Origin of the sequence: Spiroplasma endosymbiont of Nephrotoma flavescens, assembly GCF_964030835.1 — a bacterium.
Classification (GTDB): Bacteria; Bacillota_I; Bacilli_A; order Mycoplasmatales; family Nriv7; genus Nriv7.
Genome location: NZ_OZ034982.1, coordinates 115,343 through 230,685, shown reverse-complemented (window position 1 = coordinate 230,685; position 115,343 = coordinate 115,343). Strand labels below are relative to the sequence as shown.

Genomic DNA, 115,343 nt, shown 5'->3' with positions numbered 1-115,343 from the left:
AAACTTAATGATAATACGATTATCATCAATGACAACCTTAGTTCCTAAAATTCTAATCATTTTTTCAGCGACAGGTGCATATTCTCACTTTGGCAAAACACCAACTTTTTGTTCATTTTTATCTTTCTTACCAATTTGTAATTGATAGGCCCGAACAATATCTTCAACCTTTCTAGATGTTAAATTTTCTTTAAAAATGCGTTCACTTAAACGAGAAACTAATTCCATATCATCTTGTAAAGCTAATAATGGCTTCACCTGCCCCATCGTTAATTGACCATTTAAAACATAATCTTGGATTTTTTGCGGTAAATTTAAAATTCGCATAATATTAGCAATATGTGACCGTGACTTTCCGACTTGCATTGCCACTTCACCTTGCGTTAAGTTTAATTTATTCATTAAATCACGATATGCTTGTGCCTCTTCAATGGTATTTAAATCAACTCTTTGAATATTCTCAATTAAAGCAATTTCCATCATTTGTTTATCAGATAAATTAATAATAATTGCTGGAATATAAGTTAATCCGACCTTTTTACAAGCCCGCATTCTTCTTTCTCCCGCAACAACTTCATAACCATTAATTGATTTCTTAACAATAATTGGTTGAATAACCCCATGCTTAACAATTGATTGTCCTAATTGTGTAATCTCAGCATCATCAAAAACAATTCGTGGTTGATAAGGATTACTACGAATTTCATCTAATGAAATTTTAACCGCATTTTGCTTAATTTCATCATTGGCTTCAATTTCACTAATTAAATCATTAATTTCTTCACCAAAAATCTTATCTAATCCTTTAACCGATAATCTTTTTTTAGTTATTAATTTGTTGTTCTGTGCCATTATTTAGCAATACCTCCTTAACTAGTTCCATATAAGCAATTGCCCCCGATGAATTTTCGGCATAACTAAAAATATCATCCCCATTTGATGGCGCTTCCGATATTTTAATATTTCGCGGAATATAAGTTTTATATACTTTCTCTTTAAAATACTTTTGTGCTTCTTGCATTACTTCATACGATAACTTTGTTCTAGTATCAAACATTGTTAATAAAATACCTTCAATAGTTAAATTTTTATTACTTCTTTGTTGAACAAATCTAATTGAAGTTAACAATTGCGTTAATCCTTCTAAAGCATAATATTCAGCTTGAATCGGAATAATTACTGTATTAGATGCACTTAACGCATTACGATTTAATAATCCTAATGATGGTGGACAATCAATAATAATATAATGATAATTATTAAGAATACCTTTTAACTTATCCAACAAAATATTTTGCTTATCCTTAGATTGTTCTAATAAATGTAAATCAGCACTTGCTAATGATAATGTTGCTGGTGCTAAATCAACATTTTGACAAACATTTTTTTGAATAATTTCACTAAGAGCAATATCATTAACTAAAACATCAAACATACACCTTTCAATTTTACTTTTATCAGCACCAATTCCTGTTGTACTATTTCCTTGTGGATCTAAATCAATCAGCAAAACTTTTTGTCCATATCTGCCCAAACCAGCAGCAAGATTTATTGATGTTGTCGTTTTGCCAACACCACCTTTTTGATTAGCAATTGCAATTACTTTAGCCATAAATTTTAACTTCCTTTTTTAAGATTCCCAAATATTTTACCTAATTATATTAACATTATAACAAGAGTTTATAAGCCAAATTGTAAAGTTAAGTGCAACTAAATTATTTTTCTAACCAAATATTCGATTGGCGAAAGATAATTTAGTATTTTTCTTGGTCTTTGGTTTAAAGACAATATAAATTTATGAACTGCATTTTTAGTAGTGTTTGAAAAATTAAATTTTTTAGGAAATTTTTCTCTAATTAAACCATTAGTATTTTCATTAGTACCTCTTTGTCAAGGTGAATATGCATCAGCAAAATAAATTTTCACATTTAAATTTTTTTCAAGTTGTTGTCAATTAGCAAATTCTTTACCCCTATCAAATGTTATAGTCTTAACAAGATTATTTGGAAGAATTGATAAATAATGACTAATATTTTTGTTAATAACTTTAGTAGTTCTATTTTCAACTAATATTGCTAAAGTAAATCTTGATGTTCTTTCAACTAAAGTTATTAAACATGATTTACTTTTACCTCGTGATGATACTACAGTATCACCTTCTCAATGGCCAAGAGTTATGCGATTATTAACATTTCGTTCTTTAATGGATTTACCATTAAATTTACCCCGATTTTCTTGAGATTTTCGTTTCTTACCTTTTCTTCTTAAATTTTTACTAGTAACCTTTTCAAGTAATCCAGAATAAATTCAATTGTAAATTGTTTTAAAACTAATAATTCATTCTTGATGAAAATTTTTAATTCTGCCATAAATTTGTTCAGGCGATCAACCTAATAATAATTTTTGTTGTACATATTTTACTAATTCTCTATTTTTAAATTTATGAAAATAAACATGTAATTGTTTTCTATTTTCTGCTTTATTTTGTGCAATTAATGAAAAATAATGATTATTATCTTTATTTCTATTAACTTCTCGATTAATAGTACTAATACTTCGATTAAGATTTTTAGCTATTTCACTAATTTTTACTTTAAATTTCAATTGATTCTCAATATAAATTCTTTCATCTATGCCAAGATGTTTATATCCCATATAAAAACTCCTTAAATTTACTTTTTCTAAAATAAACTTAGCATCATGAAATTTTTATATGAAATCTTTTGCAATTTTATTTACTTGCACTTACAAGTATAATTCAGCAAAACTAATACTTATTAATAAATAAATATGCCAAATTGTAAAGTTAAGTGCAACTAAATTATTTTTCTAACCAAATATTCGATTGGCGAAAGATAATTTAGTATTTTTCTTGGTCTTTGGTTTAAAGACAATATAAATTTATGAACTGCATTTTTAGTAGTGTTTGAAAAATTAAATTTTTTAGGAAATTTTTCTCTAATTAAACCATTAGTATTTTCATTAGTACCTCTTTGTCAAGGTGAATATGCATCAGCAAAATAAATTTTCACATTTAAATTTTTTTCAAGTTGTTGTCAATTAGCAAATTCTTTACCCCTATCAAATGTTATAGTCTTAACAAGATTATTTGGAAGAATTGATAAATAATGACTAATATTTTTGTTAATAACTTTAGTAGTTCTATTTTCAACTAACATTGCTAAAGTAAATCTTGATGTTCTTTCAACTAAAGTTATTAAACATGATTTACTTTTACCTCGTGATGATACTACAGTATCACCTTCTCAATGGCCAACAGTTATACGATTATTAACATTAACATTTCGTTCTTTAATGGATTTACCATTAAATTTACCCCGATTTTCTTGAGATTTTCGTTTCTTACCTTTTCTTCTTAAATTTTTACTAGTAACCTTTTCAAGTAATCCAGAATAAATTCAATTGTAAATTGTTTTAAAACTAATAATTCATTCTTGATGAAAATTTTTAATTCTGCCATAAATTTGTTCAGGCGATCAACCTAATAATAATTTTTGTTGTACATATTTTACTAATTCTCTATTTTTAAATTTATGAAAATAAACATGTAATTATTTTCTATTTTCTGCTTTATTTTGTGCAATTAATGAAAAATAATGATTATTATCTTTATTTCTATTAACTTCTCGATTAATAGTACTAATACTTCGATTAAGATTTTTAGCTATTTCACTAATTTTTACTTTAAATTTCAATTGATTCTCAATATAAATTCTTTCATCTATGCCAAGATGTTTGTATCCCATATAAAAACTCCTTAAATTTACTTTTTCTAAAATAAACTTAGCATCATGAAATTTTTATATGAAATCTTTTGCAATTTTATTTACTTGCACTTACAAGTATAATTCAGCTAAATAAAATCATTCATAATATTTTATCATTCTTTAACCTCCTTTTTGCATATAAAAAGCAATAAATTTTGGGTTATATTTATACGCCAACAAAAATTATGATAATATTTAAGAGTGAAAGAAGGGAATATGATGGCAACTTACAGTTTACAACTGAGTGAAGAAAATAAAAACCAAGTAATAACCTATTATGATGCCTATAAAGTACCTGTTAATAATCCTAACATTATTGCTAAATACAAATACCATAATATAACTATTTTATTATATCGTTCTTTAAAAATCGTTTTCCAAGGTGGTGATGAAGATGAAGTTAAAACACAATGAAACAAATGAAAACCAGAGATGATATTAAAAGAACAAATTAATATTATTGGCAGTGATGAATCAGGCGTTGGTGATTTTTTTGGTCCCTTAGTAGTAACAGCCTGTTATATTAAAGAAAAAGATTTAGCATTAATTAAATCATTAAAAATTCGTGATTCTAAAGTCTTATCAACAATACAAATTAATATTATCGCTAAACAATTAATCCAACAATTAGAATATAGTACTATCATCATTAATAACCGCCAATACAATAAGTTATATGAAATATATCAAAACAGTCATATTTTAAAAACCATTGGGCATCATCAAGTAATAAGAAAACTTGCCAATAAAGTTAACTGCAAAAAAGTAATTATTGACCAATTTGTTAACAAAAAAAAATATGAAGAATATTTAAAAATTCTTAATGTTGCTGATAATGATTTAAAGTTATCATTTACAACCCACGCCGAAGATAAATTTCTTGCTGTCGCATGTGCTGCCATTATTAGTCGTTACTTCTTTTTAAAAAGTATTAAACAATTAGAACAAGAATATAACCGGATTTTTCCTTTGGGTGCTAGTACAATTGTTGACAAAGCCATTGCGAAAATAAAACAAGACGGTCTTGAAGATAAGGCAATTGACTTTGGAAAATTACATTTTATAAATTGAAAAAAAGTAATAAAATAAATTAGTAATAATAAATCTACTCATCAAGGAGGAAAAAAATGAATCCCAATATTCATAGTCTATTAAATAAATATGCTGATGACCATAACAAACTACAATTAGATTGCTATGTAATGTCTTCCGTTAGTAACACGCTTGGATTTCCCGGAGCAAGTACTTGATTTCAAATTCAAGCACAAGATGAAGTCTTACATACAAGAAAAATATATAATTATTTAATTGGTCGGGATGAAATACTTATTGTTAATCCAACCCAACCAGAAGCACATCATGAAAAAAGTTTATTAGAATTAATGGAAAAATATCTGACTTACAAACTGCAATTTATTGAAAAAACTAATACTCTAATTGCAACCTGTCAAGAAGCCAAAGATTTCCTAACAATTAAATTTCTTGACTGATTCCTAATTGATTTCTACGAAGAAGTTGAACTCGCAAAAACCTATATTGATAAGATTAAAATGTCTAATAATAACTATTATGGTATTGATAAGCACCTTGCTAAACGCGAAGAACCGGATACTCTAAAAGTTATCCTTCCCTATACTGACAAATAAAAACTACGCTATAGCGTAGTTTTTTTACTAATTAAACCTTTATTGTAATTTCGCTAAACGCCAATTTCTTTAACACCACAGTAGCATCACTTAACATTCTTTTAGCAGCGATATTATTTTCGGTATTTTCATATTTATCTTCTTCATAAATAATGGTTTGAATTCCCGACTGAATAATTGCTTTTGCACATTCATTGCAAGGAAATAAACTAACATAAATAACACTATTTTCTCATTTAACTGTGGCACTTAAAATCGCATTCAATTCCGCATGAACAATATATGGATATTTTGTTTCTAAAAATTTTCCTGTCCGAGCTCAAGGATAGTTGTCATCATCTAAAAGTCGTGGTAAACCATTATAACCAGTAGCAATTATTTGCTGGCGGTCGTTAACAATACAAGCACCAACTTGCGTATTAGGGTCTTTACTCCTTAAAGCAGAAACTTTAGCAACACTCATAAAATATTGATCTCATGTTAAATAACATAAGCGTTTTGACATCATCTATCTAAATATACCAAAAATATCTAATTTTTCCTGTGAAATTAAACCTAGCTTAACATAATCTTCAAGAATTGTATGAGTTCAACCATCTTCATCAGTAAAAAAACGATTATTAGTTAAATACAAAATTAATACCACTAACACTAATACTAAAACAACAACAACAGCAACACCGCGCTTTCATTCTCATGCTTGCTTAGCATAACCTAAAAAATAACTAATAAAAAAACTAACGAAAAAAGTCAAAACTAATGGCATTGCTAAACGGTCACCACTTGAAATAAATGTTACCAACATAAAAACTGTTGGTAAAATTAGTCTTCTGCGAACAACAAAAGCTGAAAAATCCTTTTTAGTAAAACTAAAAATATAAAGTGGTGGAATTACCATTCATGCTCAATATAAAGGTCCTGTTAAAATATTTGGTATCTTTTGCGACTTAAAATGATACATCGCACTAGCAACAACTGAATGAGTAAAGCCAACAATTACTGTTGTACAAAGAATAATTAACCCTAACTTTCATGGTTTATAAAATGACTCAACTAAACGAGCACAATAAAAAATAACTAAACACGATAAAAATAAATTAAACATATTGTCACCCGCTAATGGATAAACTATTCATCGCCAAAACTGACCAGCTTGAAAAATTAAATGTTTATAAGAACCACCTAACATTAATTGTGACTCAAATCCCCCATCAATTAAACTATTATCATTTTTTCCTTGCAAAATCTCACGAATTTGTGGCACAAAAAATGGCACTAAAATTGGTAATAGCAAGGGAATAAATGTAAACACATAAGCTAAAAATATATTTTGCTTAGTTGTTAAATTATGAAAATCCTTCATTCGTTTTTGCAATAACGAACCTTCTTTTAAATCATCACTAGTAATTGACTTCGGATCAAAAACTTCGTCATCATTACTAGGTTTTTCTTGAAAAGTAATGGTTTCAATTTGATCAATTTGTGAATAAATTGGTTTCAATTGCGCAACTAAAGTTTCTGGATTAACAAAAACAATCCCATCGTTATTACTAAAAAGCAATGGTTCATGAATAACTTTAGTTAATACAATTGTTAATACTTGTAATTTACTATGACTACTAGTAGCAATTTCTTTACGAAAACTATCAATATCTAACTGATTTTGTTTTAAATCTTTTGCCGATCACATCTCTGAATGATTAAAATAATCCAAAATCTTAATAACTTGATAACTCTTATTAAATAAATTAATTAAATATAAATTATGTTCTTTATTTCGCTTTCAGCGTCATTTCCGCTGATGAATTTGATATTTTTCAATTTGTTTAAAATACTCAACTAATTGCATTTTTAAAATATCAAATGTATTTCTTTCCATTGTCATACTCCCTTATTAGATAAAGCTTATCACTAAGTGATTAAAAACCTTATTGTAAACTATCTAACCTTGTTTTAAAAGATTCTGGTAATTCACAATTCAACTGCATTTTTTTACCACTAATAGGATGAATAAATGCAATCTCATGAGCATGTAAATATTGTTCATAAGGTTCATCTAAATCTTGTTTAATTCCATATAAATGATCTCCTAAAATAGGATGTTTAATAGAACTTAAGTGAACACGAATTTGATGTGTTCTTCCTGTTAATAACTCACATTCAAGAAAAGTAATATTACTTTCTAAAAATCTTTTAATAACATTAAATTTAGTTTGAGCTGGTTTACTATTTTTAAAAACAATCGCCATTCGTTTACGATTTTTAGGATCACGACCAATGGGACCATCAATAAAGCCATTCTCTTTATTAATAATACCACGAACAAGAGCAAAATACTTTCTAGTTAAAGATTTATTTTGTAACTGACTAGTTAACTTTTGATGAACAGAATTACATTTAGCAATAATAAGTAACCCTGTTGTATTTTTATCTAAACGATGGACAATACCTGGTCTTGCGATATCATTATCAGATAATTTAATATCTTTAGCTAATAAAATATTAACTAGTGTATTATCTCAATTACCAACTCCGGGATGAACAACAAGATTTTTTGGTTTATTTATTACCAATAAATACTCATCTTCATAAACAATATCTAAATCTTTTTCATCAAGATTTTCGCCTTGTCAAGATTTCTCTTCTTGAAAATTAATTATAATCACATCATCTTGCTTAACATTATAGTTATTAGTAATAATTTGATTATTAACAATAACTTTTTTATTAGTAATTAATTTTTGAATTTGACTACGAGAAAGTCCTCTAATTGTAGAAAATTTTAATTGCAAATACTTATCAATTCTTTTAATACTTGGTGTATCTTCAACAATAATAACTAATTTCTTTTCCATCTTATTGTTCTCAATAACTAGTTATTGGTGTTAAAATAATTGCAAAAATAATTACCATTGTTCCGCCAACCACAAACATATCGGCAATATTAAAAATTGAATATGGTGGAAATAATTGTCAAAAAAAATAATCAACAACACCTCATTCAACAATTTGATTTGAAAACCGATCACCAAAATTACTTAATGCACCCGCAACAATTAATGCTAAACCAATATTCATCATTGTTGTTTGGGCAAATAAAAATCCTACTAAAATTAATAAAATAATAATACTTTGCACAACAACCATTAATTGAGGATTTTCAGCACCAATTCCAAATGCCGCTCCTGTGTTATATGCTAACTCTATTTGAATAAATCCTGGTAAAAAATTAACCATTTCATTTTCATTTAAATTATTAATAACAACATTTTTAATTACAAAATCAATTAAAATCAGAATAAAAATACCTATTAACAATAATAATTTTTTCTTTAAATTTCAAGTATAATTACTGAAATATTCCTTAACTGAATTTTTTCACTGTTTTAAATGACGATTCATTATTTATTTTCCTCTAATTTACTAATAACCTTTTGACAACGAGAACAAAGTTCATCCATCGTAACACTCACAATCATTCAACAACGAACACACTTATCACCAAGTTTTAATTTTACCGCAATTTTAGCCGTTGGATACTGAACACCCTCACTTAAATTATTAGTAACAATTAACTCACTAATAATAAACATTTGTCCTAAATTATTTATTGTTGCTAACTCTTGATAATTATCATTTAACTCCATAATAACTTGAGCTTGTAAAGACTTACCAATAATTCTTTCATTTCTTGCTAGTTCTAATGCCTTATTAACATCTTCGCGTAATTGTAAAAGTTTATATCCAATATTTTTAATTTCCTTAATATTTTCAAATGTTGGTAAGACAACCATATCCATTAAATGAATTGAAGATAATTTATTTGTTAACGGTAAATACTCATAAACTTCTTCACAAGTGTGAACTAAAATTGGTGCCAAATTAAACAATAGCGTTTGTAAAATATAATAAATTGTTGTTTGTACTTGTTTTCGACGCATACTATTTGCTTCTTCAATATACAAAATATCTTTAGTAAAATCAAGATAAAATGCTGAAAGGCTATTAACAATAAAATTATTTGTTAATACATATACTTCATTAAAATCATAATTATTATATGCTACTTGGGTTGCTTGATGATATTCTTGAGTTTTAACTAATAAATACTGATCAACTATTTCATACTCTTTAACAATATGTTCTAATTTAAAATCAAATAAATTTCCTAACATAAAACGCATTGTATTACGAATCTTACGATAGGTTTCACTAACTTGTTTTAAAATATCATTACCAATTTTCATTTCATCAGTATAATCAACTGATGAAACCCATAATCGTAAAATATCACTGCCATAAGTATTACATACTTCCAAAGGGTCAACAACATTACCTAATGATTTTGACATTTTTTTACCTTTTTCATCATTAATAAAGCCGTGAATAATTACTTGTTCATAAGGAGCTCGTTTTAATGGACTAATAACACCCGTAGTTAATGAAGAATTAAATCATCCCCGAAACTGATCACTGCCTTCTAAATAAAGATCCACAGGATATTTTCAATGCTTTTGTTGCCACAAGTTTCAATGCGAAATTCCACTATCAAATCAAACATCCATAATATCAGTTTCTTTACGAAACTTATCATTAGGGGCTTGATGATGCACATAATTTTTTGGCAATAACTTATCTAATGATCAACTTCATCAAATTGCTGTTCCATATTGCGCAATTAAATCACGAAAATGTTTAATTAATGCCACATCATAAATCGGTTCATTATCTTCACCATATAAAATAGTAATCGGTACTCCCCATAATCTTTGACGCGAAATACATCAATCATCACGATGCATAATCATCTGACGCATTCTTTCTTGCCCTCAAACTGGTAAATATTTAACTTGATTAATTTGTTCCAATAATTGTGATTTAATCGCACTAATAGCAACAAACCATTGTTCAGTTGCACGATAAATAATTGGCTTTTTAGTCCTTCAATCATGAGGATAAGAATGCTTAATAAAAGATAAAGCTAATAATCTATTGTCAGCTTTTAATCTGGTAGTAATAATTTTATTAGTATCTTCATAAAATTTACCATATAATTGTTCATCATTAATTATATCAGTAAAATAACCAGCATCATCAACACTAACAATTGGAGCAGTATTATTTTGTTGACCAATAATAAAATCATCAACGCCAAAACCACAAGCAGTATGAACTAATGCTGTCCCCTCAGTTAAAGTAATATGATGTCCTAAAACTACTTTATTAATAATATTGCTATATAACGGATGAAAATAAGTAATACCAACTAAATTAGCTCCAATTAATTGTTTAATAACTTTAACATCTAATAACTGACATTGTTCACTAACTTTTGCTAATAATTTCTTAGCAACGACCAATTTACCTTGGTTGGAGTTAATAACAACATATTCAATATCTTTACCAACAGCAATAAATTGATTACTAGTTAATGTTCACGGTGTTGTCGTTCATACTACTAATCGTACATCATTATCTAAAACACCATTACCAGCTTTCAAATCACAAGCAACAAAAATACTTGGTGATGTCTTTTCCATATATTCTACTTCTGCTTCAGCTAACGCTGTCTGACTACTTGGTGACCAATATACAGGTTTTAATCCCCGATAAATAAGCTTTTGTTCAATCATCATTATTAAAAAATCAATTTGATAACCTTCATATGTGGGAACACAAGTAATATATTCATCATTAGGAATATTTAATAACCCTAAACGAGCAAATTGTTGCTTTTGAATTGCTATTTGCTCTTGAGCATATTCATAACACTTATTACGAAATAAAACTGGATCTGATTTTTTTCACTCAATATTTAACTTAGTAACTGCGGTTTCAATTGGTAATCCATGTGTATCTCAACCAAATAATAATGGTGCATAATAACCATTAAAACTATGATTTCGCACAATAATATCTTTTAAAATTTTATTCAAAGCATGACCAACATGAATACTACCATTAGCATAAGGTGGTCCATCATGTAAAATAAACTTTTTACCAAATTCATTTTTCAATAAAATTTGTGACCATAATTGTTCTTTTTGCCACTTTTGCTGATAATGCAGTTCTTTATCTTTTAAATTAGCTCGCATTTCAAACATAGTTTGTGGCATTAACAAAGTACTTTTTCAATCACGCATCTACAATTCTCCTTTTTTTAAGAAATTCTCTTACTAACCTTAATAAACATCCAAAATCTAGTTTATTGACGACAAAATGTCTAACAACTGAAACAAAATAATATCACATTTATTAGCGACATTAAAACCTTCCCTAAATGAATTTATCGTGCACAACTAAGCAATCATTAGATAATCATTTCACAATAAATTATAACACTAACCTAAAATAACAAAAAGTAGAAGGTAAATATTTATTATCTTCTACTTAATGATTTATTTTTTATTTTAATTTACTAATAATAATATTAGTTATTTCATCAATTGACTTATCATCACTTTCAATAACTAAAAAATTAAACTTAGTTTTATATTTTTCATATCATTGTTCATACTTCTCATTTAATAAAACTCAATAATTTTCATCTACTAATAATTCACTAGTTCGGCCACGAACTTTTATGCGCTGAATCGCCGTTGCTGAAGACACGCGTAAAAAAACAATTAAGTCCGGAGTAATTAAATTATCTAAATAAATACTTTCTAAAACCACATTGTGATAAAAGTCACAATAAACTTGATAATCAATATCATTAATAAGTTGTAAGTCTTTTAACACTTCAACAAAAATAACATCTTCCATCACACTACGATCAAAAATTACATTTGTTTTACCCTTAGTTAATTTTAATTGCTGACTTCGTGCCATTAACATATATACTTGCATTTTAAAAGCTGTTTGTTGCGGATTGCGATAATATTCATCCAAATATGGATTTTCCTTTACTGGCTCATTCATTAATAAATAATCGACATATCTTTTTGATAATTTTTCACTAATAGTTGATTTGCCAGCCCCCACGACTCCTGATAATATAATTCGCATTTATTTAAACTCCTTATTTATGTTAATCTTGACTTTCATTTTTAAATTTATCACTGACAACCGTCGCTTCTTCAGTTGTTGTTATTGATTCTGATTGGTGAGCCAGTAATATTTGTTGACAACTACTTTTTGATGTTAAGAACAACAAATTCATTGTAACAATTATTTTATTTAAAATTAATTTGTTAGATTTTTTTGCTTGTTTTTTAGTAGAAAAAATTTTAACTAAATTACTACTTATTTTTAATAAAACTTTACTCATACTTCTTCTGATTAATGAACAATAATTAAAGATAATATCTATTTCTGCAAGTTCTACTGTACTACCAGCGATAGCAATAATTGTTATGTTGCTTAACAACTTTAAAATTTTTGCCATTTTTTATCCTCCCAAATAAATATATTTATCTAAATATTATTATTTATTTTACATTTTTTATCATTTTTTATCAATATTTTATTTAAAAATATTATTAAGAAAATTAATCCGTTTGAATGAACTTAATTACAAACATTTTATCGTTCCAACACTTGTGGTATTTTAATTCAAACTGTTTCGTTATTTGGAATCTTGTCCTATAATATCCTTTAAAAATTCATTTCATTTTTGTTGTTCTACTAATTGTGATTGTTTAATGACAAAACCATCATTAACCAAAACCTCAGTATCATTATTTTGTTGTTGTGATGTTTGTAATATCCTTTAAAAATTCATCTCATTTTTGTTGTTCCAATGCACTACTCTCATAATGAAAAATATTATTAAAATCAATTAATTCACTATCTTGCGAATTAACCGCTTTTAATTTTGAAAAACTGCCATATTTACCACCACATTTTAACAACAGTAATATTGTTAGCATAATGCAGTAAAGTATTACCAAAACTATCTTGTGCATTAACATTAGGATAACTTCCTAGTAATAATTTAATAACATCAGGATTAACATCAGTACAATTTTCTAGTAATAATTTAATAGCAGCACCATTAGGATTAACACCATTACCGATTAATAATTTAATAATATCAGCATTCTTAATTTTAGGAATTGATTTTATTATTAAATTATTGTCAATATTAGAATTAGCACCATTTTCTCTTAATAACCTAATAATATCAGAATTCCTAGTTTTCTGAATTGGTCTAATGCCTTTATTTATTATTGACAGCATTAACATCAGCACCATATGCAATTAAAATTTTAATATTAGCAAAATTTTTAGCTCGATGTAATGGGTCTCATCCAAACTATTTTTAATATTAGCTGAATTATACTTGTAAGTGCAAGTAAATAAAATTGCAAAAGATTTCATATAAAAATTTCATGATGCTAAGTTTATTTTAGAAAAAGTAAATTTAAGGAGTTTTTATATGGGATACAAACATCTTGGCATAGATGAAAGAATTTATATTGAGAATCAATTGAAATTTAAAGTAAAAATTAGTGAAATAGCTAAAAATCTTAATCGAAGTATTAGTACTATTAATCGAGAAGTTAATAGAAATAAAGATAATAATCATTATTTTTCATTAATTGCACAAAATAAAGCAGAAAATAGAAAACAATTACATGTTTATTTTCATAAATTTAAAAATAGAGAATTAGTAAAATATGTACAACAAAAATTATTATTAGGTTGATCGCCTGAACAAATTTATGGCAGAATTAAAAATTTTCATCAAGAATGAATTATTAGTTTTAAAACAATTTACAATTGAATTTATTCTGGATTACTTGAAAAGGTTACTAGTAAAAATTTAAGAAGAAAAGGTAAGAAACGAAAATCTCAAGAAAATCGGGGTAAATTTAATGGTAAATCCATTAAAGAACGAAATATTAATAATCGCATAACTCTTGGCCATTGAGAAGGTGATACTGTAGTATCATCACAAGGTAAAAGTAAATCATGTTTAATAACTTTAGTTGAAAGAACATCAAGATTTACTTTAGCAATATTAGTTGAAAATAGAACTACTAAAGTTATTAACAAAAATATTAGTCATTATTTATCAATTCTTCCAAATAATCTTGTTAAGACTATAACATTTGATAGGGGTAAAGAATTTGCTAATTGACAACAACTTGAAAAAAATTTAAATGTGAAAATTTATTTTGCTGATGCATATTCACCTTGACAAAGAGGTACTAATGAAAATACTAATGGTTTAATTAGAGAAAAATTTCCTAAAAAATTTAATTTTTCAAACACTACTAAAAATGCAGTTCATAAATTTATATTGTCTTTAAACCAAAGACCAAGAAAAATACTAAATTATCTTTCGCCAATCGAATATTTGGTTAGAAAAATAATTTAGTTGCACTTAACTTTACAATTTGGCATTTATCCTCTCTAATTTAAATTTATAAACAAAATAAAAAAATAACAAAATCTTATATAAACTTGTTATTTTTGCTTTTAAGTTACAATACCATAACTTAATATTAATCAATTATGCAATAAAAATTGTTAAAATTATGAATTATTTTTAACTAATTGTTCTAATTCAATTTTAAAGTTATAAGCAATATTAATGGCTTTAGCAAAAATAACATTAGCATTTTGATTAGCATTATTAATAATTTCATTTTGTTTAATATGCAAATTTCTTTGCAAATCATTAATATATTTTTCTAAAGTATAAATTCGTTGTTTTAAAATATTATTTTCTTGTTTTAATTTATCAATCACCATTTGTTTCTCATTCAATATATATTCTCTGGAATAATTCATATTCATCACCTATTAAAATCATAACATAAAAAAATAGACACCAATTATGCCTATTAAATATTTATTTTACATAAAAATCTCTGATCGCTAAAATAATAACTATTAAAAATTTTCATTACTAATAAAAACATAAGCACAAGCATCAATTTTTTGAGCTTTACCTTGCAAAGTATAAATAACACCACCTAAAAACTCTAAAGTGCGTTTGCGATCAATTGGTGATAAATTTGCAACATTAACAATTAAATTTTCACCAGCAACTAAACGGTCTGCTAAAGCAACAACTTGAGCATAAGCTTCTAATTCATATTCTAATAATGGTTTTGTTAAATTCTCATCAACTGCTAATGACTGCACAGTAGGACTTAAATCATTATCTTGAAGCCTCATTGTTGAATGTAACTGTGACAATATTGGATTAGATTGACTGTCATCATTTTGAACCAATATTGCTGATTTTTTTTGTCTTCTTTTGAACATCATTATCGCCCTCTTAAAAATGGTGGTAAATCATCATCATTACTTAATTCCTCTTGTAAACCATCTGGTGATGGTTTAAAATTACCAACTCTTTGCGGTTTATAAATAACACTTCGTTCTTGCAACTGATCATTTTCATAACCAAAATTAGACAAATTTTCTGCTCCTACGGGGCGAAATCTTTTTAATCGGGCTTCTTCAATAACCTGAGGATTAGCTTTCTCAATTTGTCTTTCATCAAAACCAGTAGCAATAACCGTAACAATCATCTCATCATCGAGATGTTCGTTCACAGCAACACCAAAAATAATATTTACTTCACTACCAGCAGCTTGACGAACAATATCAACAGCATCATTAGCATCAAATAATGACATAGTATTACCACCTGTAACATTCACAATCGCATTTTGAGCTCCTTTAATTGATGCTTCCAATAATGGTGAAGAAATCGCTTTATTAGCAGCTTCAATAGCTTTATTTTCACCAGTGCCAATACCAATACCAAATAAAGCACTACCTTTACTTTCAATGACTGTTTTAACATCAGCAAAATCTAAATTAATTAACGCGGGAACAGCAATTAAATCAGTAATTGTTTGTACTCCTTGTCGTAAAATATTATCAGTTTCATTAAATGATTCTGTTAAAGGCACACCACCAATTACTTGCAATAACTTATCATTAGAAATAATTATTAATGAATCAACATGCTTTCTTAATTCTTCAATACCTTGAACAGCATAAGAACTTCTTAAACGACCTTCAAAAGTAAATGGTCTTGTAACAATAGCAATTGTTAAAGCACCCAAATCTTTAGCAATTCGGGCAATAATTGGTGCCGCTCCCGTACCAGTTCCACCACCCATCCCAGCGGCAATAAAAACCATATCAGAATTTTCTAACATCTTTTTAATTTCCGGTTCAGTTTCAATTGCTGCTTGCTTACCAATTTCTGGATTAGCACCTGCTCCTAAACCTTTAGTTAATTGTTTGCCTAAAATAATCTTTTCACGAGCTTTAGAAACGCTTAATACTTGAGCATCAGTATTTGCAACAATGAAATCAACACCTTGAACTCCTGCCTCGATCATGCGATTAACAGCATTGTTTCCAGCTCCACCAACACCAATTACTTTAATATGAGCTACTTGATCATATTGTTCTTCTAGTTGAGTATCATTATTCATTTCTCTTCATCTCCTCTTTATGAATTAAACCGGCAAATATTACTAATACTTATGAACATAATCTAACTTATGATTCTTAGGTATGTTCGGATATTGTGGTTCTCTACTTATTCTATCAATTGAAAATACTTTTTCAATAGTATTTTTGTTTAATAAGTGTTGATAATAAGCATTACCAATAAGTCCTGACCAAATTTCATCATTAGCACCAATAATATTAGAATTATAAAACCGTAATGATGCTAAATTACTATTTTTATTAATATAATTAACAAAACCAGCAATCTTCATTACTTCACCCAAAAACACAATTGGCAAATTTCTCGCTTTCAAAATATGTGCCAAATGCTCCGTAATTTTAATTAAAACTGCCTCAACACGACTAATAATAATATTTTTTAATGTTTGATGACTATACTCCAAATATTTCTTTTTCTCATAATCATATTTAGAGTAAATAATCTTATTATCCAAAAAATTATTATCAATATTAATAATTTTATGTAAATAGTCTTCAGCAACATCTCATGGACATTGCAAAGCATATTGTAAATCAGCAATAAGATTTTTAAACCCATAATCAATAATATTTAAATCATACAGTGTTTCTTTAGCAAAAATACTTACTTGCGTATTATCATAATTTCAATCAATAATAATTGCTCCCTCTTGTAATTCTTTGCGAGAAACTATTGCTCAAGCATGACAAAAAGGCATTAAAACTAAAGATAACAACTCTAACTTACTATAATTTATTGCTTCTAAATGTGAATTATAAACTTCTTTTTTAATTGTATAGACTAACGAATTAACCGCAACACTTGTTGCTAACTCATCAATTGGCGGGTATGGTAGCTTTTTCTGCCCATTAACAATAAATTTATATGGTCGTGTCAAACAAATAACTTCATCATTAGCAAGAGAAATATTTTTACTCATTGCAATCAAATTACTAATATCTTCATTAGTAATCCGATGTTGTTTGCGATTAATTTCAATTATTGCTTGTCCCTGACGAATAGTTAAACCATTACTTACTAAATTCAAAGCCACGCGTTTAATTTGAATTGCTAATTGCAAATTAGCCTTTTTAACCATCATATTAATAAGTTTACCGACAATTTTAGGTTCTAATACAACACCATTATCACAAAAATTACCATTTTGCATATGATTAAACAAAACATTAAACTGTGATTTATGATAACTAAAAACCATAAATTTAATGCGTTTAGTATCTATTTCAATAACTGCATAAAGCTCTTGATTAATCACTAACAATACCTTCCTTAAATTTTTCTGATTGCCCTTAATTTAGCACTACGAGCACGAGAATTTTCTTGAATTTCTTGCTCACAAGGCGAAACAGCTTTTTTAGTTAATAATTCAAAACTAGGGTCCCATTTGATTGAGATTGGTAATTTAGATAATAATGGATCAAATTTAGGAACTACTTGTTCTTTAAATAATGTTTTAACAATCCGATCTTCCAAAGAATGAAAACTAATAACCACAAGCACCCCTTTTGATTTTAATAGTTGCAAAGATTGCTTTAACGAAACTCGCAAACTATCTAATTCATCATTAACGGCAATTCTTAATGCTTGAAATGTCTTTCTGGCTGGATGTTTAGCCTTTTTTAAAATTTTCATTGGTAAGGCACTCTTAACAATATCAACAAGTTGTAATGTTGTTATAATTTTACTATTTTCACGATATTTTACAATAGCACGAGCTATTGTTCTTGCAAACTTTTCTTCACCATAAATTCATAAAATATTAACAATATCTTCAAAACTTCAATTATTAACAATAACTTCTGCCGATAGCGTTTGATTTTGTTCCATTCGCATATCTAAAGGACCATCTTGATGATAACTAAATCCTCGCTCTGCTTCATCTAATTGTGGTGATGATACTCCTAAATCATAAATAATACCATCAACTTGTAAAATATTTCTTAATTGTAATTCTTTCTTTAAATGACGAAAATTAGTGGCAATAATTTCATAATTATGAAATTTATTTAAAATTACTTTAGCATCAACAATTGCTTGTTTATCTTGTTCTAAACAATATAATTTTCCAGTTGTTAACTTTTCTAAAATTTTCTCACTATGTCCTGCCCTTCCTAAAGTACAATCCACATAAATACCATCAGATTTAATATTTAATAAGTCTATGGTTTCTGACAATAAAACTGGTTTATGTTTTAACATTAATTTTTCTCCTCAATATTCATTATTAAATTTTGAGCAGATTGTTCTAAATTATTTTCAGCATTTACTAAATAATTTTCTCAGGCCTTAATGTCTCAAATTTCTATTTTATTAGCAAGTCCAATAATCATAACTTCTTTCTTAATATTAGCTAATATTAATAAATTTGCCGGAAGATTAATTCTTCCAACTTTATCAATATTAAGTTCTAAAGAATTAGCAAAAATTTGTCGTTGTAAGATACGACTATCCTTTAAACCTTCTGAACTTAATAAAATTTGCTCTTGTCATTTAATAAACACATCATACGCTCTTAATACTAAACAACCATCAAAGCCTTTAGAAATGACTACTTGTTCACCTAGTTTACTACGAAAGCGTGTCGGAACTATAATTCTGCCTTTATCATCAAGACTATGTTTAAATTGTCCTAACAGCATATTATAACCCACTTTCTCCCACTAGTAAACACATTATATTCCTAATTAACAAGTTTTTCAATAAAATTTAACACAATTTATTAAAAAGCTGAATTATACTTGTAAGTGCAAGTAAATAAAATTGCAAAAGATTTCATATAAAAATTTCATGATGCTAAGTTTATTTTAGAAAAAGTAAATTTAAGGAGTTTTTATATGGGATACAAACATCTTGGCATAGATGAAAGAATTTATATTGAGAATCAATTGAAATTTAAAGTAAAAATTAGTGAAATAGCTAAAAATCTTAATCGAAGTATTAGTACTATTAATCGAGAAGTTAATAGAAATAAAGATAATAATCATTATTTTTCATTAATTGCACAAAATAAAGCAGAAAATAGAAAACAATTACATGTTTATTTTCATAAATTTAAAAATAGAGAATTAGTAAAATATGTACAACAAAAATTATTATTAGGTTGATCGCCTGAACAAATTTATGGCAGAATTAAAAATTTTCATCAAGAATGAATTATTAGTTTTAAAACAATTTACAATTGAATTTATTCTGGATTACTTGAAAAGGTTACTAGTAAAAATTTAAGAAGAAAAGGTAAGAAACGAAAATCTCAAGAAAATCGGGGTAAATTTAATGGTAAATCCATTAAAGAACGAAATGTTAATAATCGCATAACTCTTGGCCATTGAGAAGATGATACTGTAGTATCATCACGAGGTAAAAGTAAATCATGTTTAATAACTTTAGTTGAAAGAACATCAAGATTTACTTTAGCAATATTAGTTGAAAATAGAACTACTAAAGTTATTAACAAAAATATTAGTCATTATTTATCAATTCTTCCAAATAATCTTGTTAAGACTATAACATTTGATAGGGGTAAAGAATTTACTAATTGACAACAACTTGAAAAAAATTTAAATGTGAAAATTTATTTTGCTGATGCATATTCACCTTGACAAAGAGGTACTAATGAAAATACTAATGGTTTAATTAGAGAAAAATTTCCTAAAAAATTTAATTTTTCAAACACTACTAAAAATGCAGTTCATAAATTTATATTGTCTTTAAACCAAAGACCAAGAAAAATACTAAATTATCTTTCGCCAATCGAATATTTGGTTAGAAAAATAATTTAGTTGCACTTAACTTTACAATTTGGTAAAATTTTAAAAAGAGCACTGTTATTATAAGCAATGCTCTTTTTTTATCATTTGAAATTAAATACAAATTTTACTCACCAATTTTAACTGCTTCTTTGCCTTTGTAATAACCACATTCTTTACAAACACGATGGGGCTTAATATTTGCACCACAATTAGTACAACTAACTAATGTTGGATGTCATAACTTAAAATGTGTTCTTCTTTTCGCTTTTCTTGTTTTTGATATACGTCGAAACGGAACTGCCATTATTTATCCTCCTTAATACTTTCTAATTTCAATTTTTTTAAGGGCATTCAACGACTATCTTGTTCTAAAGAATTATAAACTTCTTTTTCAGTAATAAATTGTCATTTTTTACCTTTCTTACATATTTTAACATCTTTTACTGTTAAATTGATAGGAGTTATTGCAAATATTTCATCTCACAAATACTTATCTAAATAAAATATTTTTTCATTAATATAGTTTAAATTACAATTAAAGTAATCAAAACCATACTCATCCTTTCAATTTCATTCATTAGTTCAACTAAAAGGTTGTAAACTTAAAGCACACAATAATGTTATCCTTACTGTCACTTGCACATCAATAATTAATGAATTAACTTGTGAGTTATAAATTATTGTCCCTTTAAGATGCGCATAATTAACTTCTTTAATATGACTATTACTAGCTCTTATCACTTCGGGATTAATCGTAATAACATTATCCAAATTAATAACTGGATTATTTTTTAAATAACTTTGTGAATATTCCACTACTCTTCCTCACTTTTTTTGCACTATTTATTTGCCAAATTGTAAAGTTAAGTGTAACTAAATTATTTTTCTAACCAAATATTCGATTGGCGAAAGATAATTTAGTATTTTTCTTGGTCTTTGGTTTAAAGACAATATAAATTTATGAACTGCATTTTTAGTAGTGTTTGAAAAATTAAATTTTTTAGGAAATTTTTCTCTAATTAAACCATTAGTATTTTCATTAGTACCTCTTTGTCAAGGTGAATATGCATCAGCAAAATAAATTTTCACATTTAAATTTTTTTCAAGTTGTTGTCAATTAGCAAATTCTTTACCCCTATCAAATGTTATAGTCTTAACAAGATTATTTGGAAGAATTGATAAATAATGACTAATATTTTTGTTAATAACTTTAGTAGTTCTATTTTCAACTAATATTGCTAAAGTAAATCTTGATGTTCTTTCAACTAAAGTTATTAAACATGATTTACTTTTACCTCGTGATGATACTACAGTATCACCTTCTCAATGGCCAAGAGTTATGCGATTATTAACATTTCGTTCTTTAATGGATTTACCATTAAATTTACCCCGATTTTCTTGAGATTTTCGTTTCTTACCTTTTCTTCTTAAATTTTTACTAGTAACCTTTTCAAGTAATCCAGAATAAATTCAATTGTAAATTGTTTTAAAACTAATAATTCATTCTTGATGAAAATTTTTAATTCTGCCATAAATTTGTTCAGGCGATCAACCTAATAATAATTTTTGTTGTACATATTTTACTAATTCTCTATTTTTAAATTTATGAAAATAAACATGTAATTGTTTTCTATTTTCTGCTTTATTTTGTGCAATTAATGAAAAATAATGATTATTATCTTTATTTCTATTAACTTCTCGATTAATAGTACTAATACTTCGATTAAGATTTTTAGCTATTTCACTAATTTTTACTTTAAATTTCAATTGATTCTCAATATAAATTCTTTCATCTATGCCAAGATGTTTGTATCCCATATAAAAACTCCTTAAATTTACTTTTTCTAAAATAAACTTAGCATCATGAAATTTTTATATGAAATCTTTTGCAATTTTATTTACTTGCACTTACAAGTATAATTCAGCATTTTAAATAAGAACGATATTTTTTTCAAGTCATAATTAATATTGGGATTGATATCAAAGCTGAAATTGGTGCTACCAAACCTAAAAATAAAAAATAATAATGAGCATTTTTAGTTACCAAAGCAACGAAATAACCAATAATAATACAAGGTATAAAAACAATTATTGAACGAAGCGCCGAAAAAAATAATGACATCTTAGGACGACTAATTGATTGATAAAAAATAATCCCAACATATGGCACAACAACTGTTGGATAAACTAAATAACTTAACAAGAAATATCACCGATAAGTCGTATCAACATTAGAAATAAATAGACTTAACATTTCATTACCAAAAATACCAATAATTAATTCGGTAATTATTAATATTAAAAATTGCACTAAAATTATCCTTTTAAGAATATCCCAAATCCTTTGATAATCTTTAGCACCATAAGAATAAGATAATAATGCCCTTCCGCCTTGACTAACACCAATTAAAGGAGAATCAGTTAACGCAATTCATGGCGCAATCCCAGCAAATAATTGCACAACTCATGGAACAGTAAAACCCGGCCGAGGTAATTCACTACTTAACATTGAAACAAAAAAATTAGATAGTGCTGATGTCACAGCAACTGAAATATTAATAAATAATGGTGTCATTCCGATAGCAATAATATTATATAAAATCGTTTTTTCAATTTTCAAATCTTCTCAATAAATTTTTAACTTTGATTTCGTATCTAAATAGATAACTAATAATGCAAAAATAATATTTCAAAGTCACGAAATAACTGTCGCAATCGCTGCCCCTTCTAATCCTAATTTACCATAAACCATTAATACAATATCTAAAACAACATTAACAATTACTGAAGTAAAAATAATAATTGTTGCTCAAAAACCTTGACCTTCAGATCTTAATAAATTAATTAAAAAATTACTTAGTAATACAAAAAATAAAAAGAAAATAAACCACTTCGTATAACCAACTGCCAACTGCAAAGTAATTTTATATACTTCAGGATTTGTCATTTGCGAATTTTTTGATTGCAAAGCAATTAGCGGTTCATTAGTAAATACTAAAATTGGTGTTAAAACAATAGCAACAATAATCATTAAAGAAATTCCATTACCAATAGTTCGCGATATTAATGGATTATTTCTTTCCCCATAAGCAATACCAAACCTTGTTGATGTCCCAATAGCAATAAATAAACTAAAAGCTGTCAATAAACCAATTGTTGAAGAAGAATATTGGGTTGCAACATTAATAATATTTCGAGCTAACATTTGCAAATTATTTTGTTCAATTAAAGGATTATTTTCTAAAAATGTACTAATAACATAACTATCAGCAAATTGTAATGCTAAAAACTTATCAATCAAATTATATGTTGACATAATAATCATAATTATAACGGTTGGCAAGCACATAAAAAATATTGCTTTTCAAGGATTATAATTACGAATTACTATTTCTCTTTTTGTTAATTGTAATTCATCATCATTTTTAAAATTATCATTAATTATTGTTTTCATTTTTATACCTTTCTAGTTAATAAATAACGATTAACGCACCATAACTTTTAAATCTTTCATTGCTTTTAAAAATAAATCATACTGCTCTTTTAAATCTTCATCAGTAAGTTGTTTTCTTGCATCATTAAAAAATAATCGTAAAGTTCAAGATTTTTTATCTTGACCAAGTTTATCAACATTTTCATACTCATTAATAAGTTGCAAATCAACTAACCTATTACTAATATTTAACAATGGCTTAATAATACTATCATAGTTTGTATCTTTATTAACTAAAAGCGACAAATCAAATCAAGAAAACATATTTCTAATAATTGTCTGATATTTAATATCGCCTTTAAAAAGTTCATTAATTAATGTCATATTTAATGAAATAATAAAATTATCATCTTTAAAATCTAATTCTTGTTGAATTTTTGGATGCACTTTACCAATTATCGCAATTTGCTGATTTTTTATTACAACATTAGCTTGTAAATGCGGATGCAAATCATCGTATGTTGAAGGAACATACTGAATATCTTGATCATTAAAGTTTAATTTCCGCAATATTCCTTGCAATAATCCCTTAGTATTAATGAAATCAACAGTAATTGCTTGTGATAAATAAGGAATATCCATTCATTTACCTTGCAATAAAATTGATAATTGTTGATGATGAAATTTTAAATCATCATAAATATCTTCATAACTATAAATTTTAATATCATTAATTTTTCGGAAATTATTATATTGGGCTATCGTTAACAACGAATTTACTAAATTAGTTCTTAAATACTGATGATTTAACGACATTGGTTGTAATACCTTAACAGGTTTTGTAACATTAAAAAAATTAAAACGATTTAAATTAATACTTGACTCTAAATTATAAGTTTTTGTTTCAAAAATATTTTGATTTAATAAATAACTAATAATTGTTTCTAAAATATATTTACTTCAATTTTTTTCTTTAGTTAATGGTATAAATAATGGCATTATATTAGGAATATTGTTATAACCATATCTACGAGCAATTTCCTCACTAATATCAGCCTCATTCATAATATCAAGACGATACTTAGGGACAGTAATTACTAAATCATCATTAATACCCGATTCCGAAATTAAAAACCCTAACGGTTTTAAAAATTCAATAATATCTTTTTTTGTTAAATCACTAATGCCTAAAATACTTTTCTGAATTTTTAATGATGTTTTTATCGTTACATTTTTTATCGCTAACACTTTATTATTAATTATTGGTGATACTTGTTTAATAGCTACAATTGATGTTAATAACTCTAAAAACCTTTGGATAGCAATTTCTAAATTATGCCCATTTGATGGTTTTGACCATCGTAATAAATTATTAGCATTAAGTAATGATAAATATCTTTTCTTTTGCTCATACATCTGCTTCTCATTTAAATGTAATGCTAAAACTACAAATTGTTTAGTTGCATTAATAATTTCATATTTCTTGTTAGTCATAACACCTAACACTTCAATAATATCATCACCAGCAATGACAAAATCTTGTAAAGATATCTCTTGGTCATTAACTTTCGTTTCTGCCATCGCTTTTTGAATTGATATTTCACTATTAATTTTTGAAAAATCATAACCTACTAATGGTTGTCCGGTTTCTCAAGAAACATAATTTAGTAAATCTTGAATTAAATTATTTGGACGAATATTAGCATAACAAAGTCTTGAAAATAATCACTTGGGCGTAACGACACTACTATCAATTAACACCGTAACATTTTTCATCGCTTTAACAAGATTATTATCAATTTTAATATCTAATGATAACTTATCATTAACTAAATTTCTTAAATGAGAAAAATCATCAGTTATTAACGATTTTAAAGGCAATTTAAAGAATGTTGCTATCTCGCGAGCTAATTCATAAGCACTTAAACAGTCACTACGATTATAGGTCAAATTAATAACAAAAGCAGTATCATTTTCAAAAATATAACTTAAAGGATTAGTATTACCTAATGGATAATTAACATCCTCAGGAAATAAATAAACCCCAACAGCATCTTGATTAGCTAAAACTTCCTTAGGGATTCCTAATTCTTGTAACGAACAAATCATTCCTAATGAAGGCTTATTAGCAATCATTCTTTCTTCAATAATCATGCCATTGGCTAAATGAGCACCAATTTTAGCAAAAATAACAAAACGATTTTCTTCAACATTATTAGCACCACAAACAACAGGAATCGGTAACTCTTCATTAATATCAACCATACAATACGATAACTTATCAAAATTAGCAAGTTTAACTTTTGATAATACTTTCCCAATAACAATATTAGTATTTAAAGTATCAAAACTAAAAACTCTTTCAACTTCAAAACCACTATCATTTAATGCTTGTTCAATATCTTCATTACTAATATTTTTTAAATCAACATATTCATTTAAAAATTTACGGGTAAAAATCATATATACGCTCCTATTATTCTAAAAATTTCTAAATTGCTTTAAAAAACGATAATCATTCTTATAAAAATGACGAATATCTTCAATACCATATTTTAACATTGCAATCCGCTCAATACCAATACCAAAAGCAAAACCTTGTAAAGAAGCAACAAGATTATTTTTAATAAAAACATTCGGACTAATCATTCCAGCACCTAAAATTTCTAATCACCCTGTATGTTTACAAATACTACATCCAATACCAGCACACTTAGTACAACTTACATCCACCTCAACTGATGGTTCCGTAAAAGGAAAATAACTGGGGAGCAAGCGCATTTTACTTTCTTCGTTAAATAAGCGTTTAATTAAATAATTTAAAGTTCATTTCAAGTTAGCAAAGGAAATATTTGGTGCAACTAAAAAACCATCAATTTGCATAAACTGATGACTATGCGTAGCATCATCATCATCACGACGATAAACATTACCAATAGAAACAATAGCTAACGGTAAAGAAGCATCTTTATATTTTTCTAAATAACGAGCCGTAACATTAGTACAATGTGTTCTTAACAAATAATTACTATCTAAATAAAATGAATCTTGCATCTCACGAGCTGGATGATTTTTAGCTAAATTTAACCTTTCAAAGTTATATTCATCAGTATCTACTTCCTGTCCTTGCACAATTTCATACCCTAACTGTTCAAAAATTTCACTAATCTCACAAATAATTAAATTTATAGGATGACGATTAGCAATCAAAAAACTATTCACTGGTAAACTAACATCAATTGTTTCTGATTTTAATTCTAATGCCAAATTTTTTTCCTTTAAAAATTTTTCTTGAGTTTCAAATAAACTAATTATTTCCTTTTTAAAAACATTAATCATCCTTCCTAAAGCAATTCTTGCTTCATTTTTTAAATTATGCATTGTTCCTAACAAAGTAGCTAATTGCGATTTTTTACCTAAATATTTTATTTTTAAAGTTTGTAAAAGGTCTAAATCTTGACATTCATTAACTTCCTTTTTTGCTTGCACTAATAATTCCTGTAATTGTTGTTCTGTCATTTACTTCACCCTACTATCATATAATAACTTGTTTAATTATAACAAATTCTATGTAAACCCTAATAAAAAAAGAAATTATATTTTAAATATAATTTCTTTTTTTATCTTTCTTTTATCACAAGTAAATATTAAATCTAATTATAATAACTATAAATTCTATTCATTTTCATTATCGTGATACGATTTATTTCATACTAATGATAATAATATACAAGCACTTACACCACAAACTATTAAAAATATAAAGGTTGCATCCCAACGATTGCTTAAACTTTGTAATCCCGAACCAATAACAACTTTAGATATCACAGCATCACCAAAATAACCAAATATCCCCGTAAAACCAGCAGCTGTCGCTACAACTCTTTTATTTGATAAATCCATCGCTTGCATCCCAATAAACGCAACTGGACCATAAATACAAAAACCAGCAATTCCCATAAAGAGAGCAATTTGTCAAATACTTTGATATTGAGCTTGTCATAAACCAACAATTGATAATGTCGTAATAGCAATTGCTGCTATCATAATCGGTGTTAATCTTCCTTTAAATAATGTTTTAGCAGTAAATCCCATTAATATCGTTCCTGGAACTGCCATTCATTCAAAAATACTTCATAATCATTTACCTTGATTTTTAACATCAAAATTATGCTGTTCTTTAAAGAAAGTTAATGTTCAATCAGAAACACCATTTCTTAATACATATATAAATAAATTAGCAAAAGCAATAATTCACAAATTTTTATTTAATAAAACATATTTTTTAAAATAATAAAATCAAGTTTTTTCAACAAGCTTATTTTTATTACCATTAGCACTAACAAATTTTTTAACTTCAATATCTAATTTTTCAGGGTAATACTTTTTATAATGTTCTTCAACTGATAACAAACCTAAACTTTCTGGGCGGTCTTTCATAAATATACAAATTAATATTCCCCCAACTAAAGCAATAGCACTAGGCAAAATAAAGTAACCTGCAATACCAATATATTCTTCTAATAATGAATGCGATATTATAATTATTATCGCAATTATTGCTGTTCCAAAATTATGCGATGTATTCCAGAAAGTCATCCGCATTTGTTTTTCTTTCGGAATAAACCAATTAGTCATACTTCTAGCGCTAGCCGGTCATCCCATTCCTTGAAATCAACCAATTAAAGCCATTGAACTCATCATTAATACAATATTAGTAATATTAATACCAACCGTTCATCCCATTACAAAATTCATTAATGATGACAAAATTAAACCGATTCCTAAGAATCAGCGCGCATTACTACGATCACCAACAGAACCCATTACAAATTTAGAAACTCCATAACTAAGTCCCATTGCCATACCAACTAATGAATAAATATCTTTCGTCATTAAACCATTATTAATTAAATCACTTCCAGCAACACTTCATTGTCTTCTAATAAAATAATATAATATATATGATATTATTGCTATTCAAAATACTCGCTCTTGATGAGATTTAAAATATTTTTTAATTAAAAAATCTTCAGTTAATTGTTCTTTTGCTTTTGCTGGTTTCATAAACGCAAACATTTTTGCAAATCAAATTTTCATATTTTTTATTACCATCCTTAATAATCTTTATTAATTTTTATTTTTTAATTCTTTTTCTTGAATCATATTAACAACATATTTAGCAATCGCCGGACTTGCACTTAAACCAGGACTAGATATACCAACAACATTAATTCATTTTTCAGAACCCCATTCAATATGAAAATCATTTTTTGCTTCAATTGACCTTGAACCAGCAAACATACTCGTAATGTTAAAATTTAAATCAGGTTTTATTTTTTTCCCTGTTGCAATTAATTCCTGAATAGTTTCTGTTTTTAAAACAATTGTATTGTGATTATGATAATCATTATGATTTTCTGCTGTTGGACCAATAATTATTTTATTTTCAAAGCTTGGAGCAACTAATATCCCCTTTCCTAAACTAGTTGGTGGTAAAAAATATATCACATCAATATTATCTTCATTTTCACAAACTAAATACTGACCTTTTCTTAATGACAAACTAAAGTTTTTTGTTTCTTCAATATTAAACTGAGCCCCATGACCAGCACAATTAATAATTAAATCAAAATCAGATGAGATAACATCTTTATGACCATCAAAAAATAATTTAGTTGTTAATGCCACAAAACTACAATTTTTAATAATTTTAATGCGATCATTATTTTCTCATTGTTCAAGCAATAGCGTTACATATTTCTTAACATTTAAAATATAAGAATCAACGCCTAATAAATATTTGCTAACATTTTTATTACTAGATGAATTTGCATTTAATGTTAACAAATTACTATTAATACCATTAACAATTCCTTGCTTTAAAAGCCGATCTAATATTTTAACATCATCTTCATTAAAACCCAATACTTGTGAAGGAGCATATTTTATAATCTCATTATTAGCTTTTTTATCCGCCAAATATCTTTTTTTTCAAATATTATGACCTTGCATTCCCAAAATTGCTTTTAAAGTTCCTGGTGTTGCGTCAAAACCCATATGAATAATATTTGAATTTAAAATTGATGTTTCGGAACAAACATCTTGATTTTTTTCAATAATTGTTATTTTATTATTAGATTGTGCTAATAATTCCTTTGCAAGTTCAAGACCAACAATTCCCGAACCAATAATTAATATTTTTTTCACCGTAACATTCCTTCTTTCCTTACTAACTAATTTAATATCTTAAAGCCAACTTTATTTTAATACGCTATAAAGTGAAAAAAAATTTTTTTTTGAAACATTATTTCATTATTAGTTTATTTTTTTAAAATTTTTATTTTTTTAGCTGAATTATACTTGTAAGTGCAAGTAAATAAAATTGCAAAAGATTTCATATGCTGAATTATACTTGTAAGTGCAAGTAAATAAAATTGCAAAAGATTTCATATAAAAATTTCATGATGCTAAGTTTATTTTAGAAAAAGTAAATTTAAGGAGTTTTTATATAGGATACAAACATCTTGGCATAGATGAAAGAATTTATATTGAGAATCAATTGAAATTTAAAGTAAAAATTAGTGAAATAGCTAAAAATCTTAATCGAAGTATTAGTACTATTAATCGAGAAGTTAATAGAAATAAAGATAATAATCATTATTTTTCATTAATTGCACAAAATAAAGCAGAACATAGAAAACAATTACATGTTTATTTTCATAAATTTAAAAATAGAGAATTAGTAAAATATGTACAACAAAAATTATTATTAGGTTGATCGCCTGAACAAATTTATGGCAGAATTAAAAATTTTCATCAAGAATGAATTATTAGTTTTAAAACAATTTACAATTGAATTTATTCTGGATTACTTGAAAAGGTTACTAGTAAAAATTTAAGAAGAAAAGGTAAGAAACGAAAATCTCAAGAAAATCGGGGTAAATTTAATGGTAAATCCATTAAAAAACGAAATGTTAATAATCGCATAACTCTTGGCCATTGAGAAGGTGATACTGTAGTATCATCACGAGGTAAAAGTAAATCATGTTTAATAACTTTAGTTGAAAGAACATCAAGATTTACTTTAGCAATATTAGTTGAAAATAGAACTACTAAAGTTATTAACAAAAATATTAGTCATTATTTATCAATTCTTCCAAATAATCTTGTTAAGACTATAACATTTGATAGGGGTAAAGAATTTGCTAATTGACAACAACTTGAAAAAAATTTAAATGTGAAAATTTATTTTGCTGATGCATATTCACCTTGACAAAGAGGTACTAATGAAAATACTAATGGTTTAATTAGAGAAAAATTTCCTAAAAAATTTAATTTTTCAAACACTACTAAAAATGCAGTTCATAAATTTATATTGTCTTTAAACCAAAGACCAAGAAAAATACTAAATTATCTTTCGCCAATCGAATATTTGGTTAGAAAAATAATTTACTTGCACTTAACTTTACAATTTGGCAATTTAATAAAATTTATCGAGCAATCAACGACCTTTCTCCAAAAATTAATCTATAGTCTCTTTACCTTGGAATCTAATTATAAACCATTTTTAAAAATTTTCTGCAGTATTTTATAATTTATCATTTCTTTTTTAAAAAACCGCTTGTACTTGTCATAAGTCTGTGGTATATTACAAATGATTTAAAAAACTATCAAAAATTGTTAGTTGCAGGAAATTATGATTTAGATTATTATTTAATTATTGAAGAATTTAATCAGCCAACATTATATCAGCAAAACTTAATGGAGCAACCAATTAAATTAGTTAATAAAAATGATCTAGTATTTAATTTAGAAAAAAAAATCTAAATTGATTAATACTAATGAACAAAGTAGTAAACAAGTTGAAAAACAACAATATGTATTATTACCAAAAGAAGTTTTAGTACAAACATAGATTTAGAAGGAGATAATATATGAATAAGTCTTTAGTTGATCTGGCATATGAATTTCTTATTAAGCGAAAACACGCTGGTTTTAAAGAAATTTATGATTATGTTAAGATTGCCAAGGAAACACCAATTGAAGCTGAAGCAAAAGAAATGGTTAATTTATATACTGATATGGTATTGGATAATCGTTTTTTGTTAATTCAGGATAACGAATGGGGGTTACGACAAGATTATAAGTATGATGAAATTAAGAAACAATTAAAATTTTTATTTGCTATTAATGATGATATTGATCCTAAGAAATTAGAAGTTACTGAAATTATTGATGAAGTTGATGATACTTTTGAAGAAAGTATTGATGATGAAGAAGATGAATTAGAAATTGATAGCGATGATGAAGAAGATGAAGTTGATTGAGATGAAATTGAAAAAGAAATGGAAGAAAATAACTAGTTGTTAGAGTTAAAGAAGGTGAATTATAATGACAAAATATATTTTTATTACGGGTGGTGTAGTTTCCAGTTTAGGTAAGGGAATTGCTGGCGCTTCAATTGGTCATATTTTAAAAGATAGTGGATTAAAGGTTTTTATGCAAAAATTTGATCCATATATTAATGTTGATCCAGGAACAATGAATCCCTATGAGCATGGTGAGGTTTTTGTTACTGCTGATGGTAGTGAGACTGATTTAGATTTAGATCATTATGAACGCTTTATTGATGAAAATTTGACTTGCTATTCATCAATTACTGCTGGTAAAGCATATTTAGAAGTAATTGAAAAAGAGCGGAATGGTGATTATGAAGGTAAAACAGTTCAAGTAGTATCGCATTTAACAGATATTATTAAGAATAAGATTTATTTAGCGTCAACTGTTAGTAAAGCCGATATTATTATTGGTGAAATTGGGGGCACAGTTGGTGATATTGAGTCATTACCATTTATTGAAACGATTCGGCAAATAAGAATGGAAAAAGGGAAAGAAAATGTGTTATTTATTCATGTTGCTTTAGTACCATTTATTGCTGCTAGTGGTGAATTTAAAACAAAGCCAGTTCAACATTCAGTTAAAGAATTATTGTCGTTAGGAATTCAACCAGATATTGTTCTTGCTCGTAGTGAACAAGAATTATCAGCACAATTAATTGATAAAATTTCTTTATTTTGTAATGTTAATCGTAATGCTGTTTTTAGTGCTTATGATGTGGATAATATTTATAAAGTACCAATTGTTCTTTATGAACAAGATATTTTAACAACGCTTGCTTCGTTGCTACATTTAAAAATTAAACATAATAATTTAAAGAAATTAAAATTGTTTTTACAAAAAGCTAGTGATGCTAAAAATAAAGTTATTACAATTTATTTAGTTGGTAAGTATATTGAATTACCGGATGCGTATTTATCAGTTTTAGAGTCATTAAAGTTAGCTGGTTATGAAAAAGGTGTTGAAGTTAAAGTGCAATGAATTAGTGCCAATGATATTGATGAAAATAATTATGAAGATATTTTTAAACATTGTAAAGGTATTATTGTACCTGGTGGGTTTGGTTATCGGGGCATTGAAGGAAAAATATTAGCTGCTAAGTATGCTAGAAAACATCATATTCCTTATTTTGGCATTTGTTTAGGCATGCAAACGGCATTAATTGAATTTGCCCAAGATGTTTGTAAATTACCAGATGCTCATTCTGAGGAGTTTTTTCCTGAATGTAAAAATCCGATATTACATTTAATTAGAGGAAAAAACTCAACTGATCATATTGGTGGTACATTGCGACTAGGAAATTATGATATTACTATTGAAGATAAAACGCATGTTTCGAAATTATACAAGAAGAAGGTTATCCAAGAACGCCATCGGCATCGTTACGAAGTAAATAATGATTATTTGGATTTATTTAAAGAAAAAGGAATTATTTTTAGTGGTATGTATAAAGAACAATCTTTAGTGGAAATTATTGAATTAAAGAACCATCCGTTTTTTATTGGTAGTCAATTTCATCCTGAATTTACTTCCCGACCAAGCAAATCAAATCCATTATTTTTTGGATTTATTGAAGCAGTAATTAAAGCATATTAACAAATTTTAATCTTGGAGGATAGAAATGACAAAATTAGTTAATCCAACAGCAATGTTGCAAAAAGCGAGAAAAGAAAATTATGCAATTGCGCATTTTAATATTAATAATTTAGAATGAATTAAAGCAATTTTAAAAGCAGTACAAGAAACTAATAGTCCAGTAATTTTAGGAGTATCCGAAGTGGCAATTAAATATATGGGGGGAGTTAAAACGGTTTATGGATTAGTTACTAATCTAATGGATTTCATTAAGGTGACTGTTCCCGTAGCATTACATTTAGACCACGGTCAAACTGTTGAATCGTGTATTGCAGCGATTGATGCTGGTTTTTCTTCAGTAATGTTTGATGGTAGTCATCATCCTCTTGCTGAAAATTTAAAATTAACTGCCCAAGTAGTAGATTATGCTCATCGTAAAAATGTTGCTGTTGAGGCCGAAGTGGGAACTATTGGTGGTGAAGAAGATGGTGTTATTGGTACGGGCGAATTAGCAACCCTTGATGAATGTCAAGCAATGAAAAACTTGGCGGTTGATTTTTTAGCTGCCGGAATTAACAATATTCATGGTCCATATCCTAAAAATTGGGACGGTTTAAAATTAGATTTGTTAAAAAATATTTCTGAAAATATTTCTTTACCACTAGTATTACACGGTGGTTCGGGAATTGATATGGAACAAATTAAACAAGCGATTAGTTTAGGAATTAGTAAAATTAATGTTAATACGGAATTACAATTAGAATTTCAACAAGCAACCCGACAGTATATTATTGCTGAAAAAGATCAAGTGGGTAAAGGTTATGATCCGCGAAAATTATTAAATCCGGGAACTGTTGCTGTTGAGAATAAAGCGAAACAATTATTAGCAGAGTTTGGTAGTTTAGGTAAAGCTTAATTTAAAAAAGAATATTAATGTATTAAAAGAACGCCTTTAAAGGCGTTCTTTTTTTATTTATCATAATCCATAATCCAGATAAAGGATAAATCAGTTAATTGAAAAGTAAAACTTTTAATATTGATTTACTATCAAATAATACTTTTTAAAATTATGTGATAAAATATTTTATATTAAAGAATGCTGAATTATACTTGTAAGTGCAAGTAAATAAAATTGCAAAAGATTTCATATAAAAATTTCATGATGCTAAGTTTATTTTAGAAAAAGTAAATTTAAGGAGTTTTTATATGGGATACAAACATCTTGGCATAGATGAAAGAATTTATATTGAGAATCAATTGAAATTTAAAGTAAAAATTAGTGAAATAGCTAAAAATCTTAATCGAAGTATTAGTACTATTAATCGAGAAGTTAATAGAAATAAAGATAATAATCATTATTTTTCATTAATTGCACAAAATAAAGCAGAAAATAGAAAACAATTACATGTTTATTTTCATAAATTTAAAAATAGAGAATTAGTAAAATATGTGCTGAATTATACTTGTAAGTGCAAGTAAATAAAATTGCAAAAGATTTCATATAAAAATTTCATGATGCTAAGTTTATTTTAGAAAAAGTAAATTTAAGGAGTTTTTATATGGGATACAAACATCTTGGCATAGATGAAAGAATTTATATTGAGAATCAATTGAAATTTAAAGTAAAAATTAGTGAAATAGCTAAAAATCTTAATCGAAGTATTAGTACTATATAATCGAGAAGTTAATAGAAATAAAGATAATAATCATTATTTTTCATTAATTGCACAAAATAAAGCAGAACATAGAAAACAATTACATGTTTATTTTCATAAATTTAAAAATAGAGAATTAGTAAAATATGTACAACAAAAATTATTATTAGGTTGATCGCCTGAACAAATTTATGGCAGAATTAAAAATTTTCATCAAGAATGAATTATTAGTTTTAAAACAATTTACAATTGAATTTATTCTGGATTACTTGAAAAGGTTACTAGTAAAAATTGCTGAATTATACTTGTAAGTGCAAGTAAATAAAATTGCAAAAGATTTCATATAAAAATTTCATGATGCTAAGTTTATTTTAGAAAAAGTAAATTTAAGGAGTTTTTATATGGGATACAAACATCTTGGCATAGATGAAAGAATTTATATTGAGAATCAATTGAAATTTAAAGTAAAAATTAGTGAAATAGCTAAAAATCTTAATCGAAGTATTAGTACTATATAATCGAGAAGTTAATAGAAATAAAGATAATAATCATTATTTTTCATTAATTGCACAAAATAAAGCAGAAAATAGAAAACAATTACATGTTTATTTTCATAAATTTAAAAATAGAGAATTAGTAAAATATGTACAACAAAAATTATTATTAGGTTGATCGCCTGAACAAATTTATGGCAGAATTAAAAATTTTCATCAAGAATGAATTATTAGTTTTAAAACAATTTACAATTGAATTTATTCTGGATTACTTGAAAAGGTTACTAGTAAAAATTTAAGAAGAAAAGGTAAGAAACGAAAATCTCAAGAAAATTGGGGTAAATTTAATGGTAAATCCATTAAAGAACGAAATGTTAATAATCGCATAACTCTTGGCCATTGAGAAGGTGATACTGTAGTATCATCACGAGGTAAAAGTAAATCATGTTTAATAACTTTAGTTGAAAGAACATCAAGATTTACTTTAGCAATATTAGTTGAAAATAGAACTACTAAAGTTATTAACAAAAATATTAGTCATTATTTATCAATTCTTCCAAATAGTCTTGTTAAGACTATAACATTTGATAGGGGTAAAGAATTTGCTAATTGACAACAACTTGAAAAAAATTTAAATGTGAAAATTTATTTTGCTGATGCATATTCACCTTGACAAAGAGGTACTAATGAAAATACTAATGGTTTAATTAGAGAAAAATTTCCTAAAAAATTTAATTTTTCAAACACTACTAAAAATGCAGTTCATAAATTTATATTGTCTTTAAACCAAAGACCAAGAAAAATACTAAATTATCTTTCGCCAATCGAATATTTGGTTAGAAAAATAATTTAGTTGCACTTAACTGGGCGCATAAAGTTTTGTTAGGTGGGTAAAGATTTGAATAATTTTGAAAGAAAAGCAACTAAAAATTTATTACCTTTTTACTTGAAAAATAATTAATAAAACAAAATATTTAATATTAACAAACATATTCTTAATAAAAGGTTATAAAAACTAAGTAAAATGCTTATAAAAACAACATTAAAATAATTTTTTACAACAAAAATCATACATAAGAAATATATACTTAATTTGCATATTGAAATAATTTATAGTAAATGACTATTTTTTCTTTTTTAAAAAATACCTAAGAAAACTAAACGCGACCCACTTAACTTTACAATTTGGCATAAATTGTTTCTTTGTTATAATTTAAATAATATTATTTTAAAAGGATGGTAGTAAAAATGATTAAAGGTGTGGGAATTGATATTGTTAGCATTAAACGAATGCAATTAAAAAAATCATTTATTAATAAAGTATTACATTTAGAAGAAATTAGTTATTTACAAACAATTAAAAGTGAAACCGAAAAAAAACAATTTTTAGCAGGAAGATGAGCATTAAAAGAAGCATTGTATAAAGCAATAAATAATGTTAATGAGGTTTTAATTTTTTGTGAAGTTAATATTCAATTAGTAAATAAGCAATTACAATGGATTGGATTTGAACATAATAGTTGATTATCAATTAGTCATGAAAAAGAATATGCCATTGGTATGGCAATATTAACATTATAAATATACGACAGCAATATCTTTTAACTTAAAAATCGGTGCTATCTTTTACAATAAAATGGGAAAGGTAGGTGATATAATGTTAAATAATCTTGTTTTAGTAGGAAGAATTGTTAATCCGCCAGAAATTATTCATAATCAAACTGGTGAAAGAACATCAAAAATGATGCGATTAACTATTAGTGTAACCCGACCTTTTAAAAATAAGTTAGGTCATTATGATGAAGATTATCTTGTTATTAAAGTATGAAATAATTTAATTGCTGATATCGTATCATTTTTAGTAATTGATACGATGATTGCTATTAAAGCTAGAATTCAATCATTTCAATATAAAGATAATGAGAATCATTATTTGGAAATTATTGCTGATCGCATTATGCGGGTTGGTCATTATATTCTTGAATAAATAATCTGCTTGATAATTATTACCCTTGATATTTTTATTATGCCAAATTGTAAAGTTAAGTACAACTAAATTATTTTTCTAACCAAATATTCGATTGGCGAAAGATAATTTAGTATTTTTCTTGGTCTTTGGTTTAAAGACAATATAAATTTATGAACTACATTTTTAGTAGTGTTTGAAAAATTAAATTTTTTAGGAAATTTTTCTCTAATTAAACCATTAGTATTTTCATTAGTACCTCTTTGTCAAGGTGAATATGCATCAGCAAAATAAATTTTCACATTTAAATTTTTTTCAAGTTGTTGTCAATTAGCAAATTCTTTACCCCTATCAAATGTTATAGTCTTAACAAGACTATTTGGAAGAATTGATAAATAATGACTAATATTTTTGTTAATAACTTTAGTAGTTCTATTTTCAACTAATATTGCTAAAGTAAATCTTGATGTTCTTTCAACTAAAGTTATTAAACATGATTTACTTTTACCTCGTGATGATACTACAGTATCACCTTCTCAATGGCCAAGAGTTATGCGATTATTAACATTTCGTTCTTTAATGGATTTACCATTAAATTTACCCCCATTTTCTTGAGATTTTCGTTTCTTACCTTTTCTTCTTAAATTTTTACTAGTAACCTTTTCAAGTAATCCAGAATAAATTCAATTGTAAATTGTTTTAAAACTAATAATTCATTCTTGATGAAAATTTTTAATTCTGCCATAAATTTGTTCAGGCGATCAACCTAATAATAATTTTTGTTGTACATATTTTACTAATTCTCTATTTTTAAATTTATGAAAATAAACATGTAATTGTTTTCTATTTTCTGCTTTATTTTGTGCAATTAATGAAAAATAATGATTATTATCTTTATTTCTATTAACTTCTCGATTATATAGTACTAATACTTCGATTAAGATTTTTAGCTATTTCACTAATTTTTACTTTAAATTTCAATTGATTCTCAATATAAATTCTTTCATCTATGCCAAGATGTTTGTATCCCATATAAAAACTCCTTAAATTTACTTTTTCTAAAATAAACTTAGCATCATGAAATTTTTATATGAAATCTTTTGCAATTTTATTTACTTGCACTTACAAGTATAATTCAGCACATAATAAAAAGTGTAATTTAGTAGTAATTATATAAATTATATTTAAAAATTGGATTGGTCTACTCCAATGGTAAAGATAGCCAGTTTTTTAAAATTATTTAAAAAACTATAGCAGTTCAGGCATGTACTCTGCAATAAAAAAGTTTGTTTAATTTTAAAGATAACTTAATTTATCTTTAAAAAAATTAGCACTTTAATTTTTAGTTAAGAATTAAAGTGCTTTTAATTTTTATTTTTTATATAGTAATCAGAAAGGAATATTAGATGTGGATCCAAATAAGGTATTTTTAATGCGCAGAATTAACCAAATAATCCCAATACCTAAGTTTTTCAATCAATTTTTAGATTTATCTCAGAATCTTAATTGAGATGAATTTAAAGTAAAAATTATTAGTTATGAAACTGAACAACGAATAAAAAATCTTAATAAAGAAAATTACAAAATGCCTAATATTAATTAAAGATAAATATTATAAATTTCGTAATGATTATTTGCTTTTTTTAGATATGGATGAAGATATTGAACAAATAAAATTAAATTTTAAGGTCATTGAGGTTGATAAGCGTATTGCTGTAAAATTAACTAATACTAATATGACAATTAGTTATAAGTTTTGTTATTGGACGAAGTCAAATAATAGAGATTCATTAAAATGTATGGAAAATTTATTAAAGTTAGGGGCTGACCCGAATGCCGTAGCATTTTCTGGTTTTGGTAGAAATCCACTTCATTTAGCTAAAAATAGTGATAAAATAAATCTTTTGTTAGATAATGGTGCTAATATTAATCTTCAAAATGTATTTGGCGATACTGCCCTTTTAATAAATACAAGAAAACATCTCATTTGTTATTCGCGTCATAATGTGAAAAATTATCTTATCAATGTACAAACTTTATTGAATCGTGGCGCTAATATTTATATTAGGAATCGTGATGGTATGAATTTTGGTAAGTTAATTGCTGATTCTAGATCTTTAAGCGGTAAAAAAGCAATTATGGAAGTAGTTAATAAATACAAAATTAATATTGAACAGTTAGCAAAAAGAGCCGTAGATGAAGCATCACAACTTCAGACATTAGAAGAACAAAATAGTCTAAGAACAGTTAATGAATCGGTAAGAAAATTAAGTGTCGAGCAATATGCGAGGAACAGGTTTGAGCAAGAAAGCGAGCGTGTAGGAGTAAATTTCTCAGAAGATGCTTTTTTAGAACCGTCGTCTTGTTCAGTAGCAAATTCATTGGCAATTAAAAATGAAATTGAAGATTTTCAACCTGATACAATGAATTTTGCCCTTAGTAATTTTAATAACTATCGAATGGATTTTGAAGTTGATGCTGTTGATGATTGTCAAATGGATTTTGAAGTTGAACAAAGTTATACTTTACCTGCGTTGTCAGACACTACTCTAAAAACTATTAAACTTAAAAATATTTCTTTGCAAACATACAAAAAAGAACCAACAAGAAAGTTCATCAACAAAAGTGTTAAAGAATGAGACAAGCAACAACAAGCATGGCCAAGAGAAACAGAACAACTAAAAAAAGAAGCAACATCATTTAAACAATTGCAAACAGATAGAGAATGGGCCGTAAGAACTAAAGCACGAGACAGGCAAGAATTTTTAAAACAGAAAAATAAATTAGTTCAATATGAAAAAATGCAAGAAGCAAAAGAAAAAAGAAAGTTAGAAAATAGTCGTAAACTTGAAGCAGAGACTGTCAAAGTAGCAAAAAAAGTAGAGAGAAAAAAACAAAAAGAAAACTTCTTATCTAGTTAAAATTTAATTTAAAATAATTAGCAAAGTAATGGTATTTAATTAGACGAGGAGAGATTATATATCGGACAAAATATTAGTAAAGAAGATAGCAAATATATATATATAGAGTTTATGAAGAAAAAAATCGTTCTATTAATGAACATATTAAATTTGATGTTTTATCAAAAATGAAAGACTTTGAAACTTGAACAATAAAAAATCAAAATCAAGACAAAGAAAATATTTGTACATATGTTAACATTTGAATTCCTAAGGGTACAACAATTAATTCAAGAGCAATAAATATTGTAAATAAACTTGTTAGCTTAGTTAAAACTAAATGATATTTTAGGATTTAAAAAAGCATATCAAAAATTAACAAATTATAACTTTGAAAATGCTGCCATTAAATATGATATCAAAAATTATCGTAATATTTTTGGAGTCGGCAATCAAAGGATTATTTTTCCAACAAGTAAAATGATATTTTTAATAAAGCAATTATATTTACAAGGTGAGAGTTTTGAAACCTTTCTTAATTTAGAAGGGGAAGCTAATGTTTTGCAAGAATAAAATATTAATATGTTTCTAAATAATATCTTAAAATTAATAGGTGGGAAAAGATTTGAATAAGTATTAAGACAGTCGGCAATGATTGTCTTTTTATTTTATAAGATGTTAAAAATTTGTTCTTTGAAAATTAAATACAAGTGAATTAATAATGTTGGTATGTATTAAAGCACGATAAATTGTGGGTGGTCGCCATAACCAAAAGAAGTTTACCAGTTGATAGATAACATCCTATTAGCTATAGCAATTTGTTTCGTTTTGCAATAAAAAAATGAATGGGTGGATTTCCTAAAAATATACACGCTATTAAATTAGTTCCAAGGGTAGGATGCGGATGTTAAAGTGTAGAAATTTCTATATAGGGGATATACTAAGTTTAAAATTATTAAAATCTTTATCTAATTAAAAAAAAATTTACTAACAAAGCTTGTTAAACACTTAAATCTGCGATATATAAGTGTTTAAAAAACTAAGTTAACTAACAACTTAGTTAATACAACTTAGTTTATTCATAAGAAAGGTAATTTACTATGAAAAACATTGAAAACATTTTCTTAAATACTAAAAAATATATCTTAAAAGAAACACAAAACGCAATGTTTATTAAAGCACCAAAAATTCCGTGATTTAATGAACAAATCGGCATTTGGTTTCCAAAGCGATTTATTTATAAAGGAAAATACGAAAATTCAATTTGCATTGGAATAATAAAAGATAGTAAATATCAAGTAATTTCAATTAATCAATCAATTAATCAACAAGAACAAGAAACCAAGTTAATTAAAGGCCAAGAATTATTAAGTTTCTTCATTGCTGAAAAAGAAAACAATAAAAAAGATATGAATTATAACTATTTTAAAGGAGTTTAAAAATGAATATTGCAATTGGACTAATATTTATTATTATCAGCATAATGCTGTCAGCATATGTTGCTTATAAAATTTATGCCAAAATAAAAATTAGAATTAAATATAAAAATGCCATTAAAAATAATACTGGTAATTTCACAAAAGACGAGAAAGTATTTATTGCTCGCTTTGAAGAATGAGTTAAAGCCCCTAATTCAAAAGAAAATAACAAGGATAAAAAATAATGTTTTGAGAAATTATTATGGAGTTCTTAAAACTGTTTGTTCCGATAGAAAAAATGCCTGCACAAGTTGCGTTTATTGCCGGATTAATTATTATCATTACTTTTATTTTCGCATTAATTTCAATTATGTATTTACCAATAAAAATGATTTTTGGGAGATAGAAAATGACAATAAACTTAAAAGAATTTAATTGAGAACAAATTAAACAAACTTTCTGAGATTTATTTATTCAAATTACAACTATTCCCGCTCATATTACTGGTAGTAAAGAAATTAATTTAACCGAAGCGCCACTTTGACTTTTAATAGCAAACATTGCTTTTTGATTATTAACAGCGATTATAGTGTGATTTATTCTAATGTTACTTTGAAAAACCATATCAGTATTTAGATAAATACAAAATTAATGTCAAGAAGTTACATCGTGATGCATTCTGGAAGAAAATCAAAATTAATTAGGAAAAAATACAATCGTTTTAAGGTTAACCAAGGTTTTAATAAGTTTAAGAAAAATTTTGAATATAAATGATGAATGTTTTAAAAAGAAAGGGGGTGATTATATGTTTGGAACTTTCTTAGCTGATGCACCAGCAAAAATAACAGCTAGTGACGCGATGACTAAATTGTGAAATGCAATTATAACAGCGTTTACTAAAATGTGAGAAATTATTGCCGTTAATATGCCGCAAGTCGGTAACTTCTTTGCTGACTACTGAATCTTCATTTTTCCATTTATTTTGGCAATATTCTTTATTTGTTTTAAAATGTTTGAAAAATTACTTGGCGCAGTCCGCTAACAAAAAAATAAAGTGAGGTGCAAGATGAAATTTTGCAAATGAATAATAGAAAAAAATAACCATTTTATTGAATTGAATCGCACCTCATTTTTAATTTTATGACATTAAGGAGCAATTTGATACATTTACAACGGTTATTTCAAAAACATTGTGAGCTATTTATTTTTAGCCGGTTGTATTTTAATTTTACTTTTTAAAATCGGTAATTTAACACAAATTAACAAAGTTATTAATTTCTTAAAAAATTCACCATTAAATATTGTGATTGGTTCATTAGGAACTGGAAAAACTGCTTTTCTAGTATACGCAGCAAAATTACTAAAAAAGAAGAAATATCACATCGCATCAACCTTTCCATTACTAGAAACCCAAAAATTAAGTTTAGGGCATATGGGATTATTAGACTTTGATTATCCGGTGTTGCCAGACAAAACCTTACTGTTATGAGACGAAACCAATTTATTTTTAGAAGGAACTGATTGAGAAAAAAATAATATCAAAAACGAAGAAACCGGTATCCAAGAATATTTCGCTCTGGCACGCCATTTCGGTCATATTGTGCTGGCTAGCGGTCAAAGAGATAAACATATTTGAGTTAAAGTTCGTGATATTGCCAATAATGTGATTGTGGGAATTCGTAAAAAACCCGTTAATATTTTTCGCCCTTACTTAAAAGTCATCTATGGCACCTTTACGAGCATTGAAGAATATGAACGCTGACGAAACACCTTAATTGATGCGAAAAATAGTAAAAAAGGGCGTCGCATTAAATACCGTGATATTCCTGAACTTGATATCTATTTTTTTAAACTAAAAATTCCTCTGCCAATATTAAACACTTACAATTCTTTTTACCTAGCGTTTTTAAGAGATTACTTAAATTCAAAAGTAAATCCCGACTATGAAGACAAATACTATACTGACACCGCAATTGATTTAGAAGACTTGGAATATTTAAAAATGGATAAATTTAGCAAATTTTTAAGAAAAATGAAAGAAAAGGAATAATAAAAAATGGAAAATCTCGCAAAAATGGCGGACTTTCTCGCCCAAATGCTTTATAAGGTTTTTGATTTAATTTGAAGTCTTGAAGTACCGGGAACGAATATTCAATTAATATTTCCTTTATTCTTAACGCTGGCTGTAGAATTTCTTATGGCAATTATTCTTGGATTTGGTAGTCAACAAGTTAATTTAGAAAAACAACGCCAATATGCGGTTAAAAATAAAGGGCGTTTAAGTGCGTGAGGAAAAACTAAAAAACAAATAAAACCAATAAAAACAAAGCAAGGTAACTAACAATGTTTAAACTAATTATTATTTTTATCTTAATAACTGTTCTTGGGTTATTAGCAGGTAGTCATTTTGAAACCTTAACGAACTATATTAGCGAAGGGCTTGCTAATTTCCAAAAATTTATTACTAGCAATTTAACAATTTTAGAACTATTTAAACCAATGGCTCGGACATTTTCGCAACACCCAATTTTTACCATTCTTGGCGTTACTTGTGTACTTATTGCCTTATTTATTGTGATTAAAGGACGATAAAAATATGAAAGGAGAATTAAAATGAAAAAACTTTTAGGAAAATTATTTAAAAAAGATAACTCAAAAGAAAAAATGCCATTAAAATTAAAAATTCTTTTAAAAAACAGTGGTTAAAAATAGTATTAAGTATCATTTTTATCTTTATAAGCTTGTTAATTTGTGCATTAACAGTAAGTGATACTAAAAATGAATAACTGGAACAAGTGACGAATTTAATAATTTTATGAATAAACAAATGGTTGAATTCTTTGGCAAGTTCAATAGTGGTATTATGCTCGCGGGAATATTTGTTTTTTGATGAGGCAGCGCAATATATTTTGCAATTAAATTTGAAAAATTAATCCGCTTGATTATTCAAAAAATTAAAGCAAAAAGAGTCTTGAAAAATGAAATCAAACAAACTCATTAATTCTTTAAAAAAATATTGATGAATAATACTTAATTACATTATATTCATATCTTTAAGTATAGTTTTATTATTACATACAGATATTGAAAATTTGCAACAATTTATTAAAAATTTTGGAGCAATTGGTAAGTTAATGATTATAGGTTATTCATTAGTGTGAGTAACCACAACAGAAATGGTAAACTTTTTAATTCGCTTTGTATTAAAAAAGATTAAAAATAAAATATTTTAAAAAGGAGTGATAAAAATGTTTATGAAAATATTTACCATATTAATTATTAGTTTCAATAACATTTTTACCATTCCGCAAAACATTAACAATGACAAAACAACAACAAATTCATTAATTAGAAGTAAAAGACAAAGTAATAAAGTTTATAATTTTGAAATTAAAAATTTAGAAAAAGTGAATTTTTGGGTTTTGAATTCAAAAAATAGTATTGCAGAGGTTAACATATATAAAAAAGATAATAGCAATCTAAATGAAAAATTACCAGAATTAAAAAACTTAAACGATTTTACTTTCCAATTTACAAAAGAATTGCAAAATAATCAGGATAAACAAGAAAAAATTAGAAACTTAATAACAACATATGGACAAAAAATAAAAGAAAATAGCACTTATAAAACATGAGTAATTAATAAAAAAATAACAATTAAAGCACAAGGCACAGATTTATATAATTTCAAAGATTTTTTCGATAAAACAAATTATAGATTAAATGAAACAAATAATTTTCAAATTGAAATTGAAAAAGACAGTACCGACATTGATTTACCGATAACAACTACTAAATTTGATGGTAACCACAAATATAATGATATCATTGATAATCTTGATTATTTAATGATTCATCGTGGCGATTTTGATAAATTTAATTACTCTTATCTCTATTGAACGCCAGTATTCAATTTCATTGACACTTTAGAAAAAGGTTACTATAAAGAATTCACCATTAAAAATCATGGTTTTAAAAACGAAAGCTATTTTTATCACAAAACTTCTAGTAGTGAAGATGAAATTAATACAAATATTTTAAAAATTAAAGCTTTTAATAAAACCTTAATCGCAGGTAATGACTATTTACAATTATTACACGGTGGAAATGAAATCTGAAAATATAACACCGAAAATACTAACGATTATTATCTAATTAAGTATCTTTTCGGAACATTAAATTATCTTAATGTTAAATTTAGTTTTCTACGCTATGACCCCGATTTACGAAATGACATTTACTTTTATTTTAAAAATAACATTCCTAGTATTAATAACAGCGATTGCAAAAATATTTTTGATGAAATCTATGAAATACTTGGCAATTTCTTTGCCAGTTTATTTTATGCTACTTTTGATATGGACGAAAAAACTCATACCGAAATTGATTTTAAGGGTGTAGATAATTACAACAAAGATTACTTTATTCAAATCGGTTTCTTTTATCGTTCGTTAATTACCTTTTATCCCAAAAAATATTTAATCAATGTTACTGGTAATTCGGAATTATTACTAAGAAGTTATTTCTTTACTTTTGATAAAAAAACGCATCAAGAAAATTATAATGCGATTAAAAATAATAACAGCATCTATCAAATTGAATTTAATGTCCTTAAATCCTATGATAACAAACTCATTACCTTGCCAACCAACAAGACTGTTAATAGTATTAATTATCTCAATACCGATATTGATATTCGTTACGGTATTAATATTTTTACCTTAACCTTTCCGCTTTATCACAAAAGTAATTCCTCTAACTATAATTTTAAAATTTATGATTTTAATGTCCTTAATTCCACAGCATTTATCCGTGATGGTTGTTCCACCAATTCAGAATGGGATGACACCTAATTCCGCCAGCAAATTGCAAATATTCTGGACGATGAATACCAACCTTTAATGATATTGGTTGTGCCATTCAAAATGCTGGTATCAAAATGATAAACTGAATGCTGACAGCTTCACAAGTAATTACCATTTTACGACCATTAACAATTATTGCCAAAGCAACAGTTAACTTTTCAACCGCTATTTTCCCAGTTTTTTAAACCGTACCAGCTTTTTACTATACCTTTCAGTTTTTAATCGGTTTTGCCATTTTTCTAATGATTTTAAGGATTTTCGTATAATATATATATATATCGAAAAAACAAAATGAAGGAGTTAATTTTATGAAATTTTTAAACATAACCGCTATTTTAGGATTAATAACACTGCCAATTATTGGCTGTTCTAAAAAAGCAAATGAATCAGTAGAACAAAAAAATAACAAAAATAAAACTTATGATTTTGAAATTAGAGACCTAGAAAAAGTGAATTTTTGGGTTTTGAATTCAACAAATAGTATTGCAGAGGTTAACATATATAAAAAAGATAATAGCAATCTAAATGAAAAATTACCAGAATTAAAAAACTTAAACGATTTTACTTTCCAATTTACAAAAGAATTGCAAAATAATCAGGATAAACAAGAAAAAATTAGAAACTTAATAACAACATATGGACAAAAAATAAAAGAAAATAGCCCTTATAAAACATGAGTAATTAATAAAAAAATAACAATTAAAGCACAAGGCACAGATTTATATAATTTCAAAGATTTTTTCGATAAAACAAATTACAGATTAAATGAAACAAATAATTTTGAAATTGAAATTGAAAATCCATAATAACTAAATTCAAAATTGGGGTAGCACAATCTCGCATTTAATGATAAAACTTGAGAGCCTGTCCAAAAACTGTTAAAATCACTGCCCTATAAACGTAGTTTTCTATGGTGACAACGCTCTTAAACAACTAAACAACTTTTCATTTTTTCTATTTTAACAAAATAAAACCAGTAATTAATTAAAATTACTGGTTTGAATATTTTTTTTATTTTTCACAAGAAATTAAATTTGTTGTACTTATTCCAATTAAAGTAATTGCATATTTAAAGTTCGTCGTGTATTATTTTATTTTTTCAATATCAAAATTAATACCATACGTATCTGTTGAAAAAATTAAAGAATTACTTGATTGAAAATAATCATTTATTTCTATAAAATGACGAATTAAAAAAGAAATTAAAGTATTTCTATCTTGTTCATTATATTTTTCAACAAAACTATGATCGCTTACAGGGAATTTACCTACGACATTTATTATTTTTTGAATGTGAGGTTTAATTTCTTTGTTTCAAGTTTCTTTATTAATGCCAATTTTTAACTGATCTGGTTGTAAAAATTTATATCATTTTTCAATAGAATTAGAATGTTCTGATTCTTGTTCTATAACATAATCGTAATAATCGGTATAATAAAAGCTTTTATCTAAAAATATGTGTCCAATCGTTTTATCAATAACCAAATATTTAACATTATTTTTTAAAAAAATATCATTTATTTTTGTATAATTATATGCAATACTTCCAACCATCATGTTTCTATTTTCTTCATTAAATTTTTTAAACGAACTATGATCGCTTACAGGGAATTTACCTACGACATTTATTATTTTTTGAATGTGAGGTTTAATTTCTTTGTCTCAAGTTTCTTTATTAATGTCAATTTTTAACTGATCTGGTTGTAAAAATTTATATCATTTTTCAATACCATCACTATTAAATTGTTTATTATTAAAATTTGTTTGTTCACATTCATTATCAGAATCAGATGATCAATCTTTTGTAAAAAAAGTATCTTTTTTTTTTTTGTTTGTTGATGATCCGCCACTGCACGATCCACCAAAATTATTTTGATTATTAACATTATTTTGATTAATATTTTGATTTGTATTAGAATCTAATCTAAAATTAACTTGAACTTTACCAAAAAAATCACTGCTGTTTCTTGGATTTATACTTATTATTGCAGTATTTTCTGTAATATTATTTAATGTTAAATTAATACTTTCAATTTCATTTAGATTATTTAATCTCATAAATTCATTTATAATTATTGCCCCCCTTTCATTTGGCTCATGATTTTCTAATAATCCCAAATCATTTGTAACAATAATATTTTGTATGTCATTAACTAAAAAAAAATTTGTATCAAATTCTATAAAAAAAGTTATGTTAAATTCTGGATCAATACTATTAATATTTATTTCTAATAAATCTTCGAAAATATAATCTATTTTTATTGATTGTCTATTTATTGATATCTTATGTTGTTCTTTTATATAATTAAGTATAATCGGAATTATTTCTTCAGGACTATTGTTACTTATTCTCCCAATATTTATAAAATTATTATTTTGTTTATCATCATCATCTGAATCTTCTTTTGTTATTGTATTTGTTTCTTCACAAATTGATAATTCTTGTTCTAATGTATTAAAAGTTACCAGTATTGCACCATAATAATCAAAATTAAGTCTAGCACCATAAAGACCATAATTACTAAGTGAGATTATAGCTGAATTTTCGGTTACACTATTTGGTATAACATGTAAATTTTGTAATGTTAATAATTCCACAGGGATATTATTGTTATTTGAATTAACATTTATAAATCTTTCTAATATTTCTTGATAATTATTTTGATTATCAATATTTTCTATATTACCTAAATTAATTATTTTAATAAAAGGAATGAGAATATTTGTTAGCGACAATTCAACAAGAAAAAGTAAAGTGTATTAATGAATATATTAAATTTGATATTTTATCAAAAATGAAGACTTTTAAAGTTTGAATATTAATAAATGAAAGAGGAGATGAAATAAATAACTTGGAATATATTTATTATTGAATTCCTGATGAGAAATTGTTTGACTTTGAAATCTATAAGCGAATAAGAAGTCTTTCTAAATTAGTTAAAATTAATGATATTTTAGGTTTTAAAGAAAAGTATGAAGCAATAACAAATTATAATTTTGTTAATAGTGCTATTGAATATTATGTCGGAAATTATCATCAAATTTTTTTCTTGAAAAAATTTAATGTTGATTTTTTAATGAATAAAACAAGGAAAATGTTAAATTTTTTTAAAAAAATCTATTTACAAGGTGAGAGTTTTGAACAATTTCTCCAAAGATAAGGCAATAGTTAAAGAACAATAATAATTAATGAAAAGAAACGATTTAATGGAACTTGAAAAAAATATTTATAATGCGTAAAAATAATAATTTAGAATTGCTGTCCTTATTAATTTCAAAGGGAGCTAATATTAAAAATAATAATGATAATATCCTGCTTCATATTCCAATAATGTTGAATTGTGTCAGAGATGCAAAATTATTATCAGCAAGTGGTGCTAATATTGAAATGATTGAATTAATCTTAGAAAAGGGCGCTGATGCTAATATCAAAGATAATGCTGGTAGGTCGGCACTTTATTTTGCTAGAATAAGAAAAAATTTAGATATAATTAATCTTTTATTAGCAAATGGGACAAATTTAAATATCTAAAAATTAAGAAATTTTAATTATCTAAATAGTAAATAAATAGTAATTTATTAAAAAATAAAGGGAGAGAATATTTATGAATGAAAAAATTAGTGCGGAAATAACAAAACGCATCAATGAATATATTAAATTTGATGTTTTATTAAAAATGAAAGATTTTCAATTATGAAAAGTTACCAATGCTTGTCAAGAAGTAAAACAATATGCCTATATTAATCTTTTGTGTGCTCAAATTAATAAACGGTTTAAAAATGATTCTGCTACCAATCAATCAATTGAAAACTTAATTCGGTTAACTAAACTTAATGATATTGTTGGGTTTAAAGTAGCGTATCAAAAATTAACAAATTATAATTTTGAAGCCGTTGCTATTAAAAGTCTTAAAGAGCACTATATGCATTTTATGTTTGATAATGAATATGGAATATATTTTCAATTTAAAAATTATAATTTTAATAGTTTTATTGACTTTATGCAAATAAGAGAAAATAATCATCGTTTATTTTCAGAACCAAAGGTAGGACAAAGAGCTGTGCCCGATGAATTAGATAAAGGTATGGGCAAAAACGAACAATGTACGATAGTTAAACGCCAAGCGCCACCTGTGCCTGTAAAGCCAGCAATGAAACCAGTAAATTGACAAGCAAAAAATGAACAAGGAGCAAAGTCTAATTTAGAAATGGACGATTTGAAAATGACTCTTAATCGGGAAATAGAACAAGTGGTCGCAAAAAGAAATGAGTGCAATCTTTATCAAGATGAGTTTGATAGTAATGGGAATTTTAGAACATTAGACAATGGAAATAAAGAATATGGTAATTCGCAATTAGCAAGTATATTAAATCCTGTGGTTGAAGAATTTAAACAAAAATATAACATTGGGAATTGTAAAACTTTAGATGAAAAGCCAGACGATGAATTTACTGCCCTGTAATTGTTAAAAATAAAATTTTATAACTAAGAAATCTTTATTAAGCGTAATAGTTTGTTATTAGATTTTATGTTAAAATTAAAAACAGAATAGAAATTATCGTGAGGTGAAACAATGGAGCAGTATTTAAGTTTATGTCGTCAGATATTAGAAAAAGGTCAAAATAAACCTAATCGTACCCTTATTGATACAATTAGTTTTTTTGGTTATCAAATGCGGTTTGATTTACAAAAAGGGTTTCCACTATTAACAACAAAAAAAGTATATTTAAAAGCTGTTATTTATGAATTATTATGATTTATTAAAGGTGATACTAATATTAGAACATTAGTTCAAAATAATGTTAATATTTGAAATGAGTGACCGTATAAAAAATATCAAAATTCACCTGATTTTAAAGGTGAGCAATTACAAGATTTTATTTCTAAAATTAAAAATGATGAGCAATTTGCTAAAAAATATGGTGATTTAGGTCCAGTTTATGGTAAACAATGGCGAAATTTTAATAGTTTTATTGACTTTATGCAAATAAGAGAAAATAATCATCGTTTATTTTCAGAACCAAAGGTAGGACAAAGAGCTGTGCCCGATGAATTAGATAAAGGTATGGGCAAAAACGAACAATGTACGATAGTTAAACGCCAAGCGCCACCTGTGCCTGTAAAGCCAGCAATGAAACCAGTAAATTGACAAGCAAAAAATGAACAAGGAGCAAAGTCTAATTTAGAAATGGACGATTTGAAAATGACTCTTAATCGGGAAATAGAACAAGTGGTCGCAAAAAGAAATGAGTGCAATCTTTATCAAGATGAGTTTGATAGTAATGGGAATTTTAGAACATTAGACAATGGAAATAAAGAATATGGTAATTCGCAATTAGCAAGTATATTAAATCCTGTGGTTGAAGAATTTAAACAAAAATATAACATTGGGAATTGTAAAACTTTAGATGAAAAGCCAGACGATGAATTTACTGCCCTGTAATTGTTAAAAATAAAATTTTATAACTAAGAAATCTTTATTAAGCGTAATAGTTTGTTATTAGATTTTATGTTAAAATTAAAAACAGAATAGAAATTATCGTGAGGTGAAACAATGGAGCAGTATTTAAGTTTATGTCGTCAGATATTAGAAAAAGGTCAAAATAAACCTAATCGTACCCTTATTGATACAATTAGTTTTTTTGGTTATCAAATGCGGTTTGATTTACAAAAAGGGTTTCCACTATTAACAACAAAAAAAGTATATTTAAAAGCTGTTATTTATGAATTATTATGATTTATTAAAGGTGATACTAATATTAGAACATTAGTTCAAAATAATGTTAATATTTGAAATGAGTGACCGTATAAAAAATATCAAAATTCACCTGATTTTAAAGGTGAGCAATTACAAGATTTTATTTCTAAAATTAAAAATGATGAGCAATTTGCTAAAAAATATGGTGATTTAGGTCCAGTTTATGGTAAACAATGGCGAAATTTTAATGGTATGGATCAATTAAAAAATTTAGAAAAGCAATTAAAAGATAATCCCCATTCACGAAGACATATTTTATCTAGTTGAAATCCTGAGGAAATTGAAGAAATGGCATTACCGCCTTGTCATACATTATTTCAATTTTATGTTAGTGCTGACAATAAATTATCTTGTCAGTTATATCAAAGAAGTGCTGATGTATTTTTAGGTGTTCCTTTTAATATTGCTAGTTATGCTTTATTTAACTTATATGCTAGCATCTGTTTGTGGGTATGAAGTTGGTGATTTTGTGCATACAATTGGTGATGCGCATATTTATACTAATCATTTAGAACAAATAAATGAACAATTAACAAGACCTCCAAAAAAATTAGGCAAATTAATAATTAATCGTTCAGTAACTTCAATTTTTGATTTTAAATATGAAGATTTTTCATTATTAGATTATGAATCGCATCCGGCGATAAAAGGACAAGTGGCAGTTTAATTATGGTAATTTTGGTATGAGCAATGGATAAGAATGGTGTTATTGGTAAAGATAATAAATTGCCGTGGTGTTTAAATCAAGAATTACAATATTTTAAAGAAATTACTATCGGAAAAACAATTTTAATGGGAAGAAAAACTTTTGCTAGTTTAAAAGTTAAACCTTTATCACAAAGAAAAACTATTGTTGTTAGTTGAAATCCTAATTATGAATTTAATCATCCTGATGTAATTGTGAGTAATGATTTAGAAGGGATTTTAAAACAATATGAGCATAGTGGTGATGACTTATATGTTTGTGGGGGGGCTTTGATTTATCAAATCGCAATCCCCTATGCCAGCAAATTATTTGTTTCACTTATTAATGATTCATATGGAGGCGATACTTATTTTCCAGAAATTGATTTCCATCAATTTAAAGAAATTAGTAAGAAACAATATGATAAATTTGTTGGATTAATTTATGAAAGGAAAGTTACTAATGAATAAATGAAGAGTAATAATTACATTGCCATATTTGCTACAAACTTTAAGAAAAGCAAAAAAAATGACAAAGAAAGTGCTTCGTGATCCTAATTCAGTATCAGAAGAATATCGTTATAAATGATTGCAAAAGCGAGCGCGATATTTTGCATGGTTATATAATGTTAAAGTTTATCCCCAAGGATTAGAAAATTGAGTTAATAATAAGGGATGTGTGATGATTGCCAATCATCAATCAAATTTTGATGCTTTATTATTACTTTTAATTAATGATTTTAGTAAATTTGCTCCCTTAGCATTCATTGCTAAGCAAGAATTACAAGAACATAAAATATTTAAACGCTTTGTACAATTAATTGATGTGTTATTTTTAGATCGTAATAATCCAAGGCACGCATTAGAAGTTTTTAGTGATGCGAAAATGTTAATTCGTGTCCCACGAACAATGGTTATTTTTCCAGAAGGAACGAGAAGTAATAGTTCAACAGTACAAGAATTTAAGCCAGCAGCACTTAGAATTGCGTATCAAGCATATGTTCCAATTATTCCGGTTGCTATTATTAATTCGTATGAAGTTTTTAATAAAAAATCTCAAGGAAAGAAAAAAATTTATCTTGTGATTCAAAAACCATTAGACCCTGCTAATTTTATTAATATTACTACTGATAATTTAGCAAGAAATATGCAAAGTAATATTCAAAAAATCATTAATAATTTTAATTTAAAAAATAAGGATGAAAAAAAATAATGTGAATGTTAGATTTAATTAATAAGAAAAAACAAAATCAACAATTAACAACAAAAGAAATTGATTTTATTATTAGTGGTTTTACTAAGGGTGATATTCCTGATTATCAAATGAGTGCTTTTTTAATGACTGTTTGATTTAATGGTTTAAATAATCAAGAAACATTTGATTTAACAAAATCATTAATTAATTCTGGTGATTCATTAGATTTATCATCAATTAGTGGTTTTAAAGCTGATAAACATTCTACAGGTGGTGTTGGTGATAAAATAAGTTTACTTTATGCTCCTTTGTTAGCAAGTTTTGGCATTAAGGTAGCAAAAATTTCTGGAAGAGGATTAGAACAAACTGGTGGAACAATTGATAAGTTAGAAGCGATTCCTAATTTTAATGTTAATTTGCAATGAAATGATTTTTTAAAAGTAATTAATGAATGCGGAATGAGTATTATTAGTCAAACGCAAGATTTTACTCCGGCTGATAAGAAAGTTTATGCTTTAAGAGATACTACGGGAACTGTTGATTCCATCCCTTTAATAGCAGCCAGTATTATGGCTAAGAAAATTGCTATGGGTAGTGATGGTCTTGTTTTAGATGTTAAGTGTGGTAATGGTGCTTTTATGAGTAATTTAAATGATGCTAAAAAATTAGCAAGACTAATGTTACAAATTGCTCAAGAATTAAAGGTTAAAACCGCTGTTATTATTAGTGATATGAATCAACCATTAGGAAGAATGATTGGTAACATTTGTGAAGTTTATGAAGCATATGAATTTTTACAAGGTAAAAATCAAGATTCAGCATTGTTAGAACTTGTAACCTCTCTAAGTGCAATTAGTTTATTACAAGCAGAAATTTGTAGTAATTTTGATGAAGCAAAACAAAAATGTATTGAGCAACTAAAATCATTAGCGCCATTGAATATTTTTAAACAATTTATTAAACAGCAATCTGGTGATATTGATTTTGTTACTAATTTTGTTTGAAAAGATGCTGTTAAATTTGTTATTGAAATTAAGGCATCAGTTTCAGGATTTGTTAATTTTCATAACTGTTATGGTTTAGGTAATTTAGCAATGCATTTAGGAGCAGGAAGAGAAACAAATTATTCATCAATTGATTATATGGCCGGAATTTTTATTAATAAAAAAACCCAAGAAAAGGTTAATGCTAATGAAACGGTATTAACTTTATATACTAATATTAATAATGTCAGTGAGTTTACAGCAATGGCAAAAGAATTATTTACAATTGAACAATCTTTACCGCTAATTAATAATATTATTTATGAAATAATGCAATAAAATAATTAAGATAAGGTGGATAACTAAATATGAGTAAATATCTGATTAACATTGATAATTTTCAAGGACCATTAGATTTACTTTTACATTTAATTAAAGAAAAAAATCTTGATATCTTTACTGTTGATGTTAGTATGATTACAACGCAATATTTAGATTATTTAAATAAAATGGAAACATTAAATTTAGATATTGCTAGTGAATATTTAACAATGGCAGCATATCTTTTGGAATTAAAATCACGGCGATTATTACAACAGACTAATTTAGAAGAAGATAATAGTGATTATGAAGCCGATAATCGTCAAGAATTAATTCAAAAATTATTAGAATATCAAACTATTAAAGAAACAACTGGTTTTTTTAAAGAACAAGAAATTGTTCGTCAGCAAGTTTTTACGAGACCAGCAATTGTTTCTAATTCTCAACAATATGCATCGTTAGCAAAGGAAACTAATTGAGATTTTAACTTAGAGCAGTTGAGTTTTCAATTACAAGAAGTGTATAAAAGGTATCAATTAAATATGCCAATAACAACACGCGTGGCTAAACAACAAATATCACCACAAAAGCGGGCATCAGAAATTTTTAATTTTTTAAAACAAAATCCCCAAAAAAGTTATAATCTTTATGATATTTTTGTTGAAAGTGATATTATTACAAATAATTTGCTTGTTGTTAGTTTTAGTGCCATTTTGGATTTAGTTCGTAGTCAGCAAATATACATTGAACAAGCAGATATGTTTGCTCCCATCACATTAAAATATCGAGGTGAATTTAGTGAAGAAAATGAATAATTATGCTTTAATGGAAGGATTAATTTTTATTGCTGGTGAAGAAGGCATTAGTAATCAAAAAATTGCTAAAAAGTTAAATCTTAGTCTTAATCTTGTTAATGAAATGTTAATTACTATCCAACAGCAGTTAGAAGCGGATGAATCGCGAGGCATAGCATTAATGAATAATAATAATGTTTTTAAGTTTATGACAAAACAAGAACATTTTAATATTTATGAATCATTAGTTATTGAGCAAACTAGTAAATTATCAACGGCTGCATTAGAAACGCTAGCAATTATTGCTTATAAAGGTCCAATAGTAAAAAGTGAAATTGAAAGTATTCGTGGTGTTAGCAGTGATTTTATGGTTGCTAAATTAAAAGCCCGAGAATTAATTGTTGAATTGGGAAGAAGTGATGCTCCGGGGCGACCAATATTATATGGTGTGAGTCAATATTTTTTAGATTATTTTAATTTATCTTCGTTAGATAAATTACCACCATTACCAGAATCTTTTTTTGATAAAGATGAAGACACTAATTTGTTTATTAATTAAGGATAATGATAATGAAAAAAGAACGATTACAAAAAATAATTGCTATGCGTGGTTATTGTTCACGGCGAAAAGCAGAACAATTAATTTTAGCAGGTAAAGTTGCAGTTAATGAACAAATTATTACGGAATTAGGATTTAAAGTTGAAGTAAATGCTAAAATTACTGTTAATGGTGAATTATTGCCAGCAGAACAAGAAAATATTTATTTAGCTTTTAATAAACCAATTGGCTGTATTACTACTTCTTTGGATGACCCCCTCGGAAGAAAAACTGTCTTTGATTATTTACAAGATATTACTGTGCGAATTTATCCGATTGGCAGATTAGATTATTATACTAGTGGGTTATTATTATTAACTAATGATGGTAATTTTGCTAATTTAATTATGCATCCAACCCACGGCATTAATAAAGTTTATGAAGTAGCGGTTAAAGGTAAAATTACTTTCACAACGATTAATAATTTATTAAATGGTGTTTTAATTGATGATGATTTTTTAGCTAAAGCAGTACAAGTTAAATTATTAAGAGTAAATAGTAAGCAACAATCTTATATGTTAGCAATAACAATTCAAGATGGTCACAATCAACAAATTCGGAAAATGATTAAAGCAATAAATGGTAAAGTTTTAGCATTAAAACGGGTTGCTGTGGGAATATTAACCCTTAGTGGTATTAGTGAAGGTCATTATCGGTTATTAACAAATAATGAAGTTAAGCAATTAGAAATAATGGCGAAAAAAAATAATCCCTAAGGATTATTTTTGTATTTCTTTAAATTTTTCTAGTAATTTTTCTTTTCCTTCATTAATTAGAAGTTCGTTATATTTAGTATATAGTTCACGACAATGAGCTAACTCTTTTAAAGCTCATTGTTCATCTTTTCATTCTTTAACAATAACTGCTTTTTTTTGTAACTGTTTATATTGGATAAAGAAATTTTTAATTTTTGCTAAAGTATGTTCAGGAACATCTTTTAAAGATTTAAGATGATTAAAATGCGGGTCATCGGCTAAAACACCAAATAGCTTAGTATCAATTTCACCACCATCAATCATTTCTAAGGCTCCAAGAATTCTAACATTGGCTTGACATCCAGCAATTGTTGGATATGTTGCTAAAGCAATAACATCAAGCGGATCACCATCTCAGTCTAAAGTATTTTCAATACAACCATATTCGGCAGGATAAACATTAGCACCATATAAAACACGATCTAAAATAATTCTTTTAGTTTCAAAATTATATTCATATTTGTTACTACTACCAGTAGTAATTTCAATAATTACAGGAACGATATTATTTTCCATTAATAAATTTTCTCCTTTTCTTTATTTGTAAAAATATTATACAATAAATATGTTGAAATAACGGTAATTAATTAAGGAGTAATAAATTAATGAGAAAGACAACAAGATTGTTATGAGTAACATTTAAAAATGATAGTCAATTAACAATTAAAAAGCTAGTTTTAATTGCTAATTTTTTAGCTATTTGTTTATTAGTGGGTTATATTAGTAAATTTATTCCGCCTTTATTTTTGCCTTACTTAAAATTAGAATTTATTGATGTTTTTATTATTATTGCTTTTCCGTTTTTAGGAATTATTTATACTTATTTTTTAGTATTTTTAATTCCTTGAATGTTAATGCTAATTACTAGTGTTAGTGGTCCAATTGCTTATTTAGCTTTAATGTTAGCAACAGGAGGATTTTATTCAATATTTTTAATTGTCCAAATACCATTATTTTTTATTATTCAATTTTGTGGATGAACAAAAAATAGTTCTGGTAAATTTTTAACAATTATTGTTTGAATTATTAGTATTTTTTTAGCAGCCATCATTAATTCATTTTGAATGACTTTTTTAAATTGAGCTTTTATTTTGAAATTATATGGGATGGCATCTTTACGAAATCAATTATTTGTAGTTTTTTTACCATTTAATTTAATAAAATTTTGTTTGGAAGCTTTAGTTTATAGTTTAATCATAACAGCAACTTGACCATTAATTGAAAAAAATGCTAACGCAAGTTATTATATTTTATTATAATTATATTAGAGAAATGAGGCGGTAGTAGTGAAAATTGAACAAACAAGGATGGAACGATTTTCGCTCTTACGAGAGCAAATTAATCGTGAAATTGAGTTAGATCAAGCATTATTACAAGAAGAAGAGTTATTGCAAGATTATATTACGCGTTTTAGTCATATTGATAAGGAATATTTTCAAGAATTTCTTGATAATATTAATCAAGAATGAGAACTATTAAGTCCTCAACTACATCAAGACCATTCAAAAGATTTTATTAATTTTGAAGTTAGATATGAAATTAATCAATATTTAACCGATATTCGTAGTAAGTATGATTGTGATTTAAATGATAATGTTAATTTACAGCAAATTTTACAAGACCATAATTATCATCATAAGTTTGGACAGCATTTAAATGGTACTAGTGAAAGTAAATATCAAGAAATAATTTTAGCATTAGAAAATTCTGTTAAAAATTTACAAACTAAAATTTCTTCAGAAACGGAATTGGCCCAGCAAGTAATTAAAATCTATCAAGAAGATTTAAAAAAGCATCCCGAGGCGTTAATGCCTAGTAAAAAACCGTTAGTAGAATTATTATCCAATTCAGCAGTAATTACTGATGAGCAATTTAATCAGTTAGTAACAAGGTTTAAAAAACAAAAAATTAGTTTTAAATGATTGGTATTGTTAATAATTGGTAGTATTATCTTGATTATCGCATTATTAATTGTTCTTTTACTTTTATTAATTCAATAATATCATTATATTAGATGTATAATTTATTAGAGGTGGAATAAAAATGAAACAGATAAATATTGCTATTGATGGACCAGCTGGAAGTGGTAAGTCAACAACTGCTAAATTAGTCGCTAAACGGTTACATTATATTTTTATTGACACTGGCTTAATGTATCGGGCTTTGACACTTTATTGTTTAGTAAATAAAATTGATATTGATGATAATCGAGCAGTTATTAAGGTGTTGACTAATATTAGATTTAGTTATGATGCTAATGGCAATATTTATGTGAATGGGGTAAAACAAAATTCTTATGATTTAAGTAGTAAAAAGGTTGTTGAGTATGTTAGTCCTATTAGTGCTATCAAAGCAGTAAGAACATTTATGGTTAAAAGTCAAAGAGCAATTGTTCAAGGTTTTGGTTATATTCTTGCAGGGAGAGATATTGGGACGGTTGTTTTACCTAATGCGCAATTAAAAATATTTTTAACAGCAACAGTTAGTAAAAGAGCACAAAGAAGAGTGGAACAAGCACGACAACAAGGAATAGTTTTAGAATTGTCTAATATTCAAAATAATTTACAAGATCGTGATCGTCAAGATTCCGATCGTAAAGTTGGTCCCTTAAAGAAAGCAAATGATGCGATTGAAATTGATAATAGTAATTTATCTTTAGATCAAATTGTTGATTTAATTGCAACAATGGCTTATGAAATTAAAAAGAAATCAATGCTTTTTGCAAATGCATAGTTAGGAAAAAATAAAATGAAAAATTCTGCAATTGTCGCTATTATTGGGCGACCTAATGTTGGTAAGTCAACATTATTTAATCGCTTGATTAAAAATCGTTTATCAATTGTTGATGATACAGTAGGAGTTACGCGGGATCGGATTTATCAAAAGGCACAATGACTTAATCGTGAATTTTGATTAGTAGATACAGGTGGTCTTGGTTTTGGTAATGATGAATTACAAGAACAAATTTTGTTACAAGCACAAATTGCGATTGAACAAGCGGATGTTATTATTTTTACTACTAACTATCAAGAACGCTTGCAAGATGAGGAAAAACAAATTGCTAAAATGCTTTATGGAATTAATAAACCGGTTATTTTGGTTGTTAATAAATATGATAATCAACAAGTTAATAATGAACTATATGAGTTTATTCAATTAGGCTTTGGTGAACCAATTGCTGTTTCGTCAACGCATGGGATTGGGATTGGTGATTTGTTAGATAAAATTATTTTTAGTTTAAATCAGTTAAATTTAGAAATAAAACCAGATCTTGAAAATGAAACTAAAATGGCTATTATTGGCCGACCGAATGTTGGTAAGTCTAGTTTAACAAACGCATTATTAAATGAATCGCGGGTTGTGGTTTCTAATGTTCCAGGCACGACAACTGATGCGGTTGATAGTTCATTTGTTAGAAATGGGCAAAAATTTGTTGTTATTGATACGGCGGGAATTAGAAAACGAGGAAAAGTTCAAACAAATTTAGAAAAGTATAGTGTTTTGCGGGCTTTAAAAGCTGTGGAACGAAGTGATATTGTTTTATTAGTATTAGATGGTAAAGAAGGTATTAGAGAACAAGATGCTAAAATTGGTGCCATTGCGAAAGAGGGTTATAAACCGGTAATTATTGTTGTTAACAAATATGATGAAATGGAAAAAACAAAAAAAACCTTAGATGATTTTCGTAAAGAAATTCAAGTTCATTTTAAATATCTTCATTATGCTTTTGTAATTTTTGTTTCGGCATTAAAAAATGTCCATCTTGGAAAGATTTTTCAAAATATTAATAAGATTCAAGAAAAACAAAATTTACGAATTCAAACTAGTGTTGTTAATGAAATTCTTAGTAAGGCTCAATTATTACATCAACCACCTATTTTTCAAGGTGAACGATTAAAGATATATTATGCTACGCAAGTAAGTAAGCACCCGATTACTTTTGTTTTATTTGTTAATAACCCGAAACATTTACATTTTTCATATGCAAGATTTTTGGAAAATCAGTTACGAGAATATTTTGACTTTCAAGGAATTCCTTTACGATTGATTTTTCGTCAAAGAAAATAAATATTTAAGGAAGGTAAAAGAATGCAAAAAATTATTATTTTAGGAACTGGTGCATTTGCTAGTGCTTTGGCACAAGTTTTAGCAGATAATAAAAATGAAGTATTAATGTATGGTATTGAAAAAAGTGAAGTTGATGATATTAATAATAATCATCAAAATAGTAAATATTTTCAAGAAATTCGTTTAAATGAAAATATTGTGGCGACTAATGATTTAAAACAAGCTTTATGTGATGCTAAAGTTATTGTTTTTGCGGTTCCTTCGCTGGTTTTACCTAGTGTTTGTCAGCAAATTAATGAGTTAGTAACTTATCCAGTGCATTTTATTAATATTGCTAAAGGTTTTGACCCTAATAGTGGTGAAAGGTTATCATTAACAATTCGCAAAAATTTAAATCCTGATATTATTGAAGATTTGTCAGGACTATATGGCCCTAGTATTGCGATTGAAATTGTTCAAAGATTTTCCACACAAGTAACAGCGGTTAGTGAGAATTTATTATATGCAAAAAAAGTTCAACAATATTTTAATAGTGAAAATTTTTCGGTGATGATTACTAATGATTTTATTGGTGTTGAATGTGCTAGTGCATTAAAAAATGTTGTTGCGATTATTTCGGGAATGTTAAAAGGTCAAAATGCTAGTGATAATACTGTCGCATCTTTTATTACTATTGGTTTAAATGAAGCAATTAAATTTAGTAATAAAATGGGGGGAAAGTCAGAAACATTTTTAACGCCAGCTGGAATTGGTGATTTAATTTTAACAGCAATGTCACCGAAATCTCGTAATTATCAATTTGGTTATGAAATTGGAAAAACTAATGATCCAGAAACTGTTATTAAGCAATTGCAAAAAACTGTTGAAGGTTTTGGTACTTGTCGGTTGGTTAATGAACAAATGCTAAAATTAAAGTTAAACCTCCCTTTATTTGCATTATTATATAAAATTCTTTATTTATATGAAAATCCGCAAATTGTAATTAACGACTTTTTAAAACATTTTCCAATTGAATAAAAATAATGAACATAAATTCGTTAAATATTTTTCATAAGTGAAGACTTTTATTACAGTTTTATAAGGTTCTTTTAATTACTGAAGATGAATTAATTATTTTGTTATTACTAATGCATTTATTATCGGAAGAATATCAATTTATAACTCCGCGGGAATTAGAAAATTTTTCTAATTTTGATGTTAACAAAATTGATAAATTATTAGTTCAATTATTAGAAAAAGATTATTTACAAATTAGTAATTTTAATGATAAGTTAACAATGTCATTAACGCCATTATTTAATAGGATTTTTCAGATGTTGCAAGATGATAATGTAATTATTGAAGATAAGTTTGTTGATATTAATAGTGTTTTAGTAACACCGTTATCTTTTGAACAAAAATTATTTATTGAGCAACATTTGAATGATGAAAATTTAATTAATAAGGTGCAATCGTTAAAAAGTAATAATAAAAAAACTAATTTTATTAAATTACAACAATTGATTTTAAATTCTAGTAATAAAAAAGGTTTATCACAATTTAATTGATTAATTACTGATATGATTGATGCCATAAAAAAGGAGGAATAATTTTATGAAAAATGATAATAGTTTTAAATTGGCAAAAGAGGATATTTTAGAAAAAAAATTTCAAATTAATTTTAAAGGTTATGATGCCCAAGAAGTTGATCGGTTTTTAGATATTGTTCAAAAAGATTATGATGCTTTTAATAAAATTATGGAAACTCATATTGATGAAATTTCGCGTTTAAAAGAAAAACTTAAAGAAATAATTGAAGAACATGAAAAGTTAAAAAGTAATTATGAAATTGTTATGCAACAACGAGATAAGTTAGAAGAAAAAGGTTTACGAAATGTTGATATCATAAATCGGTTAAGTAAACTTGAAAGTAAAGTTAATAAATAGTAAAATGGATATGAGATTAAAAATCCGTGCTAATCGCTGTTAGAAATTTATTTTTAATAGAGGAAAGTCCACACTCACACTAGCTGTGATGCTAGTAATGTTTATGCTTGGATAAAAAATAATCCAAGGATAAGAAATAGCATCTGCTGTTTCTTAGATGGCTAATTAATAACCTAAGTTAATTATTTAATATGGTTTAGTAGTTTATAAAAGTGCCATAGTGACGATGCTAATGAGAAATTATTAGAGTGGAACGCGGTAAACCCCATAAGTGAGAAACCCAAATTATGGTAGGGGAACTATTAATTGCGAATGATAAGTAATTAATGGATATTTGTTAACATTTAAAGGTTAATTAATATAGATAAATGATTAGCACTTAAAGCATTGATGTCTTTAAGAACAGAATGTGGCTTATGAGATTTTTAATCTCGTTTTTTTATTTTTAGGTTATAATTATTTAATATAGGAGGGTTGCTAATGAATTTACCAAATAAAATAACATTAGTACGAATTATTTTAGTACCAATAATTTTAATTTTAATGTTGTTAGGCGGACCATTTGATAACTATAATTTTGTTAGTGGTAGTATTAATATTGATAGTAATGTTAAAATTAATATTCTTTGAATTATTGCAGGGTTCCTTTTTATTATTGCTTGTTTTAGTGATTGATTAGATGGTTATCTTGCTAGAAAAAATAATCAAGTAACAAACTTTGGTAAGATTGCTGATCCGATTGCTGATAAGATGTTGACTAGTGGTGTTTTAATTATTATGACAATTCCGCAAATTATTCCGGTTTGAGTAACATTAATTTTGATTTCTCGCGATATTTTGCTTGATGGGATAAGAATGTTTTTAGCAACTAAGAAAGTTGTTATTGCTGCTAATTATTATGGTAAATTAAAAACGCTAATGCAAATGGTGGGGTTAACATTATTATTTTTTATTAATCATATTTGATTTGGATGAGATAGTGGTTGAGGTTCATGAAAGTATCATATTATTTTAATACCAATGTATTTATCATTATTGCTTTCAATTTGGAGTGCAATTACTTATATTCTTGGAATTAAACAAAGCAATCAAAAATAAATACTAATTAGGAGGAAAAAAAGTTGCACGATTTAGTTAAATTATTAGAAAAGAAAAATTTAACCATTAGTAGTTGTGAAAGTATTACAGGAGGAGCTTTTAGTGAAGCATTAGTTAAGACGGAAGGAGCTAGTAAAGTATTTCGTGGTGGGTTAATAGCTTATAGTGCTCATTCTAAAGTTCATTTAGCAAGAGTTCAGTTAACAACTTTACAATCATTTGGTGCTGTTAGTGTTGAAACAGCTATTGAAATGGCACAAAACGCAAAAAATTTATTTGATAGTGATATGGCAATTAGTTTTACTGGTAATGCTGGTCCTGAAAATCATGAAAATAAGCCATTAGGTTTAGTATATATTGCATTGGCTTATAATAACAAATGTTTAATTTATGAATATCAATTATCGGGAAATCGCAAACAAATTATTAATAAATGTGTTAAATTAACTAAAGAATTAATTAAAAAAAATTTAAAATAAACTAGGAAAAGTTTATTTTTTTTTTTGTTAATTTATTTAGTGGAGGTAAGAAAATGTCAAAAAATAAAACAAATACTACCGAAATTATTAATCGCGAAGAACTTTTACAACAAGCATTACAAACAATTATTAAGAATATGGTCGGGATGCGGTTGTAGATATGAATAAAAAACTGCCATCCAAAGATAATTTCATTAGTTCGGGAAGTTTATTATTGGATATGGCAATTGGGATTGGTGGGTATCCTCGGGGCCGAGTTATTGAAGTTTATGGTGCTGAATCTTCAGGAAAAACCACTTTGGCATTACATGCCATTAGTGAAGTTCAAAAGAGTAATGGCAAAGCGGCTTTTATTGATGTAGAACATGCGTTAGACCCAAATTATGCTCAAAAAATTGGTGTTATTTTAGAACAATTATTAATTGTTCAACCAGATTCAGGTGAGCAAGCGTTAGGGATATTAGAAGTTTTTGTTAAATCAAATGCTATTGATTTGATTGTAATTGATTCTGTGGCAGCATTAACTCCCCAAGTTGAATTAGATGGTGAAATGTCTGATCAAACAATTGGTGCGCAAGCGCGATTAATGTCAAAGGCATTACGCAAGTTAAATTCATATATTGCTAAAACTAATTGTTTGGTTTTTTTTATTAATCAAATTAGAGAAAAAGTAGGAATTATTTTTGGTAATCCAGAAATAACCCCCGGAGGTAGAGCATTAAGATTTTATTCATCATTACGAGTTGAATTAAAAAGAAGTGAACAAATTCTACTTAATAATCAATTGGTTGGTTATAAAACTAAAGTTAAAATTGTTAAAAATAAAGTTGCTGCTCCTTTTCAAATGACAGTTTTAGATATTTACTTTGATCGGGGAATATGTAAGTTAGAAGAATTGATTTTATTAGGTTTAAAGGCTAATATTTTACAAAAAAATGGTTCTTGATATAATTATGGTGAGCAGAAACTTGGTTTAGGTCGTGATAAGGTTAGAGAATTTTTTATTGCTAATGTTGATTTACAAGAACAGTTGCATTGTAATATTGCTGAGTGATTACAGACTGTTAAGTAATGTTTAATCGCAAGTCTTTTAACAAATGATTTGCTTTTTGTTTTTTAATCTTGATATTGGTATTTAATTAGTTATTAAAAAATGATATTATTTAATAGGTAAACATTAAAGTAATGTTTTAAACTAATTATCTATTTTTTAAAAAAAAAATTAAATTTTATTAGCTGAATTATACTTGTAAGTGCAAGTAAATAAAATTGCAAAAGATTTCATATAAAAATTTCATGATGCTAAGTTTATTTTAGAAAAAGTAAATTTAAGGAGTTCTTATATGGGATACAAACATCTTGGCATAGATGAAAGAATTTATATTGAGAATCAATTGAAATTTAAAGTAAAAATTAGTGAAATAGCTAAAAATCTTAATCGAAATATTAGTACTATTAATCGAGAAGTTAATAGAAATAAAGATAATAATCATTATTTTTCATTAATTGCACAAAATAAAGCAGAAAATAGAAAACAATTACATGTTTATTTTCATAAATTTAAAAATAGAGAATTAGTAAAATATGTACAACAAAAATTATTATTAGGTTGATCGCCTGAACAAATTTATGGCAGAATTAAAAATTTTCATCAAGAATGAATTATTAGTTTTAAAACAATTTACAATTGAATTTATTCTGAATTACTTGAAAAGGTTACTAGTAAAAATTTAAGAAGAAAAGGTAAGAAACGAAAATCTCAAGAAAATCGGGATAAATTTAATGGTAAATCCATTAAAGAACGAAATGTTAATAATCGCATAACTCTTGGCCATTGAGAAGGTGATACTGTAGTATCATCACGAGGTAAAAGTAAATCATGTTTAATAACTTTAGTTGAAAGAACATCAAGATTTACTTTAGCAATATTAGTTGAAAATAGAACTACTAAAGTTATTAACAAAAATATTAGTCATTATTTATCAATTCTTCCAAATAATCTTGTTAAGACTATAACATTTGATAGGGGTAAAGAATTTGCTAATTGACAACAACTTGAAAAAAATTTAAATGTGAAAATTTATTTTGCTGATGCATATTCACCTTGACAAAGAGGTACTAATGAAAATACTAATGGTTTAATTAGAGAAAAATTTCCTAAAAAATTTAATTTTTCAAACACTACTAAAAATGCAGTTCATAAATTTATATTGTCTTTAAACCAAAGACCAAGAAAAATACTAAATTATCTTTCGCCAATCGAATATTTGGTTAGAAAAATAATTTAGTTGCACTTAACTTTACAATTTGGCATTTAATTTGAAAAGAAAATTAACTATTCAGAAAGGAAAAATTTATGAGTAAATTAGAATTCGGTCTTTTGGTTGGAATTTTTTTGGCATTGGCGATTGGCATTGGCGTTGGTCTGTTAATTAAGTATTTTGTTCGTACTAGTAATGATAAAAAGAGTCAAATAAAATTGGAGCAAGCAGAACGAGAAGCAAAAAATATTATTCAATCAGCAAAGGCAGATATCAAAGTAGAAATTGCGCAAATGAAAAAAGAAGTAGCAATGGATTTAGAACAAAGAAGAAGTCAAAGTAATAATTATGAAGCCTTATTAATAAAACGCGAAAAAAATATTATTGAACGCGAAGAAGTGATGGAATCTCAATATCGTGAAATTCTTCAAAAAAAAGATAATATTAAAAAAATTGAAGAAAACTATTATGATAAGTTAGACAAAATTGTTTTGGAATTAGAAAAAGTTGCGGGACTTAGTCAACAAGAAGCAAAAGTAGTTTTGTTTAAGGAATTAGAGGAGAAACTTGATTTAGAGTTAGGACAGTTAATTAAAAATCGTGAAAATGATGCTAAAATTAAAGCAAAAAATATTGCTGACAATATTATTGCTGTTGCTATTGAAAAGTATGCCCATGATGTTGTTGCTGAAAAAACAACAGCATTTGTTAAGTTACCTAATGATGAAATGAAGGGACGAATTATTGGTAAAGAAGGTAGAAATATTAAGGCTCTTGAACAAGCGGCAGGTGTTGATATTATTATTGATGATACTCCAGAAGTGATTCAAGTGGCATCTTTTAATCCGATTAGACGAGAGATTGCGGTTCGAACTTTAAATTCATTAATGCGCGATGGGCGAATTCAACCAATAAGAATTGAAGAAGTTTTAAAGAAAACCCAAGATGAGTTGGAAACTTTAATTCAAGAAACTGGACAAAAGGTACTTAATGACTTAGGAATTACTAATATGAAGCTTGGATTAGTTTATTATCTTGGAAGATTACGATATCGTACTAGTTTTGGTCAAAATGCTTTACAGCATTGTATTGAAGTAGCAAAATTGGCAGGAACAATGGCTGCTGAGTTAGGATTGGATGAAAAATTAGCAAGAAGAGCGGGTTTATTACATGATATTGGTAAAGCAATTGATTATGAAATGGATGGTTCGCATGTTAATTTGGGGGTGCAATTAGCAAAAAAATATGGTGAACACCCGCTAATTATTAATGCTATTTATGCGCACCATGGTGAGGTTAGTCCGCAAAGTATTTATGCAGTTTTAGTAATGGCAGCGGATACTTTATCGGCAGCTAGACCGGGAGCAAGAAATAACTCTTTAGAAGAGTTTATTCAAAGAATGCAACAAATTGAAGAAATTTGTCAATCAATTCCTGGGGTACAAAAATCTTATGCTGTTCAAGCTGGAAGACAAATTAGAATTATTGTTGATCCTGGTAAGGTTAGTGATGCTAAGGTTTATAAAATTGCTCATGATGTGAAAATTAAAATTGAAAAAGAAATTACCATTCCTGGCGATATTCATATCACTGTTATTAGAGAATTAAGAGCTAATGAGGTTGCTCGTTAAAATTAAATAATAAAATAATTAGGAACAATTTATGATGATGTTGTTCCTTTTTGATATTAAGTGGTTAAATGCTTGTATTTTTATTTTAAAGTGATTAAAATAATAGCAAGTAAAAGTAATTATTAAATTATCTATAAAAGTATTATTATCAATAGATAGCCAAATTGTAAAGTTAAGTGCAACTAAATTATTTTTCTAACCAAATATTCGATTGGCGAAAGATAATTTAGTATTTTTCTTGGTCTTTGGTTTAAAGACAATATAAATTTATGAACTGCATTTTTAGTAGTGTTTGAAAAATTAAATTTTTTAGGAAATTTTTCTCTAATTAAACCATTAGTATTTTCATTAGTACCTCTTTGTCAAGGTGAATATGCATCAGCAAAATAAATTTTCACATTTAAATTTTTTTCAAGTTGTTGTCAATTAGCAAATTCTTTACCCCTATCAAATGTTATAGTCTTAACAAGATTATTTGGAAGAATTGATAAATAATGACTAATATTTTTGTTAATAACTTTAGTAGTTCTATTTTCAACTAATATTGCTAAAGTAAATCTTGATGTTCTTTCAACTAAAGTTATTAAACATGATTTACTTTTACCTCGTGATGATACTACAGTATCACCTTCTCAATGGCCAAGAGTTATGCGATTATTAACATTTCGTTCTTTAATGGATTTACCATTAAATTTACCCCGATTTTCTTGAGATTTTCGTTTCTTACCTTTTCTTCTTAAATTTTTACTAGTAACCTTTTCAAGTAATCCAGAATAAATTCAATTGTAAATTGTTTTAAAACTAATAATTCATTCTTGATGAAAATTTTTAATTCTGCCATAAATTTGTTCAGGCGATCAACCTAATAATAATTTTTGTTGTACATATTTTACTAATTCTCTATTTTTAAATTTATGAAAATAAACATGTAATTGTTTTCTATTTTCTGCTTTATTTTGTGCAATTAATGAAAAATAATGATTATTATCTTTATTTCTATTAACTTCTCGATTAATAGTACTAATACTTCGATTAAGATTTTTAGCTATTTCACTAATTTTTACTTTAAATTTCAATTGATTCTCAATATAAATTCTTTTCATCTATGCCAAGATGTTTGTATCCCATATAAAAACTCCTTAAATTTACTTTTTCTAAAATAAACTTAGCATCATGAAATTTTTATATGAAATCTTTTGCAATTTTATTTACTTGCACTTACAAGTATAATTCAGCATTAAAAAATACGATTTTCTCAATTTAAGGAGTTTTAAAAAATGAAATATATTATTTCTCAAGCTGATTTAGCGGATTTAAAAGCAAAAATCCAAAGTTGACTAAGTGCTAATTGCCGTAATCCTTATTACTATAAAACTAAAAAACGCATTACTGCCTATTTAAATTTATGTACTTATTTCTATATTGAAGAGACAACTTTAACAAAACTTATTAAGAAATATTTTAAGAATGCAACGAAAACATTTTATCGTTGAGCCGAAAAAATTGTGACCACTTATTATTCTGACAACTTAGATTTGTTATTGTTTAAAAGTACAAAACCACAAAATCTTAATTATCAATATAATTTAAATTCTCGCAAAAAAGTATGTGATTTATATTTTGATTACAAAAATCTTCAAGCCGGCGGAATGTGGTCTTTATTTAACAATTTAAAAATCGGTTTTCACGATGTTAAAAATTCAGAAGTTCCGAAAAACATCAAAACTTTTTATCGTTGAATTAAATCTGACCCTCGCTGAAAAGAATTAAAACAACAAATTAAACAAACAAAACGCCATTTTAAGCGTTATGAAGTTTCCGAGATTGGTCTTTTACAAATGGATGCTAAAATTATTACCACATCAAATTTTCCGGTTGATAAAAAATATTATATTTATGATTTCATTGACGAAATGACACGCATAGTATTTGGTTATGTTTATGATAGTTTAGGAACTAATAATGCAGTTAATGCTGTGCAAAGAGCAATGAAAGATTTTGACGAACTTGGCATAACAATCAAACGCCTTCGCACTGATAATGCTCCTGAATTTATTACTACTAACTGAAGTAATAAAAAATCGTACAAAGTAAAAGAAAGGCCTTTTACAACCTTTTTTTCGAGGAACGGAATTGTTCCACGAAACCACACCGATTCGTTCGCCACAGAGTAACGGTAAAATCGAGCGGTTTCATCAACATTATACCAAATTATTTTATTCTAAGGATAAAAAATTAAATCAAAACGAACTTCAGCATCATTAGTAGCAGCAACAGTCATTTCAAATATTACAAAAATTTTTACTACTAGCTTCCTAAAATAAATGCACTTCCGTTTGGTGATAATTCAATTAATTTTACAGAATTATTTATTTCATTAATTTTTTGAATATCTGAGGAAATATTAACTTTTAAATAAATACCATCATTTTTCCCAAAATAAACACTATTTTTTTTAACAGAATTTATAAATGTATCTTGTTTAACGCCTGCAATTATATTAACATTATTTATTTCATTAACTTTAGTTACTTCTCAAGAATCAAAAGGAACATAATAAACATTCCCATTAGAATCTAAAGAATATGCATCTCCATTTGGTAATATTTCAATTAATTTTATAAAGTTATTGTCTTTTTCATCAACTTTTCGAATAGTGTCGTTGCTACTATTTTTAGATTTGAAATAAATTCCATTTGTTGTCCCAAAATATATGTCTCCTTTTTTTACACTAGAGTTAGGTGTATCTTTTTCAAAAACAGCAATGCTATTTAAATTATTTATTTTATTTACTCTTTTTGGAGTTCAAGAATTTAGAGATACATAATAAACAGTATCGCATAAAACTTTAAAATATAAATTTCCATCTAAATCAAGAAAAAGTTTTTTAATGTTATTTTCAGGGCTATCACAATTACATTCTGTTATTAAGTTTATTTTTGCTACTGAATTTTGAGAATTATGATATCTAAAATAAACACCATTAGTAGTTCCAAAATAAACACTTCCAGCTTTTATATTAGGATTAGGTGTATCTTTTTCAAATATAATAAAATCATTAACAGGATATTTTATTTCATCCATAATTCTAACATTTGTTTGGTCATAACCTAAATAAAATACTTTCCCTTGTTCATTTAAAATATAAACATTTCCTGTTGGATCAATTTCAATTTTTTTTATTATACCAGTAACGTCGTTAATCTTTCTTGATTCTCAACTATTTTTATAAATAAAATAAACACCATTAGTAGTTCCAAAATAAACACTTCCGGCTTTTACGCTTGATAGCAGTGTATTTTCTTTAAAACTTTAATAAAAGTAATGTTTTGTATTTCATCAATTTCTTTTGATTCTAAAGAACTAGAATTTAAAAGCTGAATTATACTTGTAAGTGCAAGTAAATAAAATTGCAAAAGATTTCATATAAAAATTTCATGATGCTAAGTTTATTTTAGAAAAAGTAAATTTAAGGAGTTTTTATATGGGATACAAACATCTTGGCATAGATGAAAGAATTTATATTGAGAATCAATTGAAATTTAAAGTAAAAATTAGTGAAATAGCTAAAAATCTTAATCGAAGTATTAGTACTATTAATCGAGAAGTTAATAGAAATAAAGATAATAATCATTATTTTTCATTAATTGCACAAAATAAAGCAGAAAATAGAAAACAATTACATGTTTATTTTCATAAATTTAAAAATAGAGAATTAGTAAAATATGTACAACAAAAATTATTATTAGGTTGATCGCCTGAACAAATTTATGGCAGAATTAAAAATTTTCATCAAGAATGAATTATTAGTTTTAAAACAATTTACAATTGAATTTATTCTGGATTACTTGAAAAGGTTACTAGTAAAAATTTAAGAAGAAAAGGTAAGAAACGAAAATCTCAAGAAAATCGGGGTAAATTTAATGGTAAATCCATTAAAGAACGAAATGTTAATAATCGCATAACTCTTGGCCATTGAGAAGGTGATACTGTAGTATCATCACGAGGTAAAAGTAAATCATGTTTAATAACTTTAGTTGAAAGAACATCAAGATTTACTTTAGCAATATTAGTTGAAAATAGAACTACTAAAGTTATTAACAAAAATATTAGTCATTATTTATCAATTCTTCCAAATAATCTTGTTAAGACTATAACATTTGATAGGGGTAAAGAATTTGCTAATTGACAACAACTTGAAAAAAATTTAAATGTGAAAATTTATTTTGCTGATGCATATTCACCTTGACAAAGAGGTACTAATGAAAATACTAATGGTTTAATTAGAGAAAAATTTCCTAAAAAATTTAATTTTTCAAACACTACTAAAAATGCAGTTCATAAATTTATATTGTCTTTAAACCAAAGACCAAGAAAAATACTAAATTATCTTTCGCCAATCGAATATTTGGTTAGAAAAATAATTTAGTTGCACTTAACTTTACAATTTGGCAAAAATAAAACATTATTAAACAATTCTCTTTTTATTCGTTTTAAAGTTTCTAAATTATTTGTTTGTAAATAATTGACTTCCTTTTCGTGAATTTTTACTAATTAATAAAATTCGCCAAACAAGCAACAACCTTTCTCCAAAAAATTAATTTACAATTTCTTTGCCTTAGAATCTAATTATAAACTATTTTTAAAAATTTTCTGCATTATTTTATAATTTATCATCTCTTTTTTAAAAAGCCTCTTGTGTTTGTCATATGTCTGTGGTATATTACATAATTACAAATATTGTTATAACTAAAACCATAAATAAAAAAATATTTAATTATTAAAAGTTAATAATGCTGTTATTTATAAAATTTAATCGCTCTCCTAATCAACTTAATTTAAAATCACAACAAATGCAATTAGACTTCACGATTGACACATTAGACAAAGAATATACCCAACTAATTCTTAAAAAAATTCAAGAAGCTGGCTATAATGTAATAATTAGTTAGCATTGCTAACCATTCAATTTATTCAATGTTATAAATAAAGGAAATTAAAAGATTACTAAATATAATATTGAAATTGAAAGGACTACATAATGACTTGTCTTATTTGTAAAAAACTAATTAGCCCCGAAGAACTAAAAGAATTAAAGGAGCAATATCATCACTTAATACAAATCCACGAAAATAAACTTTTACAAACTCATTTCCAATGTGCAGGTGATGGTATCATATACTAATAAAATGAACCACGGAGTAATCCGTGGTTCATTTTCATTGTACTTAATACTATAATTTAGTTCCTTTAAATTTTCCAGCAGCGATTTCTGCATTAATTCGTTTTTTAAATACTAATAAATAAACCATTGGTAATACCACACTACCACCAATAAAATTACCTAACAATGTTGGTAGCATATTCATTATTGAAAATGTTCCAAAATCTTGACCAACCATACCATTATTTAAAAATAAACCAGTCATTCAAACATAAGCATTAGCAACAATATGTTGAAAACCAGAAATTCCAAATGCTAAAATTACAAAGAAGCATAATAATACCTTAGTTGCTGAATTTTTAACAGACATATTCATTCAGAACAACCCCGCAATTAAAATATTACAATAAATGCCACTAACAAAATTTTTTAAAAAAACTGTCCAATTAAGATTACTCGGACTAGAACCGATTTTCTTATCATAAATATACTTAAAAGCATTATAAAACTCAGAATCAACTTTCATATGTCCCATTAAATAAGTAGATATCGCAACAATTAATGCTCCTAAACAATTACCAACTAATACTAAAGATAAATTTACAAGCATGCGACGCAGTTTTGCTTCTCTTTTAATTATTGGTAATAATGTCAATGAATTAGAAGTAAATAATGTCCCACCAATAAAAATAACCATTAATATTGCTGGCGTAAAAGTTAGTCCTGTAATTAAAGCAATCATACCAGAAGGCATCCCATTAGGTTTTAAATTTCCATTACTGTCTTTAATAATAAATCCTGATAAAGCAACAATAACAATAACATAAGCAATTGCTACAAAAAAACCTGCCATAATGCCAAATAGAAATGTCTTATATCACGGATCGCGTAATTTTTGAAAAGCATATTCAAATACTTCAACAAATGTCTCTTCATGTGAAATATGATCTTTAATAAGGACAGCATTACTATCATCAAAACTATGTAATGGTTTTTCTTTTGAACTCATTTATTAATCTCCTTTGAATCTCATATTAAAAAATAAATAAATATTTTCAATTATTTATATTATGTAATAAAAGATTAAAAATTACAAGAAAAACAAAATAAAAAAAAGCAGAATATTCTGCTTTAATTTTCTTTATGGTACCTAAGGTCGGACTCGAACCGACACAAACTTTAACCGTTTACTGGAGCTTAAACCCAGCGTGTCTACCAGTTCCACCACTTAGGCACTAATGGTACCCCGTGCAAGGCTCGAACTTGCGACCCTCTGGTTAAAAGCCAGATGCTCTACCGACTGAGCTAACGGAGCATATTAAATTTGGCTGGGGAGGGTGGATTTGAACCACCGCATCAAGGAGTCAAAGTCCTTTGCCTTACCACTTGGCTACACCCCAACATTATGGTGGAGGGAGAGGGATTCGAACCCCCGAACCCTAAGGAGTTGGTTTACAGCCAACCGTGTTTAGCCACTTCACTATCCCTCCAAATAATTTATGGTGCTGGCTATAGGAATTGAACCTACGACCTACCGCTTACAAGGCGGTTGCTCTACCTGCTGAGCTAAGCCAGCAAATGGTGGGTTGTGACGGGATTGAACCGCCGACCGCTCGCTTGTAAGGCGAGTGCTCTCCCAGCTGAGCTAACAACCCATTTAATTTAGGACTTTATAATAATATAAAAAAACATTCTCATTGTCAATTATTTTATCTTTAAAAATCCTAAATATAATAATTTTAAAGTATTAATTATTTAAAAATTAAATAATCCTTTAAATTATTAACTCTTACCTAATAACTTAAACATTTTTTTCTTATATACTTCAACACCCGGTTGATTAAAAGGATTAACTTCTAGTAAATAAGCACTCATTGCACAAGCTTTAAAGAAAAAGTACACTAAGTAACCAAACATTATTTCATCCATTGTTTCTAACTCTAAAATAATATTAGGAACTTTCCCCTCATTACTATGCGCATCAATTGTTCCTTCTAAAGCTAAAGCATTAATTTGATGTAAAGAATAATTAGTTAAATAATTCAATTGATCTACATCATCACTATTAGTAGCAATTTTAACATCCAAAGAGGGCTTTTTAACTTGTAAAACTGTTTCAAATAAAACTTTACTTCCCTCTTGAATAAATTGTCCTAAGGAATGTAAATCAGTAGAAAAATTAACACTAGCAGGTAAAATTCCTTTACTATCTTTTCCTTCTGATTCACCAAATAACTGTTTTCATCATTCAGCCAAACTAGACATCTGACTTTCATAACTAACTAACATTTCTACAGGATATTGCTTTTCTTGATGTAATATTGTTCGCACAACAGCATATTTATATGCTTGATTTTCTAAAGTATCATTACTTAAATCTGTATATGCTTGATTAGCTCCCAGCATAACCTTATCAATATCAATTCCGGCCATTGCCATTACAAAAATACCAACAGGCGTTAATACTGAAAATCTACCACCAATATCATCAGGAATAACTAAAGTTTCATAACCTTCTTGATTTGCTAAGTTTTTTAAAATCCCATTTTTAGCATCAGTCGTAGCAATAATCCTTGTTTTAGCAATTGCTTTATCTTTTTGTTGCTCTAATAAATCTCTAAAAAGACGAAAAGCAATCGCTGGTTCGGGTGTACTTCCGGATTTAGAAATAACATTAATAGCAAATTCTTTATCCTTAACATATTCTAAAACTTGATTAGTATATGTTGATGATAATGTATTACCAACAAATATTATTTCTAATGAATCTTGGGAATATAATCCTTTAATCATATCAATAGCTGCTTTAGCGCCTAAATAAGAACCACCAATACCAATAACAATTAAAACTTGAATTTCAGGAATTAATCGTTTAGCAATGACTTTCATCGCCTCTCATTCAGTTTTATTATAATTTTTTGGCAAATCAACTCAACCTAAAAAATTACTGCCAAGACCTTTTCTTTCAGTAATCATTGTTTTATGAATTGAATGAATTTTATCTTGATATTTATTAAGTTCTTGATCTGTTAAGTGTGTATAACTAATATTTGTTTTAATCATCTATTATTCGTCACTTTCACTGATTTGTTCACTATTATCAATTCATTGCGATAAGTTATTAGATAAATCTTCAAATCCTGCTCCTGATTCTTTAATATGTACGGACCCACGATTTTGTTCTTTTTTATGAAGTGCTTTATGACTTAAACTTAGTTGCTTTTTATCAACATCAAAATTTAACACTTCTAAGCGATAAACTTTTTCAACTTCTGCAAATTCATTAATATCTTTAACATATCCATCAGAAAACTGACTAATATGACACATCCCAGTTACTCGCTCTGGCTTTGACTGTGAAGAAGTACTGTCTTCATTAACGTTATCAACGATGTTTTCAATAACATAAAATACACCTCATGGTAAAACAGCAGTACACTTTGCTTCAACAATGTCACCTTTTTTATACATAAAATCTCTCCTTTGATTTCAGTAAATATTTTCATATATTCACATGATACCTAATTATAACATTGAGAAAAATAAATATTCATTTTTATTTACAAAAAATTTACTTTTTATAAAAAATATAAATATCTTTAAAAATTAAAATTTTTCAATTCCAATTTCCGTTATTACTTGATGCATTAAAATATCATTTTTATCAACTGTTATTTCTTCTATAGTTTTTTGTCAACTATAACCAATTCCAATAATTGGATTTTTAAAATCTACTAAAGTTCGGTCATAATATCCTTTCCCATAACCAACCCTAGCGCCGCTACTATCATACGCTAAAAACGGTAAGAAACAAATATTAATTTCCGAAGTCATTAACATTTTACATTGCAAATTAGGTTGTAAAATATTGTAATTATTATCAATTACTAAATCATCAAAACTAGTAATTTGATAAAATAATAAAGAATTATCATCTTGCATTCTTGGTAACCCAACAATCTTGTCATTATTAAAACAAAAACTAATTAAAAGATTAACATTAACTTCTCCCCTAATAGGTGAAAATAAACCAATTATTTTTGCTTTTTGAAAATCGTCATTACTTAGTAATAAAATTAATAATTTTTTGATCATATTGTTCTTTATCATCTTTTACCATTGCTAATCTTACTTTTAAAGCTGATTTTCGTAATAAATGTTTATCAAACATCTAAGCACCTCCTTATAATTTATTATAACATCATTAAAAATCCACTACTTGCTAATAATGAGCACTGCTTACGATTTGGTTGCTTTTTAGTATGAGCAAATACAATTAAGTCTTCTAAAATATCACTATCATAATCTTTAATATTAATCATTAATGAATAATTATTTAAAGTTGCTATTGCTTGATATTTTGATTTATTAGTAATAGTTTGACAAATCAAGTCAGCACTAGAAGTTGCAATTGCACAAGCATAACCCATAAACCGAGCTGAGACAATAACATCATTGATAACTACTAACTGTAAATTTAACTGATCAGCACAACTTAAATTAGGTTGCAATCGCTCAATTGCTTGGTTATGTTTAATAAAACCTTGATACTGAGGATTTTGATAATGATTAATAATTATTTTTCTTCATTCATTATAAGAAATCATCAATAAAATTACCTCCTGTTTTTAATGCGATAATTAATTTATCAACATCTTCTTTAGTATTATAAATATAAAAACTAGCTCGTAATGAACTTTTAACACCAAGTACTTGATCAATTAAACTAGCACAATGACTACCACTGCGAAGACAAATATTGTGGTTATTAGCTAAATTAACTGATACATCGTGGGCAACAACATTATTAACATTAAAAACTAAAATGCCACTTTTAGCATTAGGATTATAAATTGTTACATTTAAATTTTCCCTTCGTATTTCATTAACAGCATAATCTTTTAAACTAGTAATATGATTATGAATTGTTTCTAAACCAATATTTTGTAAATACTTAATCGCTTCTTGTAAACCAAAAATACCAGCAATATTTTGCGTTCCTGATTCAAAACTCATATATCCTTGTAGTAAAGAATATGTTCCATTCTCATTAATAATACCATTATTACCGCCGCCTAATAACATTGGTGCTAATTTAGATAACATCATATTTTTTCCTCATAAAATACCAATACCCGTTGGTCCTAACATCTTATGACCAGAAAATACTAAAAAATCAATATCTCAATCTTGAACATCAGTTTTAATATGACCAACTGATTGAGCACCATCAATAATAACAATAATGTTAGGATTATATTGTTTAATTGCTTGACAAATCGCTTTAGTATCATTAACAGTTCCTAAAACATTACTTATATTTGCAAAACTAACAATTTTAGTTTTCGGTGTTAATAATTTTTTAATATTAGTAATAGTAATCGTTAAATCTTCCAAACCAATATATTTAATCTTTGCTTGTTTAGTTTTTGCTAAACGATACCAAGGTAATAAATTAGAACTATGTTCAGCCATTGTTAATAAAATCTCATCATCCTTAGAAATTAATGTTTCTAACCCTAAAGCCAATTGATTTAATCCAAAAGTAGTTGAAGGAATAAAGATAATCTCACTATCCTTACCATTAATAAATTCAGCAACTAGTTTACGAATTTTTTGAATATTCTCATTACAATCATAGGCTAGTAAAAAATCAGTATTATGAGGATTAGTAGAATATTTTAAATAATAATTAATAATATTGTCAATAACACATTGTGGTTTTAAACTAGTAGCACTATTATCTAAATAAACAATATTTTTATTTTTCTGAAAAAAGGGAAAATCTTTCTTAATATTTTTTATATCTGTCATTAATTAATTTCTTCCTTTCTATCTTTAACTATTTTAATAATTCATTTAATTATTGTCTATCTACAAATATTAGATATAAGAATTTTTAATAACTTTAAGAAATTATTATTTAATTAACTACTAGTATATTTTACCTAATTTAGGCGATAATTGCTATCCTTAACATAAAGTGCCCGTATTTTAGAAATTACATTTTTACTATATAGTGTATAATATGTATTGTAAAATTAAATATTTTATGAAAACTAATATTTAAGGAGTGATTGAGATTAATGAAGAAAAAGATAGTTTTACCATTTGCTTTGGTGTTATCAATAAGTCCAATAATGACATCAGCAGCTTGCTCCAATAAATGAGAATTTATTGGTGATGATGGTTCGCAAGTACTTCTTGACCTTCCAACATTAAAATTTAAAGAATTAGATGATTTTTCAGGAAAATTAGATCGAATTACAATTGATCAACTTTTCAATAATTTCATTAACAATAATGAAATTAAAAAAGAACAATTTGTTGAGTTTACTAAACGCTTACAACTATCTGTTCTTAAAAGCAAAAAAAATGATCCGATATTTAAAAAAAGTTACGATAATATGATGACTAATTTAAATACTTATATTGAAGGAACTTTACATAAACAATGAGGAAATAATAAAACCAAAGAAGAAGCTAAAGAATATAAAAAATGAGGCGGTGCAGAAGGATTTAAAGATCATTTATTATTAGATAATTCTACTCCCAATAATGTTTATGAAACTTTTCGAAAAAAATTTATTAATGACTTTCAAATTGATTATGATCGCTATAGTATAGAGCAAATTAAAAGAATTGCCAATGATTTAATAAAGAAAATCAACAGCGATGGTGATAATTTTAACATTGATTTATGATATGGTAGTAAAACCGAAACCGAAACCGAAACTCGGAACCGAGCATTAAGAAAAGCATATGAACTTAATAATAATAATGAATTAAAAGAAAAAATTAAAAGTCTTTTCAATACTTTTGCTATCAAGCCAGAAAACCTTGTTAAATTTGATGAGAGCAATAAGGTAATGATGAACCCTGATGCTCAACAATCAAATAAATTAAGTAAAGAGCAAAAATTTATTGCCGAACAATGATACTTTAATTTAAAACCGTTATTAGTTTCTCAAATTAATTTTAAATATGATGGTAAAGACAAAAATGGTTTAGAAGATGGCATTGAAGCAAAAGATTTTGATGAAAATAAGAATTTAAAAAACATTAATGATTTTTTAAGTGATGCTAAAAGTAAATCTTTTGAACAATTGGCTGGTTTGTATAGCGATGATAACAAAACAACCTTTGGTCAATTACCTAATTTATTAACTTTAGATAGTTCTAATGATAAATTTAGTCCAATATTTAAAGCAGCAACTTATGATTTAGCATACGATGGTACTGATGGCGGAAGTATCCCAACTGATTTTAATGCCTTTTTAAAGGATTTAAATGACGAACGAAAAGATAGCAACAAAAATATTATTTTTAAAAAAATTAAAATTGGTACTGATAAAGTTGTTTTTATTGCTGATACGAATGAAGTGCGTTTTATTAAAATTAATGGTTATGACAAGTTACGAAAAGGTTATGATGCTGATGGTGATATTGGCGAAAATCAAGAAAGTGACGGCAAATATCCGGCAATAACTTCAGATGAAAATATGCGTCTTGCTAAAACTCCCTATTTACAATATTTATTTGATGAATTTAAAAAACGCGTTGATAATAATCCTCAAAGTGAAAGTTCTGGTTTTAATCCTTTGAATGAAATTAAAACTTATACTGATTTTTCCCAAAATAATATTGACAATAATGAAAACTGATGATTTTGATTTTGAGATATGATGACGTGATTAGAACGAGATGATGATAAACCAAATAATGAATGATATAAAGAATATATTGAATTTGACCAAGATAAATGAAGTGCTATTTTAGGTAAAATATTTAAAACTTCTCGTTCATCACTTTTAGGAACTAAAATTAATATTTTAAGTAAAAATCTAAATGATGAAAATGATGCCATTAATAAGATTCCTAATAAAAATCAAACTATTGGAGCGTTAATTGATGTTAATACAGTTATTAATGATAACTTTATGAATAATAAAGATAACTTATGAACTATTAAAGCGATTACTCCCCCAACTCCTATTAAACCTAAAAACAATCATTCTTCAAAAGGGAACCTTTATTCATCAACAGAAATTAGTAACTACTGATTAGCATTAGAAAAGGAGAAACATTAAGATGCAAATACTAAAGAAATTAGTCAGTTTCACGAGTACAATTTTAATATCTTCATCTCCTATTGTAACTGTTATTGCTTGTAGTAAATCTAAAGACCGCATTGATAGTAATATATCTGAAAAAACTCAAGAAGAACAATTTATTAAATTATTAGAAATAACCGATAAAAATAATATTACTGGAAAAGCATTATTTGATAAATTTAAAGGTAAGATTAGTGAATATGGTTTTAATGCTATTAAAGAGATTATTGCTCGTAATGAATTTGTTACGATATATGCGAAAATGCGAGGCAAAAAAATTGAAAACTTATCTGAGACAGAAATTACCAATTATTTGCAACAATTTGATAACCTTTGAAACCAAATAGCAGGTGATAAATTATATCAAGAATACTTAAAAGCAAGATTAAATAATAGTTTCTTAGAAGCAATAGTTACTAAACAAGGATACGACATTAAGCAATCAGCGGAATGGCATATTTTAGGAACTTGAGATGAAGAAAAAGATGAGGCCTATACTAATACAATTCAACCAAGCATTAATGATTTAATGACAGCCAAAATCACAAGCACCAACAATGAAACCATAAATTATAAAGTTAAAGTTCGTGAACGATTTGCTGATTACTATAATGCACAAATTAAAGCTACTATTCTTGATAATTTAATGACAATGACTTGATTACAAGATCGGATTTTTGAATTAAAAAAAGATGGTAATTATTCATTGCCAATAAGTTGAACTGTTCCTAAAAATGTACAAACATTTGATTCAGGTAATGTTTGAGATAGTAAAATAAAAATGGTTTGAGAAGTAAAAGTTAAAAAGGAAAATGAAGCAAATTTACCTAACGATGATGTTGTGTTAATTTCTGATAATGATACTTTCAAAAATAAATTTAAACCTGATAATAATGAAATCAAAACAATTTTTGATCCAATATTTAATATGGCCGGTTTTCGTGGTTTTGTTGCTTATGGTAATGATAATAATCCTTATGGTGATAACACAATGGAAGATTTTTATAAAGAACAAGTGAAAGAGAGACAAATTGTTGGCTTTGCTAGCAGTAAAGCTCCTAACGATTCTGAAATAAATAAATTTTATACTGAAGACCGTCGTTATGTATCTAAAATTTATGTTCTCCCAATTTTTGTCACTGATTTGTTTAAAGGTTATAAAATTGATGATGATAAAGAAATTCAAATTGATAATGGGATAGAATTTGAGTGAAAAAATAATACTAATAAAACGGGAACTAAAAAAAATAGCGCCCGCAATAATACGGGAATGCAAAATCTTCCTAATAATCAAAAAACATCATTAATTAATGAATTATTATTTACAATTTCCAAAGATGATAATTTAAAAAAGAATGCTAGTCAATATTTATATACAAAATACATTGTAACTAAGAAAAATATTTACGATAAAAAGATATGAGAAGATTTATCTACTTATTTCCAAGATGAAGAAGATGATTAATTTACAAAAAAAGAGAACAGTTAACTGTTCTCTTTTTTAAACAAGGAGGATTATTAAATGAATGAACAATCTTGTTTATTTTGCAAAATAATTTTGCACGAAATTCCTAGTCATATAATTTATGAAGATGAACATACAATTGCCTTTTTAGACATTATGCCTCTTGACAAAGGACACACCCTAGTTATCCCTAAAATTCATAGTACAAATTTTATTAATACTAATGATGACATCATTTCTTTTGTTAATATTACTGCTAAAAAAGTCGCTCAGCAAATTGAAATGCAACTTAATACTTCAGCATTTAATTTTATTTCTAATAATGGTATTCTTGCTGGACAAACTATTGAACATTATCATTTACATATTATCCCTAAATATTCTTCCCACAGTGGTTTACAATTACCAAAAAGTCAAATCGTTGTTGACAGTAAAAAACTAACAGCATTAGAAAAAAAACTTAAATTTAATTAAAAAAGAATTCCTAGATTTGTTAGGAATTCTTTTTTAAATAGCCAAATTGTAAAATTAAGTGCAACTAAATTATTTTTCTAACCAAATATTCGATTAGCGAAAGATAATTTAGTATTTTTCTTGGTCTTTGGTTTAAAGACAATATAAATTTATGAACTGCATTTTTAGTAGTGTTTGAAAAATTAAATTTTTTAGGAAATTTTTCTCTAATTAAACCATTAGTATTTTCATTAGTACCCCTTTGTCAAGGTGAATATGCATCAGCAAAATAAATTTTCACATTTAAATTTTTTTCAAGTTGTTGTCAATTAGCAAATTCTTTACCCCTATCAAATGTTATAGTCTTAACAAGATTATTTGGAAGAATTGATAAATAATGACTAATATTTTTGTTAATAACTTTAGTAGTTCTATTTTCAACTAATATTGCTAAAGTAAATCTTGATGTTCTTTCAACTAAAGTTATTAAACATGATTTACTTTTACCTCGTGATGATACTACAGTATCACCTTCTCAATGGCCAAGAGTTATGCGATTATTAACATTTCGTTCTTTAATGGATTTACCATTAAATTTACCCCGATTTTCTTGAGATTTTCGTTTCTTACCTTTTCTTCTTAAATTTTTACTAGTAACCTTTTCAAGTAATCCAGAATAAATTCAATTGTAAATTGTTTTAAAACTAATAATTCATTCTTGATGAAAATTTTTAATTCTGCCATAAATTTGTTCAGGCGATCAACCTAATAATAATTTTTGTTGTACATATTTTACTAATTCTCTATTTTTAAATTTATGAAAATAACCATGTAATTGTTTTCTATTTTCTGCTTTATTTTGTGCAATTAATGAAAAATAATGATTATTATCTTTATTTCTATTAACTTCTCGATTAATAGTACTAATACTTCGATTAAGATTTTTAGCTATTTCACTAATTTTTACTTTAAATTTCAATTGATTCTCAATATAAATTCTTTCATCTATGCCAAGATGTTTGTATCCCATATAAAAACTCCTTAAATTTACTTTTTCTAAAATAAACTTAGCATCATGAAATTTTTATATGAAATCTTTTGCAATTTGGGCGCATAAAGTTTTGTTAGGTGGGTAAAGATTTGAATAAGTATTAAGGCAGTCGGCAATGATTGTCTTTTTATTTTATAAGGTGTTAAAATTTGTTCTTTGAAAATTAAATACAAGTGAATTAATAATGTTGGTATGTATTAAAGCACGATAAATTGTGGGTGGTCGCCATAACCAAAAGAAGTTTACCAGTTAATAGATAACACCCTATTAGCTATAGCAATTTGTTTCGTTTTGCAATAAAAAAATGAATGGGTGGATTTCCTAAAAATATACACGCTATTAAATTAGTTCCAAGGGTAGGATGCGGATATTAAAGTGTAGAAATTTCTATATAGGGGTATGCTAAGTTTAAAATTATTAAAACCTTTATCTAATAATAATAAAAAAACAAAATTTACTAACAAAGCTTGTTAAACACTTAAATCTGCGATATATAAGTGTTTAAAAAACTAAGTTAACTAACTTAGTTAATATAACTTAGTTTATCTATAAGGAAGGTAATTTACTATGAAAAACATTGAAAACATTTTCTTAAATACTAAGAAGTATCTTTTAAAAGAAACGCAAAACGCAATGTTTATTAAAGCGCCAAAAATTCCGTGATTTAATAAACAAATCGGCATTTGGTTTCCAAAGCGATTTGTTTATAAAGGAAAATACGAAAATTCAATTTGTATTGGAATAATAAAAGATAGTAAATATCAAGTAATTTCAATTAATCAACAAGAACAAGAAACGAAGTTAATTAAAGGCCGAGAATTATTAGGTTTCTTCATTGCCGAAAAAGAAAATAACAAAAAAGATATGAATTATAACTATTTTAAAGGAGTTTAAAAATGAATATTGCAATTGGACTAATATTTATTATTGTCAGCATAATGCTGTCAGCATATTTTGCTTATAAAATTTATGCCAAAATAAAAATTAGAATTAAATATAAAAATGCCATTAAAAATAATACTGGTAATTTCACAAAAGACGAAAAAGTATTTATTGCTCGCTTTGAAGAATGAGTTAAAGCTCCTAATTCAAAAGAAAATAACAAGGATAAAAAATAATGTTTTGAGAAATTATCATGGAGTTCTTAAAACTGTTTGTTCCAATAGAAAAAATGCCTGCACAAGTTGCTTTTATTGCCGGATTAATTATTATCATTACTTTTCTTTTCGCATTAATTTCAATTATGTATTTACCAATAAAAATGATTTTTGGGAAATAAAAAATGACGGTAAATTTAAAAGAATTTAATTGAGAGCAAATTAAACAAACTTTCTGAGATTTATTTATTCAAATTACAACTATCCCGGCTCATATTAGTGGTGGTAAAGAAATTGATTTAACCCAAAAAACACTTTGACTTTTAATAGCAAACATTGCTTTTTGATTCTTAACAGCGATTATGGTGTGATTTATTCTAATGCTACTTTGAAAAACCATATCAGTATTTAGATAAAGACAAATGACGAATGCCTCAAGAAGAAAGGGGGTGATTATATGATTGGAACTTTCTTAGCCGATGCACCAGCAAAAATAACAGCTAGCGATGCGATGACTAAATTGTGAAATGCAATTATAACGGCATTTACTAAAATGTGAGAAATTATTGCTGTTAATATGCCACAAGTCGGTAACTTCTTTGCTGACTACTGAATCTTCATTTTTCCATTTATTTTGGCAATATTCTTTATTTGCTTTAAAATGTTTGAAAAACTACTTGGCGCAGTCCGCTAACAAAAAAATAAAGTGAAGTGGGCGCATAAAGTTTTGTTAGGTGGGTAAAGATTTGAATAATTTTGAAAGAAAAGCAACTAAAAATTTATTACCTTTTTACTTGAAAAATAATTAATAAAACAAAATATTTAATATTAACAAACATATTCTTAATAAAAGGTTATAAAAACTAAGTAAAATGCTTATAAAAACAACATTAAAATAATTTTTTACAACAAAAATCATACATAAGAAATATATACTTAATTTGCATATTGAAATAATTTATAGTAAATGACTATTTTTTCTTTTTTTAAAAAATACCTAAGAAAACTAAACGCGACCAAGTGAGGTGCAAGATGAAATTTTGCAAATGAATAATAGAAAAAAATAACCATTTTATTGAATTGAATCGCACCTCATTTTTAATTTTATGACATTGCGGAGCAATTTGATACATTTACAACGGTTATTTCAAAAACATTGTGAGCTATTTATTTTTAGCCGGTTGTATTTTAATTTTCCTTTTTAAAATCGGTAATTTAACACAAATTAACAAAGTTATTAATTTCTTAAAAAATTCACCATTAAATATTGTGATTGGTTCATTAGGGACTGGAAAAACTGCTTTTCTAGTATACGCAGCAAAATTACTAAAAAAGAAGAAATATCACATCGCCGCAACCTTTCCATTATTAGAAACCCAAAAATTAAGTTTAGGGCATATGGGGTTATTAGACTTTGATTATCCGATATTGCCAGACAAAACGTTACTTTTGTGAGATGAAACCAATTTATTTTTAGAAGGAACTGATTGAGAAAAAAATAATACCAAAAACGAAGAAACCGGTATTCAAGAATATTTCGCTTTGGCACGCCATTTCGGTCATATTGTGCTTGCTAGAGGTCAAAGAGATAAACATATTTGAGTTAAAGTTCGTGATATTACCAATAATGTGATTGTGGGAATTCGCAAAAAACCCGTTAATATTTTTCGTCCCTACTTAAAAGTCATCTATGGCACCTTTACGAGCATTGAAGAATATGAACGCTGACGAAACACCTTAATTGATGCGAAAAATAGTAAAAAAGGGCGTCGCATTAAATATCGCGATATTCCTGAACTTGATATTTATTTTTTTAAACTAAAAATTCCTCTACCAATATTAAACACTTACAATTCTTTTTACCTAGCATTTTTAAGAGATTACTTAAATTCAAAAGTAAATCCCGACTATGAAGACAAATACTATACTGACACAGCAATTGATTTAGAAGACTTAGAATACTTAAAAATGGATAAATTTAGCAAATTTTTAAGAAAAATGAAAGAAAAGGAATAATATAAAAAATGGAAAATCTCGCAAAAATGTCCGACTTTCTGGCTCAAATGCTTTATAAAGTTTTTGACTTAATTTGAAGTTTAGAGGTGCCGGGAACAAATATTCAACTAATATTTCCTTTGTTCTTAACACTGGCTGTAGAATTTCTTATGGCAATTATTCTTGGATTTGGTAGTCAACAAGTTAATTTAGAAAAACAACGCCAATATGCGGTTAAAAATAAAGGGCTTTTAAGTGCGTGAGGAAAAACTAAAAAACAAATAAAACCAATAAAAACAAAGCAAGGTAACTAACAATGTTTAAACTAATTATTATTTTTATCTTAATAACTGTTCTTGGGTTATTAGCAGGTAGTCATTTTGAAACCTTAACGAACTATATTAGCGAAGGGCTTGCTAATTTCCAAAAATTTATTACTAGCAATTTAACAATTTTAGAACTATTTAAACCAATGGCTCGGACATTTTCGCAACACCCAATTTTTACCATTCTTGGCGTTACTTGTGTACTTATTGCCTTATTTATTGTGATTAAAGGACGATAAAAATATGAAAGGAGAATTAAAATGAAAAAACTTTTAGGAAAATTATTTAAAAAAGATAATTCAAAAGAAAAAATGCCATTAAAATTAAGAATTAAAAATTCTTTTAAAAAGCAGTGGTTAAAAATAGTATTAAGTATCATTTTCATTTTTATAAGCTTATTAATTTGCGCATTAACAGTAATCGATACTAAATGAATAACTGGAACAAGCGACGAATTTAATAATTTTATGAATAAACAGATGGTTGATTTTTTTGGCAAGTTCAATAGTGGTATTATGCTCTCAGGAATATTTGTTTTTTGATGAGGCGGAGCAATATATTTTGCAATTAAATTTGAAAAATTAATCCGCTTGATTATTCAGAAAATTAAAGCAAAAAGAGCCTTTAAAAATGAAATCAAACAAATTAATTAGCTCTTTAAAAAAATATTGATGAATAATACTTAATTACATTATATTAATATCTTTAAGTATAGTTTTATTATTACATACAGATATTGAAAATTTGCAACAATTTATTAAAAATTTTGGAGCAATTGGTAAGTTAATGATTATAGGTTATTCATTAGTGTGAGTAACCATAACAGAAATGGTAAACTCTTTAATTCGCTTTGTATTAAAAAAGATTAAAAATAGCTGAATTATACTTGTAAGTGCAAGTAAATAAAATTGCTGAATTATACTTGTAAGTGCAAGTAAATAAAATTGCAAAAGATTTCATATAAAAATTTCATGATGCTAAGTTTATTTTAGAAAAAGTAAATTTAAGGAGTTTTTATATGGGATACAAACATCTTGGCATAGATGAAAGAATTTATATTGAGAATCAATTGAAATTTAAAGTAAAAATTAGTGAAATAGCTAAAAATCTTAATCGAAGTATTAGTACTATTAATCGAGAAGTTAATAGAAATAAAGATAATAATCATTATTTTTCATTAATTGCACAAAATAAAGCAGAAAATAGAAAACAATTACATGTTTATTTTCATAAATTTAAAAATAGAGAATTAATAAAATATGTACAACAAAAATTATTATTAGGTTGATCGCCTGAACAAATTTATGGCAGAATTAAAAATTTTCATCAAGAATGAATTATTAGTTTTAAAACAATTTACAATTGAATTTATTCTGGATTACTTGAAAAGGTTACTAGTAAAAATTTAAGAAGAAAAGGTAAGAAACGAAAATCTCAAGAAAATCGGGGTAAATTTAATGGTAAATCCATTAAAGAACGAAATGTTAATAATCGCATAACTCTTGGCCATTGAGAAGGTGATACTGTAGTATCATCACGAGGTAAAAGTAAATCATGTTTAATAACTTTAGTTGAAAGAACATCAAGATTTACTTTAGCAATATTAGTTGAAAATAGAACTACTAAAGTTATTAACAAAAATATTAGTCATTATTTATCAATTCTTCCAAATAATCTTGTTAAGACTATAACATTTGATAGGGGTAAAGAATTTGCTAATTGACAACAACTTGAAAAAAATTTAAATGTGAAAATTTATTTTGCTGATGCATATTCACCTTGACAAAGAGGTACTAATGAAAATACTAATGGTTTAATTAGAGAAAAATTTCCTAAAAAATTTAATTTTTCAAACACTACTAAAAATGCAGTTCATAAATTTATATTGTCTTTAAACCAAAGACCAAGAAAAATACTAAATTATCTTTCGCCAATCGAATATTTGGTTAGAAAAATAATTTAGTTGCACTTAACTTTACAATTTGGCAAATAAAAGAATAATGAAAAATAAAATATTTTAAAAAGGAGTGATAAAAATGTTTATGAAAATATTTACCGTGTTAATTATTAGTTTCAATAACATTTTTACTATTCCCGCAAACATTAACAACGAAAAAACCACAGCACAACTAGTTAGAAATAAAAGAGAAGATAATAAAATTTATGATTTTGAAATAAAAGACTTGCAAAAAGTGAAATTTCATTTCTCACCAAGCAAAAATTATCTTACACAAGTTCAAGTAAATAAAATAGATAATAACAATCTAAATGAAAAATTACCAGAATTAAGATATTTAAACAATCTTAGTTTCAAATTCACACAAGAATTACAAAATAATCAGAATAAACAAAATAATATTAAACAACTAATAACTACACACGGACAAGAAATAACAGAGATAAATGATTCCAAATTCTGAGTAATTAATAAAAAAATAACAATCAAAGCACAAGGCACAAATTTAACTAATTTCAAAGAATCAGTTATTAATAACATGTGAAATTACACATTAAATAGTACAAATGATTTTGAAATTGAAATTGAAAATCCTTAATAACTAAATTTAAAAACTGTTAAAATACTACCCCAAAAGGTGGTTTTTTATGATGACAATACTCTTAAACAACTAAACAACTTTTTTATATTTTGACAAAATAAAAACCAGTAATTTAAGTAAAATTACTGGTTTGAATGTTTTTCTTATTTTTCACGAATAATTAAACTATTGAAGTATTTATAATTAATTTTGGTTCTGCTTCTTGTGTCAAAGAAATTTTTGCTTTTCCATTAAAAGTTATACTGTGTTTAATTATCAGGATTTTTAAAGAGATTTTTAGAATTTACAGCCAAAGTAGTTCCTGCGGAAATAACTGTAACTGTTGGACCAATTTTTGCTGCAATTGCACTAATTTTTGAACCTAATCCAGCCAATGTAGCAGTAATTCCAAGCGAACCCGATGTAGCGGCGGCGGTTGTGCCAACACCAGCAACTGCTATCCCGACCCCGGCCCCGATACCAGCTCCACCTCCTGCCGCTGCAGTTAAACTAGTAGCGGCAGTTGCATATGAAGCAGTTGTTCCTACACTAACTATAGATGCTTCATATGCAGCCACTCCTCCTGTGGCTGCAGCTGCTCCAGCTCCGGCTCCCCCAGCCACCGCTGCAGCGGCTCCGGCAGTTGCAACAATTGCAACAGCAATGCCGGCGCCTACACTGACTCATTTAGTTATAGTACCATTTTTTTCATTGATCTCATCAAGTATTTTTTCATTAAAATTTAAATATACACCCCAAAAAAAATCATTATCCTCATCATCAGCTTTTGCTCAATATGAATTTCGGTTTGTTTTTATAATTAATCCCATTTCATCAAATCTTTTTATTTTAAAGAAGTCGTTAATTTCACTAAAATTATAAACTATTACATTTGCAAGAATTTTTAAATCATCATCTGAGAAATAATTAGCTTTATTAATATCACCAGATGAATTTCTTTTTTCAAAATTATTTAATAAACCTCTTACATAATTATAATCTTGTTCTAATGAAGTTGTTTTTGCATAGTTATCAGATATTTTTTTTCATGTATCATGACTTATTTTAGCAACTAAACGATTAGGGCATAAAAAACAATAGTAATTTTCAATTTTATCATTATTTTCTCTTTTACTTCTGTTTAATTTTTCCAAATTATTTGTTTGTTGATAATTAATTTCATTATTTATTATTTTATTTTCTGATATTTCTGCTGGGGCATTCGCCAAAATTATTGGTGTTATGCCCGATAAGCTTGTAATTGTTGTTAACATAGCGAGTAATTTTTTCATATTAATCAAATCCTTTTCGTGAATTTTTACTAATTAATAAAATTTATAAGAGATTCCTCTTTCTCCAAAAATTAATCTACAGTCTCTTTGCTTTGGAATTTAATTATATATCATTAAATAAGAATTTCTATCATTTTTTCAGAATAGTGAATACTAATTATAAAAAAAAATTTATCATTAAAGCAGAAAAATAAGCTAACTAAACTTTATTAAAATTACTACCCAGAAAGGTAATTTATTATGTTAAAAATTAATAATAATGTAAAAACCCCAGAAAATAAGCATTGATTTAGTTTATTCACAACCCATAAAAATATGTACACCAACAAATGCGAACAACTAGCTAATGAATACGAAAAATTAGATGAATATTTATATAAATATCATTATTGGTTAAAACAAGGTTATAAAGTAGTTCATTTTGCACCAAGAACAATTATTACAATTTTTGGTGAAGTTGTTTTTAAACGACGCCGATATAAATATTGAAATCAAAAATCAGGTAAATTCGAATATGTATGTTTATTAGATAAAGAAATTGGTTTATTGCCCAAACAACGCATTTATTTTGATGTCCAATTTAAAGTTTTAAGTCTTCTAGGCGATGGCAAACGCTATCGTGATGTTTTAGATGCTCTAAATCATTGTTATATTTCAAAAGCTAGTATTTCAAGCATTTTAAATAAATATGATATTGCCGAACATTTTCAACTAGCAGAAAAAGAAACTAAAACTAGAATTGATGCCAAAAATAAGGATTTATATATTCAACTAGATGAGACATTTTTATCGACATTAGATCATAAAGTTAAACAAGACCAAAGAATTCGTTTAGTCACTTTTCATACCGGACATAAAGAAAAAAATTACAAAAATGCTCGTAGAGAATTAGAAAACAAACGAGGTCATTTTCTAATGTTAAAAGTTGGTAAACGAATAAATACAATGGATTATCGTGATTTATTAATTAAAGAATTAAAAAAACATTATGTAAATGTTAATTATGACAAAATAATTGTTTGTGGTAATGGTGCTACTTGAATTAGAGAAATTGCCAATAGTTTTGGTAATGTTAGATATATTTTAGATGGTTATCACGCTATTAAAAAATTAAAACAAACTGCATTTAATATTATTTTTGAAAATCGTAAAGTAGAACTAAATAGTTGAATTGAATTATATAAGGATGGAAATCATCAAGAATTAATTAAAAACATTCGTAATGTCGCTAAAAATGAATTAAATAAAGATATTAAAACAAATTTAAGAAAAGCGAGTAATTATTTCAGTAATAATAAGCAAGGTATTCATAACCAAAATTTAGAATGAAATATCGGTTGTAGCATTGAAAGCGATGTATCGCATTTAATAAAACAACAATTAGGATATGAAGCAAAAATATATAATCATAAGAATTTAAATAACTTATTACATTTAAAAATGGCAAATTTAAACAAATTAAATTTATTACATTATATTAATGAAAATATTAATTCAGAAATAGAAATCAGAAAAGAAATATATAAAAAGTCATTATGAAATAAATATAATAATAAAAATGATGATAGTTGAATTAATTATAAAGGTAATGCTATAACAAATAAATATAATAGATTTAAGTAAGCAAAAATATTAGTTAAAATTTAATAAAATTAATAATTTTTCATTGTGTAAAAATTCAATAATATGATAAAATGGTAATGAATAAAAATGACAACAACAAGAAAGGCAGGGTTAGTTTAGTAATTAAATAATATAATTAGCTGATTGTTTTACTTCTTCAAAGCAATACCTAAGAAAACTAAACGCGACCTTGCAATTTTATTTACTTGCACTTACAAGTATAATTCAGCATAATTAATTATTTAATTTTCACTGTTAAAATAATTGTGACGATAAAAACTACGATTTTCTAGTCCGCCAATGCGTTGTGAAAAAGCTTCATTTTCAATTTGTTCTAAACCACTATCAATCGCATAAATTCTCGCATCTAAATTATCAATATGATGCAAAATTTCTGCTTCCATAATTTGTGGTAAAACTGGCGAACCATATTCATTTTTACCATGACTTGCTAAAATCATATGTTGTAATAAAACTACTTGTTGCATATCTAATTGTAATTTCTCGCCAATGGTAGCAATTTCACCAGCCATAATTGAAATATGTCCTATTAATTTACCTTGCACACTATATTCAAATGTTAAATCACCTTGTAATTCTTTAGTTTTTCCCATATCATGTAAAATAATTCCCACATATAATAAACTTTTATTAATTTTACGATCATTATAAATTTCACAAATCGCTTTTGCTGTTTGTAACATAGTTAGTGTATGTCACATTAATCCCGAATGAATATTATGATGATGTCTAATCGCTGCTGGAGAAATTTTAAAACGATCTTGTTGCGTCTTTAAAATTTCTTCAACAATTTGTTTTCAAACATTATTTTTAATCTCCCCAATAAACTCATTAATTTGTTCTCACATTAAACTTTCACTAACTGGAGCACTTTTAACAAACAAATTAAGATCTGCTTCTTGTAAAGGAATAATTTCATAATTATTAATTTTAACTTGTAAACTTCTTTGATATTCTGAAACTAAACCATTAATTTCAACAATTACTCCTGCTTGTAATCTAATTGCATCTTCGCGTTGTGAATTTCATAAGCGGGCTTCAATAAGTCCTGTTTTATCTTTTAAAGTTACTGTTAAATATGTTGCTCCATTACTTGCTGTTCCTTGATTAACTTTTTCAACTAAGAATTTATCAAGAACATTACTATTTGCTTTTAAATCTTTAATCATCTAATTTCCCTTTCTTTAAATGTAAATAATTTTTTTCTAAATCGGAAAACATTAATTCCATTTTTATTTTTGCTGCTTTCACTGATTTATCAACACAAACAAAATAAAATTTAATTTTTGGTTCGGTACCACTAGCTCTTATTGCCAACCACGAACCATCATTAAAATAAAATTTTAATAAATCTTGGGGAGGCATATTATATAAACCTTGCAAATAATCTTCTTTTTTTGCTAATTTAATATTATTTAAACTAACAATTGAATCTTTTCTTAACTTTGCTAAAATCGTCTTAATCGCTTTTTGCCCACTAGTACCTTTTAAAACAACATTAACCGTATTAAAGTAAAAATATCCATATTTTTGATAAATATCTTCTAAAACATCTACCAATGACTTATTTTGTTGGCGATAATAATTGCAAGCCTCAGCAACAACCATTGCTGCGGCAATACCATCTTTATCACGAGTTAAATCTTTAACAACATAACCATATGCTTCTTCAAAACCAAAAACAAAATTTATATTCCGTGTCTTTTCTTTTGCCATTTCATTACCAATTCATTTAAAACCAGTTAATGTTTTAATAACTTCACAACCATAAGATTTTGCTACCAAATCACTTAAATGACCAGTAACAAAAGTATTATACATTACTGGATTAGATGGCATAATTTTTTGCTGTTGATAATGACTTAATAAGTATTCTAACAAAATTGGTGCTGTTTCATTACCATTTAATAAAATATACTCATTATGATGTAAAACTGCAATGCCAATTCTGTCACTATCAGGGTCATTAATAATAATTAAGTCAGCATTATTTTTCTTAGCATATTTAATAGCTAATGTAAAAGATTCAGCAACTTCGGGATTAGGTGATGGTGTATTACTAAAATTAGGATCAAAATCTCATTGTTCTTTAACAGGAATAACTTGATAATTACTACTTTGTAAAACATTCATTACTCAATCACGACTAGTACCGTGCTGATTAGAAAAAACTATCTTAATATCCTTTTGTTCATTAGGATAAAATTGTAATGCTTTAACATCTTTAATATATTCTTCTTCAACAATAATCGGAACAGTTTTTATTAATTGTTTTTGAATTGGTTTTAGTAACTTAAAGACATCCTCAATAGCAATATTTTCCATATTATTACCAACTTCATCAGTAACAACTGGTAAAAATTGACAACCATTTTCATCATAAATTTTAAAACCATTATATTCATGCAGATTATGGCTAGCAGTAATTACAGCACCAGCTAAAGCATTTAATTTTCTCACACTATATGATAATAATGGTGTTGGTCGTAAATCATTATTAGTAAATAAGTATACAGGAATACTATAACTAGTAAAAATATTAGCTACTTCTTGACTAAATTCTAATGAATAATGACGATTATCATGAGCAATAACAATTCCTTTTTGTAATTCATCCATTTCATAATGTTTTTGTAAATATTGGATAAAAGCAATTGTTGCCTTCCTAATATTATAAATATTCATTCTGGCAATTCCAGGTCCCATAATCCCACGAATTCCTGCTGTACCAAAACTTAATGAATTACTAAAAGCATCAATAATTTCTTTTTCATTCATTGCAATTAACTGCTCTCTTAATTGTGGTTCTAAATCATTATTATTTAATCATTTTTGGTATTCTTTTTGATACGCCATATTTTCCTCCTATTAATTGTTAATCCTTATTAATTTTACTATAAATTTAAAGTAATATCTTATTTTTAATTTATAAGCCAAATTGTAAAGTTAAGTGCAACTAAATTATTTTTCTAACCAAATATTCGATTGGCGAAAGATAATTTAGTATTTTTCTTGGTCTTTGGTTTAAAGACAATATAAATTTATGAACTGCATTTTTATTAGTGTTTGAAAAATTAAATTTTTTAGGAAATTTTTCTCTAATTAAACCATTAGTATTTTCATTAGTACCTCTTTGTCAAGGTGAATATGCATCAGCAAAATAAATTTTCACATTTAAATTTTTTTCAAGTTGTTGTCAATTAGCAAATTCTTTACCCCTATCAAATGTTATAGTCTTAACAAGATTATTTGGAAGAATTGATAAATAATGACTAATATTTTTGTTAATAACTTTAGTAGTTCTATTTTCAACTAATATTGCTAAAGTAAATCTTGATGTTCTTTCAACTAAAGTTATTAAACATGATTTACTTTTACCTCGTGATGATACTACAGTATCACCTTCTCAATGGCCAAGAGTTATGCGATTATTAACATTTCGTTCTTTAATGGATTTACCATTAAATTTACCCCGATTTTCTTGAGATTTTCGTTTCTTACCTTTTCTTCTTAAATTTTTACTAGTAACCTTTTCAAGTAATCCAGAATAAATTCAATTGTAAATTGTTTTAAAACTAATAATTCATTCTTGATGAAAATTTTTAATTCTGCCATAAATTTGTTCAGGCGATCAACCTAATAATAATTTTTGTTGTACATATTTTACTAATTCTCTATTTTTAAATTTATGAAAATAAACATGTAATTGTTTTCTATTTTCTGCTTTATTTTGTGCAATTAATGAAAAATAATGATTATTATCTTTATTTCTATTAACTTCTCGATTAATAGTACTAATACTTCGATTAAGATTTTTAGCTATTTCACTAATTTTTACTTTAAATTTCAATTGATTCTCAATATAAATTCTTTCATCTATGCCAAGATGTTTGTATCCCATATAAAAACTCCTTAAATTTACTTTTTCTAAAATAAACTTAGCATCATGAAATTTTTATATGAAATCTTTTGCAATTTTATTTACTTGCACTTACAAGTATAATTCAGCATAAATTAATTAAAAGCAAATAAAATAGTACTCTTTATTAAGAGTACTATTACCAAAATTTTCTATCAGTTTTTAATCAGTTACTTTCTAATTATTGATTTTGTAAAATTATTTTAATTGTTAACGATTTATTAATTTTCTTTTGATATTCTTTAGCAATTTGCAATGCTTTGGGCAAAGAAAAAACCTTATATAATCATTTATCATTATGCATAATTCGAAATAAATTTAAGTCTTTTTGTTCAATAATTAACATTCCGATATCACATCCTCATAATATTCTTGATAATTAATAAATGGTGAATAAATAACCTTTCCTTGTCAATAATCAGGACTATCCAACTCCATTAATCAAGCCAATGTGGCTGTAATATCATATTGAATAGTTTGCTCTAAAAACTGCCCTGTATTTTTAACACCAGCACCATAAAAGAAAACTGGTACTTTAATCTCATAATCATTAAAATTACCGTGGCAATCATCACCTTGACCTTTGCCACCATGATCAGCAATAAAAACAAATAATGTATTATCTTTCATTTCGGGAATATGACTAATCGTTTCTAAAACTTGTTTTACCCACAAATCAACTTGCAACGCCATTGTTTTAATTTCTGTTGTTTGATGACCAATCTTATGTCCAACAGTATCTGGTTCATTAACATAAACAAAAGATAATTCCGGTTTTTTAGCAATTAAATATTGACAATAATCATCAATAATCATCTGATTAGGTTTAATGTTATCATTACTACTAATTCAAATAGTTTTCTTAGTTGGTTTTCAAGAATCAACATCTTTAACCATCACATTACTTCAATAATCTAATGAATTAACATCTAAAATATATTGGAATTGCGATCACCGAAAAAATGCTGCTGTTTTCAAATTAGTTTGCTTTTTAAACAATGTAAAAATACTAGGGACATTTTTATTATTCACATAATCATAAACACTTTTTGCGTCACCCGTTTCGGAATCTCATTGCGTACGCCCATGAAAATTAGGTGCGGTCCCACATAATAACGATGTTCAGTTAACACTAGACATAATCGGAACAACACTCCGACTATTTAACGAATATGCGCCTTTTTCCATTAACATTTTAAAAGTACTTCCAGCATTATCTTCTAGTAAATATGATCCATAAGCATCCGACCCAAAAATAACAATATACTTAATATTATTCAACATATTTTATTCCTACCTTATGCAAAACCTCATAAATATTAGTCGTTGAAGCTTGAACTAAATCAACACCAAGTAAATAAGCAATTATTGATGCAATATCAACATTACTAGTTGGTCTAACAATTTTATGAGTTTTCCCTTGTAAATGACTATCAATTATATTTAAAGGAATAACTAATTCACGCGAATCTAATCCGCCTTGATTCTCAACTCCTTGATGATATCCACCAGATGTTGAAGTAATAATAACTGTTGATTGGGGATTTTTCAAAATCATTTCATTAATAGCAATAACTTTTTCTTGCAATAATGCAGCATACTCATTAGTATTGAAACCTTGTTTAATACCAATATCATACATTTCGTCATCATAAATAGTTAATAACTGATATTCATTAATATTAACATCAACATAATTAATGGTATCCTTAACAATAAACTCATCTAACAAAAATTTTTCCAACATATTTTCAATCATATGAAAATTAGTAATTATACTTAATTTATAATCAGGCTTTTGCTTTTTAATACTATAAAAAATTGTTGGATACATATTATCCTTAGTATTCAAAACCGCCGTAACCAAACGATTGTTTTCTCAATTAGTAACCCCATGAAACTCCAATGGCGCACCTGTTAAAATTGAAGCCATATTATATGGTGGTAAAGTTGGTAAAATGGCACGATGCTGTTGAAAATAAATCATATTTTCTTTTGGTAATGTTTGCTTTAAACTATTAATTTTAGTTGTTAGCCCTGCAAGAACTATTAAAATAATATTTGTTCGTGGTTTAACAATCTTCTTAGTTTTTTGATAAAGCATTAAAAGTCTCCTTCCTTCTATCTAGTTGCTATTATAACGCAAAAAAAATGAAAGAAAATTCAAAATTAATAATAATATCCCACACCCAAATAAAAACTGCTTCTTAATAAAAATAAGAAGCAGTTTTTAAAATTATTAAATAATAAATTACTTAAAACCGTTGGTGTTGTCTTTTAGTATCAATATTTGATAAATCAATAACTAGCGGTTGATCATCTTTTTGAAGTAATGCTTGAAATACTTGATAAACAATAGTATACATAAAAATTAAATTTATCGTTGCTCCAATATTACTAAAAAATCCACGATCTTCACGACTAAACATTTGACTTAAATAACCAATAGTATTAATTACAAGAACAATAAGCATTTTAACTAATATAAAAATAATACTAAAACCAATCATTAACTTAGCAAACTGATCATTAAATGACTTTACTGGCACATTTTGTAAAGAATTACTATCTGGTAAATTAACATTTTTTAATTTACTAATTGACAATAAGCCCATCACCCCAAATAATAAGAATACCCCAGCAATACTTAAAGTAATAATAAAGGGTTGTTTTATATTAACAATTTCACTATTAAGATTTTTTGTCAATAGTAAAACAGCAGTAAAAATTATTAACATCGCACCTGATAAAGCAAAAACACTTGATTCATGTAGTGCCATTTTTCTTTTCGCTTTAATACCCGTCTCAATTCTTTTTTGATCTAATGAAAGCAACATAAATCCAGTAAAAAATGTCATATTAAAGAAACTATAAACTAAAATTAATCAACGATGTTTAATAAATTGCTCATCATTAAGTGATATTGCTCATTTAATAATTAAAGCACTATAAATTAATTGCATTGCTCCAATATAAATAATTAATGCCATAACTGGAAAATAACCCTTATTTATAATATCAGTAATTACCGTACGAAAATCATTATCATAGGCTGTTAACTCCGTAATTTCATTTCTTAATACTGCAATTGTATAAAAAGTAATCATTGTTAACACAAAGAACGCGCCAATAAACACAAAAACATTAGCAAAAATTATAAAAAAACGGCGAAATGCAAAATTAGAATTTCTCATTATAAAAAACCTCCTTCATTTAATTATATCCTATCTTGTTTAAAAAAGAAAAACAAAATATCTAAACGGTCGCGTTTAGTTTTCTTAGGTATTTTTTAAAAAAGAAAAAATAGTCATTTACTATAAATTATTTCAATATGCAAATTAAGTATATATTTCTTATGTATGATTTTTGTTGTAAAAAATTATTTTAATGTTGTTTTTATAAGCATTTTACTTAGTTTTTATAACCTTTTATTAAGAATATGTTTGTTAATATTAAATATTTTGTTTTATTAATTATTTTTCAAGTAAAAAGGTAATAAATTTTTAGTTGCTTTTCTTTCAAAATTATTCAAATCTTTACCCACCTAACAAAAATTTATGCGCCCTATCTGACATTTTTTAAAGCATCTAGTCAACTAGCAAGCAATATTATAAAATAATACCGTTCCTTGAAGATAAATAACAAAGTGAAAGATTTTTGCAGCATTAGAAAAATTAACTACCACTTCAATATTAGAATCAATTTTTTTTAAATCATTATTAATTTTTTCTGTTAAATCATCAAGATTTTTAAGATTAAAAAATATTTGGTTATCTTCAAAATATTCATCAATTAATCTTCGCTCATTTTCAATATTATATTTAATATTTTTTAATCTTAACTTAAATATTTTTGTCGGATTGTTAACTAGTATAACTTCTAACTCATCTCTTAAATATTTAAAACGCCGATTACCATCATCACTGTTAATATTAATAACCTTTAAGTTAGCAATCTTTTGTTCTAATTGATAATTAATTTTTGCCAAAATATCATTAATATTACTAGTCGGGGAAACATCTAAATCATATTCTTGATTAAAAAAATCTTCAACTTCATCAATATCATTAGTACCAACATTAACTTTATTAATTGTAACTTTAAAAATAAATTTATTAATACCAAAATTAAGACTAAACTCTAAATCATTATTAGCAAAAGCTTTAAGTTTTGTTGTTGCTTCACCAGCATTAGTTAATTTTAATGTCATTTGCGAATGAATTTTACTTTGCAGATTACTTTGAATCTTATTCACAGCAATTGCTTTAGTATCATCACTAGTAAATAAAATGCCAAATTGTAAAGTTAAGTGCAACTAAATTATTTTTCTAACCAAATATTCGATTGGCGAAAGATAATTTAGTATTTTTCTTGGTCTTTGGTTTAAAGACAATATAAATTTATGAACTGCATTTTTAGTAGTGTTTGAAAAATTAAATTTTTTAGGAAATTTTTCTCTAATTAAACCATTAGTATTTTCATTAGTACCTCTTTGTCAAGGTGAATATGCATCAGCAAAATAAATTTTCACATTTAAATTTTTTTCAAGTTGTTGTCAATTAGCAAATTCTTTACCCCTATCAAATGTTATAGTCTTAACAAGATTATTTGGAAGAATTGATAAATAATGACTAATATTTTTGTTAATAACTTTAGTAGTTCTATTTTCAACTAATATTGCTAAAGTAAATCTTGATGTTCTTTCAACTAAAGTTATTAAACATGATTTACTTTTACCTCGTGATGATACTACAGTATCACCTTCTCAATGGCCAAGAGTTATGCGATTATTAACATTTCGTTCTTTAATGGATTTACCATTAAATTTACCCCGATTTTCTTGAGATTTTCGTTTCTTACCTTTTCTTCTTAAATTTTTACTAGTAACCTTTTCAAGTAATCCAGAATAAATTCAATTGTAAATTGTTTTAAAACTAATAATTCATTCTTGATGAAAATTTTTAATTCTGCCATAAATTTGTTCAGGCGATCAACCTAATAATAATTTTTGTTGTACATATTTTACTAATTCTCTATTTTTAAATTTATGAAAATAAACATGTAATTGTTTTCTATTTTCTGCTTTATTTTGTGCAATTAATGAAAAATAATGATTATTATCTTTATTTCTATTAACTTCTCGATTAATAGTACTAATACTTCGATTAAGATTTTTAGCTATTTCACTAATTTTTACTTTAAATTTCAATTGATTCTCAATATAAATTCTTTCATCTATGCCAAGATGTTTGTATCCTATATAAAAACTCCTTAAATTTATTTTTTCTAAAATAAACTTAGCATCATGAAATTTTTATATGAAATCTTTTGCAATTTTATTTACTTGCACTTACAAGTATAATTCAGCAATTTTATTAATTGTTTTTGTAATTATTATTTTTCTTGTTAAAAAAGATATTAATGATGAAAAAATCCATATTGGATTGTTAAAAGCAATAGGATATCGTGATTGAAAAATTAGTTTTAGTTTTTTAGGCGTAATTAGTTTTTCAAGTATTGTGGGCTCGTTTTTAGGTTATGGAGCTAGTTTATTTGTGCAATATTTGTTATCAGTAGTGTATGTTAATCATATTCAGTTACCATTATCTTATATTACTTTTGATTGAGTAATTTTCTTAATTGTTGCGTTAGGACCGTTACTTTTTTTACTAATGATTACTTATATTTTTGCGAATGTATTTTTAAAAAAACCACCGTTAGTATTATTAACTCCTAATATTTCACCACAAATAAATGGTATTAAGTTGTTTTTTTAAGATTAGGTTCATTTGCGCCTTTTAAAGTTAAAGTTTCATTTTCATTAGTTATTAAATCATTTAGTCGGGTTGTTGTTATTATTGCAATGATTTCAACAACAATTCTGTTAATGTTTGTTTTTGTAACTTCAACGGTTGTTAATGATTCAATTAATAAGTCTTTTTCGCCGATAAATTATCATTATAATTATTTTTATGATAGTAGTTTTTTACTGCAAAATGATAAAAAATCTTTTAAGTATCCTTTTGTTAAAGTAGAAGAAATTAACATTAAAAAAACAAAACTTGGTTTGTTTGACTTATTAATGTTATATGGTGATAATAAATTACAATTAGAAACAATTTTTAAGGATTATTATCTTCCTGCTCCGTTATTAGATTTAATATATAGTCAATTAAATGGGTTTATTAGTAAAATTGAAAACAGTCCTGTTAGTGAACACGAAGCAATATATAATAAATTAACAATGGCAATTAATAACTTATTTTCTTTTAAAGAAACTGTTAGCGTTCAACAAACACAAATGGTTATTGAAAACTGATTTATTTTACGGGAATTAGCGGATCTTTCAAAAACAACTAAAACTGATGCTGAGGGTAATGTTAGAAAAGTAATTACAACAAATATCGGTTTTGATTTTGTTCCTTATCAAGAAGCTAATGAGTTACCATATTTGTTCTTCTTGGTGAAGCGATTAGTAATAATAATAAGGCATTAGGAAGTTTGATGGTTCATAGTGTTGATTTTGAACATCACAAAGCGTTTTTAAAATTAGAAGATGAGAATGAAAATAATTTATATCCATTATTAGAACAAGAATTAGTCAATTGAAATGAAGCTAAAGATATTAATGAACCAATACCATTAGTAATTAATTCAGTAATGGCAACTTTGCACGATTTAACAGTTGCTGATTATTTTGTAATTGAGTTTAAATATAATGATACTATCCAAAAAGTAAATTTTAAAATTGTTGGGATTGCTGATTTTTATCAAAATTCTTATGTATATGCACCCCTTGATGCGATGCGTTTTGTTTTTGGTTTAGATAATAATTCTTATAATGCTAAATATTCACAACAAGATAGTTTAGAAGTTCAAGATTGAATAACTTTAAGAACTGGATGGTAATAATAATTTACAAGGTTTAAAACCATTGTTAAATTCATTATTGGATATGAGTGCTGTTAAGCAAATTGCTTTGAAATATAATATTATCATTGCAATTATGATTGCAATGATAATATTTTTTGCAACGACAATTTCTGTGGTTATATTAGTAATGATTACTAATATTGTTATTACTGAGAATAAGAAGATGATTATTGTTTTTCAAACTTTAGGTTATAAAATTCATGAAGTGTCAAATATTATTATGAGTGTCTATATTCCAACGATTATTATTGCATTTTTAGTTGACGTGCCAATAAGTATTATTATTTTAAAAGAATTATTTATCTTTGTTGCGAAATTAACTGAATTTAGTTTACCGGTTAATTGACAGTGATGACATATTATAGTAGGGATTGCTATTGAGTTAGTAGTATATTTGGTATCATATTTTGTTGGTGTTTTTAAACTTCATCAACAAAATATTGTGCAAAAAATTAAGGAATTTCAAGAATAGAATTTTTTAATGTATAATTTAAATAATGCGAAAAAAGCAGGATAACATATTTAAAAGGAGTTTAATAGTGAAAAAAAGGAAATGACAAGGTTTTAATCTTGGAAAACTCAAAAACTATTACATTCTTAAAAACGCTTTTAAATCAATTTTAAGAAATAAGATTCAAATGATAGGATTAGTTCTTTTAATAGTTTTAACGGCAGTTATTTTTACTTTAATGTATACAACAACACAAAGAATTAATAATTCTTATGAGAATTTTATTACGGCATCTAATTTACATCATTTTGTTGTTGATTTAAGAAATAAAAATCGGATTCCAGGAAAAGAAGCTGATGAAACTGATGTTAATGTTCAAAAGGCATTAGTTGAGAAAACTGCTTATGTTCAATGAGCAATGGAAAAAGTCAGAGTTGCTAATGAAACAAATAATAATTTTGTGTTTGCATATCGTGAAGGACGAATGGTTTCTCGTGTTATTGATAATAATGTAAGTTTGTTTAAAGTTATTGCTCTTGAAATTCAAGATACAATTGATAAATTAGTTATTACAGAAGGTCGCAATATTGAAGCTGAGCAGGAAGTGGTGTTATCACCTGAATTTGCTAATGAAAATAAATATCGTGTTGGTGATATTATTTGTTTACAGTCAGAACAGTGTGATGTTAATAATCCTGATAACAATGCTTTAGAAATTGTCGGGCTAGGAACTTCTGTTGATTATATGTTTCCCCAACTTGATTTAACAACGCCAATTCCTAATCAAGCGCGTGAGGGAATGGCATTTGTTCATCCGCACCAATTAGGACTTTTTAGTCCTAATAATACGCAATTAATTGAAAAAGGTATTAAATGACAATATAATAAAAGTGTTGAAAAAGTTTCGTTAACTTCTGAAGTTGATCGTGAAGGATATTTTGTTGCTCAGTGAACTGCTGGTAGTGAACAAAATATTTCCTTAATTCAAAAACAATTACAAGATTATTTTCTTAGTAATGATGGTAATAATGATTTTGTATTTGCGGTTAATGATGCCAATTATCCTGAATATGATTTTAGTGGTCGTGTTAATACGCTAAAAACAATTTTGGTTGCTTATCAAATTATGGCGATTGCTTTGCTATTAATGGTGCTTATCATTGCGGGATTTGTGATTGCATTAGTAACAAAAAAACGCGTTCAAAATTCTCGTACGCAAATTGGTGTTTTAAAAAGTTTAGGTTATTCTTCGTTTAGTATTGCCCAAGGGTTTTTAGTATATCCATTAATTTCTGCTATTGTTGGGGGAATTATTGGATATTTAGTTGGTATTTTTTTACAAATTCCTATTATAAGTGTATTTAATTGATATTTTACGCTTCCATTAGGGAAATTTAGTTTTAATTGGCTATCATTATTATTTTCAATTGGTGGAACTTTTCTTTTATTAGGTTTAATAACAATTGTGGCCTCAATTTGATATATTAAAGGTAGTCCTTTGAAATTATTGCATCCTGAAGAAAATATGGGGGCAACGATTTTAACAAGATGATTTAATTATTTAAATCGTGGCAAACAATTTACAACGCGGTTTCGTTGAGCAGTTTTTTCAAAATCAATTACGAAGATGTTAACAGTAATGATTACAATGGTTTCAGCAACATTGTTATTAACATTTTCCATTACGGGTCCAAAAGCTTTACAAGATATGCGAACCGCAACTTATAAGGGAATTAATTATGAATCAATTACTGAATATGAAACTCCGATTTGAAATTCAATGCTTTCATCATATGGTGTTTATAATCCAGAAATTACAAATAATCAACAAGGGATTAATGGTGATCTTTATTCTCCAAAATTAATGGTTGAAGAGGAAATCAAGCCGAATGTCAAACGCTATCGTCCGATGTTGTTAGAATTAATAAAGCTCGCAACTTTAAATTATCGTCTTTTTGATTTAAATTTTTACCTTAATTCAATTTTAACGAAGTTAGAGCCAACAGCTACATTAACACCGTTTAAAGATATTACTTGCATGCTGGCGGTTGATGGTTGGAATGATAAAACAGAAGCCGAGCAGGCAAAGTATGCAATTACTGATTGTATCATTATTGGTACGACAAAAAAGTCGCCTTATTTTGTTCGTAGTAAGTTATCATCATTAGAATTAACTTTAAGAAAAATTGAAGTTAGTTTAGCAATTGATATTTTACAGTCGGGAGATTTAATGAATCCTACTGCAGAGTTTACTAATGGTAATCCGTTAACTTTACAAGAAAATAATGGCTTTATTGATGAAATGACTGTTGCTGCTACTAATGATGCTGATTATAAAAACCGCTATGATGTGGTGTTAAAAATTTATGAAGAAATTAAAAAGCGACTTAATAATGGTCAAAGTGCTAATCCAAGTAAAGATGATGAACAATGAAATCGGTATTTAAATAAGGTGATAATAAAACTGAAAGCAATTGCTAATGATTTAGAACTTACTAAAACCTTTAATATTCAATTTGGATTGACGCCCTATAATCCTGATGAAGATGAGTTAGCAACTTATTTTAAACCTAATATTGAAACAATTTCTCGTGGTAATATTACTTATGAAAATAAAAAAATGTTAAAGCTTAAAGCTTATGGTATTGAACGAAGTAGTAAAATGAATCTTTTGTTAGATAAAGATAATAATAATCTTTTAGAAGCAATGTATGAAAATCATTCGCTTAATGCGGAAATTATTCCTGTAGTTATTAATCAAACTATTGCTAAACATTTGCAAATTAATCAAGGTGACATTTTAGATATTAATCCTAATAAGCAATCATTATATTCTAAAATTGCTATGGCTGATAGTAAGATTGTTGACCTGAAAAAATGGCATCTAAAAGGATTAAGTACTGGTTTTCAACAAGTGACAAATAATGATATTGTAGGAGTTCAAGGATTGTATTTTTCAATGGGTGATGTTCCTTCACCAATGTATGAGAAAATTACTAGTGGTGATGTTTATATTAAAACTGAAGATAATCAAAATCAAAAAATGCGCGTTATTGGTATCCAAGAGGGTTATGGTGATCCTAAAATGTTTTTACCTAAATATGATGCTGATGTGATGTTAGGTTATATTGAAAAAGGTAAAAGTTGAGAGCTTTCAGAACATTATGAGAAAATTAAAGATATATTTCAAGAAATTACTCACTTTGCTAATGATACAACGCCAGAATTTAAGCAAAGATTTCCTAATATGACTTATGATGAGGCTGTGCAGGCAATGTTTCCTTTGTTTAATGCTAAATTTTCATTAAATAAAAATATTACTGATATTACTGATAGTATTAGTGTGGCGCAAATGTATGGTGATTTTACGCAGTTAACATTAAATGGTATGGTAACTAAAGATGAGGTTTCTGGTGATTTAGTTCAAAAGTATATTGGATTAGGACAAGGAGCAATTGCTTTTGCAATGCCGATTGCAACACATCAATCGGTATTTGATGAAATTAAAGGTATTGCTGATTCAATATTATGGGCTTTTATGGCGATTTCTTTATTAATATCATTTGTGACAATTTTAATTACTTCTAATATAATTATTACTGAAAATAGTCGGTTAATTGCAACAATGAAAGTTATTGGTTATAGTGATTATAAAATTAATTGATTAACATTAGGAATGTATTTACCCATTGTGTTTATTGCTTTTGTTATTGGTTTTCCTGTGGCGTGGGTAATTATGAATCAGTTAGTTAATTATTTAGCATTGAATTCAACCTGAGTTATGCCGTTTTACTTTAATTGAGGACTAATCTTTGCGGTTTTAGTGATTATTTTAGCAATTTATGCGATTACATTTGTTGTTGGTTGATTTATTTTAAAACGCGTCAATCCAATTGAAGCTTTAAAAATAAATGATTAATTTAGATATTTAAATTAATTGCAGATAATTGTATAATAAAATAAAAAGGAGTTGGTTTAAGTGAGAAAAAATTTAATCGTTTTTTCTTTGTTAGGAACATCATTAATAACACCTAATTTAATTAATTATCAACAGAGTAATCGTGAAAATGTTAGACAAATGAAAGTATATCGGGATATGAAAAAACATTATGTTAATACAAAGTTTTATGCTGAGCATACAGGATATGAATATATTCCAATATATAATTTTCATTATGTAAATAATTTTATTAAATCATATTCTGCTTTAAGAAATACGATGATTAAGGTTATTGAAAAATATCAATATCAAGGTTATAGTGATTTTCTTTGAAGGCAATTTTCAAAATGGAAAAAAGAATCGCAGGTTCCAATATATACTGAGGAATTAGCAAAACGATTTTACCATCATATTGCCCCAACATATTGAACCTTAATTTAGTTTAATTTGTACCTTATCATCGCTTAATGATAAGGTATTTTTTGTTATTAAAACACAAGTGGTTTTTTTGATGTGCATAGTGTTATTCTTAGTAAGAACAATTACTAAATAGAAGGAGGATTAAAGTTATGCGAACAATTATTATTGGTGGTGGGGCATCGGCAATGACTTGTGCTAGTAAACTACGAAGAAATGATGCAACGATGGAAATTATTGTTTATCAAGCAAGTAGTTATGTTTCATTAGGCGCTTGTGGGATTCCATATTATATTGCTGAAGAATTTGATAATGTTAATGATTTATTAGCAAGAACGCCCGATTGATTTGAAAAACAAAATATTCAAATTTTTTTAAACTCGCAATTAACTGCGGTTGATTTTGATAAAAAAGTAGTTATGATTGGTAATCAAGTAACTTCTGAGATAATTACTAAACAATATGATAATTTAGTTATTGCTACGGGGGCGATGCCAATTGTTCCTAAATTTGAAAATGACCATTTAGGAAATATTTTTACAGCCGTTAGTAAAGAAGATGCTTACAATATTAGAAAACAAGTTAAAGATAAACAAAAAATTGCTATTATTGGTGGTGGTTTTATTGGTTTGGAACTGGTTGAGGCATTTAGTCATTTGCAGAAAGAAGTTATTCTTGTTGAAGCGTTAGAACGAGTTGGTGCTAAAGCTTTTGATGTTGAGATTACCACTATAATACAAGAATATTTATTAGCAAAAACTGTGCAAGTGCATTGTTCCAAAGAATTATTAGGTTTTCAAGGCGAAAATGATGTTCAAGCAATTGTATTAGCAAATAATGAAATTATTGCTGCTGATTTAGTAGTTTTAGCACTGGGATTTCGTCCGCATACGCAATTATTTAAGGATACGGGTTTAGAAATGCTAGATAATGGGGCAATTGTTATTGATCATCAAGGAAAGACTAATATTGCTAATGTTTATAGTGTTGGTGATTGTGCAACAATTACTAATTTAGTAACTAAAAAACAATCATATCTTCCTTTAGCAACAACAGCAGTTAAATTAGCTCGCGTTATTGCTAATGTTATTGCTAATGTTGATGATCGCTTAGAAGGAACTTTGGGAAGTGCGATTTTACAAATTGTTGATTTGCAAGTCGCTCGGACTGGATTAAGTGAATGAGAAGCAAAAGCAATGAATTTTAACTATCAAACAATTATCATTGATGATTATGATTTACCAAATTATATGTCAAAGCAAATGCCTTTAAAATTAAAATTGCTTTATGAAGTTGATTCCTTAAAATTATTAGGAGCACAAATTGTTGGTTATAATAAAGCAGTTTTAAGAATTAATGCTTTAGCGGTTGCGATTTGCAAGCAAATGACATTACCAGAAATTGTCAAGTTAGATTTGGTCTATGCACCACCTTTTGGACGCACTAGTGATATAATTCATATTGGTGCTAGTAAAATTAAGAAATAATTAAAGGAGAAGTTAATTTATGTCAAGAAAATTTTCAGAACAGGAAGTTGTGCGACGCGATAAGTTAGAGCAATTAGTAAAAGCAAACCATAATCCGTTTGCTATTTCTAAGGTAGAACGCACGCATACTACTGCTGAATTTAAAGAACAATATGATGTATATAGTAAAGAGCAATTGCAAGGAAAACCGGATGTGATTACGATTGCGGGAAGAATTAGGGCTTTAAGAACGGCTGGCAAAGCAATTTTTGCTAATGTTCAAGACCAAGATGGTCAAATTCAAGTTTATCTTCGTCTTGATGAAGTTTCTAAGGAAGAATTTCTTGCTTTTGAACAATTAGATTTAGGCGATATTATTAGTGTTACTGGTAGGGCAATGAAAACACAAGTTGGGGAATTGACTTTAAGACTGGTAGCGTTTCAATTGCTTAGTAAGGCATTAAAACCGTTGCCTAATAAACATGATGGTTTAAAGGATACCGAAGAACGATATCGTCGGCGATATGTTGATTTGATTGTTAATGAAGAAGTTAAAGCAGTATTTATTAAAAGAACGCAAATATTAAATTTAATTCGGCAATATTTACAAACAAGAGACTATTTAGAGGTGGAAACGCCAGTTTTACAACCAATATTAGGTGGGGCAACAGCGAAACCTTTTAAAACGCATCATAATACTTTGGATATGCCATTTTACTTGCGAGTTGCTCCTGAATTGTATTTAAAAAAACTTCTTGTCGGTGGTTTTGAGAAAGTATTTGAAATGGGACGATTGTTTCGTAATGAAGGTATGTCAGCGAAACATAACCCTGAGTTTACTGCCATTGAAATTTATGTTGCTTATCAGGATATGAATTTTATGATGCAGTTAACCGAAGATTTAATTAGTTATTTAGTTAAGGCAATTTTGCCTAGTAGTGAAATAACTTACGATCATCAAAAAATTAATTTTCGGCAATGAAATAAAATGAGTATGGTGGAAGCAATTAAAAATGTTAGTGGAGTAGAATTTAATCGCGAAATGACATTAGTGCAAGCACGAAAGTTAGCTAAAGAGCATAACATAATTTTAGAAAAGCATCAGCATACGATTGGTCATATCATTAATGCATTTTTTGAACAATTAGTTGAAAAAACCTTAATTCAACCGTCATTTATTTATGGATATCCACTGGAAGTGTCGCCATTAGCGAAAAAGAGTTGTTCTGATGAACGGTTTACTGATCGTTTTGAACTATTTATTGGCGGTAGAGAGTATGCTAATGGTTATTCTGAATTAAATGATCCCATTGACCAATATAATCGTTTTGAACAGCAGTTAGCATTAAGAGATTTAGGTGATGAGGAAGCTAATGAAATGGATTTAGACTTTGTTGAAGCCTTAGAATATGGGATGCCACCAGCTGGTGGTTTAGGGATTGGTATTGACCGCTTAGTAATGTTATTAACGGAACAATCATCAATTAAAGATGTGTTATTATTTCCTCATATGCGAATTAAAGAATAAGAGGATGCTAAGAAGCGTTAAAAAAGAGTAAGGAATTAAAAATTCCTTACTCTTTTTTGTTAATTCTAAGATGTTATAATCCACATTGCAGTTGAGCACTGCAATTATCGCAGGTATTGCATCCTCCCGCTTCAACGATGTTGCCTTCATTGCAGAAAGCACAGAGGTCGCCGATATTAGTTCCACGGGTGCGGTCTTGTTTAATACCACGGTATTGGTTTGTAGGAAAGGCGTTGCTAGGGGTTGTGGGATTAGGACTAGTGACAATGGGTGTTTCTAATGGTGACAGACCGAGTTGTTCTTGGATTGGCTCGCTGTCATCGGTTAGCGATAGCACTTGGGCGTTTCTTGATCCATCAACATAGACAGTACCACCTTTGGCACCGTTTTTGTATAAGTGCATATATAGTTTTTCCACATTTTTAACTGTGTAGCCAACAGGAGCATTAACGGTTTTGGAAATTGATGAGTCAACTCAGCGTTGAATAATACATTGTACATCAGCATGAGCAACGGGAGTTAGTTCCATCGCGCTAATGAAAATATTAGGTAGCGGTTTATTAACATATTCGGGATGATATTTTAGTCATTCATCAACAATTTTAGCATTAACTTTAATATTTTTACCAAGGCGACCACTCCGATAAAAGTTAAAAGCAAAGTATGGTTCTAAGCCAGTAGAAACACCAACCATTGTTCCAGTTGTTCCCGTAGGAGCGATAGTTAGTAAGTGGGAATTACGAATCCCATATTTTTTAATAGCATTACGAATTTCGGGGTTCATTTTTTTCATATAACCCGTATTAATAAAGGCGTTGTGGTCTTTTAAGAAGGGAAATGAACCTTTTTCTTTGGCAATATTTACTGATGTTAAATAAGCAGTTTCGGCTATTAATTGAAATATTTTGTTAACAATGCTATTTCCTTCAATGGAACCATAAACGACATTGGTTCATATTAATAAGTCGTGTAATCCCATAACGCCTAAACCAATCCGGCGTTCACCCAAAGCTTGGATTTTGTTTAATTCTAAAAAGTAAGGGGTACTGTCAATAACATTATCTTGTAAACGAATAGCAATATTAACGGTTTCTTTTAACTTATCTCAAAGAATTTCTTTTGTATTGCGGTTAACAAAGTTAGCTAAGTTAATTGCCCCGAGATTGCATACTGAATAAGGAGCAAGTGGTTGTTCACCACAAGGGTTAGTAGCAACAACTTTCATACCATAGGCTTTAGCGTTAGTCATATCGTTGGCTTGGTCAATGAAAAATAATCCAGGTTCGGCTGAATAGGTGGCACAAAAACTAATTAAGTCTCATAAGTCGCGAGCTTTCATTTGATAATAGTTTTTAAGTTTGAATCCCATTTGTTCTCATTGTTTAATATCACCAATTGTGTGCCAAAGAGTATCATATTGTTCTTTTTCTGCTTGTGAATAGTTATCTAAGTCGGGGAATTGTAAAGTTCATTGAGCATCATTTTCTACTGCTTGCATAAAGGCGTGGCTAATGGTAACAGAAATGTTGGCGCCGGTTAAAAATTCAGGACGATTTACTTTTCATTCACCGCCATCTAAGAGTTTTTTGCGGGCAGTTTCAACAATAGTAAGAGCTACGGTGTTTTCGTTTTCAATAATAGCTTCTAATAATTGTTTTTCAGCTGGTAATATTGGTTCA

128 protein-coding genes, 6 tRNA genes, 1 other RNA gene and 1 pseudogene (2 of these 136 running past the window's edge) are annotated in these 115,343 nt (G+C 26.7%); 78 read left to right on the top strand and 58 right to left on the bottom strand.

All coding sequences use genetic code 4. The features are described from left to right. The 5 genes from AAHN02_RS01375 to AAHN02_RS01355 form a co-directional block, all read right to left on the bottom strand. Positions 1 to 852: the 5' portion of a ParB/RepB/Spo0J family partition protein gene (locus AAHN02_RS01375; protein ID WP_342277916.1), read on the bottom strand. It extends 51 nt beyond the left edge of the window; the window shows 852 of its 903 coding nt (coding positions 1-852); it begins with the start codon at positions 850 to 852; its stop codon lies off the left edge, out of view. Next, positions 824 to 1,612: an AAA family ATPase gene (locus AAHN02_RS01370; protein ID WP_338967619.1), complete on the bottom strand. Its 789-nt coding sequence runs from the start codon at positions 1,610 to 1,612 to the stop codon at positions 824 to 826. Before AAHN02_RS01370 ends, AAHN02_RS01375 begins: the two co-directional genes overlap by 29 nt. Before the next feature lie 98 nt (positions 1,613 to 1,710). Next, positions 1,711 to 2,655, bottom strand: coding sequence for an IS30 family transposase (locus AAHN02_RS01365; RefSeq protein ID WP_338966716.1), 945 nt, complete (start codon positions 2,653 to 2,655; stop codon positions 1,711 to 1,713). A gap of 161 nt (positions 2,656 to 2,816) precedes the next feature. Next, a complete protein-coding gene (locus AAHN02_RS01360; protein ID WP_342278176.1) occupies positions 2,817 to 3,446 on the bottom strand; it encodes an IS30 family transposase in 630 nt (209 codons plus the stop codon). Between the two features lie 126 nt (positions 3,447 to 3,572). Beyond that, entirely contained in the window at positions 3,573 to 3,767 is a 195-nt protein-coding gene (locus tag AAHN02_RS01355) for a helix-turn-helix domain-containing protein (RefSeq protein ID WP_342277710.1), read from the bottom strand. Positions 3,768 to 4,007: 240 nt separating this feature from the next. Between AAHN02_RS01355 and rnhC the strand changes: the two genes are divergently transcribed. Together rnhC and AAHN02_RS01345 are read left to right on the top strand one after the other, a co-directional pair. After that, complete coding sequence (gene rnhC, locus AAHN02_RS01350; protein WP_342277915.1) at positions 4,008 to 4,877, top strand: ribonuclease HIII; 870 nt, start codon at positions 4,008 to 4,010, stop codon at positions 4,875 to 4,877. A 38-nt stretch (positions 4,878 to 4,915) separates the two neighbouring features. After that, a complete protein-coding gene (locus AAHN02_RS01345; RefSeq protein WP_338966731.1) occupies positions 4,916 to 5,434 on the top strand; it encodes a ferritin-like domain-containing protein in 519 nt (172 codons plus the stop codon). 31 nt (positions 5,435 to 5,465) lie between these two features. On the opposite strand, the gene AAHN02_RS01340 is transcribed toward AAHN02_RS01345, so the two are convergent. From AAHN02_RS01340 to AAHN02_RS01300, 9 genes are all read right to left on the bottom strand, one after another. Then, positions 5,466 to 5,939, bottom strand: a complete 474-nt coding sequence (locus AAHN02_RS01340) for a dCMP deaminase family protein (RefSeq protein WP_342277914.1) — start codon at positions 5,937 to 5,939, stop codon at positions 5,466 to 5,468. Positions 5,940 to 5,942: 3 nt separating this feature from the next. After that, positions 5,943 to 7,313 carry a hypothetical protein gene (locus AAHN02_RS01335; RefSeq protein WP_342277913.1) on the bottom strand — a complete coding sequence of 457 codons (1,371 nt, stop codon included), beginning with the start codon at positions 7,311 to 7,313 and terminating at the stop codon, positions 5,943 to 5,945. A gap of 49 nt (positions 7,314 to 7,362) precedes the next feature. After that, a complete protein-coding gene (locus AAHN02_RS01330; protein WP_342277912.1) occupies positions 7,363 to 8,289 on the bottom strand; it encodes an RluA family pseudouridine synthase in 927 nt (308 codons plus the stop codon). A 1-nt stretch (position 8,290) separates the two neighbouring features. Then, the gene (gene lspA, locus AAHN02_RS01325) at positions 8,291 to 8,836 is read right to left on the bottom strand and encodes a signal peptidase II (protein WP_342277911.1); all 546 of its coding nucleotides are present in this window, start codon (positions 8,834 to 8,836) and stop codon (positions 8,291 to 8,293) included. Beyond that, on the bottom strand, positions 8,836 to 11,577 hold the full coding sequence (ileS, locus tag AAHN02_RS01320; protein ID WP_342277910.1) for an isoleucine--tRNA ligase: 2,742 nt from the start codon (positions 11,575 to 11,577) through the stop codon (positions 8,836 to 8,838). The genes lspA and ileS overlap by 1 nt, the downstream gene beginning before the upstream one ends. Positions 11,578 to 11,839: 262 nt before the next feature. After that, positions 11,840 to 12,442 (bottom strand): deoxynucleoside kinase, encoded by a 603-nt coding sequence (locus tag AAHN02_RS01315; RefSeq protein ID WP_342277909.1) that lies wholly within the window; start codon positions 12,440 to 12,442, stop codon positions 11,840 to 11,842. 22 nt (positions 12,443 to 12,464) lie between these two features. Continuing rightward, positions 12,465 to 12,821: a hypothetical protein gene (locus tag AAHN02_RS01310; RefSeq protein ID WP_342277908.1), complete on the bottom strand. Its 357-nt coding sequence runs from the start codon at positions 12,819 to 12,821 to the stop codon at positions 12,465 to 12,467. Positions 12,822 to 13,113: 292 nt separating this feature from the next. Further along, positions 13,114 to 13,305, bottom strand: coding sequence for a hypothetical protein (locus AAHN02_RS01305; RefSeq protein WP_342277907.1), 192 nt, complete (start codon positions 13,303 to 13,305; stop codon positions 13,114 to 13,116). Next, a complete protein-coding gene (locus tag AAHN02_RS01300) occupies positions 13,268 to 13,615 on the bottom strand; it encodes a hypothetical protein (RefSeq protein ID WP_342277906.1) in 348 nt (115 codons plus the stop codon). The genes AAHN02_RS01305 and AAHN02_RS01300 overlap by 38 nt, the downstream gene beginning before the upstream one ends. 199 nt (positions 13,616 to 13,814) lie before the next feature. Here AAHN02_RS01300 and AAHN02_RS01295 point away from each other — a divergent pair, with 199 nt between their 5' ends. Further along, positions 13,815 to 14,759: an IS30 family transposase gene (locus AAHN02_RS01295; RefSeq protein WP_342277905.1), complete on the top strand. Its 945-nt coding sequence runs from the start codon at positions 13,815 to 13,817 to the stop codon at positions 14,757 to 14,759. 158 nt (positions 14,760 to 14,917) lie between these two features. Here AAHN02_RS01295 and AAHN02_RS01290 read toward each other — a convergent pair whose 3' ends face one another. From AAHN02_RS01290 to mraZ, 6 genes are all read right to left on the bottom strand, one after another. Beyond that, positions 14,918 to 15,136, bottom strand: coding sequence for a hypothetical protein (locus AAHN02_RS01290; protein ID WP_342277904.1), 219 nt, complete (start codon positions 15,134 to 15,136; stop codon positions 14,918 to 14,920). Positions 15,137 to 15,277: 141 nt separating this feature from the next. Then, positions 15,278 to 15,655: a cell division protein SepF gene (locus tag AAHN02_RS01285; RefSeq protein ID WP_342277903.1), complete on the bottom strand. Its 378-nt coding sequence runs from the start codon at positions 15,653 to 15,655 to the stop codon at positions 15,278 to 15,280. Positions 15,656 to 15,657: 2 nt separating this feature from the next. Then, on the bottom strand, positions 15,658 to 16,845 hold the full coding sequence (gene ftsZ, locus AAHN02_RS01280; protein ID WP_342277902.1) for a cell division protein FtsZ: 1,188 nt from the start codon (positions 16,843 to 16,845) through the stop codon (positions 15,658 to 15,660). A gap of 42 nt (positions 16,846 to 16,887) precedes the next feature. After that, on the bottom strand, positions 16,888 to 18,120 hold the full coding sequence (locus AAHN02_RS01275; RefSeq protein ID WP_342277901.1) for a hypothetical protein: 1,233 nt from the start codon (positions 18,118 to 18,120) through the stop codon (positions 16,888 to 16,890). Positions 18,121 to 18,134: 14 nt separating this feature from the next. Beyond that, positions 18,135 to 19,064: a 16S rRNA (cytosine(1402)-N(4))-methyltransferase RsmH gene (rsmH, locus tag AAHN02_RS01270; RefSeq protein ID WP_342277900.1), complete on the bottom strand. Its 930-nt coding sequence runs from the start codon at positions 19,062 to 19,064 to the stop codon at positions 18,135 to 18,137. Continuing rightward, positions 19,064 to 19,504, bottom strand: coding sequence for a division/cell wall cluster transcriptional repressor MraZ (gene mraZ, locus AAHN02_RS01265; RefSeq protein WP_342189441.1), 441 nt, complete (start codon positions 19,502 to 19,504; stop codon positions 19,064 to 19,066). The genes rsmH and mraZ overlap by 1 nt, the downstream gene beginning before the upstream one ends. Before the next feature lie 195 nt (positions 19,505 to 19,699). Between mraZ and AAHN02_RS01260 the strand changes: the two genes are divergently transcribed. After that, on the top strand, positions 19,700 to 20,644 hold the full coding sequence (locus AAHN02_RS01260; protein WP_342277899.1) for an IS30 family transposase: 945 nt from the start codon (positions 19,700 to 19,702) through the stop codon (positions 20,642 to 20,644). Positions 20,645 to 20,738: 94 nt separating this feature from the next. On the opposite strand, the gene rpmF is transcribed toward AAHN02_RS01260, so the two are convergent. From rpmF to AAHN02_RS01220, 8 genes are all read right to left on the bottom strand, one after another. After that, positions 20,739 to 20,918, bottom strand: coding sequence for a 50S ribosomal protein L32 (gene rpmF, locus AAHN02_RS01255; RefSeq protein WP_338967155.1), 180 nt, complete (start codon positions 20,916 to 20,918; stop codon positions 20,739 to 20,741). Next, positions 20,918 to 21,454, bottom strand: a complete 537-nt coding sequence (locus tag AAHN02_RS01250) for a hypothetical protein (RefSeq protein WP_342277898.1) — start codon at positions 21,452 to 21,454, stop codon at positions 20,918 to 20,920. Before AAHN02_RS01250 ends, rpmF begins: the two co-directional genes overlap by 1 nt. A 33-nt stretch (positions 21,455 to 21,487) precedes the next feature. Further along, positions 21,488 to 22,432 (bottom strand): IS30 family transposase, encoded by a 945-nt coding sequence (locus tag AAHN02_RS01245; RefSeq protein ID WP_338966716.1) that lies wholly within the window; start codon positions 22,430 to 22,432, stop codon positions 21,488 to 21,490. Between the two features lie 76 nt (positions 22,433 to 22,508). After that, a complete protein-coding gene (locus AAHN02_RS01240) occupies positions 22,509 to 24,068 on the bottom strand; it encodes an MATE family efflux transporter (RefSeq protein ID WP_342277897.1) in 1,560 nt (519 codons plus the stop codon). Between the two features lie 30 nt (positions 24,069 to 24,098). After that, on the bottom strand, positions 24,099 to 26,510 hold the full coding sequence (gene pheT, locus AAHN02_RS01235) for a phenylalanine--tRNA ligase subunit beta (RefSeq protein ID WP_342277896.1): 2,412 nt from the start codon (positions 26,508 to 26,510) through the stop codon (positions 24,099 to 24,101). Positions 26,511 to 26,528: 18 nt separating this feature from the next. Then, entirely contained in the window at positions 26,529 to 27,566 is a 1,038-nt protein-coding gene (gene pheS, locus AAHN02_RS01230; RefSeq protein WP_342277895.1) for a phenylalanine--tRNA ligase subunit alpha, read from the bottom strand. Between the two features lie 156 nt (positions 27,567 to 27,722). Beyond that, the gene (locus AAHN02_RS01225; RefSeq protein WP_342277894.1) at positions 27,723 to 29,147 is read right to left on the bottom strand and encodes an MFS transporter; all 1,425 of its coding nucleotides are present in this window, start codon (positions 29,145 to 29,147) and stop codon (positions 27,723 to 27,725) included. Between the two features lie 30 nt (positions 29,148 to 29,177). Continuing rightward, positions 29,178 to 30,257: an NAD(P)/FAD-dependent oxidoreductase gene (locus AAHN02_RS01220; protein WP_342277893.1), complete on the bottom strand. Its 1,080-nt coding sequence runs from the start codon at positions 30,255 to 30,257 to the stop codon at positions 29,178 to 29,180. Between the two features lie 352 nt (positions 30,258 to 30,609). Between AAHN02_RS01220 and AAHN02_RS01215 the strand changes: the two genes are divergently transcribed. The 11 genes from AAHN02_RS01215 (at position 30,610) to AAHN02_RS01165 (ending at position 38,158) form a co-directional block, all read left to right on the top strand. Further along, positions 30,610 to 31,644 (top strand): IS30 family transposase, encoded by a 1,035-nt coding sequence (locus AAHN02_RS01215; protein WP_342277892.1) that lies wholly within the window; start codon positions 30,610 to 30,612, stop codon positions 31,642 to 31,644. A gap of 83 nt (positions 31,645 to 31,727) precedes the next feature. Beyond that, on the top strand, positions 31,728 to 31,877 hold the full coding sequence (locus tag AAHN02_RS01210) for a hypothetical protein (protein ID WP_342277891.1): 150 nt from the start codon (positions 31,728 to 31,730) through the stop codon (positions 31,875 to 31,877). Positions 31,878 to 31,984: 107 nt separating this feature from the next. After that, complete coding sequence (gene rpoE / locus AAHN02_RS01205; RefSeq protein ID WP_342277890.1) at positions 31,985 to 32,413, top strand: DNA-directed RNA polymerase subunit delta; 429 nt, start codon at positions 31,985 to 31,987, stop codon at positions 32,411 to 32,413. Positions 32,414 to 32,441: 28 nt separating this feature from the next. Beyond that, the gene (locus tag AAHN02_RS01200; protein WP_342277889.1) at positions 32,442 to 34,043 is read left to right on the top strand and encodes a CTP synthase; all 1,602 of its coding nucleotides are present in this window, start codon (positions 32,442 to 32,444) and stop codon (positions 34,041 to 34,043) included. A 25-nt stretch (positions 34,044 to 34,068) separates the two neighbouring features. Continuing rightward, on the top strand, positions 34,069 to 34,938 hold the full coding sequence (gene fba / locus AAHN02_RS01195) for a class II fructose-1,6-bisphosphate aldolase (protein WP_342277888.1): 870 nt from the start codon (positions 34,069 to 34,071) through the stop codon (positions 34,936 to 34,938). A gap of 290 nt (positions 34,939 to 35,228) precedes the next feature. Continuing rightward, complete coding sequence (locus AAHN02_RS01190) at positions 35,229 to 35,501, top strand: helix-turn-helix domain-containing protein (protein WP_342277887.1); 273 nt, start codon at positions 35,229 to 35,231, stop codon at positions 35,499 to 35,501. An 80-nt stretch (positions 35,502 to 35,581) separates the two neighbouring features. Next, positions 35,582 to 35,698 carry a helix-turn-helix domain-containing protein gene (locus AAHN02_RS01185; RefSeq protein ID WP_342277884.1) on the top strand — a complete coding sequence of 39 codons (117 nt, stop codon included), beginning with the start codon at positions 35,582 to 35,584 and terminating at the stop codon, positions 35,696 to 35,698. Between the two features lie 380 nt (positions 35,699 to 36,078). Beyond that, a complete protein-coding gene (locus AAHN02_RS01180) occupies positions 36,079 to 36,195 on the top strand; it encodes a helix-turn-helix domain-containing protein (protein ID WP_342277884.1) in 117 nt (38 codons plus the stop codon). Then, positions 36,167 to 37,024 (top strand): IS30 family transposase, encoded by an 858-nt coding sequence (locus AAHN02_RS01175; RefSeq protein ID WP_342278175.1) that lies wholly within the window; start codon positions 36,167 to 36,169, stop codon positions 37,022 to 37,024. The genes AAHN02_RS01180 and AAHN02_RS01175 overlap by 29 nt, the downstream gene beginning before the upstream one ends. A gap of 395 nt (positions 37,025 to 37,419) precedes the next feature. Then, positions 37,420 to 37,752 carry a holo-ACP synthase gene (locus AAHN02_RS01170; RefSeq protein ID WP_342277886.1) on the top strand — a complete coding sequence of 111 codons (333 nt, stop codon included), beginning with the start codon at positions 37,420 to 37,422 and terminating at the stop codon, positions 37,750 to 37,752. 55 nt (positions 37,753 to 37,807) lie between these two features. Continuing rightward, entirely contained in the window at positions 37,808 to 38,158 is a 351-nt protein-coding gene (locus AAHN02_RS01165; protein ID WP_342277885.1) for a single-stranded DNA-binding protein, read from the top strand. A gap of 65 nt (positions 38,159 to 38,223) precedes the next feature. On the opposite strand, the gene AAHN02_RS01160 is transcribed toward AAHN02_RS01165, so the two are convergent. Together AAHN02_RS01160 and AAHN02_RS01155 are read right to left on the bottom strand one after the other, a co-directional pair. Then, positions 38,224 to 39,006, bottom strand: a complete 783-nt coding sequence (locus tag AAHN02_RS01160) for an IS30 family transposase (RefSeq protein ID WP_342278174.1) — start codon at positions 39,004 to 39,006, stop codon at positions 38,224 to 38,226. A gap of 46 nt (positions 39,007 to 39,052) precedes the next feature. Continuing rightward, positions 39,053 to 39,169, bottom strand: a complete 117-nt coding sequence (locus AAHN02_RS01155; RefSeq protein ID WP_342277884.1) for a helix-turn-helix domain-containing protein — start codon at positions 39,167 to 39,169, stop codon at positions 39,053 to 39,055. Positions 39,170 to 39,545: 376 nt separating this feature from the next. Here AAHN02_RS01155 and AAHN02_RS01150 point away from each other — a divergent pair, with 376 nt between their 5' ends. From AAHN02_RS01150 to AAHN02_RS01085, 14 genes are all read left to right on the top strand, one after another. Continuing rightward, entirely contained in the window at positions 39,546 to 39,740 is a 195-nt protein-coding gene (locus AAHN02_RS01150; RefSeq protein ID WP_342277883.1) for a hypothetical protein, read from the top strand. A gap of 46 nt (positions 39,741 to 39,786) precedes the next feature. Next, on the top strand, positions 39,787 to 41,058 hold the full coding sequence (locus tag AAHN02_RS01145) for a hypothetical protein (protein ID WP_342277882.1): 1,272 nt from the start codon (positions 39,787 to 39,789) through the stop codon (positions 41,056 to 41,058). Positions 41,059 to 42,137: 1,079 nt separating this feature from the next. Beyond that, positions 42,138 to 42,476 carry a hypothetical protein gene (locus AAHN02_RS01140; RefSeq protein ID WP_342277881.1) on the top strand — a complete coding sequence of 113 codons (339 nt, stop codon included), beginning with the start codon at positions 42,138 to 42,140 and terminating at the stop codon, positions 42,474 to 42,476. A 2-nt stretch (positions 42,477 to 42,478) separates the two neighbouring features. Further along, positions 42,479 to 42,700 carry a hypothetical protein gene (locus AAHN02_RS01135; protein WP_342277880.1) on the top strand — a complete coding sequence of 74 codons (222 nt, stop codon included), beginning with the start codon at positions 42,479 to 42,481 and terminating at the stop codon, positions 42,698 to 42,700. After that, positions 42,700 to 42,861, top strand: a complete 162-nt coding sequence (locus tag AAHN02_RS01130) for a hypothetical protein (RefSeq protein WP_342277879.1) — start codon at positions 42,700 to 42,702, stop codon at positions 42,859 to 42,861. Before AAHN02_RS01135 ends, AAHN02_RS01130 begins: the two co-directional genes overlap by 1 nt. A 3-nt stretch (positions 42,862 to 42,864) precedes the next feature. Continuing rightward, on the top strand, positions 42,865 to 43,095 hold the full coding sequence (locus AAHN02_RS01125; protein WP_342189657.1) for a hypothetical protein: 231 nt from the start codon (positions 42,865 to 42,867) through the stop codon (positions 43,093 to 43,095). Positions 43,096 to 43,260: 165 nt separating this feature from the next. Further along, positions 43,261 to 43,497: a hypothetical protein gene (locus AAHN02_RS01120; RefSeq protein WP_342277700.1), complete on the top strand. Its 237-nt coding sequence runs from the start codon at positions 43,261 to 43,263 to the stop codon at positions 43,495 to 43,497. 150 nt (positions 43,498 to 43,647) lie between these two features. Beyond that, positions 43,648 to 44,505 carry a hypothetical protein gene (locus tag AAHN02_RS01115; RefSeq protein WP_342277878.1) on the top strand — a complete coding sequence of 286 codons (858 nt, stop codon included), beginning with the start codon at positions 43,648 to 43,650 and terminating at the stop codon, positions 44,503 to 44,505. A 6-nt stretch (positions 44,506 to 44,511) separates the two neighbouring features. Further along, positions 44,512 to 44,796 carry a hypothetical protein gene (locus AAHN02_RS01110; RefSeq protein ID WP_342223871.1) on the top strand — a complete coding sequence of 95 codons (285 nt, stop codon included), beginning with the start codon at positions 44,512 to 44,514 and terminating at the stop codon, positions 44,794 to 44,796. 2 nt (positions 44,797 to 44,798) lie between these two features. Further along, positions 44,799 to 45,047, top strand: a complete 249-nt coding sequence (locus tag AAHN02_RS01105; RefSeq protein WP_215826579.1) for a hypothetical protein — start codon at positions 44,799 to 44,801, stop codon at positions 45,045 to 45,047. Positions 45,048 to 45,270: 223 nt separating this feature from the next. Continuing rightward, positions 45,271 to 45,456 (top strand): hypothetical protein, encoded by a 186-nt coding sequence (locus AAHN02_RS01100; RefSeq protein ID WP_342277877.1) that lies wholly within the window; start codon positions 45,271 to 45,273, stop codon positions 45,454 to 45,456. 253 nt (positions 45,457 to 45,709) lie between these two features. Further along, positions 45,710 to 47,308: a hypothetical protein gene (locus AAHN02_RS01095; protein WP_342277876.1), complete on the top strand. Its 1,599-nt coding sequence runs from the start codon at positions 45,710 to 45,712 to the stop codon at positions 47,306 to 47,308. After that, positions 47,293 to 47,505 (top strand): hypothetical protein, encoded by a 213-nt coding sequence (locus AAHN02_RS01090; RefSeq protein WP_342277875.1) that lies wholly within the window; start codon positions 47,293 to 47,295, stop codon positions 47,503 to 47,505. The genes AAHN02_RS01095 and AAHN02_RS01090 overlap by 16 nt, the downstream gene beginning before the upstream one ends. 123 nt (positions 47,506 to 47,628) lie before the next feature. Then, on the top strand, positions 47,629 to 48,126 hold the full coding sequence (locus AAHN02_RS01085) for a hypothetical protein (RefSeq protein WP_342277874.1): 498 nt from the start codon (positions 47,629 to 47,631) through the stop codon (positions 48,124 to 48,126). A 280-nt stretch (positions 48,127 to 48,406) separates the two neighbouring features. Here the strand turns inward: AAHN02_RS01085 and AAHN02_RS01080 are convergent, their stop codons facing one another. Next, positions 48,407 to 50,056, bottom strand: coding sequence for a hypothetical protein (locus AAHN02_RS01080; RefSeq protein WP_342277873.1), 1,650 nt, complete (start codon positions 50,054 to 50,056; stop codon positions 48,407 to 48,409). Here AAHN02_RS01080 and AAHN02_RS01075 point away from each other — a divergent pair. The 11 genes and pseudogenes from AAHN02_RS01075 to AAHN02_RS01025 all read left to right on the top strand — a co-directional run bounded on the left by AAHN02_RS01075 (position 50,044) and on the right by AAHN02_RS01025 (position 58,370). Further along, entirely contained in the window at positions 50,044 to 50,481 is a 438-nt protein-coding gene (locus AAHN02_RS01075; protein ID WP_342277872.1) for a hypothetical protein, read from the top strand. The genes AAHN02_RS01080 and AAHN02_RS01075 overlap by 13 nt on opposite strands. A 71-nt stretch (positions 50,482 to 50,552) precedes the next feature. Then, on the top strand, positions 50,553 to 50,852 hold the full coding sequence (locus tag AAHN02_RS01070; protein ID WP_342277871.1) for an ankyrin repeat domain-containing protein: 300 nt from the start codon (positions 50,553 to 50,555) through the stop codon (positions 50,850 to 50,852). Between the two features lie 73 nt (positions 50,853 to 50,925). Beyond that, positions 50,926 to 51,783, top strand: a complete 858-nt coding sequence (locus tag AAHN02_RS01065) for a hypothetical protein (protein WP_342277870.1) — start codon at positions 50,926 to 50,928, stop codon at positions 51,781 to 51,783. A gap of 111 nt (positions 51,784 to 51,894) precedes the next feature. Beyond that, entirely contained in the window at positions 51,895 to 52,764 is an 870-nt protein-coding gene (thyA, locus tag AAHN02_RS01060; RefSeq protein ID WP_342277869.1) for a thymidylate synthase, read from the top strand. Positions 52,765 to 52,875: 111 nt separating this feature from the next. Further along, positions 52,876 to 53,746, top strand: a pseudogene (gene thyA, locus AAHN02_RS01055) (thymidylate synthase). 2 nt (positions 53,747 to 53,748) lie between these two features. After that, entirely contained in the window at positions 53,749 to 54,234 is a 486-nt protein-coding gene (locus tag AAHN02_RS01050; RefSeq protein ID WP_342189426.1) for a dihydrofolate reductase, read from the top strand. Further along, the gene (locus tag AAHN02_RS01045) at positions 54,227 to 54,976 is read left to right on the top strand and encodes a lysophospholipid acyltransferase family protein (RefSeq protein ID WP_342277868.1); all 750 of its coding nucleotides are present in this window, start codon (positions 54,227 to 54,229) and stop codon (positions 54,974 to 54,976) included. The genes AAHN02_RS01050 and AAHN02_RS01045 overlap by 8 nt, the downstream gene beginning before the upstream one ends. A gap of 5 nt (positions 54,977 to 54,981) precedes the next feature. Beyond that, complete coding sequence (locus AAHN02_RS01040) at positions 54,982 to 56,280, top strand: thymidine phosphorylase (protein ID WP_342277867.1); 1,299 nt, start codon at positions 54,982 to 54,984, stop codon at positions 56,278 to 56,280. Positions 56,281 to 56,309: 29 nt separating this feature from the next. Further along, complete coding sequence (locus AAHN02_RS01035; RefSeq protein WP_342277866.1) at positions 56,310 to 57,077, top strand: segregation/condensation protein A; 768 nt, start codon at positions 56,310 to 56,312, stop codon at positions 57,075 to 57,077. Next, on the top strand, positions 57,070 to 57,615 hold the full coding sequence (gene scpB, locus AAHN02_RS01030; protein ID WP_338968945.1) for an SMC-Scp complex subunit ScpB: 546 nt from the start codon (positions 57,070 to 57,072) through the stop codon (positions 57,613 to 57,615). Before AAHN02_RS01035 ends, scpB begins: the two co-directional genes overlap by 8 nt. 11 nt (positions 57,616 to 57,626) lie before the next feature. After that, entirely contained in the window at positions 57,627 to 58,370 is a 744-nt protein-coding gene (locus AAHN02_RS01025; protein ID WP_342277865.1) for a pseudouridine synthase, read from the top strand. A gap of 3 nt (positions 58,371 to 58,373) precedes the next feature. On the opposite strand, the gene AAHN02_RS01020 is transcribed toward AAHN02_RS01025, so the two are convergent. Continuing rightward, entirely contained in the window at positions 58,374 to 58,925 is a 552-nt protein-coding gene (locus AAHN02_RS01020) for an inorganic diphosphatase (RefSeq protein ID WP_338968526.1), read from the bottom strand. An 89-nt stretch (positions 58,926 to 59,014) separates the two neighbouring features. Here AAHN02_RS01020 and AAHN02_RS01015 point away from each other — a divergent pair, with 89 nt between their 5' ends. The 13 genes from AAHN02_RS01015 to rny all read left to right on the top strand — a co-directional run bounded on the left by AAHN02_RS01015 (position 59,015) and on the right by rny (position 69,872). Further along, the gene (locus AAHN02_RS01015; protein WP_342277864.1) at positions 59,015 to 59,668 is read left to right on the top strand and encodes a hypothetical protein; all 654 of its coding nucleotides are present in this window, start codon (positions 59,015 to 59,017) and stop codon (positions 59,666 to 59,668) included. A gap of 27 nt (positions 59,669 to 59,695) precedes the next feature. Further along, entirely contained in the window at positions 59,696 to 60,409 is a 714-nt protein-coding gene (locus AAHN02_RS01010) for a hypothetical protein (RefSeq protein WP_342189423.1), read from the top strand. Positions 60,410 to 60,452: 43 nt separating this feature from the next. Continuing rightward, on the top strand, positions 60,453 to 61,142 hold the full coding sequence (cmk, locus tag AAHN02_RS01005; protein WP_342277863.1) for a (d)CMP kinase: 690 nt from the start codon (positions 60,453 to 60,455) through the stop codon (positions 61,140 to 61,142). Positions 61,143 to 61,157: 15 nt separating this feature from the next. Continuing rightward, positions 61,158 to 62,477 carry a ribosome biogenesis GTPase Der gene (gene der, locus AAHN02_RS01000; RefSeq protein WP_342277862.1) on the top strand — a complete coding sequence of 440 codons (1,320 nt, stop codon included), beginning with the start codon at positions 61,158 to 61,160 and terminating at the stop codon, positions 62,475 to 62,477. A gap of 21 nt (positions 62,478 to 62,498) precedes the next feature. Then, a complete protein-coding gene (locus tag AAHN02_RS00995) occupies positions 62,499 to 63,494 on the top strand; it encodes an NAD(P)H-dependent glycerol-3-phosphate dehydrogenase (RefSeq protein ID WP_342277861.1) in 996 nt (331 codons plus the stop codon). A gap of 5 nt (positions 63,495 to 63,499) precedes the next feature. Then, positions 63,500 to 64,066: a hypothetical protein gene (locus AAHN02_RS00990; protein WP_342189419.1), complete on the top strand. Its 567-nt coding sequence runs from the start codon at positions 63,500 to 63,502 to the stop codon at positions 64,064 to 64,066. 4 nt (positions 64,067 to 64,070) lie between these two features. Further along, on the top strand, positions 64,071 to 64,403 hold the full coding sequence (locus AAHN02_RS00985; RefSeq protein ID WP_342277860.1) for a DivIVA domain-containing protein: 333 nt from the start codon (positions 64,071 to 64,073) through the stop codon (positions 64,401 to 64,403). 21 nt (positions 64,404 to 64,424) lie between these two features. Next, an RNA gene (rnpB, locus tag AAHN02_RS00980) (RNase P RNA component class B) lies at positions 64,425 to 64,825 on the top strand. A 58-nt stretch (positions 64,826 to 64,883) separates the two neighbouring features. Beyond that, positions 64,884 to 65,501, top strand: a complete 618-nt coding sequence (pgsA, locus tag AAHN02_RS00975) for a CDP-diacylglycerol--glycerol-3-phosphate 3-phosphatidyltransferase (protein ID WP_342277859.1) — start codon at positions 64,884 to 64,886, stop codon at positions 65,499 to 65,501. Between the two features lie 23 nt (positions 65,502 to 65,524). Further along, positions 65,525 to 65,980, top strand: a complete 456-nt coding sequence (locus AAHN02_RS00970) for a CinA family protein (RefSeq protein ID WP_342277858.1) — start codon at positions 65,525 to 65,527, stop codon at positions 65,978 to 65,980. Between the two features lie 160 nt (positions 65,981 to 66,140). Next, complete coding sequence (gene recA, locus AAHN02_RS00965; RefSeq protein ID WP_342277857.1) at positions 66,141 to 67,052, top strand: recombinase RecA; 912 nt, start codon at positions 66,141 to 66,143, stop codon at positions 67,050 to 67,052. Positions 67,053 to 67,323: 271 nt separating this feature from the next. Further along, on the top strand, positions 67,324 to 68,268 hold the full coding sequence (locus tag AAHN02_RS00960; protein WP_342277856.1) for an IS30 family transposase: 945 nt from the start codon (positions 67,324 to 67,326) through the stop codon (positions 68,266 to 68,268). A gap of 68 nt (positions 68,269 to 68,336) precedes the next feature. Further along, positions 68,337 to 69,872 (top strand): ribonuclease Y, encoded by a 1,536-nt coding sequence (gene rny / locus AAHN02_RS00955; protein WP_342277855.1) that lies wholly within the window; start codon positions 68,337 to 68,339, stop codon positions 69,870 to 69,872. 182 nt (positions 69,873 to 70,054) lie between these two features. On the opposite strand, the gene AAHN02_RS00950 is transcribed toward rny, so the two are convergent. Continuing rightward, positions 70,055 to 70,975, bottom strand: a complete 921-nt coding sequence (locus AAHN02_RS00950; protein WP_342277854.1) for an IS30 family transposase — start codon at positions 70,973 to 70,975, stop codon at positions 70,055 to 70,057. 174 nt (positions 70,976 to 71,149) lie between these two features. On the opposite strand from AAHN02_RS00950, the gene AAHN02_RS00945 reads away from it, so the two are divergent. After that, a complete protein-coding gene (locus AAHN02_RS00945) occupies positions 71,150 to 72,046 on the top strand; it encodes a transposase family protein (protein ID WP_342277853.1) in 897 nt (298 codons plus the stop codon). A 133-nt stretch (positions 72,047 to 72,179) separates the two neighbouring features. On the opposite strand, the gene AAHN02_RS00940 is transcribed toward AAHN02_RS00945, so the two are convergent. Next, positions 72,180 to 72,956: a hypothetical protein gene (locus AAHN02_RS00940; RefSeq protein WP_342277852.1), complete on the bottom strand. Its 777-nt coding sequence runs from the start codon at positions 72,954 to 72,956 to the stop codon at positions 72,180 to 72,182. A 400-nt stretch (positions 72,957 to 73,356) separates the two neighbouring features. Between AAHN02_RS00940 and AAHN02_RS00935 the strand changes: the two genes are divergently transcribed. Then, a complete protein-coding gene (locus AAHN02_RS00935) occupies positions 73,357 to 74,301 on the top strand; it encodes an IS30 family transposase (protein WP_338966716.1) in 945 nt (314 codons plus the stop codon). Positions 74,302 to 75,106: 805 nt separating this feature from the next. Here the strand turns inward: AAHN02_RS00935 and AAHN02_RS00930 are convergent. The 12 genes from AAHN02_RS00930 to AAHN02_RS00875 all read right to left on the bottom strand — a co-directional run bounded on the left by AAHN02_RS00930 (position 75,107) and on the right by AAHN02_RS00875 (position 80,850). Beyond that, positions 75,107 to 76,045 carry a formate/nitrite transporter family protein gene (locus AAHN02_RS00930; RefSeq protein WP_342277851.1) on the bottom strand — a complete coding sequence of 313 codons (939 nt, stop codon included), beginning with the start codon at positions 76,043 to 76,045 and terminating at the stop codon, positions 75,107 to 75,109. Between the two features lie 135 nt (positions 76,046 to 76,180). After that, positions 76,181 to 76,270, bottom strand: a tRNA-Leu gene (locus AAHN02_RS00925). Positions 76,271 to 76,275: 5 nt separating this feature from the next. Then, positions 76,276 to 76,351, bottom strand: a tRNA-Lys gene (locus AAHN02_RS00920). Positions 76,352 to 76,361: 10 nt separating this feature from the next. After that, positions 76,362 to 76,436, bottom strand: a tRNA-Gln gene (locus AAHN02_RS00915). Between the two features lie 6 nt (positions 76,437 to 76,442). After that, positions 76,443 to 76,526 (bottom strand) — tRNA-Tyr (locus AAHN02_RS00910). 10 nt (positions 76,527 to 76,536) lie between these two features. Beyond that, a tRNA-Thr gene (locus tag AAHN02_RS00905) sits at positions 76,537 to 76,612 on the bottom strand. Positions 76,613 to 76,615: 3 nt separating this feature from the next. After that, positions 76,616 to 76,691 (bottom strand) — tRNA-Val (locus tag AAHN02_RS00900). 127 nt (positions 76,692 to 76,818) lie between these two features. After that, positions 76,819 to 78,099 (bottom strand): glucose-6-phosphate isomerase, encoded by a 1,281-nt coding sequence (locus AAHN02_RS00895; protein WP_342277850.1) that lies wholly within the window; start codon positions 78,097 to 78,099, stop codon positions 76,819 to 76,821. Positions 78,100 to 78,102: 3 nt separating this feature from the next. After that, on the bottom strand, positions 78,103 to 78,507 hold the full coding sequence (locus AAHN02_RS00890) for a S1 RNA-binding domain-containing protein (protein ID WP_342277849.1): 405 nt from the start codon (positions 78,505 to 78,507) through the stop codon (positions 78,103 to 78,105). A 135-nt stretch (positions 78,508 to 78,642) separates the two neighbouring features. Next, the gene (locus tag AAHN02_RS00885) at positions 78,643 to 79,131 is read right to left on the bottom strand and encodes a 5-formyltetrahydrofolate cyclo-ligase (protein ID WP_342277848.1); all 489 of its coding nucleotides are present in this window, start codon (positions 79,129 to 79,131) and stop codon (positions 78,643 to 78,645) included. Positions 79,132 to 79,229: 98 nt separating this feature from the next. Continuing rightward, complete coding sequence (locus tag AAHN02_RS00880; RefSeq protein WP_342277847.1) at positions 79,230 to 79,643, bottom strand: iron-sulfur cluster assembly scaffold protein; 414 nt, start codon at positions 79,641 to 79,643, stop codon at positions 79,230 to 79,232. Continuing rightward, a complete protein-coding gene (locus AAHN02_RS00875) occupies positions 79,630 to 80,850 on the bottom strand; it encodes an aminotransferase class V-fold PLP-dependent enzyme (RefSeq protein ID WP_342277846.1) in 1,221 nt (406 codons plus the stop codon). The genes AAHN02_RS00880 and AAHN02_RS00875 overlap by 14 nt, the downstream gene beginning before the upstream one ends. Positions 80,851 to 81,122: 272 nt before the next feature. On the opposite strand from AAHN02_RS00875, the gene AAHN02_RS00870 reads away from it, so the two are divergent. Genes AAHN02_RS00870 through AAHN02_RS00860 form a run of 3 tightly spaced genes read left to right on the top strand, consistent with a single transcriptional unit; the run spans position 81,123 to position 85,089 of the window. Beyond that, positions 81,123 to 83,126, top strand: a complete 2,004-nt coding sequence (locus AAHN02_RS00870) for a hypothetical protein (protein ID WP_342277845.1) — start codon at positions 81,123 to 81,125, stop codon at positions 83,124 to 83,126. A 1-nt stretch (position 83,127) separates the two neighbouring features. Further along, on the top strand, positions 83,128 to 84,615 hold the full coding sequence (locus AAHN02_RS00865) for a hypothetical protein (RefSeq protein ID WP_342277844.1): 1,488 nt from the start codon (positions 83,128 to 83,130) through the stop codon (positions 84,613 to 84,615). A 57-nt stretch (positions 84,616 to 84,672) separates the two neighbouring features. Continuing rightward, positions 84,673 to 85,089, top strand: a complete 417-nt coding sequence (locus AAHN02_RS00860; RefSeq protein ID WP_338968874.1) for an HIT family protein — start codon at positions 84,673 to 84,675, stop codon at positions 85,087 to 85,089. Between the two features lie 64 nt (positions 85,090 to 85,153). On the opposite strand, the gene AAHN02_RS00855 is transcribed toward AAHN02_RS00860, so the two are convergent. After that, a complete protein-coding gene (locus tag AAHN02_RS00855; protein WP_342277843.1) occupies positions 85,154 to 86,098 on the bottom strand; it encodes an IS30 family transposase in 945 nt (314 codons plus the stop codon). 588 nt (positions 86,099 to 86,686) lie between these two features. Between AAHN02_RS00855 and AAHN02_RS00850 the strand changes: the two genes are divergently transcribed. From AAHN02_RS00850 to AAHN02_RS00800, 11 genes are all read left to right on the top strand, one after another. Then, positions 86,687 to 87,013: a hypothetical protein gene (locus AAHN02_RS00850; protein WP_342277842.1), complete on the top strand. Its 327-nt coding sequence runs from the start codon at positions 86,687 to 86,689 to the stop codon at positions 87,011 to 87,013. A gap of 2 nt (positions 87,014 to 87,015) precedes the next feature. Then, positions 87,016 to 87,237 (top strand): hypothetical protein, encoded by a 222-nt coding sequence (locus AAHN02_RS00845; protein WP_342277405.1) that lies wholly within the window; start codon positions 87,016 to 87,018, stop codon positions 87,235 to 87,237. After that, entirely contained in the window at positions 87,237 to 87,398 is a 162-nt protein-coding gene (locus AAHN02_RS00840; protein WP_338981383.1) for a hypothetical protein, read from the top strand. The genes AAHN02_RS00845 and AAHN02_RS00840 overlap by 1 nt, the downstream gene beginning before the upstream one ends. Positions 87,399 to 87,401: 3 nt before the next feature. Next, entirely contained in the window at positions 87,402 to 87,632 is a 231-nt protein-coding gene (locus tag AAHN02_RS00835; protein WP_342277406.1) for a hypothetical protein, read from the top strand. Positions 87,633 to 87,673: 41 nt separating this feature from the next. Further along, positions 87,674 to 87,910 carry a hypothetical protein gene (locus AAHN02_RS00830; RefSeq protein WP_338967064.1) on the top strand — a complete coding sequence of 79 codons (237 nt, stop codon included), beginning with the start codon at positions 87,674 to 87,676 and terminating at the stop codon, positions 87,908 to 87,910. A 338-nt stretch (positions 87,911 to 88,248) separates the two neighbouring features. Next, positions 88,249 to 89,232 carry a hypothetical protein gene (locus AAHN02_RS00825; RefSeq protein ID WP_342277841.1) on the top strand — a complete coding sequence of 328 codons (984 nt, stop codon included), beginning with the start codon at positions 88,249 to 88,251 and terminating at the stop codon, positions 89,230 to 89,232. 8 nt (positions 89,233 to 89,240) lie between these two features. Then, the gene (locus tag AAHN02_RS00820; protein ID WP_342277840.1) at positions 89,241 to 89,525 is read left to right on the top strand and encodes a hypothetical protein; all 285 of its coding nucleotides are present in this window, start codon (positions 89,241 to 89,243) and stop codon (positions 89,523 to 89,525) included. 2 nt (positions 89,526 to 89,527) lie between these two features. Continuing rightward, the gene (locus AAHN02_RS00815; protein ID WP_215826579.1) at positions 89,528 to 89,776 is read left to right on the top strand and encodes a hypothetical protein; all 249 of its coding nucleotides are present in this window, start codon (positions 89,528 to 89,530) and stop codon (positions 89,774 to 89,776) included. Between the two features lie 21 nt (positions 89,777 to 89,797). Then, on the top strand, positions 89,798 to 90,190 hold the full coding sequence (locus AAHN02_RS00810) for a hypothetical protein (protein ID WP_342277409.1): 393 nt from the start codon (positions 89,798 to 89,800) through the stop codon (positions 90,188 to 90,190). A gap of 365 nt (positions 90,191 to 90,555) precedes the next feature. Next, entirely contained in the window at positions 90,556 to 91,500 is a 945-nt protein-coding gene (locus AAHN02_RS00805; RefSeq protein ID WP_342277839.1) for an IS30 family transposase, read from the top strand. A 79-nt stretch (positions 91,501 to 91,579) separates the two neighbouring features. Beyond that, entirely contained in the window at positions 91,580 to 92,092 is a 513-nt protein-coding gene (locus tag AAHN02_RS00800; RefSeq protein ID WP_342277838.1) for a hypothetical protein, read from the top strand. Positions 92,093 to 92,343: 251 nt separating this feature from the next. On the opposite strand, the gene AAHN02_RS00795 is transcribed toward AAHN02_RS00800, so the two are convergent. Beyond that, positions 92,344 to 93,366, bottom strand: a complete 1,023-nt coding sequence (locus AAHN02_RS00795; protein ID WP_342277837.1) for a hypothetical protein — start codon at positions 93,364 to 93,366, stop codon at positions 92,344 to 92,346. 240 nt (positions 93,367 to 93,606) lie between these two features. On the opposite strand from AAHN02_RS00795, the gene AAHN02_RS00790 reads away from it, so the two are divergent. Next, positions 93,607 to 94,989: an Mbov_0401 family ICE element transposase-like protein gene (locus AAHN02_RS00790; RefSeq protein ID WP_342277836.1), complete on the top strand. Its 1,383-nt coding sequence runs from the start codon at positions 93,607 to 93,609 to the stop codon at positions 94,987 to 94,989. Between the two features lie 242 nt (positions 94,990 to 95,231). Here the strand turns inward: AAHN02_RS00790 and AAHN02_RS00785 are convergent, their stop codons facing one another. From AAHN02_RS00785 to AAHN02_RS00745, 9 genes are all read right to left on the bottom strand, one after another. Beyond that, the gene (locus AAHN02_RS00785; protein WP_342277835.1) at positions 95,232 to 96,179 is read right to left on the bottom strand and encodes a 3'-5' exoribonuclease YhaM family protein; all 948 of its coding nucleotides are present in this window, start codon (positions 96,177 to 96,179) and stop codon (positions 95,232 to 95,234) included. After that, complete coding sequence (locus AAHN02_RS00780) at positions 96,172 to 97,866, bottom strand: phospho-sugar mutase (protein ID WP_342277834.1); 1,695 nt, start codon at positions 97,864 to 97,866, stop codon at positions 96,172 to 96,174. Before AAHN02_RS00780 ends, AAHN02_RS00785 begins: the two co-directional genes overlap by 8 nt. Before the next feature lie 100 nt (positions 97,867 to 97,966). Then, positions 97,967 to 98,911 (bottom strand): IS30 family transposase, encoded by a 945-nt coding sequence (locus AAHN02_RS00775; RefSeq protein WP_342277809.1) that lies wholly within the window; start codon positions 98,909 to 98,911, stop codon positions 97,967 to 97,969. Between the two features lie 199 nt (positions 98,912 to 99,110). Next, on the bottom strand, positions 99,111 to 99,275 hold the full coding sequence (locus AAHN02_RS00770) for a hypothetical protein (protein WP_338968912.1): 165 nt from the start codon (positions 99,273 to 99,275) through the stop codon (positions 99,111 to 99,113). Beyond that, positions 99,269 to 100,210, bottom strand: a complete 942-nt coding sequence (locus AAHN02_RS00765; protein WP_342277833.1) for an alkaline phosphatase — start codon at positions 100,208 to 100,210, stop codon at positions 99,269 to 99,271. The genes AAHN02_RS00770 and AAHN02_RS00765 overlap by 7 nt, the downstream gene beginning before the upstream one ends. After that, entirely contained in the window at positions 100,203 to 101,033 is an 831-nt protein-coding gene (locus AAHN02_RS00760) for a hypothetical protein (protein ID WP_338968910.1), read from the bottom strand. Before AAHN02_RS00760 ends, AAHN02_RS00765 begins: the two co-directional genes overlap by 8 nt. 151 nt (positions 101,034 to 101,184) lie before the next feature. Then, positions 101,185 to 102,123, bottom strand: coding sequence for a hypothetical protein (locus tag AAHN02_RS00755; protein WP_342277832.1), 939 nt, complete (start codon positions 102,121 to 102,123; stop codon positions 101,185 to 101,187). A gap of 401 nt (positions 102,124 to 102,524) precedes the next feature. Continuing rightward, positions 102,525 to 103,244, bottom strand: a complete 720-nt coding sequence (locus tag AAHN02_RS00750) for a hypothetical protein (protein ID WP_342277831.1) — start codon at positions 103,242 to 103,244, stop codon at positions 102,525 to 102,527. Continuing rightward, positions 103,245 to 104,138 (bottom strand): IS30 family transposase, encoded by an 894-nt coding sequence (locus tag AAHN02_RS00745; protein ID WP_338967881.1) that lies wholly within the window; start codon positions 104,136 to 104,138, stop codon positions 103,245 to 103,247. It abuts the gene before it with no gap. 109 nt (positions 104,139 to 104,247) lie between these two features. Here AAHN02_RS00745 and AAHN02_RS00740 point away from each other — a divergent pair, with 109 nt between their 5' ends. The 8 genes from AAHN02_RS00740 (at position 104,248) to lysS (ending at position 113,664) form a co-directional block, all read left to right on the top strand. After that, positions 104,248 to 104,706: an ABC transporter permease gene (locus AAHN02_RS00740; protein ID WP_342277830.1), complete on the top strand. Its 459-nt coding sequence runs from the start codon at positions 104,248 to 104,250 to the stop codon at positions 104,704 to 104,706. A gap of 110 nt (positions 104,707 to 104,816) precedes the next feature. Further along, complete coding sequence (locus tag AAHN02_RS00735; protein ID WP_342277829.1) at positions 104,817 to 105,425, top strand: hypothetical protein; 609 nt, start codon at positions 104,817 to 104,819, stop codon at positions 105,423 to 105,425. 5 nt (positions 105,426 to 105,430) lie between these two features. Continuing rightward, positions 105,431 to 105,838, top strand: a complete 408-nt coding sequence (locus AAHN02_RS00730; RefSeq protein ID WP_342277828.1) for a hypothetical protein — start codon at positions 105,431 to 105,433, stop codon at positions 105,836 to 105,838. Positions 105,839 to 105,863: 25 nt separating this feature from the next. After that, entirely contained in the window at positions 105,864 to 106,334 is a 471-nt protein-coding gene (locus AAHN02_RS00725; protein ID WP_342277827.1) for an FtsX-like permease family protein, read from the top strand. A gap of 67 nt (positions 106,335 to 106,401) precedes the next feature. After that, complete coding sequence (locus AAHN02_RS00720; RefSeq protein ID WP_342277826.1) at positions 106,402 to 110,232, top strand: ABC transporter permease; 3,831 nt, start codon at positions 106,402 to 106,404, stop codon at positions 110,230 to 110,232. A gap of 60 nt (positions 110,233 to 110,292) precedes the next feature. Next, positions 110,293 to 110,694, top strand: coding sequence for a hypothetical protein (locus AAHN02_RS00715; RefSeq protein WP_342277825.1), 402 nt, complete (start codon positions 110,293 to 110,295; stop codon positions 110,692 to 110,694). A gap of 128 nt (positions 110,695 to 110,822) precedes the next feature. Next, a complete protein-coding gene (locus AAHN02_RS00710) occupies positions 110,823 to 112,157 on the top strand; it encodes a CoA-disulfide reductase (RefSeq protein WP_342277824.1) in 1,335 nt (444 codons plus the stop codon). Positions 112,158 to 112,176: 19 nt separating this feature from the next. Further along, positions 112,177 to 113,664 carry a lysine--tRNA ligase gene (gene lysS, locus AAHN02_RS00705; RefSeq protein ID WP_342277823.1) on the top strand — a complete coding sequence of 496 codons (1,488 nt, stop codon included), beginning with the start codon at positions 112,177 to 112,179 and terminating at the stop codon, positions 113,662 to 113,664. A gap of 73 nt (positions 113,665 to 113,737) precedes the next feature. On the opposite strand, the gene AAHN02_RS00700 is transcribed toward lysS, so the two are convergent. Then, positions 113,738 to 115,343, bottom strand: the 3' portion of a protein-coding gene (locus AAHN02_RS00700) for a vitamin B12-dependent ribonucleotide reductase (protein ID WP_342277822.1). 926 nt of this gene lie beyond the right edge of the window; the window shows 1,606 of its 2,532 coding nt (coding positions 927-2,532); its start codon lies beyond the right edge, outside the window; the stop codon is at positions 113,738 to 113,740.